This is a genomic window from Mycobacterium sp. MUNTM1, from assembly GCF_054660795.1.
Genome location: NZ_BAAGDE010000003.1, coordinates 1 through 115,343, shown reverse-complemented (window position 1 = coordinate 115,343; position 115,343 = coordinate 1). Strand labels below are relative to the sequence as shown.

At 66.8% G+C, this 115,343-nt stretch carries 92 protein-coding genes, 1 tRNA gene and 1 pseudogene (1 of these 94 running past the window's edge); 58 read left to right on the top strand and 36 right to left on the bottom strand.

Going from position 1 to position 115,343, the window contains the following annotated elements:
- The 3 genes in view from cysT to ACYQ8K_RS02975 are tightly spaced (at most 8 nt apart) and all read left to right on the top strand, a layout consistent with a single transcriptional unit that may run on beyond the window.
- Positions 1-776 carry the 3' portion of a sulfate ABC transporter permease subunit CysT gene (cysT, locus tag ACYQ8K_RS02985; protein ID WP_459966931.1) on the top strand. Its footprint begins 97 nt before the window's first position, so the window shows 776 of its 873 coding nt (coding positions 98-873); its start codon lies beyond the left edge, outside the window; the stop codon is at positions 774-776.
- On the top strand, positions 773-1,591 hold the full coding sequence (gene cysW, locus ACYQ8K_RS02980; protein ID WP_065030409.1) for a sulfate ABC transporter permease subunit CysW: 819 nt from the start codon (positions 773-775) through the stop codon (positions 1,589-1,591). Before cysT ends, cysW begins: the two co-directional genes overlap by 4 nt.
- 8 nt (positions 1,592-1,599) lie before the next feature.
- Positions 1,600-2,697 carry a sulfate/molybdate ABC transporter ATP-binding protein gene (locus ACYQ8K_RS02975; protein WP_459966929.1) on the top strand — a complete coding sequence of 366 codons (1,098 nt, stop codon included), beginning with the start codon at positions 1,600-1,602 and terminating at the stop codon, positions 2,695-2,697.
- A 17-nt stretch (positions 2,698-2,714) separates the two neighbouring features.
- Here ACYQ8K_RS02975 and ACYQ8K_RS02970 read toward each other — a convergent pair whose 3' ends face one another.
- From ACYQ8K_RS02970 to ACYQ8K_RS02960, 3 genes are all read right to left on the bottom strand, one after another.
- Positions 2,715-3,458, bottom strand: a complete 744-nt coding sequence (locus ACYQ8K_RS02970; RefSeq protein WP_459966928.1) for a phosphoadenylyl-sulfate reductase — start codon at positions 3,456-3,458, stop codon at positions 2,715-2,717.
- Entirely contained in the window at positions 3,455-5,122 is a 1,668-nt protein-coding gene (locus ACYQ8K_RS02965; protein WP_459966927.1) for a nitrite/sulfite reductase, read from the bottom strand. Before ACYQ8K_RS02965 ends, ACYQ8K_RS02970 begins: the two co-directional genes overlap by 4 nt.
- A 115-nt stretch (positions 5,123-5,237) precedes the next feature.
- Positions 5,238-5,363, bottom strand: coding sequence for an Ms4527A family Cys-rich leader peptide (locus ACYQ8K_RS02960; protein ID WP_459966926.1), 126 nt, complete (start codon positions 5,361-5,363; stop codon positions 5,238-5,240).
- 157 nt (positions 5,364-5,520) lie between these two features.
- On the opposite strand from ACYQ8K_RS02960, the gene hemW reads away from it, so the two are divergent.
- The gene (gene hemW / locus ACYQ8K_RS02955) at positions 5,521-6,693 is read left to right on the top strand and encodes a radical SAM family heme chaperone HemW (RefSeq protein WP_459966924.1); all 1,173 of its coding nucleotides are present in this window, start codon (positions 5,521-5,523) and stop codon (positions 6,691-6,693) included.
- Positions 6,694-6,710: 17 nt separating this feature from the next.
- Here hemW and ACYQ8K_RS02950 read toward each other — a convergent pair whose 3' ends face one another.
- Together ACYQ8K_RS02950 and ACYQ8K_RS02945 are read right to left on the bottom strand one after the other, a co-directional pair.
- Positions 6,711-7,952, bottom strand: coding sequence for a sodium-dependent bicarbonate transport family permease (locus ACYQ8K_RS02950; RefSeq protein WP_459966923.1), 1,242 nt, complete (start codon positions 7,950-7,952; stop codon positions 6,711-6,713).
- A 278-nt stretch (positions 7,953-8,230) separates the two neighbouring features.
- Entirely contained in the window at positions 8,231-8,443 is a 213-nt protein-coding gene (locus ACYQ8K_RS02945) for a hypothetical protein (RefSeq protein ID WP_007769888.1), read from the bottom strand.
- A 337-nt stretch (positions 8,444-8,780) separates the two neighbouring features.
- On the opposite strand from ACYQ8K_RS02945, the gene ACYQ8K_RS02940 reads away from it, so the two are divergent.
- The gene (locus tag ACYQ8K_RS02940; protein ID WP_459966922.1) at positions 8,781-10,133 is read left to right on the top strand and encodes a salicylate synthase; all 1,353 of its coding nucleotides are present in this window, start codon (positions 8,781-8,783) and stop codon (positions 10,131-10,133) included.
- Positions 10,134-10,313: 180 nt separating this feature from the next.
- A complete protein-coding gene (locus ACYQ8K_RS02935) occupies positions 10,314-11,330 on the top strand; it encodes an acyl-ACP desaturase (protein ID WP_459966921.1) in 1,017 nt (338 codons plus the stop codon).
- Between the two features lie 289 nt (positions 11,331-11,619).
- Here ACYQ8K_RS02935 and ACYQ8K_RS02930 read toward each other — a convergent pair whose 3' ends face one another.
- The 5 genes from ACYQ8K_RS02930 to ACYQ8K_RS02910 are packed head-to-tail and all read right to left on the bottom strand — an operon-like array spanning position 11,620 to position 16,856.
- A complete protein-coding gene (locus ACYQ8K_RS02930; protein ID WP_459966920.1) occupies positions 11,620-12,534 on the bottom strand; it encodes a MerR family transcriptional regulator in 915 nt (304 codons plus the stop codon).
- Positions 12,535-12,548: 14 nt separating this feature from the next.
- Complete coding sequence (locus ACYQ8K_RS02925) at positions 12,549-14,051, bottom strand: flavin-containing monooxygenase (RefSeq protein ID WP_459966919.1); 1,503 nt, start codon at positions 14,049-14,051, stop codon at positions 12,549-12,551.
- Positions 14,048-14,968, bottom strand: a complete 921-nt coding sequence (locus tag ACYQ8K_RS02920) for a ferritin-like domain-containing protein (protein WP_459966918.1) — start codon at positions 14,966-14,968, stop codon at positions 14,048-14,050. Before ACYQ8K_RS02920 ends, ACYQ8K_RS02925 begins: the two co-directional genes overlap by 4 nt.
- 23 nt (positions 14,969-14,991) lie before the next feature.
- Positions 14,992-15,849, bottom strand: coding sequence for an SDR family NAD(P)-dependent oxidoreductase (locus tag ACYQ8K_RS02915; protein WP_459966917.1), 858 nt, complete (start codon positions 15,847-15,849; stop codon positions 14,992-14,994).
- 2 nt (positions 15,850-15,851) lie between these two features.
- The gene (locus ACYQ8K_RS02910) at positions 15,852-16,856 is read right to left on the bottom strand and encodes an alpha/beta hydrolase (RefSeq protein WP_459966915.1); all 1,005 of its coding nucleotides are present in this window, start codon (positions 16,854-16,856) and stop codon (positions 15,852-15,854) included.
- Positions 16,857-16,958: 102 nt separating this feature from the next.
- On the opposite strand from ACYQ8K_RS02910, the gene ACYQ8K_RS02905 reads away from it, so the two are divergent.
- Positions 16,959-17,162, top strand: coding sequence for a hypothetical protein (locus ACYQ8K_RS02905; RefSeq protein WP_459966914.1), 204 nt, complete (start codon positions 16,959-16,961; stop codon positions 17,160-17,162).
- Between the two features lie 166 nt (positions 17,163-17,328).
- On the opposite strand, the gene ACYQ8K_RS02900 is transcribed toward ACYQ8K_RS02905, so the two are convergent.
- Positions 17,329-17,853 (bottom strand): TetR/AcrR family transcriptional regulator, encoded by a 525-nt coding sequence (locus ACYQ8K_RS02900; protein WP_459966913.1) that lies wholly within the window; start codon positions 17,851-17,853, stop codon positions 17,329-17,331.
- A 183-nt stretch (positions 17,854-18,036) separates the two neighbouring features.
- Here ACYQ8K_RS02900 and ACYQ8K_RS02895 point away from each other — a divergent pair, with 183 nt between their 5' ends.
- From ACYQ8K_RS02895 to ACYQ8K_RS02885, 3 genes are read left to right on the top strand one after another with little or no spacing between them, the layout of a single operon-like run.
- Positions 18,037-18,258, top strand: coding sequence for an SDR family NAD(P)-dependent oxidoreductase (locus ACYQ8K_RS02895; protein ID WP_459966911.1), 222 nt, complete (start codon positions 18,037-18,039; stop codon positions 18,256-18,258).
- A gap of 52 nt (positions 18,259-18,310) precedes the next feature.
- Entirely contained in the window at positions 18,311-19,243 is a 933-nt protein-coding gene (locus tag ACYQ8K_RS02890; RefSeq protein ID WP_459966910.1) for an alpha/beta hydrolase fold domain-containing protein, read from the top strand.
- A 29-nt stretch (positions 19,244-19,272) separates the two neighbouring features.
- Positions 19,273-20,214 carry an NADP-dependent oxidoreductase gene (locus ACYQ8K_RS02885; protein ID WP_459966909.1) on the top strand — a complete coding sequence of 314 codons (942 nt, stop codon included), beginning with the start codon at positions 19,273-19,275 and terminating at the stop codon, positions 20,212-20,214.
- A gap of 72 nt (positions 20,215-20,286) precedes the next feature.
- Here ACYQ8K_RS02885 and ACYQ8K_RS02880 read toward each other — a convergent pair whose 3' ends face one another.
- Entirely contained in the window at positions 20,287-21,207 is a 921-nt protein-coding gene (locus ACYQ8K_RS02880) for a LysR family transcriptional regulator (RefSeq protein WP_459966908.1), read from the bottom strand.
- A 431-nt stretch (positions 21,208-21,638) separates the two neighbouring features.
- Here ACYQ8K_RS02880 and ACYQ8K_RS02875 point away from each other — a divergent pair, with 431 nt between their 5' ends.
- The 5 genes from ACYQ8K_RS02875 (at position 21,639) to ACYQ8K_RS02855 (ending at position 28,503) form a co-directional block, all read left to right on the top strand.
- Positions 21,639-22,883, top strand: a complete 1,245-nt coding sequence (locus ACYQ8K_RS02875) for a PucR family transcriptional regulator (RefSeq protein ID WP_459966907.1) — start codon at positions 21,639-21,641, stop codon at positions 22,881-22,883.
- A 211-nt stretch (positions 22,884-23,094) separates the two neighbouring features.
- Positions 23,095-23,517: a hypothetical protein gene (locus tag ACYQ8K_RS02870; RefSeq protein ID WP_459966906.1), complete on the top strand. Its 423-nt coding sequence runs from the start codon at positions 23,095-23,097 to the stop codon at positions 23,515-23,517.
- Between the two features lie 192 nt (positions 23,518-23,709).
- Positions 23,710-24,864, top strand: coding sequence for an NAD-dependent formate dehydrogenase (locus tag ACYQ8K_RS02865; protein ID WP_459966905.1), 1,155 nt, complete (start codon positions 23,710-23,712; stop codon positions 24,862-24,864).
- Between the two features lie 132 nt (positions 24,865-24,996).
- A complete protein-coding gene (locus ACYQ8K_RS02860; protein WP_459966904.1) occupies positions 24,997-26,448 on the top strand; it encodes a catalase in 1,452 nt (483 codons plus the stop codon).
- Positions 26,449-26,661: 213 nt separating this feature from the next.
- Positions 26,662-28,503, top strand: a complete 1,842-nt coding sequence (locus ACYQ8K_RS02855; protein ID WP_459966903.1) for a GMC family oxidoreductase — start codon at positions 26,662-26,664, stop codon at positions 28,501-28,503.
- 586 nt (positions 28,504-29,089) lie between these two features.
- Here the strand turns inward: ACYQ8K_RS02855 and ACYQ8K_RS02850 are convergent.
- Complete coding sequence (locus ACYQ8K_RS02850; RefSeq protein ID WP_459966901.1) at positions 29,090-29,419, bottom strand: hypothetical protein; 330 nt, start codon at positions 29,417-29,419, stop codon at positions 29,090-29,092.
- 510 nt (positions 29,420-29,929) lie between these two features.
- On the opposite strand from ACYQ8K_RS02850, the gene ACYQ8K_RS02845 reads away from it, so the two are divergent.
- Positions 29,930-30,214 (top strand): DUF2510 domain-containing protein, encoded by a 285-nt coding sequence (locus ACYQ8K_RS02845; RefSeq protein ID WP_459967001.1) that lies wholly within the window; start codon positions 29,930-29,932, stop codon positions 30,212-30,214.
- Between the two features lie 69 nt (positions 30,215-30,283).
- Here ACYQ8K_RS02845 and ACYQ8K_RS02840 read toward each other — a convergent pair whose 3' ends face one another.
- From ACYQ8K_RS02840 to ACYQ8K_RS02825, 4 genes are read right to left on the bottom strand one after another with little or no spacing between them, the layout of a single operon-like run.
- Entirely contained in the window at positions 30,284-31,531 is a 1,248-nt protein-coding gene (locus tag ACYQ8K_RS02840; RefSeq protein WP_459966899.1) for a hypothetical protein, read from the bottom strand.
- Complete coding sequence (locus ACYQ8K_RS02835; protein ID WP_459966898.1) at positions 31,531-32,868, bottom strand: hypothetical protein; 1,338 nt, start codon at positions 32,866-32,868, stop codon at positions 31,531-31,533. The genes ACYQ8K_RS02840 and ACYQ8K_RS02835 overlap by 1 nt, the downstream gene beginning before the upstream one ends.
- Complete coding sequence (locus ACYQ8K_RS02830) at positions 32,868-34,514, bottom strand: ABC transporter permease (RefSeq protein WP_459966897.1); 1,647 nt, start codon at positions 34,512-34,514, stop codon at positions 32,868-32,870. Before ACYQ8K_RS02830 ends, ACYQ8K_RS02835 begins: the two co-directional genes overlap by 1 nt.
- Before the next feature lie 36 nt (positions 34,515-34,550).
- A complete protein-coding gene (locus ACYQ8K_RS02825) occupies positions 34,551-35,942 on the bottom strand; it encodes a condensation domain-containing protein (RefSeq protein ID WP_459966896.1) in 1,392 nt (463 codons plus the stop codon).
- A 1,019-nt stretch (positions 35,943-36,961) separates the two neighbouring features.
- Here ACYQ8K_RS02825 and ACYQ8K_RS02820 point away from each other — a divergent pair.
- The 6 genes from ACYQ8K_RS02820 (at position 36,962) to ACYQ8K_RS02795 (ending at position 44,808) form a co-directional block, all read left to right on the top strand.
- On the top strand, positions 36,962-38,626 hold the full coding sequence (locus ACYQ8K_RS02820; RefSeq protein ID WP_459966895.1) for an NAD-dependent malic enzyme: 1,665 nt from the start codon (positions 36,962-36,964) through the stop codon (positions 38,624-38,626).
- Positions 38,627-38,932: 306 nt separating this feature from the next.
- Positions 38,933-40,270 (top strand): PPE family protein, SVP subgroup, encoded by a 1,338-nt coding sequence (locus ACYQ8K_RS02815; RefSeq protein ID WP_459966894.1) that lies wholly within the window; start codon positions 38,933-38,935, stop codon positions 40,268-40,270.
- 899 nt (positions 40,271-41,169) lie between these two features.
- Complete coding sequence (locus tag ACYQ8K_RS02810; protein ID WP_459966893.1) at positions 41,170-41,823, top strand: O-methyltransferase; 654 nt, start codon at positions 41,170-41,172, stop codon at positions 41,821-41,823.
- A gap of 178 nt (positions 41,824-42,001) precedes the next feature.
- A complete protein-coding gene (locus ACYQ8K_RS02805; RefSeq protein ID WP_459966892.1) occupies positions 42,002-42,748 on the top strand; it encodes a maleylpyruvate isomerase family mycothiol-dependent enzyme in 747 nt (248 codons plus the stop codon).
- Positions 42,749-42,845: 97 nt separating this feature from the next.
- Positions 42,846-43,463 (top strand): TetR/AcrR family transcriptional regulator, encoded by a 618-nt coding sequence (locus ACYQ8K_RS02800; protein WP_459966890.1) that lies wholly within the window; start codon positions 42,846-42,848, stop codon positions 43,461-43,463.
- 283 nt (positions 43,464-43,746) lie between these two features.
- Positions 43,747-44,808, top strand: coding sequence for a 3-deoxy-7-phosphoheptulonate synthase (locus ACYQ8K_RS02795; RefSeq protein ID WP_459966889.1), 1,062 nt, complete (start codon positions 43,747-43,749; stop codon positions 44,806-44,808).
- A gap of 22 nt (positions 44,809-44,830) precedes the next feature.
- Here ACYQ8K_RS02795 and ACYQ8K_RS02790 read toward each other — a convergent pair whose 3' ends face one another.
- A complete protein-coding gene (locus ACYQ8K_RS02790) occupies positions 44,831-46,495 on the bottom strand; it encodes a (2,3-dihydroxybenzoyl)adenylate synthase (protein WP_459966888.1) in 1,665 nt (554 codons plus the stop codon).
- Positions 46,496-46,590: 95 nt separating this feature from the next.
- Here ACYQ8K_RS02790 and ACYQ8K_RS02785 point away from each other — a divergent pair, with 95 nt between their 5' ends.
- From ACYQ8K_RS02785 to ACYQ8K_RS02740, 10 genes are all read left to right on the top strand, one after another.
- A complete protein-coding gene (locus ACYQ8K_RS02785) occupies positions 46,591-50,097 on the top strand; it encodes a non-ribosomal peptide synthetase (protein ID WP_459966887.1) in 3,507 nt (1,168 codons plus the stop codon).
- Positions 50,098-50,105: 8 nt separating this feature from the next.
- The gene (locus ACYQ8K_RS02780; RefSeq protein ID WP_459966886.1) at positions 50,106-50,867 is read left to right on the top strand and encodes a thioesterase II family protein; all 762 of its coding nucleotides are present in this window, start codon (positions 50,106-50,108) and stop codon (positions 50,865-50,867) included.
- A gap of 5 nt (positions 50,868-50,872) precedes the next feature.
- Positions 50,873-52,192, top strand: coding sequence for a beta-ketoacyl [acyl carrier protein] synthase domain-containing protein (locus tag ACYQ8K_RS02775; protein WP_459966885.1), 1,320 nt, complete (start codon positions 50,873-50,875; stop codon positions 52,190-52,192).
- The gene (gene mbtD, locus ACYQ8K_RS02770) at positions 52,192-55,230 is read left to right on the top strand and encodes a mycobactin polyketide synthase MbtD (protein WP_459967000.1); all 3,039 of its coding nucleotides are present in this window, start codon (positions 52,192-52,194) and stop codon (positions 55,228-55,230) included. Before ACYQ8K_RS02775 ends, mbtD begins: the two co-directional genes overlap by 1 nt.
- Before the next feature lies 1 nt (position 55,231).
- Positions 55,232-61,813 (top strand): amino acid adenylation domain-containing protein, encoded by a 6,582-nt coding sequence (locus tag ACYQ8K_RS02765; protein WP_459966884.1) that lies wholly within the window; start codon positions 55,232-55,234, stop codon positions 61,811-61,813.
- A complete protein-coding gene (locus tag ACYQ8K_RS02760; RefSeq protein ID WP_459966883.1) occupies positions 61,810-66,246 on the top strand; it encodes an amino acid adenylation domain-containing protein in 4,437 nt (1,478 codons plus the stop codon). The genes ACYQ8K_RS02765 and ACYQ8K_RS02760 overlap by 4 nt, the downstream gene beginning before the upstream one ends.
- On the top strand, positions 66,243-67,529 hold the full coding sequence (gene mbtG / locus ACYQ8K_RS02755) for an NADPH-dependent L-lysine N(6)-monooxygenase MbtG (RefSeq protein WP_459966881.1): 1,287 nt from the start codon (positions 66,243-66,245) through the stop codon (positions 67,527-67,529). Before ACYQ8K_RS02760 ends, mbtG begins: the two co-directional genes overlap by 4 nt.
- Positions 67,510-67,725 carry an MbtH family protein gene (locus ACYQ8K_RS02750; protein ID WP_459966880.1) on the top strand — a complete coding sequence of 72 codons (216 nt, stop codon included), beginning with the start codon at positions 67,510-67,512 and terminating at the stop codon, positions 67,723-67,725. The genes mbtG and ACYQ8K_RS02750 overlap by 20 nt, the downstream gene beginning before the upstream one ends.
- Before the next feature lie 228 nt (positions 67,726-67,953).
- Positions 67,954-68,490, top strand: a complete 537-nt coding sequence (locus ACYQ8K_RS02745) for a hypothetical protein (RefSeq protein ID WP_459966879.1) — start codon at positions 67,954-67,956, stop codon at positions 68,488-68,490.
- Positions 68,491-68,772: 282 nt separating this feature from the next.
- Positions 68,773-69,294, top strand: coding sequence for a hypothetical protein (locus ACYQ8K_RS02740; protein WP_459966878.1), 522 nt, complete (start codon positions 68,773-68,775; stop codon positions 69,292-69,294).
- Here ACYQ8K_RS02740 and ACYQ8K_RS02735 read toward each other — a convergent pair.
- The 3 genes from ACYQ8K_RS02735 to ACYQ8K_RS02725 form a co-directional block, all read right to left on the bottom strand.
- A complete protein-coding gene (locus tag ACYQ8K_RS02735) occupies positions 69,288-70,184 on the bottom strand; it encodes a sigma-70 family RNA polymerase sigma factor (RefSeq protein ID WP_459966876.1) in 897 nt (298 codons plus the stop codon). The two genes, ACYQ8K_RS02740 and ACYQ8K_RS02735, sit on opposite strands and share 7 nt — an antisense overlap.
- Positions 70,181-70,777, bottom strand: coding sequence for a carboxymuconolactone decarboxylase family protein (locus tag ACYQ8K_RS02730; protein WP_459966875.1), 597 nt, complete (start codon positions 70,775-70,777; stop codon positions 70,181-70,183). The genes ACYQ8K_RS02735 and ACYQ8K_RS02730 overlap by 4 nt, the downstream gene beginning before the upstream one ends.
- A gap of 77 nt (positions 70,778-70,854) precedes the next feature.
- A complete protein-coding gene (locus ACYQ8K_RS02725) occupies positions 70,855-71,169 on the bottom strand; it encodes a type II toxin-antitoxin system VapB family antitoxin (RefSeq protein WP_007770254.1) in 315 nt (104 codons plus the stop codon).
- 245 nt (positions 71,170-71,414) lie between these two features.
- Between ACYQ8K_RS02725 and hrcA the strand changes: the two genes are divergently transcribed.
- The 8 genes from hrcA to era are packed head-to-tail and all read left to right on the top strand — an operon-like array spanning position 71,415 to position 79,673.
- Complete coding sequence (gene hrcA / locus ACYQ8K_RS02720) at positions 71,415-72,446, top strand: heat-inducible transcriptional repressor HrcA (protein WP_064954092.1); 1,032 nt, start codon at positions 71,415-71,417, stop codon at positions 72,444-72,446.
- A 57-nt stretch (positions 72,447-72,503) separates the two neighbouring features.
- Positions 72,504-73,652 carry a molecular chaperone DnaJ gene (dnaJ, locus tag ACYQ8K_RS02715; protein ID WP_459966874.1) on the top strand — a complete coding sequence of 383 codons (1,149 nt, stop codon included), beginning with the start codon at positions 72,504-72,506 and terminating at the stop codon, positions 73,650-73,652.
- 24 nt (positions 73,653-73,676) lie between these two features.
- Positions 73,677-74,525 (top strand): 16S rRNA (uracil(1498)-N(3))-methyltransferase, encoded by an 849-nt coding sequence (locus ACYQ8K_RS02710; protein ID WP_459966873.1) that lies wholly within the window; start codon positions 73,677-73,679, stop codon positions 74,523-74,525.
- 56 nt (positions 74,526-74,581) lie between these two features.
- The gene (locus ACYQ8K_RS02705) at positions 74,582-75,640 is read left to right on the top strand and encodes a PhoH family protein (RefSeq protein ID WP_459966872.1); all 1,059 of its coding nucleotides are present in this window, start codon (positions 74,582-74,584) and stop codon (positions 75,638-75,640) included.
- 19 nt (positions 75,641-75,659) lie between these two features.
- Positions 75,660-76,193, top strand: coding sequence for an rRNA maturation RNase YbeY (ybeY, locus tag ACYQ8K_RS02700; RefSeq protein ID WP_007770263.1), 534 nt, complete (start codon positions 75,660-75,662; stop codon positions 76,191-76,193).
- Positions 76,190-77,458, top strand: a complete 1,269-nt coding sequence (locus ACYQ8K_RS02695) for a hypothetical protein (protein ID WP_459966871.1) — start codon at positions 76,190-76,192, stop codon at positions 77,456-77,458. The genes ybeY and ACYQ8K_RS02695 overlap by 4 nt, the downstream gene beginning before the upstream one ends.
- A 12-nt stretch (positions 77,459-77,470) precedes the next feature.
- The gene (locus tag ACYQ8K_RS02690) at positions 77,471-78,781 is read left to right on the top strand and encodes a hemolysin family protein (RefSeq protein WP_459966870.1); all 1,311 of its coding nucleotides are present in this window, start codon (positions 77,471-77,473) and stop codon (positions 78,779-78,781) included.
- Positions 78,774-79,673, top strand: a complete 900-nt coding sequence (gene era, locus ACYQ8K_RS02685; RefSeq protein ID WP_459966868.1) for a GTPase Era — start codon at positions 78,774-78,776, stop codon at positions 79,671-79,673. Before ACYQ8K_RS02690 ends, era begins: the two co-directional genes overlap by 8 nt.
- Before the next feature lie 60 nt (positions 79,674-79,733).
- Here the strand turns inward: era and ACYQ8K_RS02680 are convergent, their stop codons facing one another.
- Complete coding sequence (locus ACYQ8K_RS02680; RefSeq protein ID WP_459966867.1) at positions 79,734-81,191, bottom strand: aminotransferase class I/II-fold pyridoxal phosphate-dependent enzyme; 1,458 nt, start codon at positions 81,189-81,191, stop codon at positions 79,734-79,736.
- A 28-nt stretch (positions 81,192-81,219) separates the two neighbouring features.
- Positions 81,220-82,698, bottom strand: a complete 1,479-nt coding sequence (locus ACYQ8K_RS02675; protein ID WP_459966866.1) for an amidase — start codon at positions 82,696-82,698, stop codon at positions 81,220-81,222.
- 61 nt (positions 82,699-82,759) lie between these two features.
- On the opposite strand from ACYQ8K_RS02675, the gene recO reads away from it, so the two are divergent.
- Genes recO through ACYQ8K_RS02660 form a run of 3 tightly spaced genes read left to right on the top strand, consistent with a single transcriptional unit; the run spans position 82,760 to position 84,895 of the window.
- Positions 82,760-83,557, top strand: coding sequence for a DNA repair protein RecO (recO, locus tag ACYQ8K_RS02670; RefSeq protein ID WP_459966865.1), 798 nt, complete (start codon positions 82,760-82,762; stop codon positions 83,555-83,557).
- The gene (locus tag ACYQ8K_RS02665) at positions 83,550-84,467 is read left to right on the top strand and encodes a decaprenyl diphosphate synthase (protein WP_459966863.1); all 918 of its coding nucleotides are present in this window, start codon (positions 83,550-83,552) and stop codon (positions 84,465-84,467) included. The genes recO and ACYQ8K_RS02665 overlap by 8 nt, the downstream gene beginning before the upstream one ends.
- Positions 84,467-84,895 carry a hypothetical protein gene (locus tag ACYQ8K_RS02660; RefSeq protein ID WP_459966862.1) on the top strand — a complete coding sequence of 143 codons (429 nt, stop codon included), beginning with the start codon at positions 84,467-84,469 and terminating at the stop codon, positions 84,893-84,895. Before ACYQ8K_RS02665 ends, ACYQ8K_RS02660 begins: the two co-directional genes overlap by 1 nt.
- 4 nt (positions 84,896-84,899) lie before the next feature.
- On the opposite strand, the gene ACYQ8K_RS02655 is transcribed toward ACYQ8K_RS02660, so the two are convergent.
- Both ACYQ8K_RS02655 and ACYQ8K_RS02650 read right to left on the bottom strand, forming a co-directional pair.
- Positions 84,900-85,295: a Fur family transcriptional regulator gene (locus tag ACYQ8K_RS02655; RefSeq protein WP_459966861.1), complete on the bottom strand. Its 396-nt coding sequence runs from the start codon at positions 85,293-85,295 to the stop codon at positions 84,900-84,902.
- Positions 85,292-85,720: an ArsR/SmtB family transcription factor gene (locus ACYQ8K_RS02650; protein ID WP_459966860.1), complete on the bottom strand. Its 429-nt coding sequence runs from the start codon at positions 85,718-85,720 to the stop codon at positions 85,292-85,294. Before ACYQ8K_RS02650 ends, ACYQ8K_RS02655 begins: the two co-directional genes overlap by 4 nt.
- 191 nt (positions 85,721-85,911) lie before the next feature.
- Between ACYQ8K_RS02650 and ACYQ8K_RS02645 the strand changes: the two genes are divergently transcribed.
- The 3 genes and pseudogenes from ACYQ8K_RS02645 to ACYQ8K_RS02635 all read left to right on the top strand — a co-directional run.
- Complete coding sequence (locus ACYQ8K_RS02645; RefSeq protein WP_459966999.1) at positions 85,912-87,303, top strand: glycine--tRNA ligase; 1,392 nt, start codon at positions 85,912-85,914, stop codon at positions 87,301-87,303.
- A 250-nt stretch (positions 87,304-87,553) separates the two neighbouring features.
- Complete coding sequence (locus ACYQ8K_RS02640; protein ID WP_459966859.1) at positions 87,554-88,786, top strand: PPE family protein; 1,233 nt, start codon at positions 87,554-87,556, stop codon at positions 88,784-88,786.
- A 509-nt stretch (positions 88,787-89,295) separates the two neighbouring features.
- Positions 89,296-89,455: pseudogene (locus tag ACYQ8K_RS02635) on the top strand (hypothetical protein); the annotation flags it as partial.
- A 172-nt stretch (positions 89,456-89,627) separates the two neighbouring features.
- Here ACYQ8K_RS02635 and ACYQ8K_RS02630 read toward each other — a convergent pair.
- Positions 89,628-91,619: a TPM domain-containing protein gene (locus ACYQ8K_RS02630; RefSeq protein WP_459966858.1), complete on the bottom strand. Its 1,992-nt coding sequence runs from the start codon at positions 91,617-91,619 to the stop codon at positions 89,628-89,630.
- 88 nt (positions 91,620-91,707) lie between these two features.
- Between ACYQ8K_RS02630 and ACYQ8K_RS02625 the strand changes: the two genes are divergently transcribed.
- The 3 genes from ACYQ8K_RS02625 (at position 91,708) to dnaG (ending at position 95,642) form a co-directional block, all read left to right on the top strand.
- Positions 91,708-92,973: a deoxyguanosinetriphosphate triphosphohydrolase gene (locus ACYQ8K_RS02625; protein WP_459966856.1), complete on the top strand. Its 1,266-nt coding sequence runs from the start codon at positions 91,708-91,710 to the stop codon at positions 92,971-92,973.
- 66 nt (positions 92,974-93,039) lie between these two features.
- The gene (gene sodC, locus ACYQ8K_RS02620; RefSeq protein ID WP_459966855.1) at positions 93,040-93,657 is read left to right on the top strand and encodes a superoxide dismutase[Cu-Zn]; all 618 of its coding nucleotides are present in this window, start codon (positions 93,040-93,042) and stop codon (positions 93,655-93,657) included.
- A 29-nt stretch (positions 93,658-93,686) separates the two neighbouring features.
- Complete coding sequence (gene dnaG, locus ACYQ8K_RS02615; protein ID WP_459966853.1) at positions 93,687-95,642, top strand: DNA primase; 1,956 nt, start codon at positions 93,687-93,689, stop codon at positions 95,640-95,642.
- Here the strand turns inward: dnaG and ACYQ8K_RS02610 are convergent.
- Positions 95,626-95,904 (bottom strand): hypothetical protein, encoded by a 279-nt coding sequence (locus ACYQ8K_RS02610; RefSeq protein WP_459966852.1) that lies wholly within the window; start codon positions 95,902-95,904, stop codon positions 95,626-95,628. The genes dnaG and ACYQ8K_RS02610 overlap by 17 nt on opposite strands.
- Positions 95,905-96,050: 146 nt before the next feature.
- Here ACYQ8K_RS02610 and ACYQ8K_RS02605 point away from each other — a divergent pair.
- Positions 96,051-96,123 (top strand) — tRNA-Asn (locus ACYQ8K_RS02605).
- A 29-nt stretch (positions 96,124-96,152) separates the two neighbouring features.
- On the opposite strand, the gene ACYQ8K_RS02600 is transcribed toward ACYQ8K_RS02605, so the two are convergent.
- The 6 genes from ACYQ8K_RS02600 to ACYQ8K_RS02575 all read right to left on the bottom strand — a co-directional run bounded on the left by ACYQ8K_RS02600 (position 96,153) and on the right by ACYQ8K_RS02575 (position 102,894).
- Positions 96,153-97,538, bottom strand: coding sequence for an NtaA/DmoA family FMN-dependent monooxygenase (locus ACYQ8K_RS02600; RefSeq protein WP_459966851.1), 1,386 nt, complete (start codon positions 97,536-97,538; stop codon positions 96,153-96,155).
- On the bottom strand, positions 97,535-98,659 hold the full coding sequence (locus tag ACYQ8K_RS02595; RefSeq protein ID WP_459966849.1) for an LLM class flavin-dependent oxidoreductase: 1,125 nt from the start codon (positions 98,657-98,659) through the stop codon (positions 97,535-97,537). Before ACYQ8K_RS02595 ends, ACYQ8K_RS02600 begins: the two co-directional genes overlap by 4 nt.
- Entirely contained in the window at positions 98,656-99,777 is a 1,122-nt protein-coding gene (locus tag ACYQ8K_RS02590; protein ID WP_459966848.1) for an LLM class flavin-dependent oxidoreductase, read from the bottom strand. Before ACYQ8K_RS02590 ends, ACYQ8K_RS02595 begins: the two co-directional genes overlap by 4 nt.
- A gap of 214 nt (positions 99,778-99,991) precedes the next feature.
- Complete coding sequence (gene cysE / locus ACYQ8K_RS02585; RefSeq protein ID WP_459966846.1) at positions 99,992-100,675, bottom strand: serine O-acetyltransferase; 684 nt, start codon at positions 100,673-100,675, stop codon at positions 99,992-99,994.
- A gap of 2 nt (positions 100,676-100,677) precedes the next feature.
- The gene (cysK, locus tag ACYQ8K_RS02580; protein ID WP_459966845.1) at positions 100,678-101,610 is read right to left on the bottom strand and encodes a cysteine synthase A; all 933 of its coding nucleotides are present in this window, start codon (positions 101,608-101,610) and stop codon (positions 100,678-100,680) included.
- On the bottom strand, positions 101,611-102,894 hold the full coding sequence (locus tag ACYQ8K_RS02575) for a thioester domain-containing protein (RefSeq protein ID WP_459966843.1): 1,284 nt from the start codon (positions 102,892-102,894) through the stop codon (positions 101,611-101,613).
- Positions 102,895-103,267: 373 nt separating this feature from the next.
- Here ACYQ8K_RS02575 and ACYQ8K_RS02570 point away from each other — a divergent pair, with 373 nt between their 5' ends.
- Both ACYQ8K_RS02570 and ACYQ8K_RS02565 read left to right on the top strand, forming a co-directional pair.
- Entirely contained in the window at positions 103,268-104,191 is a 924-nt protein-coding gene (locus ACYQ8K_RS02570) for a family 2A encapsulin nanocompartment shell protein (protein ID WP_065026699.1), read from the top strand.
- On the top strand, positions 104,178-106,190 hold the full coding sequence (locus ACYQ8K_RS02565) for a family 2A encapsulin nanocompartment cargo protein cysteine desulfurase (RefSeq protein WP_459966842.1): 2,013 nt from the start codon (positions 104,178-104,180) through the stop codon (positions 106,188-106,190). The genes ACYQ8K_RS02570 and ACYQ8K_RS02565 overlap by 14 nt, the downstream gene beginning before the upstream one ends.
- 51 nt (positions 106,191-106,241) lie before the next feature.
- On the opposite strand, the gene ACYQ8K_RS02560 is transcribed toward ACYQ8K_RS02565, so the two are convergent.
- The 3 genes from ACYQ8K_RS02560 to stf0 all read right to left on the bottom strand — a co-directional run bounded on the left by ACYQ8K_RS02560 (position 106,242) and on the right by stf0 (position 108,458).
- Positions 106,242-107,372 carry a YeiH family protein gene (locus ACYQ8K_RS02560; protein WP_459966841.1) on the bottom strand — a complete coding sequence of 377 codons (1,131 nt, stop codon included), beginning with the start codon at positions 107,370-107,372 and terminating at the stop codon, positions 106,242-106,244.
- Entirely contained in the window at positions 107,366-107,530 is a 165-nt protein-coding gene (locus ACYQ8K_RS02555) for a hypothetical protein (RefSeq protein ID WP_459967009.1), read from the bottom strand. The genes ACYQ8K_RS02560 and ACYQ8K_RS02555 overlap by 7 nt, the downstream gene beginning before the upstream one ends.
- A gap of 124 nt (positions 107,531-107,654) precedes the next feature.
- The gene (gene stf0, locus ACYQ8K_RS02550; protein WP_459966840.1) at positions 107,655-108,458 is read right to left on the bottom strand and encodes a trehalose 2-sulfotransferase; all 804 of its coding nucleotides are present in this window, start codon (positions 108,456-108,458) and stop codon (positions 107,655-107,657) included.
- 575 nt (positions 108,459-109,033) lie between these two features.
- On the opposite strand from stf0, the gene ACYQ8K_RS02545 reads away from it, so the two are divergent.
- The 6 genes from ACYQ8K_RS02545 to ACYQ8K_RS02520 form a co-directional block, all read left to right on the top strand.
- On the top strand, positions 109,034-109,801 hold the full coding sequence (locus tag ACYQ8K_RS02545) for an MlaE family ABC transporter permease (protein WP_065026702.1): 768 nt from the start codon (positions 109,034-109,036) through the stop codon (positions 109,799-109,801).
- A complete protein-coding gene (locus tag ACYQ8K_RS02540; protein WP_459966839.1) occupies positions 109,798-110,646 on the top strand; it encodes an ABC transporter permease in 849 nt (282 codons plus the stop codon). The genes ACYQ8K_RS02545 and ACYQ8K_RS02540 overlap by 4 nt, the downstream gene beginning before the upstream one ends.
- Before the next feature lie 4 nt (positions 110,647-110,650).
- Positions 110,651-111,919, top strand: coding sequence for an MCE family protein (locus ACYQ8K_RS02535; RefSeq protein ID WP_459966838.1), 1,269 nt, complete (start codon positions 110,651-110,653; stop codon positions 111,917-111,919).
- Positions 111,916-112,944 (top strand): MCE family protein, encoded by a 1,029-nt coding sequence (locus ACYQ8K_RS02530; protein WP_459966837.1) that lies wholly within the window; start codon positions 111,916-111,918, stop codon positions 112,942-112,944. Before ACYQ8K_RS02535 ends, ACYQ8K_RS02530 begins: the two co-directional genes overlap by 4 nt.
- Complete coding sequence (locus ACYQ8K_RS02525) at positions 112,941-114,125, top strand: MCE family protein (protein WP_459966836.1); 1,185 nt, start codon at positions 112,941-112,943, stop codon at positions 114,123-114,125. Before ACYQ8K_RS02530 ends, ACYQ8K_RS02525 begins: the two co-directional genes overlap by 4 nt.
- On the top strand, positions 114,122-115,343 hold a 1,222-nt coding region (locus ACYQ8K_RS02520; protein ID WP_459966835.1), incomplete at its 3' end, for an MCE family protein. The genes ACYQ8K_RS02525 and ACYQ8K_RS02520, both read left to right, overlap by 4 nt.

The window sequence follows — 115,343 nt, the reverse complement described above, 5'->3', positions numbered from 1 at the left end:
CCCTTCGGGTCGGGGCGGCCACGGTGTGGCTGTCGGTGATCGTGCTGCTGCCGCTGGCGGCGATCGCCTGGCAATCCGCAGGTGGCGGCTGGCACGCGTTCTGGCTGGCGGTCTCCTCGAATGCCGCCCTCGAGTCGTTCCGGGTGACGCTGACGATCTCGGCCGGCGTCACCGTGCTCAACCTGGTCTTCGGCCTGGTGATCGCGTGGGTGCTGGTGCGTGACAACTTTCCGGGCAAGCGGCTCGTCGACGCGATCATCGACCTGCCGTTCGCGCTGCCCACCATCGTCGCCAGCCTGGTGATGCTGGCGCTGTACGGCAACAACAGTCCTGTCGGCCTGCACCTGCAGCACACGTCATGGGGTGTGACGGTGGCGCTGGCCTTCGTCACGTTGCCGTTCGTGGTGCGCGCCGTGCAGCCGGTGCTGCTGGAATTGGATCGCGAGACCGAGGAGGCCGCGGCGTCGCTGGGTGCCAGCGGCCCGAAGATCTTCACCTCCGTGGTGCTGCCGTCGCTGCTGCCCGCCTTGTTATCCGGTGCGGGCCTGGCCTTTTCACGGGCGATCGGCGAGTTCGGATCCGTGGTGCTCATTGGTGGTGCGGTGCCGGGCAAGACCGAAGTGTCGTCGCAGTGGATACGCACCCTGATCGAGAACGACGACCGCACCGGCGCGGCCGCCATTTCGATTGTGCTGTTGGCCATTTCGTTTGTCGTGCTGCTCATCCTGCGGATCGTGGGCGGGCGCGCGGCCAAGCGAGAGGAGCTGTCCGCATGACCTCGTCTGCGGGAGTGCGGTATTGGTTGCGGTTCATCGCGCTCGGATACATCTTCGTGCTGCTGGTCGTCCCGGTGGCGTTGATCCTGTGGCGAACATTTCAACCCGGGCTCGGCCAGTTCTACGCCTGGGTGAGCACCCCTGCCGCGATATCGGCGCTGAATCTGACGCTGCTGGTGGTGGCCATCGTGGTGCCCCTCAACGTCGTCTTCGGGATCCCCACGGCATTGGTGCTCGCGCGCAACAGGTTTCGTGGCAAGGGCGTGCTGCAGGCGGTCATCGATCTGCCGTTCGCGGTATCGCCCGTGATCGTGGGCGTCGCGTTGATCGTGTTGTGGGGGTCGGCCGGTGCCCTCGGATTCGTGGAGCAAGACCTCGGGTTCAAGATCATCTTCGGCCTGCCGGGGATCGTGCTCGCCAGCATCTTCGTCACGCTGCCATTCGTCGTGCGCGAAGTGGAGCCCGTGCTGCACGAGCTCGGCACCGACCAGGAGGAGGCCGCGGCCACCCTGGGTTCGGGCTGGTGGCAGACCTTCTGGCGGATCACCCTGCCGTCCATCCGGTGGGGTCTGACGTACGGCATCGTGTTGACCATCGCACGTACCCTGGGGGAATACGGTGCCGTGCTCATGGTGTCGTCGAACCTGCCGGGGAAGTCGCAGACACTGACATTGCTTGTCTCCGACCGCTACAACCGCGGTGCGGAGTACGGCGCCTACGCGCTGTCCACACTGTTGATGGGAGTTGCCGTGCTGGTGTTGGTTTTCCAGGTGGTGCTCGACGCGCGCCGCGCACGAGCGGCCAAACAGGCCTGACGAGGGGAATGACCGTGACTGACGCCGGCACCAACCGCGACGACCTCGCCATCATCGTGCGTGACGCCAACAAGCGTTATGGCGATTTCGTCGCCCTTGACCATGTGGACTTCGTCGTGCCCACCGGCTCGCTGACGGCTTTGCTGGGTCCCAGTGGTTCGGGCAAATCGACCCTGCTGCGTACCATTGCGGGCCTCGACCAGCCCGACACCGGAACAGTCACGATCTACGGTCGTGACGTCACGCGGGTGCCGCCGCAGCGCCGCGGCATCGGGTTTGTGTTCCAGCACTACGCCGCGTTCAAGCACCTGACCGTCCGCGACAACGTGGCTTACGGGCTCAAGGTCCGCAAGCGGCCCAAGGCCGAGATCAAGGCCAAAGTCGACAACCTGCTGGAAGTGGTGGGGCTGAGTGGTTTTCAGGCCCGCTACCCCAACCAGCTGTCCGGCGGCCAGCGACAGCGGATGGCGTTGGCGCGCGCGCTTGCCGTCGATCCGCAGGTGCTGCTGCTCGACGAGCCGTTCGGCGCGCTGGACGCCAAGGTGCGCGAGGACCTGCGCGCGTGGCTGCGGCGCCTGCACGACGAGGTGCACGTGACGACGGTGCTGGTCACCCACGACCAGGCCGAGGCGCTGGACGTGGCCGACCGGATTGCAGTGCTGAACCAGGGCCGCATCGAGCAGGTCGGATCCCCGACCGACGTGTATGACGCCCCGGCGAACGCGTTCGTGATGTCGTTCCTCGGTGCGGTGTCCACCCTGAACGGCACCCTGGTGCGGCCGCACGATATCCGGGTGGGCCGCAACCCTGAGATGGCGATCGCCGGCGGGGACGGCACCGCCGATTCCGTCGGCGTGGTGCGCGCCGTCGTCGACCGCGTGGTCACGCTCGGTTTCGAGGTGCGCGTCGAGTTGACCAGCGCCGCCACCGGCGGCTTCTTCACCGCCCAGATCACGCGCGGCGACGCCGAGGCACTGGCGCTACGCGAGGGCGACACCGTCTACGTGCGTGCCACCCGGGTCCCGCCGATCGCCCTCGAGGCCGCAACCGACGCGCGCCGCGCCGATCAGGCCGATGAGGACGAGAACACGCTGACGTCGGCCTGACGGCCAGATTCGTCCCGTTACGACGCGTGCAGCCCGCATTCCGTCTTGGCCCGTCCCTGCCAGCGTCCGCTGCGCGGGTCGGCGCCCGCCAGCGGCTTGGCGGTGCAGGGGGCGCAACCGATCGATGAATAGCCGTCGTACATAAGCGGGTTGACCAGCACGCCGTGCTCGTCGATGTAGTTCTGCACGTCCTCGTCGGACCATTCGACCAACGGGTTGACCTTCACCAGCTTGAAGCCCTCGTCGAAGCCGACCACTGGGGCGTTGGCGCGCGCGGCGGTCTCGCCCCGGCGCAGCCCGGTCACCCAGGCGGAGTATCCGCGCAGCGTCTTGCCCAGCGGCTCGACCTTGCGCAGCCGGCAGCACTCACTGGGGTCCCGCGCGAACAGGTCCTTGCCCAGCATCTTGTCCTGCTCGGCGACGCTCTGCGCGGGCGTGACGTTGAGCACCCGGATGTCGTAGACGGACTCGATCGCGTCCCGGGTGCCGATCGTCTCCGCGAAGTGATAACCCGTGTCCAAGAACACCACCGGAACGCCCGGACGCGCCTTGGCCGCCAGGTCGATCAACACGGCCTCCTGCATGCTGGACGCCACCACATAGTTGCAGGTGGCCCAGCCGCGCGGTCCGTTGATGCCGCCGAATGTCTCGTCGGTCCAACGCAATACGTCGGCGGCGCTGGCGCCTTCCAGCTCGGCCGCCCCGCGGGCGGCGAGCGCCCGCAATTCGGCTTCTGGAAGTTTGGTTGTTCGTTCGCTCATCGCAAATCGTCCTCGTCTGCCCTCATAGCCCACTGTGCGAAACGTTCACCCTCGCCGCGATATTTCAGGAAGTTGCGTGTGACCCGCTCGATGTAGTCGCCGAGCTCGTCGCTGGTGACCTTGTGCTGGCGCAGTTTTCGACCAAAGCCGCTGTCCAGGCCGAGGCTGCCGCCCAGGTGCACCTGGAAGCCCTCGACCGAGCCGCCCTCGCCGTCGTCGACCATCTGGCCCTTGAGCCCGATGTCGGCGACCTGGATGCGGGCGCACGAATTGGGACAGCCGTTGATGTTGACGGTGATCGGCACGTCGAGCTGCTCGTTGATGTCCGCGAGCCGGCTTTCCAGCTCGGGCACCAAAGACTGCGCCTTGACCCGGGTTTCGGCGAAGGACAACTTGCAGAACTCGATCCCCGTGCACGCCATCACATTCCGCCGCCAGTGCGAGGGCCGTGACTGCAGGCCCAGCGCCTCCAGGCCGGCGAGCAGCTCGTCGAGCTTGTCGTCGGACACGTCGAGGATGACCAGCTTCTGGTAGGGGGTCAGCCGGATCCGGTCCGAGCCGGCCCGTTCGGCGAGGTCGGCCACCGCGGTGAGGATGGTGCCCGAGACCCGGCCCGCGATCGAGGCGACGCCCACCGCGTTGAGGCCGTTCTTGAGCCGCTGCACGCCCACGTGGTCGATCGGGTGCTTCAGCGGCTCGGGAGCCGGGCCGTCAATCAGCGGACGCTTGAGGTACTCGTGTTCGAGAACTTCACGGAATTTTTCAATGCCCCAGTCCTTGATCAGGAATTTCAGCCGCGCCTTGGACCGCAGCCGCCGGTAGCCGTAGTCGCGGAAGATCGACGTCACCGCGTTCCATACCTCGGGCACCTCTTCGAGCGGCACCCAGGCGCCGACCCGCTGGGCCAGCATCGGGTTGGTCGACAGCCCGCCACCGACCCACAGGTCCAGCCCCGGGCCGTGCTCGGGGTGGTTGACGCCGATGAACGCGATGTCGTTGACCTCGTGCACCACATCCTGCAGACCCGAGATCGCGGTCTTGTACTTACGCGGCAGGTCGGCGAAGTCGGGCTGACCGATGTAGCGGCGTGCGATCTCCTCGATCGCCCAGCTGGGGTCGAGCACCTCGTCCAGCGACTCGCCGGCCAGCGGTGAGCCCAGGATCACGCGGGGGCAGTCACCGCACGCCTCGGCGGTCTGCAGTCCGACCTCGGCCAGCCGTCGCCAGATCTCGGGGACGTTCTCCACCTCGATCCAGTGGTACTGCACGTTCTCGCGGTCGGTGATGTCGGCGGTGTCGCGGGCGAATTCGGTGGAAATCTGCCCCACGGTGCGCAGCGCGGCCGCCGACAGTGCGCCGCCGTCGCACCGCACCCGCATCATGAAGTATCTGGCTTCCAGCAATTCGGCGTTGTCGTCGCCGGTGAACGTGCCGTCGTAGCCTTGTTCGCGCTGGGTGTAGAGCCCCCACCAGCGGAAACGCCCCCGCAGGTCGCTTTTGTCGATGCTGTCGAAACCATTCTGGGCGTACACGGTTTCGATGCGCTCCCGCACATCCAGCGGGGCGCCGGCCTGCTTCATCTCTTCGTTCGGGTTCAGCGGCTCACGATTTCCCAGTGCCCATTGGCCCTCGTTACGGGGCTTTGCGGCTCGGGCGGTGGTCATCGGAAGTTCTCTCCTCTAAAAAGATCGCCAGCGCGGCCAGCACAGTTCACCGGCACTTTCGGGCGGCGCGGAACCGTCGGCCAGCTGGAGACACAGGGGGCCTGGGTCTACCACGTCAAGGCAGACAGATACAGCTGCAAACGCGCTTGAGATCAATGTGCCGTCGAGCCACGAGCGCAATGCGCGGGCTGGGCTGGTCGACAGTCACGCCCCCATTGTGCCATGGATGCCGAAGGGCCATGCGAGCAGGTCAAATCTTGGCTCACGGTGATTAAAACTACCGGCGAAGTCTGGGAGATTCACCGGCAAAGCCCGAGAAGTTCATGAGACCGTTCCCCGGCCGACCGGTCGTCCCTGCGGCCGGGAGCGACGCCCGGTTCATCGTGGGATCATTTGGCATGGCCATTCGCGTGGAACCGGTCGACCTGCCCGACGTCGGGGTGGGCGTCGGGCAGTCGTTTGGCATCTATGTGCATGTGCCGTTCTGTGTAACCCGTTGCGGCTATTGCGATTTCAATACCTACACCCCGGCCGAGCTGGGTGGGGTCAATCCGGACGCCTGGCTCAGCGCACTGGGAAAGGAACTGGAACTGGCGGCCGCGAGGTTGCAGGCGCCGCCGGTGAACACCGTGTTCGTCGGCGGCGGGACGCCTTCCCTGCTGGGGGGCCCGCGGATGGCGACGCTGCTGGGCATGGTGCGGCAGAACTTCACGCTGGCACCCGACGCCGAGGTCACCACCGAGGCCAATCCCGAGTCCGCGTGGCCGGACTTCTTCGACGCCATCCGCGCGGCCGGCTACACCCGGGTATCGCTGGGGATGCAGTCGGTGGCGCCGCGGGTGTTGGGTGTCCTGGACCGCATCCACACGCCGAACCGGTCCGCGGCCGCCGCCCGCGAGGCGCTGGCCGCGGGTTTCGAGCACGTCAGCCTCGATTTGATCTACGGAACTCCGGGGGAGTCCGACGACGACCTGTTGTGCTCGGTCGAGACGGCGATCGGGACGGGCGTGGATCACGTATCCGCCTATGCGCTGGTCGTCGAGGAAGGCACCGCGCTGGCCCGGCGCGTCCGGCGCGGCGAACTGGCCGCACCCGACGACGACGTGCTGGCCCACCGCTACGAATTGGTGGATGCGCGGCTGTCGCAGGCGGGATTGTCCTGGTACGAGGTGTCCAACTGGTCGCGGCCCGGCGGTGAGTGCCGGCACAACATCGGCTACTGGGATGGTGGCCAGTGGTGGGGCGCCGGGCCGGGCGCGCACGGCTATCTGGGTACGACGCGCTGGTGGAACGTCAAGCACCCCAACGCGTATGCGGAACGGTTGAGCGCGGCGACGCTGCCGGTGGCCGGATTCGAGCAGCTGGATGCCGAAGCCTTGCACACCGAGGACGTGTTGTTGAAAACTCGTCTGCGCCAAGGACTCCCAGTTGAAGTGCTGAACTCGGCCGAGCGGGAGCGCGCCGAGGGTGTGGTTGCCGACGGGTTGCTGGTGGTCGAGGGTGACAGGCTGGTCTTGACTCCGCGCGGACGCCTGCTGGCCGACGCCGTGGTGCGAACCCTATTGGGGTAGCGGCGTTTTCCGCGTGGTCAGACCCCGAACAGATGCTCGAAGACGCGGGCGATCTCGATGTAGAGCGGGATCCCCACGGTGACGTTGTAGGAGAACGTCAGGCCAAGCGAGGCGGCCAGCGGCAGCGTCGGGCTCGCCTCGGGGATCGCCAGGCGCTGCACCGCGGGAACGGCGATGTAGGACGCCGCACCGCACAGGACCGCGAACAGTACGTAGGTTCCGGTCTTGAAGTCGGTGTGGGTCAACGACGCATAGCTGCAGGCGACGATGATGCCCAGTGTCGCAAAGACATTTGGCGCCACGAGCCCGAAGACGATGAACCCGGGCCCCGCGGTGCGGAGGTCCTTCAACTTGCGCGACGCCGTCATCCCCATCTCGAGCAGGAACAGACACAGCACGCCCTGGAAGGCCATGACGAAGAATTTGTCGTCGTCGGCGACGACCTTCTGTCCCTGCAGCCCACTGACGAGGCCGATGATGATGCCACCCATCAACAGGACCAGGCCGGGGTTGAGGAAGACCTCCTGGAACAGCTCCCGGGAGAAGATGGGCACCTTCTTGCCCTTGGGTCGCGCCGGGCCGTGGTCGGGCTCCCAATCCGGGTGCTCCATCTTTTCCAGCGAGAGCTCCAGCTCCTGCTCGATGGCGGCTTCCTCGTGGCTCTCCAGGCTCTGCCCGTGCGGAGGACGTGCGGCGGTGCCGGGCCCGACCCCAACCTTGACCGGCGCCGTGTAACCGGCCTCGTCGGGCATGTAACCGGCGGAGTCCATGCCCCGATGCCGCAGTCGGGCAACGAAATACAGCGCAACCAGGCAGCCCGGGATCTCCATCACGGCCAGCATCACCGGCATGTACGCATTGAAGGCGATGTTCACCGCGGCCAGGACGGCCACGCAGGTGGCGAACGTTCCCGCCGAGTCGGACCCGTAGTAGCCGGCGATGGTCGCGCGGTCGATCTTCCGGAGTGATTTCAGGCGGCTGAGGCCCAGGTAGGCCAGGCCGCCGATCAGACAGTTCAGCACGAAGCCCAGGACCATGAAGCCCACGATGACCCCGACGCTCGACGCACTGACTTGCGCGAGTTCTTCCCCGCCGTGCCAGCCGATGGCCAGCAACAGGTACATCGTCAATCCCTGATAGATGACGTAGGGGAATTCGAACCGCACCTTCAGGATGGGGATCAGGAACCCGAAGTAAAAGAACAGCAGCAGCGGCTTGAACAAGTTATGCGTGAAGTTGTGCCAGAACTCTTGCAGCATCGATGCCTCCGTTGGTTAGAGCGCTGATCTGGGGAAGCACCGTCCGCAAGCGGAGCAACCACGAAACATCGCGACGACCGTCAAGAATTTATCCCCGCGGCATGCCCGCCGCCACTTGAAAGCGCACAGGGCGTCGGACGCCCGCCTGGCTGTTGATAACCGGTAAACCCGCTGCTCAGAGCGAAATTACCGGAGCGAAATCCGGCGCGCGGCCCCGCTATCGATGCCGCGAGTTTGGTGTGAAAGTGCTGTGCGTTTACTGTGGAGTCAATAGATCGTCAGCGCGCGGACGGGACTAGCGAGGGCCTGACGCCGGCGCCCTTTTTGCGGTGCGTTACCGAGAGCCACGCCGACGGCGAGTAATGCGTCGTGATTTCCTCGAAACCGTCGACCCGAGAAACCGACAGCACGCCGGTTTGCGGATTGATTTCGAGCTCGTCGCCTTCGCTCGCGTGCACTTCCTCGCCGTTGAAAAGCCGGATTATGAACACGGTGTTTCTCCAATCCGGCGGGCATGCGGTGAGCGCTAGGAAAAAGTCTGGCTGCCGAAGCCGCCTGTTGTGCGACCGCAACGTAAACGGTTGGGAAACCTTTGCAGTGGTGATCTTCACAGCCGGCGTGGGGACGGCCGCCTCGAGGGTGGAATCGAAGCGGCGCTACCTGCACAAACAGCTTGTCATCGATCTGGAAACGGCGGGCTTCGAGAGGAAGCGCCCGGCCGGCCGGCGGTTTAACTCCGCGGGAGTTTTAGCTGAATGCGGCACCCGGTGAGGCAGTTCGTGGGATCGGTTGCGCAGAGATACATAGGTTAGGCTACATTTACTAACCGTGACCGAGGTCAGCGTCGAGACAAGTTCCGCCGGCTCTGAGTCGCCGTCGATTCCGCTTCCCCTGCACGTCGACCCGGCGGACCTGGCGGCCGAGCTGGCCGTGGTGCTGTCCGAGCGCACCGGGGAAGAGTATCTGCTCTACGAGCGCGGCGGTGACTGGGTGCTGGCCACCGGCGTGCGCGCGATGGTCGAGCTCGACAGCGACGAGCTGCGAGTGATCCGCGACGGAGTGGCCCAGAGCCAGCGATGGTCGGGCAGGCCCGGTCCGGTGCTCGGTGAAGCCGTCGACCGGCTGTTGCTGGAAACCGACCAGCTGTTCGGCTGGATCGCGTTCGAATTCGGGGTGTACCGCTACGGGCTGCAGCAGCGGTTGGCGCCGGGAACCCCACTGGCCCGAGTGTTTTGGCCGCATGGCCGCATCGTGGTGACCCGGGACGAGGTCCGGCTGTTCGGTACCTCGGCCGGGCACCGAGACGACGTCCTCGGCGTACTCGGCGACGGCGTGTCCGATGTGCGCGACGCCTCGGCGGTTGACGTGGTCGCCGACGCGTCCGACTACCGTGGCCGTGTCGCGTCGGCCGTCGCAGAGATCGCCGCGGGCCTTTATCACAAGGTGATCCTTTCCCGGTCTATCGAAGTGCCTTTCGCGCTCGATTTCCCGTCCACCTATCGCCTGGCCCGGCGACACAACACCCCGGTGAGGTCGTTCTTGTTGCGGCTCGGTGGAATTCGCGCCGTGGGCTACAGCCCGGAACTGGTCGCAGCCGTCCATCACGATGGCGTCGTGGTGACCGAGCCGCTCGCGGGCACGCGCGCGCTCGGGCGTGGTGAGGTGCGCGACCGCCAGGCTCGCGACGACCTGGAGTCGAATTCCAAAGAGATTGTCGAGCATGCCATTTCGGTGCGAAGCTCGCTGCAGGAAATGACCGAGATCGCCGAGCCGGGCACCGCCGTCGTCACCGACTTCATGACAGTGCGGGAACGGGGGAGCGTGCAGCACCTGGGCTCCACGGTCTGCGGCCGGCTGGGCACATCGAACGACCGGATGGATGCGCTCGAAGCGCTCTTCCCGGCGGTCACCGCGTCGGGCATCCCGAAAGCCGGTGGCGTCGAAGCGATCTTGCGCCTCGACGAGGGGCCGCGCGGGCTGTATTCGGGCGCGGTCGTGATGATTTCGGCGGACGGCGGGCTTGATGCGGCGCTGACGCTGCGGGCGGCGTATGAATGTGACGGCAAGACCTGGCTGCGGGCCGGTGCGGGCATTATCGAAGAGTCCACACCCGACCGCGAATTCGAAGAAACCTGCGAAAAGCTGTCCACGCTCGCCCCCTATCTGATTGCGCGCCAATAACTTTCTAATCCCTTTGGCTGGCTGCCGGTGGTAGCCGGAGCTTGGTGTTCCCTGCGTCACGGTTGGTGTCGCGGGGACTTTCGGCCCTAGTTGCCCGGTTTGCACGCGTGTCATCTTTATGTAACCGCATGACACAGATACATTGCGATTACGACTGCGAGAGATAACTGGGAGGGTTCCGTGTCCACGGCGCTGACCAACCTACAGCTACTTCACGAGCTCGAGCCGGTGGTCGAGCGTTTGCTCAATCGCCACCTGTCGATGTTCAAGGAGTGGAGCCCGCACGACTACGTTCCCTGGTCGGACGGCCGAAACTTCTACGGGCCGGACGGCCAGGATTGGGAGCCCGGGCAGACGAGGCTGCCCGACGTTGCGCAGGTGGCGATGGTCCAAAACCTGTTGACGGAGGACAATTTACCCTCGTATCACCGTGAGATCGCGATGAACTTCAGCATGGACGGTCCGTGGGGGCAGTGGGTGAATCGATGGACCGCCGAGGAAGCCAGGCACAGCACGGCGCTACGCGACTACCTGGTGGTCACCCGCGCCGTCGACCCGGTCGAGCTGGAGAAGCTGCGGCTTGAGCAAATGACGCGAGGCTTCAGCCCCGGCCAGAACCAGCAGGGCGACATGTTCGCTGAGAGTCTGTTCGACTCGGTCATGTATGTCTCGTTCCAGGAACTCGCCACCCGCGTCTCGCACCGCAACACGGGGAAGGTCAGCAACGACACGGTCGCCGAGCAGTTGATGGCCAGGGTGTCGCATGACGAAAACCTGCACATGCTCTTCTATCGGGATATCAGCGCCGCGGGCCTCGACATCGCGCCCGATCAGGCGATGAGATCGGTGCACCGGATTCTGCGCAACTTCAAGATGCCCGGATTCACCGTCCCGGAGTTTCGCCGCAAGGCGGTGATCATCGCCGTCGGCGGTGTGTACGACCCGCGCATCCATCTCGAAGAGGTGGTGATGCCGGTGCTGAAGAAATGGCGGATTTTCGAACGCGAAGACTTCACCGGCGAGGCCGCCGGCATGCGGGACGATCTGGCGCTGCTGGTCAAGGAACTCGAGGACGCCTCGGTGAAATTCGACGAATCCAAGCAACGCTATCTGGAGCGCGAGGCGCGCAGAACCGAGAAGATCACCGCCAGCAATGTGCTTCGAACGAAAGGGACGCTGACGCTGAGTCAGCACTGACCGCTGTTTGGTTGCCTGACCACGGATGCGGCTGACAGATGGTCGCCGAACAATGTGGGGCATTCCGATGATTACCGGCACGGCTCCGCGTAAGGTGCGACGCACACCCGGGGGTTAGAGAGTAGGAGCTGTATGTCTAATCTCAGGGCGAAAGCTTTGCTTGGTCTGATGCTTGCCTTGATCTCCCCGGGAATAGCCGATTGCACGGCCACCGTCGCGTGCCCAAGCTGCACCGTCGTCACCTCGTAACAGCGCAGGCGCACGGCCCGAAGTGCGCACGCACCCGGACTCAGACCGAAGAGCTCGATTCGAGATAGTCGGCCAGGATGCGGCCGACGAGCGACTCGATATTGGACTCGATCGACGATGCGAGCGTGGCGGTGACGGTCGCCACGGCTTGGGTCCGAAAGCGCACCAACATCGTTATCAGCTCGGCGATTTCGGCGTCGGCCGGCAGCGGTTCGCCGGGCTTGATGCGATCCAGCACGTGTTCGGCTCCGGCTCGCACCAGCATGTCGCTGATCTTGTCGATCTCTGGGACGATCTGTTCGTGGAGGTCGATGAGCTTGTCGAATTTGACGCCGTAGCCGCGGATTTCGTTGAACGCCTCGATGAGTTTCGGGCGGGTGATGGTGGCTTGCGTCCCATCGATCCGAATCAGCTGAAGCGCCACCAGGCGCTCGAATGCGTTGGGATCGTCGACCAGTCGCTGGGCGTCGGCCAGCGACACGGTCTCCGGCTTTTCGGCGGTCCAGGTGCCGGCGATCGCCGTCTCGAGGCCCAGCACGTCGCCGAGGTTTTTGCCTTGCTCCCACGCGCTGAGCATTTCCCGCACGTGCGCGATGTTGTAGCCGCGGTCGAGCATCGAGGTGATGAGCCGCAGCCGGGTCAGGTGGGTGTCGTTGAACAGCGCGATGCGCCCCACCCGCAGCGGCGGTGGTAGCAGCCCGCGGTCGCGGTAGACGCGGATATTGCGGGTGGTGGTGCCGGCCAGCCGCGCCAGATCGTCGATCCGGTACTCACCGGAGTTCGCGTCGCCGTGCGGGTGCCGGGCGGCCGCGTCGAAAAGCTGCGACACCGCCCCCTCGATGAGTTGGCGGTACTCCCGCGATTGGCGCCGAACCCGTTTGGGTGCGCGCCGCACGTTGTGCAGCACGCTGGCGATGGTGCCGGGTTCGGGCCGTGCTGCGCGCTCGGTGGCCATGTCAGTGCGGCAGCTCAGGCTGACGCGGTGGCCTGCGTCTGGGCGCGATGTGCCACCGCCTGATAGTCCTCGTACCGGAAATCCCTCATCTGGCGAAGATACTGCGTCGCGAAGCCGGGGTACATGGACCCGTTGAATCCGTCCTTGGTCAGATACCAACTACGGCACCCCGACATCCAGGTCGTCTTGGTGAGCCGGCGTTGCAGGCCCTCGTTGTGGCGACGCTGGACCTCTTCGCGCACATCGAGGTAACGCAGGTCCTCGTCGAGGATGGTGGTGATCCCGCGCACCGCGTAGTCCAGCTGGCCCTCGATGTAGACCAGCAGCGAGTTGTGGCCCGGTCCGGAGTTGGGGCCGGTCATGACGAACAGGTTCGGATAGCCGTGCACGTTGATGCTCTTGTAAGCCTGTGCGCCAGCGGCCCATTCGGCGGCCAGCGACCGGCCGCCCAGCCCGGTGACCGGGAAAGGCGGACCGGTCAGGTGCACGTCATAACCGGTGGCGAACACGATGCAATCAAGGTGATGCTCGATGCCGTCGCTGGTGCGAATGCCGGCCGGGCTCAACGTGGCGATCGGCCAGTCGATCAGCTTGCAGTTGTCGCGCTGCAGCGCGGGGTAGTACTCGCTGGACACCAACATGCGTTTGCACCCGGGCCGGAAGTCCGGCGTCAGCTGGCGTCGCAACCACGGGTCTTTCACCTGGGCGCGCAGGTGGGCGCGGCCGAGCCGGGCTACCAGCGACGTCAACGGGGTGTCCCACACCAGCGCCGTCGCGCTGGCCTCGTGGCCCCAGTACAGCGCTTGGCGCGCAAGCTGTTGGGTGGCAGGGAGTTTGGCGAACAAGGATTGCAGGGCCGGCGGGGTGGCGACGTCCAACCTCGGCAGCACCCAGCACGGCGTGCGCTGGAAAACCTTGACGAACCCGGCCTGCTTGACCAGCTCGGGGATGATCTGGATGGCGCTGGCGCCGGTACCGATGACCGCGACGCGCTTGCCGGTGAAGTCGTAGTCGTGGTCCCAGCGGGCGCTGTGGATCTTGTGTCCGCGGTAGCTGTCCAGGCCCCGGATGTCGGGGAAGCTGACGTCGGACAGCGGGCCGGAGGCCAACACGACGGTGCGAGCGCGAAACTTCTTCCGGTTCTTGGTGGTCGCGGTCCACACGCCGGCGTCCTCGTCGAAGGTGAGGTCCTTGACCTCGTGGCCGAACTTGATGCGGCTGCGGATGTCGAACCTGTTCGCCATGTCCTCGAGGTGCCGGTAGATCTCGGGCGCGGGGGAGTAGGTGCGTGACCAGGTCGGGTTCTTGACGAAGGAGTACGAGTACAGCAGCGACGGGACGTCGCAGCTGGCACCCGGATATGTTGTGTCGCGCCAGGTTCCGCCGACGCGGTCGGCGCGCTCCAGCATCACGATGTCGTCGACTCCGGCTTCGGCCAGGCGGATTGCCGCGCCCAGTCCGGTGAAGCCGGCCCCGATGATGAGCGCCGCGTGGGCGTGATTGTTCGCCATGGTCACGCCGCCGGCTCGTGGGTGACTTCTCGGACCCAAGTGGGCACCGACGGCAGCAGCGGCCGCGGGTACCGCTCGGAAAGCCACACCATCGAATTGGCCAGCAGGTGGTAGGGGTGGCGGGGATTCGTCACCACTCCGGCGTAGCGCCTCAGGAACCGGTAGGTCGGTACCCGCCTGGCGTGTTCGGCGCGGTCGCCCAGTTCTTTGAATCGCTTCACGGCCTTATAGAGCCGCTCGGGCTCCATGCCCATGGCGACGATCTCGTTGCGGATTCTGTTGATAAGCGGTGCGCCCATGACCGCGCCGATGATGAGGCCCGGGGTTGCGTTGTGGCCGATGAAGTCGATCAGCATTCGTCGGATCTTGGCATGACCGATCATGTCGAGAACTTCGAAATCGACAACCAGATGGCGTGATTCGTCATTGTTGATCTTCTCGAAGACACGATGGCACACCGGGTCGTGCACCTCGTCGAGGAGGAACTTCAACAGTGCGCCGTCCAGTGCGACTTCCAGCATCGGGATGACGGTGCCGAGCAGAGACAGCGGCATGTCGTCAGCCCAGCGGTCCAGCCAATCGATGGCCAGTCGGATGTTCACGTTCGGTTCGGGAACTTCGTCGTCCTCGAGCATGCCCCAGCGCTTCATCAGCGCCAGTTCGGCGTTGGCGTGGCGCTGCTCCTCGGCGTGGAAGTAGCGGTAGATCTCGGCGATGGTCGGTGTGGGTGCCTTCTTGGCCAGCGCCGCAAATCCTCTGGCGCCGATGTTCTCGATCCAGCACAAGTCGGCCATGAATGCCTTGAGCTGTGGCCGCTGCTCGTCGGTGATCGTGTCCGCACCGGGGGCGTCCCAGTCGATGTCGGCGAGGGCCCACTGTCGATCCTTGATCTTGGCGAGCATGGCTTCCATGTCGATGGCCACCGGTAGCTCCTTTCGTCGGGTGATCAGGGCAGATTGATGCGGGATAGCAGGCCGGCCGCGCGTGTATAGGTCTGCGGGGCAAGTCGTTTGATGTTCCAGCCGATCTTGGCGTCGTATTGCGGCATGCAGTACAACTCGCCGCGGTCGTGTGCGTCCAAGCAGGTGCGCGCGACCTTCTCCGCGGACAATCCGGTCCAGCGCATCAGTTTTCCGGCCAGCTCGCTGGATTGTTCGCTGATGCGGCCGGATTCGAGGATGTTGGTCTTGACGAAGGTCGGGCACAGCACGGTGACGCGCACCGGCGTGCCGGCCAGTTCGGCGGCGAGCGTCTCCGAGAGTGAGAGCACACCGGCCTTGCTGACGTTGTAGGCGGCCATGCCGGGCGCCGCACCGAACGCCGCCGCGGAGGCGACGTTGATGATGCCCCGCGGCGCGTGCGACGGCTCGGCCTCGCGCAGGATCGGGGTGAACACATGGCAGCCGTGGATCGGTCCCCACAGGTTGATGCCCAAGGTCCACAGCCAGTCGTCGAGCGGCGCCTCACCGACGGCGGCACCGCCCGCGCCGACACCGGCGTTGTTGATCACCAGGGTGGGTGGCGCCGCGAACCAGGCCTGCGACTGTTCGGCCAGCGCCCGCACGTCCTCGAATCGCGATACGTCGCAACGGATTGCCACCGCCTTGGCGCCGTGTTCGGTAATCGTGTCGGCCGTTTGCTGCGCGGCCGCCTCGTCGATGTCGCTGCACACCACCGCGCCACCACGCTTGCCCAGTTCGATGGCGAAGGCGGCGCCGATGCCGCTCCCGGCACCGGTCACCACCGCCGACGCGCCGCGGCTGGTTTTCGACCGGTTGAGCAGTTTGTCTACGGGGCCGAACATGGTCAGTGGACCTCCTCGGTGGCGGCGCGGGCATCCTGCAGGGCGTGAGCGATGAACCGCGCGACATAGGCCATGGCCTTGGCGGCCTCGGGTGTCATGCGCGGCAACGCCTGGAAGACGTGGACCTGGTGCGGCCAGATCTGCAGTTCGCATCGGCCGCCGGCGGCGCGGATGTCGGCGGCGAGTTGGCGCGCATCCTCTTGCAGCATCTCGGCGCCGCCGGCCTGGATCAGGGTGGGCGGAAGCGGGGCGCCGCCGGCGACGTCGAGCGTCAGCCGTTGGTGGGTGAGCTCCATGCCGCTGTGGTAGAGGCCGACCAGGCGGACCGCGCTCGCCGCCCGGGTGGCGGGATCGGGCCGAATCCGTTCGCGCGCCAGTGACAGCTCGAATGTGAGGTCGTACAGGGGAGAGAGCAGCACCATGGCGGCGGGGTGATCGACCTCTGGCTGCAGCAGTAAGTCCACCGAAAGGTGACCGCCCGCCGAATCACCGGCGATCACAATCTGTTTCGGCGGCACGCCGCAGGTGTTGACCAGCCAGTCCCAGCCCGCGCGGACGTCGTCGGCCGCGGTGGGGAAGCGATGCTTTGGGGCGAGTCGGTAATCGATGCTGAACACCGGCAAGCCGGTCAGGGCCGACAGCCAGGAGGTCAAGCGGCGGTGCGTCTTTGGCGAACACACGGCGTATCCGCTGCCGTGCACGTAGTAGATTGCGCCCGCGCTGATTGAGGAGCGCTCGGTTTCGCTGGTGGGTGTTCGCGGTCCGTAGACCCATTCGCCCTTGACGCGGCGGCCGTCGGGCAGTTTGACGTCGACCGATTCGACGCGGGTGCCCGCGAGCGACGGCCCGAACGTCCCCATGATCCTGGCGACGATCTGGCGCGATAACCACAGCCCCCATGCCCGTTCGGGCGGAATCACGCTGGTGATCGGCCGAAGGGTGTACGTACTTACCGCTGCCGCGCCGCGGGATCGCAACGACCCGCGAGCCGGAACGCCGTCCGTCATACAACGCAGTCAACACCAAATGGTGACATTGGTCAATGGCAGCTTTTCTCGGGTGTGGGCGCCGGCTGGCTACAACAAGTCTGGGCCCCGATAGGTTCTCGAATGAGTTGGCATCTTTGTCAACCAAAGAGATCGTTCGACGCCGACCCTCCGCTGGCGATCGGTGACGTCGTCACGCTGGCCGTCGAAGAGCTCGGCAGCCGAGTCCAGTCGCATCCTGTCCGGTGTGCCGTGTTCGAGCGACGACCTCAGCGCAACATCGAAGACGGGCAGCAGCGTGTGCGCATCACCACGCAGCGTCTCTGACAGCCGTAAGCGCCCATCGTGCGAAATCTGTTCTACTAGTGCATCTGTCACATGACTGACACTCCCGGACGCATCCGGCGACACGACTCAGGTCGGCCGTCGGCGTGACGTTCCGCAGGTCGGGGTCGTAGTCAAGTCCGTTGCCGGCGATGCAATCGGATGCGCCTCAGCGCAACGTTTCGATCGCTGTGTCGAGATCTCGCAACGCGCGCGCGGCGAGCTCGGCCATAGATTTCCGATTCCCGGGTTGCAGCCAGCATCCGAGCGCGTCCGCGAAGGCGAGTGCGCCGACATTGGCGGCCAACTTTGCGGTCGGTGGATTTACCCCTCGCGCGACAAGGGCATCGGCCATCGCCGCGGTCAGAGTGGCGGTTTTGAGCAAGTCCCGCTCTTTCAAATCAGGATTAGCTTCGATGACGGCCTGACGGGTGGCGAGGAATTCTCGGCGGTCGTCTGCGAAGCCGGCGGTGAACGCAAGCAGTGCTGCGCCGACTGCCTCCATGGGCCCGACCTCGGCGGGTGCTTGGGCGATAGCTTCGGCGAACATCTCGCGGTAGGTGTCCTGACCGCGGAACAGGATCTCGCGCTTGTCGGCGAAGTGACGAAAAAACGTTCGCTTGGTTAATCTCGCGCGCTCGGCGATGTCGGCGACGGTGACATTTTCATACCCTCGGTCAGCGAACAATTCCACCGCGGCCACTCCCAACCGCTCAGCGGCGTTGGGTTCCCAGCGACTCATGTCCGCATTCTAAAGTGCGCACCGCGCCCTTATGGCACCAAGTGACGTCACCGTGCTAGTGTGATGACACTAGGTGCCATGAGGTTGGCATTCTCGATAACCCGAATGAGCACCCAGCGTGTAGACGGGAACGCAATGAACGATCTTCGCGCAGCGCACGGCCAGTACGCGGTCGTCACCGGGGCGTCCACGGGCATCGCAGAGCAATTCGCACGGCGTCTCAGCGCCGCGGGCGTAAACGTGGTCCTCGTGGCCCGCCGCAAAGACCGTCTGGACAGTTTGCCGCCCAGCTTGCCCGCGGTCAACACGGTCGGATTGCTGTTCGGACGCGCTCTCGTCGAGACGACGCCGCAATGACCTGAAACGTAAAAACCATTCCGCTGCGGCACCTTTCGAAAGGATCCATCCCGTGCGCATTCCCGGTATGTCAGTCGATATCCCTATCGAGATGGTCGCGACCATGATCCGGCCCGAATTCGCCGACCCGGCGCCGGTGGAGGTCTTCCCGGGGGTGGCGAGCCATCTGGATCGCCCGTATGCCACCGTCATCGGATTCCGCGAACTCACCCTGGATCTGCACATCCCGCACCGACCGGTGCGAACACCCGTTCCCGTTATGGTCTACGCCCATCCGGGCGGGTTCTTCACCGGCATCAAGCAGATGGGGCCGTGGAGATTCCTGCTCGAGGCGGGGCTGGCCGTGGTGTCCGTCCAGTACCGGCTCAGCGGTGAGGCCGTCTTTCCCGCCGCCATTCACGACGTCGCCGCCGCTGTGCGCTGGGTGCGGGCCAATGCCGACCAGTACGGCTTGGATGCCGACCGGATGGTGGGCTTCGGTTCCAGCGCAGGTGCTTACCTCATCAGTGCGGTCGCACTCGCCGGCGACGACAGCGACCTCGTGGGCAGCATCGAACCGTACCCGGAGGTGTCCTGCGCATTGACCGCCGTCGTGGAGCACTACGGACCCACCGATTTCCTCAGACACGATGACGACGCACTTCCCGACGCCGTCGAACGGATGGACGGTCCAGACAGCACACTCGCGAGGTTTTTCGGGTTCGTGCCCGCCGACCGGCCCGAGGTGGTGGAGCGTGGGAATCTGTGCCGTCTGGCGCACCCGGGCGCGCCGCCGTTCCTGATCGTCCACGGCGACCAGGATCGTCGCGTCGGAATCGAGCAGGCGCGGCGTCTTCATCGAGCACTGTCAGCGGCGGGTGTTCGGGCAGACCTGGTGCAGATCGCCGGCGGCGACCACGGGTCGCCCCACTTCGACGCACCGCCCCTGCGCGAGACAACGCTGGCGTTCCTCGAATCCGTTCTCGCGCAACCCCTTCGCCGTTAACACTCGACAACGCAGATCGGAGATCTCACGTGCCCACACTGAGGCGAATTCAGTACCACCGATACGGCGGACCAGAGGTCATGCGGCTCGAAGACTTCGAGCCCAGGCCGCTGGGCCCCGACGACGTTCTCGTTCGGGTCCGCGCGGCCGCCGTCAACCCGATGGATATCGGACTACGCAACGGCAAAATGAAGATGGTGACCGGCCGTCGCTTCCCACGCGGACTGGGCCATGACTTCGCTGGCATCGTCGAGGCCGTCGGCAAGAACGTCACCCGCCTTCGCGTGGGTGACGAAGTCCTCGGTGCCGCATCGATCAAAGAGGCGGGCGCGTTCGCCGACGTGGTCGTGGCCGACCAAGTCAGCGTCGCGAAGAAACCCGCGGAACTGTCGTTCGAGGCGGCGGCGGCCCTTCCCATCGCCGCGGGGACCGCGTATCAAGCCCTTTTCAAGATAGCGAGGCTGCAGCCGGGCGAATCGGTGTTCGTGCATGCCTGCCTTGGCGCAGTCGGCCGCTCCGCCGTGCAACTCGCGTCCGCCAACGGGGCGACCGTGGCGGGCAGCTGTCGCTCCGGGTCGGAGGCCGAGGCGCGGGACCTCGGTGTCGATCCCATCGTGGACTTCGACTTCGACCCCACCGCGCTGCGCCGGCGATTCAACGTCGTCCTGGACAGCGCTGGCAAGTTGCCGAGCAAGAAGGCCCGCGCGATCCTGACCCCGAAGGGGCGAATCGTGAGCGTCATGCCTAGTCCGGCAAACATGGTCAGAAGCGCCCTGCCCGGCCCATTCCACGTCGTGATCGGCAAAGAAGACATCGCTGATCTCGAGGCGCTCACGCGCATCGCCGCCGAGGGCCATCTCCGGCTACCGATCGCCCAAGCGGTGCCACTGTCACAAGCGATCCCAGCGCTGACCGAACTGGAGAAAAACGGAACCGCGAAGCGAGGCAAGTTAATCGTCTTGCCGGGATGAGTCACCCGACTAGTGGAGAGTGTCCTTGAGTCACTTTGTGCTGCAACATGTGTCAGAGCCGGACTCGGTCAACTAAAGTTTTCCAAGCCGTTTGGCGAAGAATTCATCCAGTGCCAAGTCTTGCGCATCAGCGACAAAAGCACGGGCGACGGCTGATGCTCGGCCGGTGGAGTCAACGGCAACGGCGATGGGTGTCTTCACGGTTGGGTCGACGAGTTCTACTGCTCGCAGGTCCGCAGTCATCAGCGTTGTCCACAGCCAGGTGTGCGGGACGATGCACGCCCTGTCACCGTTGGCGGCTTGCGCGAGCAGCGTACTGACCGAGTCGGTCTCGACCTGGGGATGGACGGTGATCCCCAGCTTGGAAAACGTTGCATCGATGATCTGCCGTACCCGCATGTCGGGTGTGAGTAAGGCCAGCGGGAGCCGCGCCGCACGCGACCACTCCAACGTTGAGGTGCCTGCGGGCAGCATGTCGGCGGGAGAGATCAGGACGTAGTTTTCCTCGTACAGCGGCACCAGATCCAGTCCCCGACTGTCTTCGGGCACTACGGGCACAATCGCGGCGTCGAGTTTGAATTCGCGCAGCCGGCGGTAGAGTTCGGAAGTCGCAAGCTGGGATCGGATCTGCACCCTCGCTCTGGGGTGATTGGAACAGAACGCCGAGAGCACCAGTGACGACGTTGTCGATGCGGTCGGTATGGTGCCCAGCCGAAGCGTCCCGGCGATTCCAGATCGGATGGCGCGCATCTCGGCCTTTAGAGCGCCGTGCTCGGCGAGTATTCGTTTGGCCCACGTCAGCAGCCGCTCTCCTTCGGGAGTTAGACCCACAAAGCTATGGCCGCGGTCGATGAGTGTGACGTCGAGTTCGCGTTCGAGCTTGGAGATTCCAGCCGAGAGCGTGGGTTGCGAGACATGGCACTTTTTGGCCGCTTGACCGAAGTGCCGCTCCTGGGCGACCGCAACGAAATACTCAAGCTGTCGAAAGAGCATCGTTGCCTCCTTGCGGACTCAGTTGCTTCGATGTCTCCCGCCTTCGTGACGGCGGGGACGGGCCATGGGCTAAGTCTTGCATGTCTGACCGAATTCGAGGTCCTATTGCGGAGTCGCTTTGACGTACGAAATCGGCAAGAAAAAACGGATGTATTGTCCTGACTATTGCACACACGAGATCGATAGAAGGCGTCGATCGATTCGATAGAAAATGGTGAAATCCGTTGTAGCCATGGACGATCAGCCGAATTTCGTGTAGCAAGAAAAGCGCTGACAATGGGGTCTTCCCGGCATCGCCTGCATGGTCGAATTGGTTGCACGCCCGCGGTCACCTACGGCTGGATTGGCCCGGCATTAGCTGCGTATTCGCATCGTGCTTTGCGCGGGTTGGTGATTGAGAATCGTTGCGCACTGGTACTGAGGAGGTGATGATGACCGAGCTGCAGGCCCAAGCCCATGGGTTAGACGACAACCGCCAAGGCGCTAAGCAGCACCAGGAGAAGCTAACTCGGCCACCCAGAGCGGGAAGCGCAAATGTCGCACGCGGTGACGTAGGTTGCGACGTGCTCCTCGGCGCATTGCGTACCGAGCAAGCCAAACTTGCGCATCGTGTTCGCAGTGCCATTCAGTCTGAGGTTCCGTCATACCGTCTGGTCGTGCCGGAGGCCCTCGCCGCAGAGGTGGACCTCGAGCTGGGCCAGGTCTTGCGGTCCGCCGGCGGCGCTCGAGCGTCGTTGAGCGTTCGAGACTGTGTGAATCTTGCCGCGGTCGGGGAGGAACGCGCGCGCCAGGGCATACCCGTAGACGACTTACTCCGGGCGTGGCGGATCGGCATCGGGGTCGTGGTCGGTTATGCACGCGAAGTTGGGCAATGTCTGGGTGTCGACGACGCGCGGGTGCTCGAGTTTGTCCAATCAGCGTTGACGTGGTCAGACATGGCCATGGTGGAAACGACGCGCGCCCATCGGCGGGGCGAACTGGCTCGTGCCGCCGACGTGTGCCATGCGAACTTCGTTCGAGGCGCGCTGTTAGGAACGATCCCACGGGCCGAACTGAGAATTCAGGCGGAGATGTATGGGCTTGACCCGGCCGGGGAGTACATCGCCGTGCGCGCCCGGCTTGGTGAGGACGTGGCTCAGTGTCAAGTGGAACAAGCACTGGGGCTTCATGATTCGACGCGCGGTCGGTGTGGTCTGTGCGCACTGGTGGATGACGACGCTGCAGGCTTTTTGAATCAGGCACCCCCGAAAGACGTTGATGGCGTCGTTGGGTTTGGGCCGCCGAGGTCGCTGGAACGTCTCGCCGAATCGTATCGCTCGGCCGCGCGCGCCTTGGTGACGGCCGAGGCGTGTGGATTTCGGGGCTCTTACGACATTGCCTCCTTGGGCCTGCGTCCAGCCGTTGCGCTGGATGCCGAGGTCGGCGAACTGCTTCGACGACGTTATTTGGAGCCGCTTGCTGCGGCGAGCTCCGCCGGCGAACTCATTGCCACGCTCCGTGCCTACTTGGCGTGCGGGATGCATGTGGAGCGCACGGCAACAAAGTTGTTCGTCCACCAGAACACCGTGCGTTATCGGATCGGTCGATTTGAGGAACTGACCCGAAAGAGTCTCGGCGACACCGAAGTTCTGTTGGAAGTGTGGTGGGCCCTGGAGCTTTCGGCAATGCATTTGTAGCCGGTGCCAAAGTAGCTGACGGCATGTTGGACGCGGCTCCGTAGACAGCGAATCGCGGCTGGCCGACAGTTAACCGCAGGAACAGGTTGGGTGACGAAAGGTGGGCGCGGACAACACTGCGTTCCCGTGTGGCGCGACAAAACCTTTCAGGCGATGGCACGGATGTCTTGTAGAAGTTGGGAATTCATTCGCAGCGGCAGGAGGCGAAGAGTTGACTAACGCACGACAAATGGTGTGTCACGGCCTGCTGCTTGACGCACTGAACGATGCCCTGGACCTCAATGGCGTCGATTGGCATGTCAAACGGCAGAATCCGTCGGCGACACCGGCGGAAGTGCAAAGCGAAACCCTCGACGTGATCCGTTACCTGGTGAGCGAGGGCCTGTTTCGGCTGGGCGGCGAGGTCGCGCTCGGCGAGCATCTCGGAGGCGTAGAGACCGAAGGCGAGCGGTTTGTTGCCTGGGATCAACCAGTGGACCGCATGGTGCACAAGATCTCTCACGTTTATGTGAAACACTATGACGATCCCGAGAAGTGGATGTACGCCGCGTTCATGGAGCTGACAGACAAGGGCGAGCGGCTCGCGCGCTCGCTGGAACAGAAAGACATCGATTCCTACCGGCGGAACGAGTAGCCACGGTTTCCGCGTGTAGGTGGCTTGGACTGGCCACCAAAGCCGAGCCTGACAATCTCGGAATTGGCTCCATAGACATCCAAACGCCTTGAACCGAAACTGGTTTGAGGAACCGGACGCAGCATCCGTCGCAGGCCGGGACGGCGGTCAGTGAACCCGGCTTCTGCTCATAGCGGCGCTCAGGAGGACTCTATGGCCAAGTGCGTGATGGTGCTGTACCCGGACCCGCTCGATGGGTATCCGCCAAAGTATGCCCGTGACAGCATCCCGGTGATCAAGAGTTATCCCGACGACAGCTCGTTGCCGACCCCCTCGAAGATCGACTTCACTCCTGGCGAGATGCTCGGCTGCGTTTCCGGGGCGCTGGGTTTGCGGAAATTCTTTGACGACGACGGGCACGAGCTGGTGGTGACGTCCGATAAAGATGGACCACATTCGGAATTCGAACGCCATCTTCCCGACGCCGATATTGTCATATCCCAGCCTTTCTGGCCGGCGTACATCACCAAGGAGCGTTTCGCCAAGGCACCCAGGCTGAAGCTCGCGTTGACTGCCGGAATCGGTTCGGACCACGTGGATCTCGACGAGGCCCGCGCCCGGGGGGTCACCGTGGCCGAAGAAACATACAGCAACAGCATCAGCGTCGCCGAGCACACGGTGATGCAAATCCTCGCGTTGGTGCGCAATTTCATTCCCTCGCATCGCTGGGCGGCCACCGGCGGGTGGAACATCGCCGACTGCGTGTCGCGTGCCTACGACGTTGAAGGGATGGATGTCGGAGTGATCGCCGCCGGACGAATTGGACGCGCGGTACTGGAACGGATGAAGCCGTTCGGGGTTCAGCTTCATTACTTCGACGTCCATCGCTTGCCACCGGAGCTGGAACATGAGCTCAACGTCACCTATCACCCTGACGTAGAATCACTGGCCACCTCAGTCGATGTGGTATCGATTCACTCGCCGCTGATCTCCCAAACCCACCATATGTTCAACGAGAAGCTGCTGAACAAAATGCGACGCGGCTCCTACATCGTCAACACTGCACGTGCGGAGGAAACCGATCAGAAAGCGATCGTAGCCGCGCTCGATAATGGCCAGCTCGCCGGATACGCCGGTGACGTATGGTACCCGCAACCGCCACCACCGAACCACCTGTGGCGGATGATGCCGAACAATGCGATGACGCCGCATGTTTCGGGAACCACTCTCTCCGCCCAGGCTCGATACGCCGCCGGCACACGAGAGATCCTCGAACACTGGTTCGCCGGCGCGCCCATCCGCTCCGAGTACCTGATCGTTGAGGGCGGAAAATTCGCCGGCACCGGGGCCGCATCCTACGAACAGTAGGCATCCGCCGACCCCTCGGCGGAGAATCACGTTGGCAGCTGGGCCGCCGAAACCGCCTGGACTCACACTCTTTCACATCGACTGGGCGAACCGCCCATGAATCCAATCCATCGATCACAAGGGGATAGCGAGATGACTGAGAACTTCACCACGACCGTCGCCGGGCTGCCGGTTCCCAGCGATGAGCTATCGCTGACGCTGGGGCCTGACGGCCCAGTGTTGATGCAGGACTTCTATCTCATCGAGGCGTTGGCCGATTTCAACCGGGAGAGGGTTGCCGAACGGCAGCCGCACGCCAAGGGCACGGGGGCATTCGGCCGTTTCGAAGTGACCAATGATGTCAGCGCCTACACGCGGGCGGCGGTCTTTCAGCCGGGCACTACCACCGAGGCGTTTGCCCGGCTGGCAGGCAACGCCAGTGAGCGCGGCGCCGCGGACACGCTGCGTGACACTCGCGGATTCTCCGTCAAGTTCTACACGACCGAAGGCAACTACGACATCGTCGGCAACAACGTGCCGATGTTCTTCATCCGTGACGCGATCAAGTTTCCCAACCTGATCCGTGCGTCGAAGCGCCGCGCAGACAACGACTGCCACGATCACAACATGCAGTGGGACTTCTGGACGCTGTCCCCGGAGTCGGCGCATCTGGTGACGTTGGTGATGGGGGATCGCGGCATTCCGAAATCGTTTCGACACATGAACGGCTATGGCTTGCACGCCTTCAGCTGGATCAACTCCGCCGGGGAGATCTTCTGGGTGAAGTATCACTTCAAGTCCAATCAGGGCGTGGAGTGTTTGACCCAGGAGGAAGCCGACCGCCTCGCCGGCACTGACCCGGATTGCAACATGCGTGACCTTCATGAGGCCATCGCGCGAGGGGAGTATCCCAGCTGGTCATTGAAGGTTCAGATCATGCCGTTCGAAGAAGCCAAAACGTATCGCCTCAATCCCTTTGATGTGACCAAGGTGTGGCCACATGGCGATTACCCGTTGGTCGATGTGGGCACGTTGACGTTGGACCGCAACATCACCGATCACCACACTGAGGTCGAGCAGGCCACGTTCACGCCCGCCAGCCTGGTGCCAGGTACCGGGCTGAGCCCGGATCGGCTGTTGCTCGGACGCAGTTTCGCCTACGCCGACGCGCATCGCCACCGCGTCGGGGTCAACCACGATCAGATCCCGGTCAACGCCCCCAAAGTCGCAGTGAACAGTTACGCCAAAGATGGGGCAATGCGGTTCTACAACCGCGCCGATCCAGTATATGTGCCCAACTCCGTGGGCGGCCCGCGCGCCGATCCTGGTCGGGCCGCAGAGGTGCGCTGGGCCGCCGATGGGCAGATGGTGCGTGCCGCACAGACGTTGCGACCCGATGACGACGATTGGAGCCAAGCTCGCTCCTTGATCCGCGACGTGATGGATGATGCGCAGCGAGAACGTCTGGTGCACAACGTTGTTCTGCATGTCTGCGATGGAGTCAAAGACCCGGTGCTATCGCGGGTGTTCGAGTATTGGCGCAACATCGACCCAGAGATCGGTGAACGGATCGAACGCGGTGTCCGTTCCGCCCTGAGCGGGTAGAGCGAATGGGCCGGATCAACATCAACGTCAATCGGGTCGATAGAATCGGTGAATCACTCAGCGTCAAAATGGATCGCATGGCGCTCGCGCGCTCGGCGACGTGCTTGTTATCCCCCCCAATATGGCGCACGCAATCGCCGAGAAATTTTGGAAACGGCTCTGTAGACCTTGATCTGCCGTGCGCACACACTGGTAACTGCAGGAAGGACCGCCGTGCCGCTGTGTCGCTGGACGATGAAAAGTACTGCAGCACTGCTGAACACGCGAACAACGCTTCAAGGGAGGAAACTCATGTTAGAGGAGCAACTCAGCGACGAGCACGGAGCTCACTATGATTTCGTCGTCGTAGGGGGCGGCACGGCTGGTTGCGTCGTCGCCGGCCGGCTCGCTGAAAACCCCAATGTCAGTGTTCTGATCGTTGAGGCAGGCGTGGACAATCCCTGGGACGTCGACATGGTCACCACTCCGTCGCGGGCCATGGAGATCCGCGGCACCGAATCGGACTGGAATTACAAGGCCACGTTCGTCAAGCGGCCCGTATGGGAGCGCACCGACAGGCAATGCACCCGCGGCAGAGCCCTTGGCGGAAGCTCGGCGGGAAACTACTTCAGCTGGATTCCCGGGTGTAAGCCAACGTTTGACCGCTGGGCGGAATATGGTGGCCAGGAATGGAGCTGGGAGCCGCTGGTGCCGTACCTGCGCAAGAGCGCCACCTACCATGGTGATCCCAAGGATGGGAAGCGTTACCCGGCCGAGCTCGAAAAGATCGGCGCCGGTGGGCCGCTGCCCATTTCGCACGCCGATATCCCGGAGTTGCAGAACTTCCGTGATGCCCTCATCCAGGCCTGGACCTCGAGGGGTTTGCCTGTTACCGAGAACATCTACGACGGCGAGATGAATGGGCTCACCCATTCGATCAACAGCATCTACAACGGGCAGCGCTCCGGTGCCTACCTGTTCGTTAAGGACAAACCCAACATCACGATTTTGGGACACACCCGATCCAAGCGTCTGATCATTGACTACGCGGATCGCACCGCAAGGGGAGTGACGGTTGTCGACTCGTTGGGCAACGAGCGCAACTTCTATGCCAACCGGGAAGTCATCCTTTCCCAGGGCGTCTTCGAGAGCCCGAAGCTGCTGATGCTCAGCGGGATCGGCCCGGGCCGCGAGTTGGCCAAGCACGGGATCCCCGTCATTGTCGACTCCCGCCACGTCGGGCAGCACCTGCTCGATCACCCCGGCGTGCCCTTCGTGCTGCGGGTCAAGGACGGCTTCGGCATGGACGAAACCCTGATTCGGCACGGGGCCAACTACAAGGACGCCGTGGCCGCTTACCAGAAAGACCACTCCGGCCCCATCGGCTCAGGCCTGTTGGAGATGATCGGCTTTCCCCGAATCGACGAATACCTCGAAAAGGACCCCGTCTACCGCGAGGCCAAAGCCGCCAACGGCGGGGTGGATCCCTTCTCGCCCGAGGGCCAGCCGCACTTCGAACTCGACTTTGTTCCCATGTTCGGCAGCGCATTCCAGTGGCAGTACCCGACCCCGGACGAAGGTGACCACCTCACGGTGATGGTTGACCTGGTCCGTCCGGTGTCCGACGGCGGTGAGGTGACGCTCAGCAGCGCCGACCCGCTCGTACAGCCCAATATCAACCTGAACTTCCTCGCCAACGAATTGGACATCATCGCGTTGCGTGAGGGCATCAGGTTCACCTATGACGTGCTCACCAAGGGCGACGGCTTCAAGGACCTCGTGGTCAGCCAGTACCCCTGGGATATGCCACTTCACTCGGACGAGCTGATGAGGACGTCGGTTCAGGACCGCGTCCAGACGTCGTTCCATCCGTGCGGTACCAACCGGTTATCCAAGAACATCGACCAGGGCGTGGTTGACCCGAAGCTCAAGGTCCACGGCGTCAACAAGCTACGCGTCATCGATGCCTCGGTCACGCCCGTCATCCCTGACTGCCGTATCCAGAACCACGTCTACATGATTGGGGAGAAGGGCGCCGACGCCATCAAGTCCGACCACAAGGATCTGTACAAGTAACACTGCGCCCTTCTTGTCCTGGGGTGTGACACATTGCCTTCCAACGCCCCTGGACGGAAGTTCCGCCCCAAAAAGAGGCCCTAATTTCGCCACGGATCCCAGGACCGAGACGTCGGTTACCCGCACGTCTTGCGTAGTCGGCCGGAAATCTAGAGAATCGCGTCGTGCAGCGCGTGGCGGTTGTAGGGTCCGGCGGAGCGGGTAAGACCACTTTCTCCCGGGAACTAGGACGTCGTACCGGTCTCCCTGTGATCCACCTGGATCACCATTACTGGCGTCCGCACTGGAGACCGACCCCCACCGATCAATGGCGAAAGACGGTGGCGGAGCTGGCAGCTGGAGATCGGTGGGTCATCGACGGTAACTACGGGAGCTCGCTCGACATACGCCTAGTGCGCGCCGATGTAGTGATCATTTTTGCATTCTCACGGTGGCGGTGCCTGCGTGGGGTGTTACGTAGATGGTGGACACACAGGGGTCGGGCGGTGCAAGCCGACGGCTGCCCTGAACGCCTCGATTGGCAGTTCCTTCGATGGGTATGGCGATACCCAATCGACGGCCGACCACTTCTTGATGCCGCCTTGGTTCAACATGCCAACACCATCCGCGTCATCGAGTTGACGTCACCCGCCGTCGCGCAATCTTTCTTGCGCGGTTTGCCCGCATAATTCGGTCTCAGGCGGTGCAGGAGCTTCTCCCGCCGCTTGCCGACAAACGGTACGGAGGGTGTTGCCCGTTCTCGTTGTAGCTGGGTCGATTTCGGTTCTGCGAGCCGGCTCCTGAAGGCCTCGCTCATGGACCGAACAGACATGCCGGTGCGCGTACTGGCGTCGCACCGGTTCGACGCGATCGCCGTGCGCGCACCATCGACCAAATCAATACCCGAATCTGGCGGCCCGGGGTTTGCTGCAGTCATCCAGGGCCGTTTACTGCAGTCGAAGGTGTGCTCGATTTCGGCGTCATGTGACGCAATGCCGTTGTTGCAGAACGCTGCGCGACCGACGGGCTGCCGATTGCGAGCCGCGCAGTCGGCCGAATCAGTCGAGTAGTCGACTACGCTAGGCGGCCTTTTCGGAACAGGGCAAAACTTGGCTATGCGACCGGTGTAACAGCACCGGGAGAGGGGTTCGCCATGTCAGTCAGTCTGGTTGCGTGCCGTCAATCCGCAGAAGGCACTGACTGCGGGTAGCGCGAGAAAGGACACTCGATTCGGTTGGGTGACAAAGGGCATTAGCGCCTGGCGGTCGAGCCTCTGAGCCCATGCGCACCACGGCGGATCGGCGCTGCGCAGACTCCCGCCCGGGGCGACCGCCTATACGACACACGCAGCACCAGAAACCACCGGAGGGATCAAGAAGTGGACACTGGACATCAACAAGCGCACCAGCGGGCAGTGCAGCGGTACCGGGAGATTAGTCAGAAGACGATGGCGCAACATCGTCAGATTAGTGAGTGGAACGACCAAATCAGCGGGCGAAACCGCCAGCTTAGTGAGCGAGAGCGCGACGCGCTCCAACGACAACAGAGCGCCGCGCACGGACAAGTCGCCCAACGAAGTGATGGCCAACCCAGAGCCGAGCACGTCGCTCGCCGGAATGCACGAACTGCATCGAGCCGTGTGCCCCGAGCGGGATGGTACGAGGACCCGTGGCGACGGGCTTTCGCGCGTTGGTGGAACGGCACCGAATGGACTGACGATACTCGCGGTTAAGCGGGACCGGCGCGCTACCAGGCCGCGATGACTCGCCTGCTATCAAGCCACACCATTCGCTTCCCTCGCCTAGGCCATCAGCGGTCCGCCGAAACCCGGAACGGCGCCCACCGGGATCAGTGCGAACGCAATGGCGAGGACAACGAACAGCCGCAGGGTTTTTGGCGTCGGCGCGCGTTCGATCTCCGGTCGACGCGCGGCGAAGAGGATGAACACGACCGCGACGTCGAACGCGATGATTGTCAGCCAGCGGGTCCAGTCGTAGCCGGTGAGGAAGACCGGGAGAACCAACACGAGGCCGGTGACAATCCAGGCCATCCGGCCCTGCAACGCCTCGGCGAACGCACGCAGCGGCACGCCGGACAGTTCGCTGAGCCCCCACAGTGTCGCCGCGACGGCAGCGGCGCCGAATATCAACGAGACGGTGAGGCCGAGTGCTCCGATATGACCGACGGTGCGAACGGCGTCCGAGATGCCGTTGTTGTAGTTCGGCGTCACGTTGCGACACACCCAGTCGTGATAGTCCGTCTGGCCGGCCCGCCCCTCGAGCACGAAACGCAGCAGCGTCTCGGGCGACGTGACCGTCGCGAAGGGATTGGGCATCAGGCGATGCGGCACGGCCGCACACAGTTGTGACGCGACGTCGTGGCGACCGAACGCCGCAACGACGGCCGTGGTGATGACCCCCGGTGCCACGGCCACCAGCGCGCCAAGGCGCCAAGCGGATTCCAGCGCACCGCCGAGGACGATGATCGCCAGCGCAGCCCCCAAAGCGAACTGCAGCCCTATCGCCTCATGCATCAGCGTCAGCACCGCGATCACGGCGCCGTAAGTCGCGCACCAACCCGCCGCCGCCGCACGAGAACGCGTGAACACCAACGCCGAGCTGAACAGCGCGAGGGCCGCCGCGCCAAACAGGTCGGGGCGGGCCGAGAACGCCGCGAACGCAACACCGAAGGGCAGCAACGGAATCACCATCGCAACCATCAGCCGGCGCTCAGATCGATAGCGGCCGAAGAGTACCACACCCACAACCACGGCCAGGCAGCACAGATAGACCGCGGTCGACAGCCAGCGCAGACCGAGCGTGGCCCCGAAGTAGTGGTTGGGGACCAAACGAACCACTTCACCGGCCAGCCCGCGGCGGACGAAACCGTGCGTGTAGTCGGCGGCGTAATACGACATCCAGTACACGTCGAGCGGTACGACCTTGATTGCGCACCACAGCACGAGTGCCGTCCACGCCGCGATCGCGATGCCGATACCCACCAGGCGGTTCCGGGCACGTGGATCCGCCCTGACACTCAGGTCCACCATCAGATCCGGCCCTCGTGCACGGTGGTGGCGGACAGCTGCAGGTCGGCCAGCGCGGCACACGCGAGCTCGCGCGTAGCTGGTGTGTAGCCGACGCCGCTGTGATACGCCACCACGGTGAGAAACCGGCTGCCGTTGACGGTGCCTGTGCCACAAAACAATTGGCCCTGCGCCTGCTTGATGCGGGCCTCGGTGAAGCCCTGCTCGGCGAGCCGCATGGAGACCTCGTTCGCATCCGCGCCATCGATGCGGCTGACGGCACTGTCAAGGCTCCCGAGGTTGGAACACCCCACCGGAAGCTGGCCGGACGACATGGCGATGCCTTCGGCGCGGCGCACCAGCCAGCGTGGCGTGAACGGAATGAGCGGCAGTCCGGCGAGCATTTCGTTGGGCTCGTCCTCCAGAGCTGTCAGCGCTCTCTTGATCTTGGCGCGCACGTCGCTCAGGTCGCCGGCCACCGCGGCGCCGTCGACGGTCAGCGTGATCGAGGTCAGCGCGTTGGCGCGGTCGTCGTCGGGGGTGCGGTCGCTGACCGGAAGCACCACGGTCACGGAGAACCCATCGGGCAGCACTCTGCCCATCCGGTGGGCCAGGCGAGCGCCGAACGCGACGAAAAGGGCGTTGCCGCTTCCGTTGAGGGCGCGCGCTCGCGCCTCCCACGCCGCGGCGTCGGTTTGCAGCGTCACCGACGGCGAGGTGTTCGGGTGGTGGTCGATCGGTCCGGAGGACGGCCGCGCCTGCGGCTGACCCCGCTGATCGGACGAGACTCGGAGCACAATGAGTAGGCTCGCGATGAGCGCGCGGATCGCCGCCGGCAGTGCAGCGATGGCATCAGCCAGATCCTCGAACACCGCGCGCCCCCGCCCGCGTGAATTCGGCCGTGCATAGCCAAGATTGCGCTGTTCTCCCTTGACGGCTTCGGTGACGGCCAATAGCAGCCCGAGCCCGTCGACCACGCAGTGCGACGCCACCAGGGTGACCGCCGCACCGCCGTCGTCCAACGGCAGCGCGCCGAGATGAAACGTCGGGCCGTGCTCGGGATCGACGGCCACCCGGGCGCGCCGTTCGAGCCACGCGCCAACCTCACTCCGCGGCTGACGTGGTTCCCACGCGATGTCGGGCGAGCGGCCGTCCAGCACCCAGCGATGCCGCCCGAACGGCAGGGGCGAACGCTCGATCCGGCGCCCGAGCAGGCCGGCACGGAGATTCTCGTTGAACGCCCGCAATTCGTCGATGTTCACGTCGCGGTCGTAGATCCACGTGGTCTGCACGGTGCTGCCCTGACCGGTGGCGCGCAGCCGCAGGAAGGCGGCCTGGTCCAGCAGGGCCAGCCTCGCCACTAGCACCCCGCCTCGGCCGCAGCGCGATACCCGCGCACCGCCACCGGCGCGAACACCGCGACCAGGACGCCGCCCCACAGGCCCGCCTGACACAGTGGCGACAGCACCGGACCGCCCTCCGCGAGCGCGCGCATTGCCTCGATCGTCGGGGAGATGGGCGAAAATCGCACCACCGGTTGCAACCAACTCGGAAAGACCTCGGCGGGGGCAACGCCGGTGTTCAGGAACAGCAGTACCACGCACCCCGCGCCCAGCCAGGTCACCATTGCCTTGCCGTCCGCGCGGGCGGCGATGGCGATGACCAATGTCGCCATCCCGGCCGAAATCGCCACGGGCATAAGGACGAAAGCAAGCATCGCGATCCAGCCGTAGTTGAATCGCAGACCCAACGCGATTCCGAAGGCGGTGAGCACAAGGGCGGACGCGATAGTTCGCGCGGCCTCGGCGACCAGTCGCCCCGCCACGGTGCTGGCCCGATGAACCGGCTGCACCCACAGCCTGGTCAGCACACCGGCCTCGCGCTCGGACGGCAAAGCCAGACCGGCGCCGAGGGTTCCGAACACCGCGCCGACCACCGCGCACATCGGGACCAGCCCGTACAGGCTGTCGTGCCCGGTGGCGGCCAGGACGGACTTGCCGACCAGCAGTTTGTAGATGATGAGCAGAAAGGTCGGAAACAACAGCGCCTGCACCGCGACAATCGGGTCGCGGCGCCAGCGGCGCAGCAGCCGTCCCGCCTCCGAACCGCTGTGACTGACGAAAGCGGTCAGCGATGTCGCGCACGGAATCTCGTGCCGTGCAACGACATTAACAGCCTGCTGGGCCTGACCTGTGGACGCATCGCGAGCCGGCAACTCGTCTTGACCTGCCCTGCGAACGATCAGCGGCGCGGCCGAACTTCCCGCGCTGACGCGTCGCTGCATCCGCACCGCGAGAACGCCGAAAAGCGCGAGCAAGCCGAGGCACCATGTCAATGTCACCGTCAGATCCCTGCCGGTGACATGACCGCTGGCCAGACCCCGCAGCGTCTCGGTGACCCGAGATACCGGTTGGTTGCGAATGAACGGTCCAAGCCATGCCGGAAACGATTCCGCCGGAGCGATACCGGTGGACAGCAACACCAGGACCAATTGGGGGAGAAGCAGTAACTGGCTCGAGGATTCGACGGAGCCGACCCGCGAGCCCAGGGCATCAGCACCGAGACAGACCGCCATCGCGAACGCCACGACGATGCTCACGAACAGAACCGTGTCACCTGCGCCGCCGTCCATCCGGAAGTCGAACAACCATCCGACCGCGATGGCCGCGACCAACGCGATGATTGCGCGTGTCAGGCAATAAAGCATCCGCGCGCCCAGCGGCACCGTCGCGGAAACCGGCAGGGTGCGAAGGCGGGAACCGAAGCCGGACAACCGGTCTCGTGCGGCACGGTCGGCCGTGGTCATGGCTCCGAACAGCATCGCCTGCACGATGACAACCGGGACGACGTACTGCGGATAGCTCATCGGACCGGTGTGGATGAGGCCGCCCAGTACCAAAGTGAAACCCAGGAAACAGCCCACCGGTGCGAGCGCCGCGAAAAGCAGGTCAGCGTCGCGCCGAGAGGCCGACACCGTCCGGAAGGTGAGCGCCACCAGGGCACTCATACCGAGACCTCCGGCGGCGCCACGACGGCAACCACATCACGCATCGATACGCAGTGCGGCATCGCATACCCGGGTGAACTCGGCACGCATCGTTTCGACGTAGCGCAGGACGGACCTGCGGGCGACGTCGGTGCCCGGGTAGGCGACCACCAGCTGGGTCTTGTCGTGCATGCGATTGACCCACATGCACACCGTCTCGGACAGCCGGTTGTCGCCCCAGACGCCGGCGCGCAGGCCGTCGAAGTAATCGCCGAACGGCAACTTGCGGATGTCGATGTAGGACAGCATCGGGACCGGACGGTCCGGGACCTCGATGGGGTGCGCGGACGCGTCGGTCGATTCGAGCAGGTGGTAGTACGGCACGGCGCCCAGGGCGGTGTTGCCGTCGAAGGATGCCTGGGCCGCGCTCACCACCTCATCGAATGACGCACCGGCGGTGGGAATGGCCAACGGGACGAAACTGGCCAGCCAACCGACCGCGGTGGCGTACGTGGGCTCGCGCCGGTTGTCGAATGGCGTGAGCCCGAAATACGTTGCGGCGCCGGTCAACCGGTGTTCGGTTAGCGCGGCACAAGCGAACACGCCCCCGCTGAAACGCGCGCCCGCCGCACGGCACACCGCTTCGAACCGTCGGCCCTGGTCGTCATCGATCAGGTCGAATACGTCGATGGCTCCCGGTGTGTCCGCATTCGACTCACCCAGTTCCAGAGGGAATTTCGGGAGGGCCCCCTTATTCGCCGCGAGAAAAGCCCGCCACGACTGGATTTCGGGCGATTCCTCGTTCAGGCCCCTGGTGTACGCGTGCTGATTCGCGCTGTACTCGCGATGGCTCGGGGCGGGCGGCAACGGGTTTTCCGCCCGCTGCAGCGCGGCGAAGTACATCGTCTGGATATCGAGAAAGATCACCCCCGCCGACATGCCATCTGCGCGTAAGTGGTCGACGGCGATATAGATGGTGAACCGGTCTTGGGCCTGAATGATGCCGAAGGTAAAGCAGTCCCATTGCAGGGGGTCCGGCGTATCGAGAAGGAGCTTGCGGATCTGGTTCGGCGCCATCCGCCCGAGATCCGTTGGCGCCAAGGTGATGGCCTGTGGGTCGGGGATGACATAGCGAAGGATCTCGTCATTATCCCCGAAGGTAAAGCGGTCGTGGTAGGTGTCGTGTCGCCGCAGGTGACTGTTCACGGCTTGGGTCATCGCATCGATATCGCAGATGCCGCTGATTTCCCAGGCCCCGATGCACAACCGGGGGATATCACGGCCGCGGCTCACTTGGCGTCGGTAATAGCGGAGATGCTGTGCCTGCTGATAGCTCACCGGGGCGGAGTGGTGCTGCGCTTCGGCGGCGCGCCGATAGGTGGCGGCCGTGGGGTACCAGGACACGACGGTGCCCTCGGCCGTCCAGTCCTCAACCGTGCCCAAGAACATGCGCTACCTTTCGTCCGTCAGCTGCGACGCCGGTTTGGATGACCTTAACGGCACCGCGCATGAATTGCTGAGTAAGTCGGTCGCCGAAGCGGTCCAGTTCCGCAGGCCCAGCAAGTCGCTTACGTCGCGCCGCGTCGAACAATGCATGCCAGTGATTGAGGTGGTTGGCGTTTGAGTTGATGGTCGATGTGTTGGCAAGCAGCGCAAATAAATGACTCGCCAGCGATCCCGCGGCGCAATCATGAAATTCCCCTTTCGGCCCGGAGCTATCGCACGGAAAGTTCTGTCAACCAAAAGCGTGCTCGTGTGAGGGAGTGGACAACGCAGGGTCATTCAATTCGCGCTTTGTTAACACGGAACTACCAGTCGAACAAGCATTTATCTCGACGAGATGACCCAACCTGTCGATTCCCACCCACGGAGCAGGCGCTATGTCGGGAAGACCTCGCCAGGCGCTGGTAGGCCTGCCCGAACTGCGCCTCGGTTACCATATCGTGATGTATGGCCGTATTGGAATAGTGTCAGCGGAAGATTCCTCGTTCCGAGGATCGGGGCAAACAACCGATCGATTCCCAAAAGGGCCGCGGCACTGGGCCCTACGGCCCTGCTAATGCCAGCACGGGAGCACGAGGTCGGTCTCGGACTGCGCACTGACAGCAAACTGTGATCCGACTGAGCCGCCACGGTGAACCTAGTCGCGTGGGTGCCGCGTGGGTGCAGCGTGCGTAACCGCTAGCTCGAATTCCGCGCGCCGTGGAAATCTTTGTGCGCCAGATGGATATGCGGCGAAGGCGGCTATTCGGCGCGCGGTTCTGTCCATGGTGAGCCGAGACTGCCTCGCTACCCCGCCGGATGCAGCGCCTGGCCCTCGATCTCGAGTTGCCCGAGGCGGCGTTACTCGCGGGTCGCATACCCCGATGGGGGCCGCGCGCAGACAAAGCGCCCTCCGATGATCGATGATGGTCGGGACAACCCGTCGTTTCTCGTCACCGTGAATTTTTAGTGAACGGAAGTTGACGATGCCCGATGAGCTCCGCGGCACGGCCAGACTGTTCGATGCGTTGACCACCAAAGGCACCGCCTTCACCGAATCCGAACGCCAGCGGTTGGGCCTCTTGGGTCTGTTGCCGACAACCGTCAAGACCCTCGAGCAGCAGGCCGAGCACTGCTGGCACGAGTTCTCCACTCGGCGCGACGATCTCGACAAACACATCTATCTGCGGGCGTTGCAGGACCGCAACGAAACCCTGTTCTACCGGGTGTTGCGTGATCACATACCCGAGGCGCTGCCGATCGTCTACACGCCCACCGTGGGTGAGGCCTGCGAGCGTTTCAGTGAGATCTACCGGCGGCCGCGAGGATTGTTCGTCTCCTACGCCGAGGGTGATTGTCTGGACGACGTGCTGGACAACCGGCCGCAGCGCGACGTCGATGTGATCGTGGTGACCGATGGCCAGCGCATCCTCGGCCTGGGCGATCAGGGCATCGGCGGGATGGGGATCCCGATCGGAAAGCTCTCGCTCTACACCCTGATCGGCGGGATCGATCCCGCGCGCACACTTCCGATCGTGCTCGACGTGGGTACCGACAACAGCGAGCTTCTCGACGATCCCCAATACCTGGGCTGGCGGCACCGGCGCATCGACGACGACGATTACTACGCTTTCATCGACAAGTTCGTCACCGCGGTGCGCAAGCATCTGCCCAATGTGTTGCTGCAGTGGGAGGACTTCGCCACGACGCATGCGCTGCCGATCCTGGCCCGCTACCGCGACAAGCTCCTCACCTTCAACGACGACATTCAAGGGACGGCCGCCGTCACCGTGGGAGCGCTGCACGGCGCCGCCAAAGTCGCCGGCCGCCCGCTCTCGCAGCAACAGGTCGTCATGCTCGGCGCCGGCTCGGCCGGTATCGGCGTGCTCGACATGATTCGCCGGCAGATGATGACCGAAGGGTTGTCCGAACATGACGCCTCGCAACGCATTTGGGTTGTCGACGTGGTTGGCCTGCTTACCGATGATCGCACCGACCTGTCCGACGCGCAGCGCGGATTCGCCCAGCCGGCCGGCCGCGTCGCCGAATGGGGTCTTTCGGGGCCCGCCCAGCTCGGCGACGTCGTCCATCATGTCGACGCGGGTGTGCTGCTCGGCCTGTCGACCGCGGCGGGTGCCTTCACCGAGAGCATCGTGCGCGAGCTGGCCGGCAAGACCGAGCGGCCGATTATCTTCCCGCTCTCCAACCCGACGAGCCGCGCCGAGGCGCACCCCGCGGAACTGGATCACTGGACCGACGGGCGCGCCCTGATCGCCACCGGCTCACCGTTCGCGCTGCTACACCGTAACGGCGTGGAACACGCGATAGCGCAATGCAATAACGTCTATATCTTCCCCGCGATGGGACTGGCCGTGACCGCGGCTCAGGCGACGCGGGTCACCGACGAGATGATGCGCGTCGCCGCCGAGACCTTGGGTGAGGCGTCGCCGGCCCTCGCCGACCCCGACCAGCCGCTGCTGCCCGCATGGTCGGACGTGCCCGACATCGCGGTGCGAATCGCGCACGCCGTCGCCGTGCAGGCGGTCGCGGACGGCGTCGCCCCCACGCGCAGCGACGCCGAACTCACCGAGCGCATCAGGCAGGTGCGTTGGGTCCCGGAATACCCCGCCTCGGGGGAGACCACCGCCTGACAGACGTCCATGGGCTCGCATGTTGGGCTATCACTTCGACTGTCGAAGCGACATACCGCCGGTTACGGGTACCGGGCCGGGTGTGAATATGTTCACTTTCCGCTTTATGCACCAGTCCTGGACGTGGGCAATGACTTTGGAGGCACATGGAAATACCAGCGCAGCTGCGCAATCGGCAAACCGTGGCGCCGAACATCGGTCCCGGCGCCGATGTTGCGCGCAGGATTGAGAATTGAGAGCGCGTGGTACCAAAGGGAGCGTGAGCGGGGGTCAGATGACCATGCCCGCACGATCCAGAGGAACTCAATGCACTTCGCGGTATTGCCGCCGGAGGTCAATTCCGGCCGCATGTACGCAGGCCCCGGCGCGGGGTCGCTGCTGGCCGCAGCGACGGCGTGGGACGAGCTCGCCAATGAGCTGCACACCACGGCGGCCAACATCGAGTCGGTGATCTCGGGGCTTACCAGTGAGGCCTGGCAGGGGCCGTCCGCGGCAGCGACGGCGGTTGCGGCCGCACCGCAGGTGGCCTGGCTCAACGCCACCGCTGAGCAGGCCACGCAGGCCGGCGCTCAGGCCAAAGCCGCTGCGACAGCTTATGAGTCGGCGTACGCGGCGACGGTGCATCCGTCGGTCATCGCGGCCAACCGTTCCCAGTTGTCCTCACTGGTCGCCACGAATCTGCTGGGCCAGAACACGCCGGCGATTGCGGCCACCGAGGTCGCCTACGGCGAAATGTGGGCCCAGGACGTCGCCGCAATGTATGGCTATGCTGGCGCGTCGCAGGCGGCATCGCAGGTGACACCGTTCACGCCGCCCGAGCAGACGACCAATCAGGGCGGGCTGGCCGCGCAGGCGGCCGCGACGACGCGGGCTGCCGGTACCTCGGCCGGACGCGTGCAGGCGGCGTTGTCGGGCAATGCGATGTCCACGGTGCCAAATGCGTTGCAAAGCCTCGCAACGTCGTCGACGGCGTCCTCGGGACTGAGCGACTTCTCCAGCTTCTTGAACCCCTACAACTTGGTGTCGCTCGGCTCTGCATTTCTGGGCAACGGCACCGGGCTGATCGGCGTATCGGGCGCCGCGGGCTTCATTTCCGACACCGAACACAAGATCGTGGACCCGGGCACGAAGCCGAAGGTCGTGCCGGAAAAGCCGGGAAAACCGGCAGTTTCGCGCTCGTCCGGAAAGGCGGCGACGGTGTCCGCGGGAATGGGGCGTGCGAACTCGTTGGGCGGCATGTCGGTGCCGCAGGGCTGGTCGACGGCGGCACCGGAAGTGCGCCTCACCGCGCTCGAGTCGCCCGCCGCCGGCGCCGCTGCGGCGACTCGCGCGGGTTCTGGGCTGTTCAGCGGCCAGATGCCGCTGTTCGGTGGTGCGCCATTGATGGCGATGCCCGGCCGCGGCACAGCCGATCCCCGGGGTCGCCAACCGGCCGCAACGAGCGACGCGCCCGGACGCCCGCTCCCCACGGGGGCGGCTATGCAAGAGCGTAGACAGTCACCGCGCAGCGCGCCGACCGGAACCGCAGCCGAGTTGCGCGAAATCACTGACGTGCTAGGTAAACTCGCCGAACTGCGAGCCTCCGGCGCGCTGACCGACACCGAATTCGCCGAACAAAAGCAACGGCTGCTCGGTACCGGTTAACCACCGTCACGGTGGCATGGTGGTCGCCTCAATCAAACCTGACCGAGGCGACCACCATGGGTGTCGTTGCTCATCCACTGTTTGGAGCGCACTCGTAGTGCACCACGGTGGAGACTGGGTCGAAGTCCTTCCTTACCCAGACCGTGCGGCCCCGGGTCAGAACCGCGGTGGCGGTGGCCCCCCAAAGGGTCCCGGACCTGGTGGCGGGCCGCCGAATGGTCCCGGACCTGGTGGCGGGCCGCCGAATGGTCCCGGACCTGGTGGCGGGCCGCCGAATGGTCCCGGACCTGGGTGTGGCGGTCCGAAGGGGCCAGGTCCGGGCGGTGGTGGGGGATCTGCACTTGCCGCCGCGGCGCCGAAGGCCGCCACGGTTAGACCCAGGGCACCCGCAATCACCGCGCCGGCGATCGCCCGCTTAGTTTTCATGCTCAAGCCAGCCTCTCGCGTCGGTAGTTACTCTTGTTAAGTAAGTAACTTACATGCAACATCATCGTGAGCGGCGGATGACACAGCGTGTCGATGTCAGCCAAAACGCCCTGCACTGCCGCGGGCATTGGGCGGACCGCCGTTTATGCAGCTCCGGAACATCCATTCACCGACTGGTCCAGATGATTTCAGTAACCGGCTTCCTGGCTCGAAAGAGCCCGACCGGCAGGGAACTGCCCGGGAGAACCACCCGAGGAAGCCGCGCAATTCGGTAAGTCCTTCGCTAAGGTAATTAGGTATGGGAACTAGTGTGGAGCGCGTCTTCCCGATTGCCTTCTCGAAGGAGCCGATTAGCCGGCGCTGCGTCATTCGGGTATTACGCAGTCTCGCAAAGGCTTCCGTTATCAACGATTAGACGGTGCACGTCGCGGTTGATCCGCCGATGTGACCGATGAGTGAAAGTGAGATCTTGAATGCTGTCCACGCTAGACCGTGCGCCCCTCAATAATGTCTTGGCAGACCTACGGGGTAAGGCGCGCGCACAAAGGGCCGCTGGCCGGCCCGGCGGATTTCATTTGACCGCAACAGCCAGCCCTCAGCAGCGTGCCGACGCCGCCAGTGACGCTTACATGGCGATAAGCCCGACCTCGGGCCTTCTGCTGTATTCGATGGTGCGAGCGGTCAGACCCGCGACGGTCATCGAGTTCGGGATGTCCTATGGCATCTCCACGCTGCATTTGGCGGCCGCGGCGCGCGACAACGGGTCGGGTCACATTTTCACCACGGAATTGAGCGCCAAGAAGGTCGCAGCGGGAAAGCGCACGTTTGCGGCGGCCGGTGTTGACGACCTCATCACCATCCTTGACGGCGACGCTCTGGCCACGCTCGGTGCGGTTCCTGGTGAGGTCGGTGTAGTCCTGCTCGACGGCTGGAAAGAAATGTATCTTCCGGTGTTGCAGCTCATTGAGAAGCAGCTATCCCACGGCGCACTCATTCTGGCTGACAACGCCGAGAATCCAGGCACCGCCAGCTATCTCGACTATGTCCGCGACCCGGCCAACGGCTACGTCACCATCAACTTTCCCGACAAGGAGCGAAATAGCACTGAGTTAAGTTGTCGCGTCTAAAAATCCAGGCTGCCGCCCGCGCCCGTCCGGGAAATAGGGCCGCTTGGCCGCTCCTTCGTTGCAATCGCCGGTGAACCGACTGAGCGATGATGCCGACGCCTACCAGACTGGTCCTTGACTTCATACATACAGTGTGTATGTTCATACATACGGTATGTATCTAGAAGGTAGGGGTTGCATGAGTGCCACGCTCGACGCCATCGCGGAAGAACGCAGCATCGTGTTGGAGCTTTGCTCGAAGATGCCGGATGCATTGTGGGCGAAGCAGAGTGGTTGTTCCGGCTGGTCGGTGCAAGACCTTGTGTCGCACATGGCGTGCAGCTTCTGGTTGGCGGTCGATCCGTCGACGCTGCCCAATCCCGGCGGCATGCCCGCCGAGCGAGCGGCGGACCTGTACGTTGACTCACGACGCTCGATGACCCCCAAAGAGGTTGTGGCCGACTATGAATCGGTCAGCGCACGCGGCCTGGAGGTGCTCGCGGCAATCGAGGGCCAGGACATCGACATACCCATCGGCGACGTCGGTACCTACCCGGCCTCGGTGGTGCCGACAACGTTCGTTTTCGAGGCCCTCATTCACACTCGGTACGACCTGTTTCGCCCGGATGGGCCGTTGGAGGGAGACCCGCCGCCCGTCGACGAGCTGCGGCTTGCCCCCACGCTCGACTGGATCGAAGCGGCGCTGCCGCAACAGAATGTCAACCTGCTCAACGACTTATCCGCGGGCGTGGAGATCCGTCTCGACGGCCTGTGCGCCCGGACCCTGCACCTCGGTGGCCGCTCCGACGCCGCGGCGCGCATCACGTCTAATTCTCAGGCCTTCGTGCGGTGGGTCACCCAGCGCGGCGCCTGGGAGGGCCTGGGCGTGCTGGCCGAGGGCGACCCGGCGGCGCTCGATATCGTGCGGCGGCTCAGGGTGTTCTGAGGAGACGCACACCGCGACGCCGCTTCGGCCTGCCACAATCCCCGACCTGCATACGGTATGCATGACAATGCATGGGGCGGTGGAAAGGTAAGGGTTGATGGCGAAGGGCGGTCGCCGCACGCAGGCCGAGCGTGCGGCCGAGACGCGTGATGCGCTGATGGGTGCCGCGCGGCCGTTGTTCGCGTCGGTGGGGTTCGCCGATGCTTCACTGGAAACGATCGTCCGCGACGCGGGGGTGACGCGCGGAGCCCTGTACCACCATTTCGCCGACAAAACCGAGCTGTTCGCGGCCGTGTTCGAGCAGGTGGAGGGGGAGATGGCCGCCCGGATGGGGGAGGCCGTCGCCGCCGCGGGGCACTCGGATCCTGTCGAGATCATGCGACTGTGTTCGGGGCTCTGGTTGGACGCGTGCGCCGAACCCGAGATCCAGCGCATCGTCTTGCTCGAGGCGCTGGCGGTGCTGGGATGGGAACGCTGGAGCGACATCGGGCACCGCTACAACATCGGGTTCGTGACCGGGCTGCTCACCGATGCCATCGAGTCCGGCAGCATCCCCCGTCAGCCCGTCGAGGCCACGGCGCTGACGATCATGGGGGCGCTGCGCGAGGCGACCCTCTACATCGCCCGCGCCGACGATCAGCGGCAGGCGCGGGCGGACGCCGGCGCGGTGATGGACAGACTGCTCGAGGCGTTGCGCGCCAACGATATTGGTTAGGTGGCTGCCACCCGCGCGGATCACTGAGCCCAGGAATGAGGCGGGCTGTCAGACGTCGCGGCGGCACGTGGTATCTTTGCGGGCGTGAATATCGGCGTGCGCGCGTATTGGCGCTTTATCGTGGCTCCGGGTGGAGCCAGCGATGCAGCGTCTGGTTGACGCCACCGCACAACTGATACCCGGAGCCCGGCAGTGACCACAAGGTCGCTGCTTTTCGTTTTTCAGGGCATCGGGAACCAGCGGGCGTGCTCTGGGAGCCAGCAGAGAAAGGCACACACCCTCCATGTCCATCATCAATTGCGAGACGGCGACGATAGATACGTCCGATCATCGGATCGTTTCATTCCGCGAGCTTTCGGCCCCCGCCGTGATCCGCACCGAGCTGCCGCTGACGGCCCGGCGTGCCCAGGCCGTACAGCGCGATCGCGAGGAAATCTCGGCGGTCCTGGCCGGTGGTGACGACCGGCTGTTACTGGTAGTCGGCCCCTGCTCGGTGCACGATCCCGTCGCCGCACTCGATTACGCGCGCCGGCTCGCGCCGCTCGCCGCCGAATACGCGGACCGGCTGAAGATCGTGATGCGCGTCTACTTCGAGAAGCCGCGCACCACCATCGGCTGGAAGGGACTCATCAACGATCCCAACATGGACGGCAGCTTCGACGTCGAACGCGGCATCCGCATCGCGCGCGGTTTGCTGCTCGACATCATCGACGTCGGCCTGCCGGTGGGATGCGAATTCCTGGAGCCCACCAGCCCGCAATACATCGCCGACGCCGTCGCCTGGGGTGCGATCGGCGCCCGGACCACCGAGTCGCAGGTGCACCGCCAGCTGGCGTCCGGGCTGTCGATGCCGGTCGGATTCAAGAACGGCACCGACGGCAACGTCCAGGTCGCCATCGACGGCGTCAAAGCCGCTGCGGCACCGCACCATTTCTTCGGCACCGACAACGTCGGTCGCGCGGCCGTGGTGCAGACCATGGGCAATCCCGACTGTCACGTGATCCTGCGCGGCGGCACCGCCGGGCCCAACTACGATGCCGCGTCGGTGGCCACCGCCATCGAACGGCTGAGCAAGGCGGGGCTTTCCGCGCAGGTGATGCTCGACTGCTCACACGCCAACTCCGGCAAAGACCATGTGCGCCAAGCCGAAGTCACGGCCGAGGTGGCCGCACGCCTGGCGGCCGGCGAGCGCGGTATCGCCGGACTGATGCTGGAGAGCTTCCTGGTGGCCGGCGCGCAATCGCTCGGCGGCGAGCTGACCTACGGACAATCGGTGACCGATCAGTGCATGGACTTCCGGACCACGGCGGGCTTGCTCGCCCAGCTCTACGTCGCGATGGGCTGAATAACGGGCGACGGCAGAACTCTTACCGTCGCGCTTCCGCTTGCTGAGCCGAAACGTGGCCGGCGATCGCCTTTTTGTCGATCTTGCCGATCGGGGTGGTCGGCAGTGAGGGCATCGCAACCAGGACATCGGGGCGGGCGTGCGAGGCCACGCCCCGGGAGTCCAGATAGCCGTTCAATTCCGCCAGCGTCAGTTCGGGACCGTTGAAAACAACGGCCGCACAGATTTTCTCGCCCAGGTACGGGTCGGGCAGCGCGACCGCGGCCGCCGAGAAGATCGCCGGGTGGCTGTGCATCTGCTCCTCGAGGTCGGCCGCGGAAATCGTTTCCCCGCCACGGGAAATCACGTCTTTGACCCGACCGGTCACCACCAGATAGCCGTCGTTGCGCAGCCGCACCACGTCGCCGCTGCGGAAGAAGCCTTGCGCGTCGAAGCTGCGTTCGTTGTCACGCTCGGCGCGGAAATAGCCGTTGAACGTGTACGGCCCGCGGACCAGCAGTTCGCCCTCCTCGCCCTGGCGCACGGGCTCGCCCTGCGCATCGACGACGCGCAGTTCGTCGGCGACCGACATTGGCCGCCCCTGGGTGTGTTCGGTGAGCTCCGGGGGATCGTCGAGCCGGGTGTAATTCAGGAGGCCCTCGGCCATCCCGAACACCTGCTGCAGACCCGGGGTCAGGGCGCCGCGCACCAAGCGGGCATCCTCGGGTTCCAGCTTGGCGCCACCAACCTGCAAGAGGCGCAAGGTCTTTGGCGTCACGGGTTCCCAGTCGCAGGCTTGCGCCCACAACTTGGCCAGCGCCGGCACCAGCGCGGTCACCGTGACACCGTGGCGTGCGATCGCGGCAAAGGCCGCCTCGGGGCTGGGATCGGTGCCGAAAACGGTGGTGGCTCCGACGGTCATCGCGCCGAGCAGGCCCGGACAGGCGAGCGGAAAGTTATGGCCGGCCGACAGCACCGCGAAATAGACGTCGTCGCAGGTGAACTCGCAGAGTTCGGCGCTGGCCCTCGCGTTGAAAACGTAATCGTCGTGGGTGCGGGGGATGAGTTTGGGTGTGCCGGTGGTGCCGCCTGAAACCAGCAGCAGCGCAGGCGATCCCGGGTCGGGCGCCAACGGTGGCGCGCCTGCGGTCGCCTGGCCGCACAGCTGTGTCCACGAGGTGAACGGCCCCGGGTCGCCGTCGACGATGACATGCTTGAGCGCGGCGTGCCGCTCGGCGAGCCCCTGCGCCATCGTGCGGAAGTCGAAACCCGCTGCGGTATCGGGGATCAGCAGCGCGGTGGCCTCGCTCACGGCGGCGAAATGCCCCAGTTCGGCGGCCCGGTGGCCGGGCAGGCACATCACCGGTATCGCCCCCGCCCGCAACAACCCGAACAGCGCCACCGCGAACTGGCAACCGTTCGGCAGCTGTAGCAATACCCGGTCGCCCGGCACGACACCCATGCCCCGCAGGCCACTGGCCGCACGGTTAGCCTGGTCGTCGAGGGCCGCATAACTGAGGCCGGTGTCGCCTAGGGCGTCGAGGACGGCAGTCCGGTCGGGCCATCGCTGGGCCGCGTCGGTCAGGATCGCGTCCAGGGGCCGTCCCGTCCAATAGCCGGCCGCCCGGTAGGCGGCGGCCCGATCAGCGGGGAACGGCACGAACCCGTCGAGGACTCCGGCCGGCGGCTGCGGTGTGTTGGGGCTCATGGCTCCTTAGACGGGGGCGTAGTAGCGGGGACGCAGGGAGTAAGGATAGGGTAACCAAAAAATTAGGGCAGCCTGTGCTAATTCAGGGAGGGTCTGTGGTGCACGCCTCGGCACGCTCGGAGGACATCCGGGCGGAGGTGGCCGAATTGCTCGGCGTCGGCGTCGATGCAGTTCAGCCGGCTAGCAACCTGATCGGCCAGGGCCTGGACTCCATCCGGATCATGACGTTGGCCGGCCGCTGGCGCCGCCAGGGCATCGACATCGACTTCGCGACGCTCGCCGAAAACCCGACGGTCGAGGCCTGGGCCCGGTTGGTCTCCGCAGGTAGGCAGGGCGCCGACCGGCAAAGCGTACCCGCCGGGGCGCCCGGTGGCGCCGTGCTGTCCGGCGAGGACGAGCCGTTTTCCCTGGCCCCGATGCAGCACGCGATGTGGCTCGGTCGCCAGGACCACCAGCAGCTGGGCGGGGTTGCCGGGCACCTTTACGTGGAGTTCGACGGTGGCCCGATCGATGCCGAACGGCTGCGCGCGGCGGCCACCGCGCTGGCCCGCCGCCACCCGATGCTGCGGGTGCGATTCCTGCCCGATGGCACGCAGAGCATCGCCCCGGCCGACGAGAGCGGCGACTTCCCGGTCAGCGTCGAGGACCTCCGGTCGCTGAGCGCCGAGGAGGTCGAGCAGCGGCTCGCCGCGACCCGCGTTGCCAAATCCCACCAGCAACTGGACGGCGCGGTGTTTGAATTGGCCATGACGCTGCTACCGGCCGAGCGGTCGCGGCTACACGTCGATCTCGACATGCAGGCCGCCGACGCGATGAGCTATCGCACCCTGATGGCCGATCTCGCGGCCTTCTACGGCGGTCGCGACCTCCCGGAGCTGACCTACACCTACCGGCAGTACCGCCAAGCCATCGAGGCCGAAGACGCGCGCCAACAACCCGCGCGTGAGGCGGACCGGGTGTGGTGGGCCCAGCGCCTCCCGGAACTGCCGGACCCGCCGGCGCTGCCGTCGACCGGTCGCGGCGCCTCGAACCAGAGCACCCGACGCTGGCACTGGCTGGACCCGCAAACCCGCGACGCGCTGTTTGCCCGTGCCCAGACGCGCGGCATCACCCCGGCCATGGCCCTGGCCGCGGGATTCGCCAACACCCTGGCGCGCTGGTCGACCACCTCGCGCTTTCTGCTGAACGTCCCGTTGTTCGGGCGCTGCCAGGCTCTGCACCCCGACGTCGACTCGTTGGTCGGCGACTTCACCTCCTCGCTGCTGCTCGACATCGATCTCGTCGGCGCGGACACCGCAACCGCGCGGGCGCAGGTGGTGCAGGACGCGATGCGCACGGCCGCCGCCCATTCCACCTATCCCGGGCTGTCGGTGTTGCGCGACCTGAGCCGTCATCGCGGTACCCAGGTGCTCGCGCCCGTGGTCTTCACCAGCGCGCTGGGCCTCGGCGACCTGTTCAGCCGCGACGTGACCGACCAATTCGGCACACCGGGATGGATCATCTCCCAGGGGCCGCAGGTGCTGCTCGACGCGCAGGTCACCGAGTTCAACGGCGGCGTCCTGGTGAATTGGGATGTGCGCGAAGGCATGTTCCCGCCCGGGGTCATCGACGCCATGTTCGGCTACCACATCGACGAGCTGCTCCAGTTGGCCTACGGCGACGACTCCTGGGACGCGCCGGGCCCCGCGGCGCTGCCGGAAGCACAGCGAGCGGTGCGCGAGGCCGCCAACGCCCGCAACGCCGAGCCGAGCGGAGAAGCCTTGCACGACGGGTTCTTCCGGCAGGCCGAGCGGCAGCCCGACGCTCCCGCGGTGCTCGCGAGTTCCGGTGATCTCAGCTACGCGCAACTGCGCGACCAGGCGCTGGCGGTCGCCGCGGCGTTGCGCGCCGCCGGCATCACGGCCGGCGACACAGTCGCGGTGATGGGCCCGAAGAGCGCCGAGCAGATTCCGGCGTTGCTGGGCATCCTGTCCGTCGGCGCCGTGTATCTGCCGATCGGCGTCGACCAGCCGCGCGACCGTGCCGAGCGCATCCTCGACACCGGCGCGGTGGGCCTGGCCGTCGTGTGCGGCGGACGACGGCTGTCGTTGCCGGTGCCCGAACTGGTCCTCGCCGAACTGCTTCGCGACGTACGTGCCGGCGCCGAGATCGCCTCAACCAGAGTCGATCCCGGCGAACTGGCCTACGTGTTGTTCACCTCCGGCTCCACCGGCGAGCCCAAAGGCGTCGAGGTCACCCACGACGCGGCCATGAACACGGTGGAATTCATCGGCCGGCACTTCGAGATCGGGCCCGCGGATCGATGCCTGGCGCTGTCGACCCTGGAAGGCGACATTTCGGTGATGGACGTGTTCGTCACCTTGCGCACCGGCGGGGCCATCGTCGTGGTCGACGAGGCGCAGCGCCGTGATCCCGACGCCTGGGCCCGGCTCATCGACGCCCACCAAGTCACGGTGCTCCACTTCATGCCCGGCTGGCTGGAGATGTTGATCGAAGTCGGCCGCGGTCGGCTGTCTTCGGTGCGGGCGATCCCCACCGGGGGCGACTGGGTGCGACCCGAGGTGGTGCGCCGCCTGCAAGCCGAGGCGCCCAACCTGCGCTTCGCGGGCCTCGGCGGTGCGACCGAAACCCCGGTGCACAACACCATTTTCGAGGTCACCCAGCCGATACCGGAGCACTGGACGGCACTGCCCTTCGGCATGCCGCTGCCCAACAACGCCTGCCGCGTCGTCGACGACGCCGGCGCCGACTGCCCCGACTGGGTCGCCGGGGAATATTGGGTGTCCGGGCGCGGCATCGCCCGCGGCTACCGCGGACGTCCCGATCTCACCGCCGAACGCTTCGTCGAGCACGACGGCCGAATCTGGTACCGCACCGGCGATTTGGTGCGCTATTGGCCGGACGGCACCCTCGAGTTCGTCGGCCGTGCCGACCACCGCGTCAAGATCAGCGGGTATCGCGTCGAACTCGGCGAGATCGAGACCGCGTTGCGGCGCGTGCCCGGGGTCCGGACGGCGGTGGCCGCCGTGATCGCCGTGTCCGGGGAATCCGACGTGCTGGCCGCGCAGGTGTGTTCCGACGACGCGACTTTGACCGCCGAGCGGATTCGGCAGCGTCTCAGCGACCTCGTCCCCGCGCATATGGTCCCGCGCCACATCGCGGTGGTTCAGCGGATCGGATTCACCGACGCCGGAAAGCTCGACCGCCGGACCGCAGCACGCGAATTGGAATCCGCCGTCTCGCAAGCACAGCGGCCCGGTCACCGCTCAGCGTCGACGCCGTTAGAATCCGCACTGGCAAAGATCGTCGGCGACCTGCTCGGCCGGGACAACGTCGGAGTCGACGACGACTTCTTCTCCCTCGGCGGCGATTCCGTGCTCGCCACCCAGGCGGTGGCGCGGATTCGGGCCTGGCTGGACGCACCCGACATCATGGTCGCCGACATCTTCGCCAACCGAACCGTGGCGGCGCTGGCCGCGGTGCTCGGCGCCGGCGAGAACGACCCTGACCGGCTCGACCAGGTCGCCGAGCTGTACCTCGAAGTGATCGGCATGGACGCCGAATCGGTTCTGGCGGCCTCCCAGCGAACCGCGAAAGCATAGATGGCGCAATGACATTGAATAATCTGATCGCCGTGTCTGCCACGTTCCCGTCCTGGATCAAATTGACCCCGGGCCGCGACAAGGGGTCATCCACCGGCGCCACCGTGCTGTTCCCGCACGCCGGGGCCGCCGCCGCGAGCTATCGGGTGCTGGCGGCGGCGCTGGCCGCCGGCGGCGACACCTACATCGTGCAGTACCCGCAGCGTGCGGACCGCCTCGGCGAACCCGCTCACGACAGCGTGCACGACCTGGCCGTCAGCCTCTTCCAGGCCGCGCCATGGCCCAGCGTCGCGCCGCTGAAGTTGTTCGGGCACAGCATGGGCGCCGTCGTCGCCTTCGAATTCGCCCGCGTCGCCGAAACGCACGGCACGGCCGTGCAGAAGCTGTGGGTGTCGGCCGGTCCGCCGCCCTGCGTCGTCGCCGACATGCCCGAGCTGCCGACCAGTGACGACGGATTGCTGGCCGACATCGCCGATTTGGGCGGTACCGACCCCGAACTGCTCGCCGACGAAGAGTTCTCCGAACTACTGACCACCGCGGTGCGCGCCGACTACCAGGCCTTCAACAGGTATAGCCCGAGCCCCGACGTCCGCATCGGCGCCGACATTCATGTACTGGGCGGCCACGACGACCACCGCATCGGCACCGGCGTGCTGCGGCAGTGGGAAAGGCACACCGCCGGATCTTTCGCCGTGTCGCTGTATGACGGCGGCCACTTCTACGTCTATGACCATGTCGATGCGATCGCCGCGCAGGTGAATGCCGGGTGATACCAATGTCTGAAGACGGGTTCGACGCCGAGCGCGCCGACCCGGTCGTGATCGTGGGCATGGGCGTTGAAGCGCCCGGGGGCATCGAAACCGCCGACGATTACTGGGATCTGCTGGCGCACGGCCGTGAGGCACTGGGCCCGTTTCCCACCGACCGCGGCTGGGCGGTGCGTGAACTGCTTACCGGGTCGCGCCGCAGCGGGTTCAAGGAGATTCACGACCGCGGCGGTTTCCTCACCGGGGCAACCACATTCGATCCGGAGTTCTTCGGAATCTCACCGCGCGAGGCCGTCGTGATGGATCCGCAGCAGCGGGTCGCTCTCCGGGTGGCCTGGCGCGCATGTGAGAACAGCGGCATCAATCCCGACGATCTGGCCGGGCACGATGTGGGCTGTTTCGTGGGCGCCTCGGCCACGGGCTACGGGCCCCAGATGGCCAAGTTCTCCGAACACAGCGGCCATCTGCTGGCCGGCACCGCGCTCAGCGTGATCTCGGGCCGCATCGCCTACACCCTGGGACTGACCGGGCCGGCGCTCACCTTGGACTCGTCGTGCGCGTCGGCCCTGGTGGCCTTCCATGTCGCGGTGCGCTCCCTGCAGAACGACGACTGCGATCTGGCCATCGCGGGGGGCGTCAACGTGCTCGGGTCGCCGGGCTTCTTCGTGGAGTTCTCCAAGCAACACGCGCTCTCCGACGACGGATATTGCCGTCCCTACAGCGCGCAGGCCAGCGGAACCGTGTGGGCCGAGGGAGCGGCGATGTTTGTGCTGCAACGGAAGTCGGCGGCGCTGCGTGCCGGCCGGCCGATCGTGGCCGAGGTGCGTGCCACTGCCATGAATCAGGATGGCCGCAGCGCCGGTCTGAGCGCGCCCAGCGGCGACGCCCAGGTGCGGCTCTTTCAGCGGGCCGTCAGCCAGGCCGGGATCAAGCCCAACGAGGTGGGGATGATCGAGGGGCACGGCACGGGCACCCGCCTCGGCGACCGGACCGAGTTGCGCTCGCTGGCCCAGACTTACGGCGACACCGAACCGGGCGCCGGAGCGCTGCTGGGCTCGGTGAAATCCAATGTGGGCCACTCGCTGGCCGCCGCCGGCGCGCTGGGGCTGGCCAAGGTGCTGGTCTCCGCCGAACACGGCGCCGTGCCGGCTACCCTGCACGCCGGCGATGCCAGCCGCGAAATCGAATGGGAGAGACAGGGTTTGCGGCTGGCGCAGACGTTGACACCGTGGCCGGCCATCGATGGTCAGCGCACCGCCGCCGTGTCCGCGTTCGGCATCGCCGGCACCAACGCCCATCTGATCATCTCCGTCCCCGAGGTCGCATGATGCTGAACCATGGGCTGCCGGACGGGCGCGTCCCGGTGTTGCTCAGCGCCCACGACCCCGAGCTGATCCGCCGAGACGCCGCGGCGATCGCCGGCTACCTGGGCCGCATCGACGACGCGACGGACCCGACCCCCGCGGTCGCCGCCACCCTGCTGCGGTTGCGGCGCGTGCGACGTCACCGCGCGGTGCTGCGAGCCGCCGACAGCGCCGAACTCGTGGCAGGGCTGTCGGCGATCGCCCGGGGCGACGAACACGAGCTGGTGACGCACTCCGCCAGGACGACGCCGCCATGCGTCGCGTTCGTGTTTCCCGGGCAGGGCAATCAGTGGCAGGCGATGGGAGCCGACGCCTACCGGCGGTTGCCGGCCTACCGCGAGGCCGCCGACCGGTGCGCGCGAGCGTTCGCCTCCGGCGGATTTCCTTCTCCGTTGGCCTATCTGGTGGGCGACGAGGAGCGCGACTGGTCGCGCCCCGAGATTCAGGGCGCACAATTCACCCACGCGGTGGGCCTGACCGAAGCCTGGCGATCCTGCGGGGTGCTGCCCCACATCACCATCGGGCACAGCCTCGGCGAGGTGGCGGCCGCCTATGTGGCGGAAGCGATCTCGCTGCCGGACGCGGTCGCTCTGGTGGTGGCCCGTGCCACCGTCGTCGACCAGTTGACCGGCCGGTTCGCGATGGCGGTCCTGGGCACCGGCCTCGACGTCGCGGAGGCGCTGCTGGCCGAGACGCCGGGCTGGCTGGAAGTCTCAGCGGTCAACGGGCCGTCGTCGACCGTGGTCGCCGGCGATCACCAGGCGGTGGCGGCCGCGGCGGGGCTGGCCCAACAGCGGGGGATCTTCAGCCAGCAACTGGCCGTCGACTATCCCGGCCACACCAGTGCGCTACGACCGTTACGGGCGAGCCTGGCCGAGCTGACACCGAAGTCGGCGTTCCGCGACGCACCGGTGAGGTTCATCGGTTCCACGCTGGGCACCGAATTGGGTGACGCAACCGACTTCTCCGACTACTGGTATAAAAACCTCTGCGGCACAGTGCGATTCGACCTCGCCGTGCAGCACGCCCGTGCCTGTGGGGCCGACGCGTTCGTGGAGCTCTCCGCGCACCCGTCATTGCTCTACCCGCTGGGCGACATCGTCGACGACGAGTCGACCGTCATCGTCGGCTCGGGGCACCGCGATCGATCCATCACCGATTCGCTGTCCGCGAGCATCGCCGCCATCGCGACCGCTGACCCCGGCTGCAGCTGGGCCGGCGCGGTCCCGATGGCCGACCGGCCCGCGTTGCGGGGATTCCCGAACGCGCCGATGCGGGCGGTGCATTTGTGGGTGGCACCCGAACAACCGACCGACGCGGTTGCGACGCCTGCGCCCACCGTGGCCGTCGAAGACTGGCAGCCGGCGACTATCACACCGAGCGCGAGCGCTGCGGACATCGGCTTCGTCGGTGCGGGCGCGCTGACGCAGCGGCTCGTCGATACCGTTGCGGCACAAGGCGGCTGCCGGGCGGTGTCGCCCGATCACGCGGAAATCCTGGTGGTGGTTGCCCCGGAGCTCGATCGGCTCGACGTCACAGCCGCGATCGAGCAGATCGCGGCCCGGCCCGACGCGGGCCTACCCGATTACCCCGCGCTCATCGGCCCGCGATGCCGCGCCGTCTGGTTGCTCACCGCCGGCGCCGAACAGGTCGACCGCCATGACGACAACGTCTCTCCGGCACAGGCGGCGCTGGCGGGCATGCATCGCAGCGTCGGCTTCGAATTCCCGGACCAGGCATTCGGGCATCTCGACCTCGCGCACCGCGATGTCGATGCCGCGACGGCACACGCCGCCGTCCAAGTGTTGCTGGGCGAGGCGGCCGAGGTCGCGTTGCGCGGCACCGAATCGCCGCGACGCCACGTCCGGACGTTCCGTGTGTGCCGCGAACAGGCGGTCCCGCGGCCGCTCGATGCCGCCGCCCTGGACGACGTGGTGATCACCGGTGGCAGCGGAGCCATCGGGCTGCAGTACGCCCGGTACTGCCTGGAACGCGGCGCCAGGAAGGTGACCCTGTTGAGCCGCAACGGCGTTGACCCGGCCGCGCTGCGTGAGCTCTCCGACCGGTACGACGCCGAAGTGCATGCTCCACAATGCGATATCACCGATCGCGCCGCGCTAACCGCCGCAGCCGCCGACTCTGGATCGGGGGCGTCCTTGCTGATCCACACCGCGGGTATCGCGCAGGCGCGTTCGCGTGCGGAGCTCACCGGGCCCGATGTGGCGGCGGTCTGTGCGGCCAAGGTCCGTGGACTGGCGATGCTGGCCGACGTGTGGCCGCTGCGCCCGGACTGCCGGATCCTGGCCTGCTCCTCGGTATTCGGCGTCTGGGGAGGCTACACCCACGCGGCGTACGCGGCATCCAACCGGATGCTCGACGTGTTGGCCGCCCAGTTGCGCGCTACCGGCCGCGACTGCACGGCGATCCGATGGGGCCTGTGGCAGGGTGCCGGGGTCGTGGTCGGCGACGAGATCACCCGCACCGAGCGCTCCGGTCTGGTGGCGATGGAGCCGGAACGGGCCATCGAAGCCAGCCTGTATCGCTACGAGGGCGACCCACTGATTTTCGACGCTGACTTCGAGCGGCTGCAGGTATTCTTCGAAAGCCAGGGAATGCCAATGCCGTTCACCGCTGCACACGTGGGTCAGGACGACGACCGCGACGCCGCGGCGGAGCAGACCCTCGCCGACATCGTGCGGGCCGAATTGGCCGCGACATTGCACCTGGGTGATTCGCTGTCCATCGACCCGGGCACGCCGCTCATCGACCTGGGCGTGGACTCGCTGCTCGCGCTCGATTTGCGTAAGCGGCTGCGCCGCACGGTAGGCAATTCGGTTCCGGTGTCCCGCATGCTCGGCGGCATCACGGTGACCGAGCTGATCGACGCGCTGCGCGCCGACTCGAGCGGCGGGGCCGCGGCAGCGCCGTCGTTCGAGCGAGCCGGAGCCGCCAACGGTGCGCACCACTCAACGCTCGCGATGCTAGAAAGGTTGGACTCCTAGCGTGACAGACACCACCGGCGTCGGCACCCATCTCGACGATGAGCGGCTGGAACTACTGCGCCGCAAGCTCGCTGAACGCGGCCTGGCCAAGACGACGGCCGCGGCGCCCGTCGCCGCGGACGGCCAACCGCGCATGTCGGTCGGCCAGCACCGGATGTGGTTCGTGCAGTCCGTCGATCCCGACGGCGCGCTGCTCAACGTCTGCGTCTCGTACCGCCTGTCCGGCACCGTCGACACCGCGCGGCTGCACCGTGCGGTCGACGCCGTCGCCGCGCGACACCCGGTGCTGCATACGACGTACGCCACCGACGGTGAGGGCGACCCGCACCCAGTGATCCGCGAGGACCTGCGGCCCGAATGGGCCGAACACGACCTGACCGGGTTGACCGACCAGGCGCGCCGGCTGCGCCTGGATGTGCTGGCACAGAGGGACTTTCGCCGGCCGTTCGACCTGAGCCAGGATTCACCGCTGCGGGTCACGGCGGCGCGCCTGGCCGACGACGAACTGATGCTGCTGATCACCGCGCACCACATCGCCTGGGACGACGGCTCGTGGGCGCCCTTCTTCGCCGATCTGACCCGCGCATACAACGACCCGGCCGAGTTCGCGGAGGGCGGGGCGCTCAAAGACCTTGCCGCGGATGTCACCGCCATCCGCCAGGCGGACCTGGACTACTGGCGGCCACGGATGGCCGACCTACCGGAACCCCTCGAGCTGCCCGGGGCCAACGGTTCGGTGGTGCCCAGCACCTGGCGCGCGCAGCGCGCGTTCGCGCGGTTATCGGCGGACACCGTTGAGCGGGCGGCCGGGCTTGCCCGCGAGTCCGGCGCCACCCCGTACATGGTGTTGATGGCCGCGTTCGCCGTGCTGGTGCACCGGTACACCCAGTCGACCGACTTCTTGGTGGCGGCCCCGGTGCTCAACCGCGGCGTGGGCACCGAGGGTGTCATCGGGTATTACGGCAACACGGTGGTAATCCGGTTGCGGCCGCGGTCGCATCAGACGTTCCGCGAGCTGCTGGCCGAAACCCGTGAGGAGACGGTAGGCGCGTTCGCTCATTCGCGCGCCGACCTGGATTGGCTGGTGCGCGAGTCGAATCCCGATCGCCGGCATGGTGCGGACCGCATGACCCGGGTGAGCTTCGGACAACGGGAGCCCGACGGCGCTGGCTTCTGCCCGCCCGGCGTGCGCTGCGAGCGCGGGGAATTGCGCGGCCATTTCAACCAATTGCCGTTGAGTCTGATGGTCGAGCTGGACCGGGCCCCGGACGGGTCGGGCGGCGGCGTGGTCGAGGCCGAGTACCTGGTCGAGGTGATGGATCAGGAGTTGGTCGAGCAATTGCTGCGCCATTACGCCGCTCTGCTCGACGGCCTGCTGTCCGATCCCGATGTGACGCTGTCGGCGTGCGCGTTGATGAGCGCCGACGACGCCGAGTGGCTGCGCGCGGTGTCGACCGGCGAGGATTTCGTCACCCCGGCCGGCACGTTGCCCGAGCTGGTCAGCCGGCGGGCGGGGCTCACCCCCGATGCCGTCGCCGTGGTCTACGAGGGGCGCGCCTACTCCTACCGGGAAATCGACGAAGAGTCGAACCGGTTGGCGCACTGGCTCATCGAGCAGGGGATCGGCACCGAGGATCGCGTCGCGGTGCTGCTGGACAAGTCTCCCGAATTGGTCATCACCGCGTTGGGGGTGCTCAAAGCGGGTGGGGTCTATCTGCCCGTGGATCCCACCTACCCGGAGGACCGGCTGAGCTTCATTCTCGAGGACGCAGACGCGAAACTCGTTCTGCGAGAACCTGTTACAGACACCGCGCGCTATCCGGCCAGCGCACCCGCCGAACTGATCCGACCGCTGAGCCCGCATAACACCGCCTACCTGATCTACACCTCGGGTTCCACCGGGCTGCCCAAAGGTGTTCCGGTGCCGCACGCACCCATCGCGGAGTACTTCGTCTGGTTCGGCGACGAATACCGGATCGACGACACCGATAGGCTGCTGCAGGTCGCCTCGCCCAGCTTCGACGTGTCGATCGGCGAGATCTTCGGCACGCTGATCATGGGCGCCCGCTTGGTGATTCCGCGGCCCGACGGGCTGCGCGACATCGGCTACCTCACCGACCTGCTGGCCCGCGAGGGCATCACGTCGATGCACTTCGTGCCGTCGCTGCTCGGGCTTTTCCTCTCGTTGCCCGGCGTCAGCCAGTGGCGGACCCTGCGGCGCGTGCCCATCGGCGGGGAGGCCCTGCCCGGCGAGATCGCCGACAAATTCCACGCCACCTTCGACGCGTCGCTGCACAACTTCTACGGACCGACCGAGACGGTGGTGAACTGCACCAGCTACCCGGTCGAAGGCACCCAGGGCACCCGCGTGGTGCCGATCGGCCGGCCCAAGATCAACACGCAGGTGTATCTGCTCGACAACGCGCTGCAGCCGGTCCCCGTCGGCGTGATCGGCGAAATCTATATTGCCGGAACACATGTCGCGCATGGATATCACCGCAGGCCGCAGTTGACCGCCGAGCGCTTCGTCGCCGATCCATTCACTGCCGGTGGCCGGATGTACCGCTCGGGCGACCTGGCGCGCCGCAACGCGAGTGGTGACATCGAGTTCGTCGGCCGGGCCGACGAACAGGTGAAGATCCGCGGTTTCCGCATCGAGCTGGGCGAAATCGCGGCCGCCATCTCGGTCGACCCCAGCGTCGGGCAAGCCGTCGTGCTGGCTATGGACTTGCCCCAGTTGGGCAAGAGCCTGGTCGGATACGTGACGCCGGCCCAGGGCGCGGGCACGGAAACCGTTGATGTGGAGCGCATCCGGGCCCGGGTGGCCGCCGCGCTGCCGGACTACATGACCCCGGCCGCCTACGTGGTGCTCGACGAGATCCCGATCACCGCGCACCAGAAGATCGACCGCGCCGCGCTCCCGCAACCGCAGATCGCGGCCGCCACCGAATACCGCGACCCCAGCACCCCCACCGAACAGCGCGTCGCCCAACTGTTTTCCGGGTTGCTCGGCCGTGAACGCGTCGGCGTCGACGACTCGTTCTTCGATCTGGGCGGCCACTCGCTGGTCGCGACCAAACTGGTCACCGCGATCCGCGCGGAGTGCGGCGTGGAAATCGGCATCCGCGACGTGTTCGAACTCGCGACGGTCGGGGCGTTGGCCGAGCGGATCGACACACTGGGTTCGGACGGACGCACGCAGTCGCGGCCCAGGCTGATCACCACCGCGCACGATGAACCGATGCCGCTGTCGGCGTCGCAGCTGCGCAGCTGGTTCGCCTACCGCGTGGACGGGCCCAGCCGGGTCAACAACATTCCCTTTGCGGCGAAGCTGACCGGGCCGTGGGACATCGACGCGTTGATCGCCGCCGTCGGCGATGTGGTTGCCCGGCACGAAATCCTGCGCACCAGCTACGTCGAGCTGGACGGCGTGCCCTATCAGGTTGTTGAACCGGCCGGCGTCGAGGTTCCGGTGCGCCGCGAGGAGGGACCCGACGAGGCCTGGCTGCAACAGCAGCTCGACGTCGAGCGGTGCCACTGCTTCGAACTCGACGCTGAACTGCCGATCCGGGTCGCGGTGCTGCGCACCGAGAACACCGCGGAGCACGTGCTGTCGCTGGTCGTGCACCACATCGCCTCCGACCATTGGTCGGCGGGCGTGCTGTTCTCCGACGTGATGACGGCCTACCGGGCCCGGCGCGGCCAAGAGGCGCCGTCGTGGGCTCCGCTGCGTGTGCAGTACGCCGATTACGCGGCCTGGCAGCGCAAGTTCCTGGGCGACGCGAGCGGCCAGGAGTCTGCCATCGCCGGCGGCCAGCGCGAGTACTGGACCCGGCAGCTGGCCGGGATGCCGGAGGACACCGGGCTGCGCCCGGACTTCCCGCGCCAGCCCGTGCCCAGCGGCGAAGGGGAGTCCGTCGACTTCCAGATCGACTCGGCCACCCGAGCAAAGCTCGGCGAGCTGTGCCGCGAGCTCGGCATCACCGAATTCATGCTGCTGCAAATGGCCGTCGCCGTGGTCTTGCACAAAGCCGGTGGGGGCGTGGACATCCCACTGGGAACCCCGGTCGCCGGCCGCACCGAAGCCGAGCTGGACCAGCTGATCGGATTCTTCGTCAATATCCTGGTGCTGCGCAACGACATGGACGGCAACCCGACGCTGCGCGAATTGCTCAAGCGGTCCCGCGAGACCGCGCTGGCCGCCTATGCCCACCAGGACCTGCCGTTCGACCGGGTCGTCGACAGCGTCAGCCCGGTGCGCTCACTGTCGCGCAACCCGCTGTTCCAAGTCGTCGTGCACGTCCGGGATCACCTGTCCGCCAGTCGGGTTATCGAGGCGGCGCCCGCGGGCAGCGGCGAGCAGGACACGGTCTGCACCTCGTTGGACCCCGTCTTCGACATGGCGCACGCCGACCTGAGCGTCAACTTCTTCAGCACCGACGGCTCCGGCGACATCGGCTACAACTGCAATGTCATCTACCGGACGGAGCTCTATGCCCGGACCACCATCGAGCGGCTGGCCGAATGGCTGGTCCGCGCGCTGGCCGAGTTCGCCGATGACATCGATCAGACTCTGCGTGACGTCCGGCTGGTCGACGCCGCGGAGCAGGACCGCATTCTGCAGGACTGGAGCCGCGGCGAGCAGCCGCCGCGCGACCGGCCGCGCACCATCCCGGAACTGCTGGAACCCAGCCGGGCCTGGGGCGCCGACCGCGTGGCCGTGCGCTGCGGCGAGCAGAGCATCGATTACCCCGCGCTGCACCGCCGTTCGGACAACTTGGCCGCGCTGCTCGTCAAGAGCGGGGTGGGCCCCGGGTCGCTGGCCGGGCTGTCGACCCGGCGCAGCATCGAGCTGGTGGTGGCGCTGGTGGCCATCATGAAAGCCGGCGCCGGTTACTTCCCCATCGATCCCGGATATCCGCTGGCGCGAAAGCAATTCATGCTCGACGACGTGCAACCTCCAGTCGTGATCGCGACCGTCGAAGCGGTGGACACCATGCCGCAGGTGCCCGGGGTCGAGCTGATCTCGCTGGACGATCCACAGGTTCGCGCCCTGGTCGACAGCGACGATGTTGATCCGCTGTCGCGGGAGCTGCGTCGGCCGCACCCCGATGACCCGATGTACCTGGTCTTCACCTCCGGGTCCACCGGCAAGCCGAAAGGCGCCGTGGGAACGCATCGCTCGATGGCTGCGCGTCTCGACTGGCAGCTGCGGCACTACCCGCCGCGAAGCGACGATGTTCGACTGGCGCAGGCCTCGATCACGTTCCTGGAAGGCGGCATGGAGATGCTGGCCGGCCTGGCGGCCGGCGCGACCATGATCCTGGCCGACGACGCCGAGCACCGCGACCCGGAGGCCCTCGGGGACCTGATGAACCGGTATTCGGTCGCCCAGGTGACCGCGGTGCCCAGCCTGGTGTCGGCGCTGGTGGACAGCCGGCCCGACGCCGTGCGTTCGCTGTCGCGACTGGTGTGCGGTGGGGAGCCGGTGAGCGCGGCGCTGCTGCAACGCCTGGTATCGGTGTGCGCCGAAACGGACGGCGCCGGCACCGAGCTGCTGAACAACATCGGTTCCACCGAGACCTCCGGCGCGGTGTCCCGCGGGCCGCTGGGCCTGCCGAATCCCCTTGTCGGAAAGCCGGTCCCGGGGGCGCAGGCCTACCTGCTCGACGATGGGCTGCGTCCCGTGCCGGTCGGCGTCGTGGGCGAGCTGTACTACGCCGGTGACCAGCTCGCGCGAGGATACTGGAAACGCCCGGGCCTGACCGCGACGCGGTTCATCGCCAATCCCTATGGCGCCGAGCCGGGTTCGCGGTTGTACCGCAGCGGCGACCTGGCCCGGTGGACCGAGGACGGTCGACTGGAATTCACCGGGCGTTCCGACCACCAGGTGCAGGTCCGCGGTTTCCGCGTCGAGTTGGCCGAGGTCGAGGCGGCCCTGGCGGGCGCCGCAGGCGTCGCCGCCGCGGCGGCCCGCACCTGGGAGGTGCACGGCGGCACCTCGCTGGCCGGATACGTTGTGCCGCAACGCCCGCTTACCGATGACGCCGCGAAGGCGACGTTCGCGGGCGAGGTGCGCGCGGCGATCGCCACGACCCTGCCGGGCTACATGCTGCCGTCGTCGCTGACCGTGCTCGACGTGCTGCCGAAAACCGAGTCGGGCAAGCTGAACCGGCCCGGGTTGCCGCGGCCGGCGGTCAGCACCGGCGGGCAGACCGAACCGACGCGCACCGACACCGAACGCGCGCTGGCCAAGGTGTTCGCGGAACTGCTGTCCACCCCGGACGTCGGGCGCTCCGACGACTTCTTCGCCCTCGGCGGCGACAGCATCCTGTCCGTGCAGCTCGCCTCGCGGGCCCGGGCGGCCGGCCTGGCCGTGAGCCCGCGGATGATCTTCGAGAACCCGACGGTGCAGCAGCTGGCGGCCGCACTCGATGCGCTGGGCGACGAGGGAGCCGTCACCGAACAGGACGAGCAGCCGGCCGACACTCGTTTCGAGCCGATGAGCACGTCCGGACTGTCGCCTTCGGATCTGGCTGCCGTGACGCAACTCTTCTCGTCGTCGCGCGAAGGTACGACATGACAGCTGCCCAAAGCGATGTCGCGCCCGACATCGAGGACGTGATGGCGCTGAGCCCGCTGCAGGAGGGCTTGTATTCGCTGACCACGCTCGCCGAATTCGCCGAGGGTGAAGCGGCGGACGACCCGTATGTCATCGGGATAGCGGCGGACATCTCCGGCGAACTCGATGTCGCGTTGCTGCGTGAGTGCGCGGTGCAGATGCTGGTGCGGCACCCGAATCTGCGGGCCAGCTTCTTCAGCCGGGGGATCCCGCGGCCGGTACAGATCGTGCCGTCGCGCGTCGAGCTGCCCTGGACACTGGTCGCCGCCACACCCGAGGACGTGCCCGCACTGGAAACCCGCGAGCGCCAACGACCATTCGACCTGGAGCGTGGGCCGGCCATTCGCTTCTTGTTGATCGAATTGCCCAGTGCGCGATGGCGCTTGGTGCTCACCGCCCATCACATCGTGATCGACGGATGGTCGCTGCCGGTGTTCGTCAACGAGATGATGGTTCTGTATCAGGCCGGTGGCGACCCGTCGGCGCTGCCCGCGGCGCCGCGGCCCTACCGCGACTACATCGGCTGGCTGGCGAGCCGCGACCCGGTGACCAGCCAACGCGTTTGGCGCGAGCACCTGGCCGGGCTGCCGGGTCCCACCCTGCTCGCAGCCGCCCTGGGGTCCATCGAGACGACCGACGGGCAGCAGACGGCGCTGCCCCGCACCACCCGGCTGCGACTGCCGGCCGACGCCACCAGGCGGTTGGTCGAGGACGCCCGAAAGCGTGGCATCACGGTCAACACCCTGATGCAAATGGCGTGGGCGTTGGTGTTGTCGCGGCTTACCGATAGCCGCGATGTGGTCTTCGGGGTCACGGTTTCCGGGCGGCCGCCCGAACTGGCCGGCGTCGAGACCATGGTCGGTCTGTTCATCAACACCGTGCCGCTGCGCGTGCGACTCGACCCGGCCGCGACCGCCGGCGAGCAGTGTCGCGCCGTGCAGCGCGACGCGGCACTGCTGCGCGAGCACAGCTATCTCGGGCATGCCCAGCTTCGCGCCCTCGGCGGGGTCGGCGAAATGTTCGACACCCTGCTGGTCTACGAGAACTTCCCGCTGGACGGGCTGACCGCCAGTGGCGAATTGACAGCCGGCGGTGCGACTTTCCGGCCGTCCGCCCTGCAAACCCTGTCGCATTTCCCGATTGCGATCGCCGCCCACATGGAAGGCGGCGAGCTGGTGGTGTTGATCGAAGCGCTCGACGGGGCGCTGGGCGCCATTCCCGCCGCCACCTTCGGGCAGCGGGTGCTCACCGCCGCCGAAAGGCTGCTGCAGGGCTGGGAGCGTCCGCTGCGCGACGTCAGCGTCCTGCTGGGCGGCGAGGCGGAACCGCTGCGGGCTGCCGGTGCGCCAACGCCGGTATCGCCGTTGAGCATCCACGCCCGGTTCGCCGACGTCGTGGCCCGTGCACCGGACAACCCGGCGCTCAGCTGGGCGGGTGGCGCGCTGAGCTACCGCGAGCTGGATCTTCATGCCACCCGGCTGGCGGCGCGACTCGCCCATAAGGGGGTCAAACCCGAAACTCCGGTGGGCCTCAAGCTGTCCCGCGGTCCGCAGTACATCATCGCGATCTTGGCAGTGCTCAAGGCCGGTGGCATGTGCGTGCCGATGGAACCGGGAATGCCCCGCGAACGGGTGGACTCGATCCTGCGTCAATCGGGCGCGTCGATCGTGTTGGACGACGCGCTGACCAAGGGGCTGCTGGACGCCCGCGAACCGCACGACGACGAGTTCAGCCCCGTCGACGTCGCAGCCGCGCAGGCCGCGTATGTCGTGTTCACCTCGGGCACGACGGGAGAACCCAAGGGCGTCATCGGAACCCACGGCGCGGTGAGCGCCTACGCCGACGATCACCTCGATCGCGTATTGCGGCCGGCGGCAGGCAGGCTCGGGCGGCCGCTGCGCATCGCCCACGCCTGGTCGTTCGCCTTCGACGCCGCGTGGCAGCCGCTGGTCGGCCTGCTCGACGGCCACGTCGTGCACATCGTCGACGAGCAGACCCAGACCGATGCCGAGGCGCTCGTCGCGCTGATCGCCGCGCACGGCATCGACATGATCGACACCACCCCGTCAATGTTCGCCCAACTGCAGGCTTTCGGATTGCTGACCGAGGCGCCACTGGCCGTGCTGGCGCTGGGCGGCGAGGCGGTCGGCAGCGCGGCCTGGGCCCGGATCCGCAACACCTGCGGCACCTCGCCGATGACGGCATACAACTGCTACGGGCCCACCGAGACCACGGTGGAAGCGGTGGTCGCCGCCGTCGCCGAGCACGACGAACCGGCCATCGGGCGGCCGACCCGGCACACCCGCGGCTACGTTTTGGATTCCGCGCTGCGCCCGGTGCCGTGCGGGGCGACGGGCGAACTGTATCTGGGCGGTGCCCAGCTGGCCCGTGGCTACCTGGGCCGCGCCCCGGAGACCGCGGCGCGCTTTGTCGCCGACCCGTTTGCGGCGGCCGAACGGATGTATCGCACCGGCGATCTGGTGCGCCGGTTGCCCGACGGCTCAGTGCAATACGTGGGACGCGCCGATGCCCAGGTGAAGATCCGCGGCCACCGCGTCGAACCCGGGGAGATCGCGGCCGCTCTCGAATCGCACCCCGCCGTGCGGCACGCGGGGGTGCTGGTGCAGCAGCGCCGGGGCGTCGCGCGGCTCACCGCGTACGTCGCCGCCGACACGACAGCGCGGCCCACCACGTCGGAGCTGCGGGCCATGCTCAGCACCCGGCTGCCGCGCTACATGGTCCCGCAGCGCATCATCCTGGTCGACGAAATCCCGTTGACCCCCAACGGAAAGCTGGACGAGACCGCGCTGGCCGCCTTCGACCACACCGAGTCGGAAGTCGGGGGGGCGACGCCGGAGACCGCCACGGAAACCGCGCTGGCCGAGCTGCTGGCCGAGCTGCTCGGGCAGCCGCGTGTCGACATCACCGCGGACTTCCTGCACCTGGGCCTGGACAGCATCATGGCGTTGTCGGTGGTACAGGCGGCGCGCGCACGCGGAATTGCGTTGCGCGCCAGGCTCATCCTCGAGTGCAGCAATGTCCGCGAACTGGCCGAGGCGATCGACTCGGAAGCCACCGCCGCCGCCCGGCAGGTGGACACCGGATCCGGGCCAATGCCGTTGCTGCCCAACGGTCGGTGGCTCTACGAATTCGGCGACCCGCGCCGGCTCGCGCAGACCGAAGCCATCCGGCTGCCCGAGACGCTGCGCCGCCAGCACTTGGACGCGGCTTTGGCAAGCATCATCGAGGGCCACGAGGTGCTGCGCACCCGCGTGGACCGCTCCACCATGACCCTGGTGCCGGTGGCCGCGGTCGATATCGCCGACACGGTCAAAGAGGTTGAGGTGGCTGGCGATCTGGCCGCGGCGGTATCCGCCCACGTCGCCGAAGCCGTCGACCGCCTGGACCCCGAACGCGGAAGGCTGCTGTCCGCGGTGTGGTTGCGACCGCCGACGGGGAAGAGCGTTCTGCTGCTGTCCGCCCACGTCGTCGCGCTGGACCCGGCGTCGTGGCGCGTGATCCTGGGCGAGCTCAGCGCCGCCCTGACCGCCTCGGCCACCGGCCACTCGCCGGCGCCCGTCCGCGAACACACCAGCTATCGGCGCTGGGCGGACGCGCTGAGCGCGCGGGCGCACCGGTTGGACACCGTGCAGTTCTGGGCATCCCAACTGGACGGCGAGGATCCCGACCTCGGTGCCAGAAGGCTCGATCCGAGCCGCGATCGGGCTCGCGACCTGATCGTCCGCAACGCCGCCACCGATGCCGACGTCACCCGCCGGCTGCTGGAGTCGGGCCTGCCGCTGCCCACGCTGCTGGTGGCCGCGACCGCGGCGACGGTGACGCGCTGGCGCGAGATGCGCGGCCAGGCCACCCCGCCCCCGCTGCTGGCACTCGAAACACACGGCCGCGCCGATGGTTTGGTGGACGGTCCGGGCGCACACACCATCGACACCGGGGATACGGTCGGATTGCTCAGCTCCATCTATCCGGTGCGGTTCGACTCGACGGATCCGCACCAGGTGAGGGAGAAGCTGGCCGCCATCCCCGGCGATGGACTCGACTACGGGTTGCTGCGCTACTTGCGCGATGACACCGCCGCGCGGCTCGCCGATTATTCACCGCCGCAGCTGCTGCTGAATTATCTCGGCGCCGCGCACACCGACGGCGGCACGGGGCTGCGGCTGGAGCGCGAGCTACTCGCCGGGTCGTCGCCGGTGCCGGAGCCGCAACTGGCGGTGCGCCACGAACTCACGATTGCCGCGATGGTGCTGAGCTATGACGGGGAGCGGGTTCTGGCCGCGCAGTGGCGCGCCCTGCCCGACATTCTCGATGCCGCGGATATTGCTGCGCTGCAGGCTCTTTGGGTTGATTCGCTGCGGGAGATGGTGAAATGAGCACACTTGCGATCGTGGGCGCCGGCGCCAAGGCGGTGGCCGTGGCGGCCAAGGCCTTCGCGCTGCGCGAAATGGGCGTCGAGGTTCCCGACGTGGTCGCGGTGGAGCGGATCGGCGTCGCGGCGAACTGGCAGGCCAGCGGTGGCTGGACCGATGGCGCGCATCGGCTGGGCACCAGCCCCGAGAAAGACGTCGGGTTCCCCTACCGCTCGGCGCTGGTGCCGCGCCGCAACGCCGAACTCGACGAGCGGATGACCCGCTACAGCTGGCAGTCCTACCTCATCGCGACGGCCTCGTTCGCGGAGTGGATCGACCGCGGCAGGCCGGCGCCGACGCATCGCCGGTGGAGCCAGTACCTGACCTGGGTCGCGGACCACGTGGGCATGAACGTGGTGCACGGTGACGTCGAACGAATGGCGATCGCCGGGGAGCGCTGGGCGCTGCACACGCACGAGACCACCGTGCACGCCGACGCGTTGATGATCACCGGCCCTGGGCAGGCCGAAAAGTCCTTGCTCCCAGGCAATCCGCGCGTGCTGTCGATCGCCCAGTTCTGGGACCGCGCTGCCAACCACGATCGGATCAATGCGGAGCGGGTGGCGGTGATCGGCGGTGGCGAGACGGCTGCGGCGATGCTCTATGAGCTGTTCCGGCACCGGGTTTCGAGCATCACCGTGATTTCGCCACAAGCCACGCTCTTCACCCGCGGCGAGGGGTTCTTCGAGAACTCGCTGTTCTCCGACCCCACCAATTGGCCGGCCCTCACGCTTGCCGAACGTCGCGATGCATTGGCGCGCACCGACCGCGGGGTGTTTTCGTCCCACGTGCAGGAAGCGTTGCTGGCCGATGATCGCATCCACCACCTGCGTGGCCGCGTCGCCCACGCGGTGGGCAAGGAGGGGCAGATCCGGTTGACGCTGGCCACCAATCGCGGCAGCGAGAATCTGGAGACGGTACACGGGTTCGACCTCGTCATCGACGGCTCCGGCGCTGACTCGCTTTGGTTCGCACCGCTATTCAGCCAGGAAGCCCTTGATCTGCTAGAACTGGGTCTGGGTGGGCCCCTGACCGCGGATCGGCTGCAGGAGGCGATAGGTTATGACCTGGCCGTCACGGACGTGACACCAAAGTTGTTCCTGCCGAACCTGTCAGGTCTCACCCAGGGGCCCGGGTTTCCCAACCTGAGCTGCCTTGGGCTGCTATCCGACCGGGTATTGGGATCCTCCGTCAGCCCGTCCAAGTATCCCGTGAGAAGGAGACACGATGAGCGCGAACCCCTTTGATGACGACAACGCGACCTTTGTGGTGCTGGTGAACGACGAAGACCAGCACAGCCTGTGGCCGACGTTCGCTGACACGCCGGCCGGCTGGCGGGTGGCGTTCGGTGAAGCCAGCCGCGCGGACTGCCTGCAGTACGTGGAACAGAACTGGTCGGACATCCGGCCCAAGAGTCTGATTGAGGCGCTCGCCGGGGAGTAGTACGGGGTCCTGGGGGCCGAAATTTCCGCCGCTAGCTGCTTGCGGCACAGAACAATTAGCGTGGTTTCACGCGTTGCGTCCGTAGCGACGTCGTAACGTGACCGACCTGAGACACAAATTCCGGAGTCACAGGGCACACTTACACCATCTTCAACCATGGAGACGTGTGACCGCGTGCGGCTATCCGCAGGATTTCCGCCTCGGTCCATGTGCATCGAAGGGGGACCTGTGAAATCCGTGAAGTCCATTGCCACGGGCGTGGCGGCAGTGACCGCCATTGGCGGCGCCGCCGCCGGTGTGGCTTCCACTGCAGCACCGATCGGCCTCGATCAGGTGCAACTGGCTGCGGTCGGCGCGCCACTGCCGCAGGACCCGCCGCCGCCTCCGCCTCCGCCGCCGGGAGCGCCGGGGCAGTTGCCGACGGCGGATCAGTTGGCGACCCTCTGCAACCAAGTAACCGACCCCGGCGTCAATTACAGGGACAAGATCAACTTCGTTGAAAACGGCGTCAGTCAAAACGAGGGCATGGTGGCCGACCACGACTTGAGGAAGGCCTACCGGAACGGGAACTTCCCCGAGCAGTTCAACGTGACGAACATCGCGCCGGCGGGTCCGAATATGGCCCAGGCCGATGTGGCCATCACGGGGCCGAAGTTCGCCGGACCGGTCAACAAGCACCTGGTGTTCGTCAACCAGAACGGAAACTGGGTCTTGCAGCACGACGCGGCGCTTGCTCTGGTGCAGGCGGCGACGGCGACCAACTAAGACTCCGGCTGGCAACACCGACGCTTCAAGCAAAACCCCATGCGCCTCCGTGAGGCGGCGCATGGGGTTTTGCCGTTCCCCTGGCGGCGGCGTACCAATGCACGTCCTCGCACAGCCGGCGCACAGTGTGCTCTTGTTTTTTCCCCATCGGATCGCCGTAACGTATCGGTGCCGAGACACGAAATACCAGACGCAACGGGCACGCCTACACCATCTGAGCCGCCACACCAGGCGGTGCGGATTGTCATGCGTTCGACACTCGTGCCCACCGAAGGGGGAACCATGAAGACCGTCAAGACCATTGCCACCGCGGTGGCCGCGCTGGCCATCGTCGGGGGCGCCGCCGCCGGCGTGGCGTCCGTCGCGACGCCGAGTTCGCTTTCCGCGGGGGTACGGCTCGCCACCGTCGGTGCGCCGCTACCGCAGGATCCGCCGCCGGCGCAGCCGATCGCCGGTGCCAACGTGCCGACACCCGATCAGCTGACGGGCGTGCTCAACAGCCTCGCCGACCCGAACGTGTCGTTCAACAGCAAGGGCAATCTGGTCCAGGGCGGCATCAGCGGCATGGAGGCGCACGTCGCGGACAAGAAGCTGCAGAAGGCCGCCAAGAACGGCGACCTGCCGCTGTCGTTCGACGTCACCAACATCCAGCCGGCCGCGGCCGGTTCGGCGACCGCCGACGTTGCGGTCTCCGGCCCCAAGCTGACGTCGCCGGTCACGCAGAACGTCACCTTCGTCAACCAGGGCGGCTGGGTGCTGTCGCGCGCGTCGGCGATGGAGCTGCTGCAGGCCGCCGGTCAGTGATCGGCGCCCAGCGCGCGCAGGTCTAACCGGGCGATGCGCGCCGGATCCGCGAGCACGTCGATCGCGCGGATCCGGCCGTCGCGCACCACGAAACCCATGACGGACGCCGCACGGCCGGCGATGAATATCACCGCGCCCGCGGCACCGTTGATGGTCGCGGCGCGTGCCTCGCGCTCCGAGCCCGCGTAACCACGGGCCAGCTGCGCCACCGAGGCCGCGCCCTGGGCGCGGAAGACGGGCGCGGTTGCGCCGAAGTCTCCCCGCAACACCACGTCGGGATCCAGCACCGCGACGAGGCGGTCGAAGTCGCCGCTGCGCCCCGCCGCGAAGAAGGCGTCGACCACCTCGCGTTGAGCGGCCAACGTGCCGTCGGGCACCGGATCGGCCCGCTCGATCCGGCGTCGTGCCCGGCTGGCCAGCTTGCGGGCCGACTCCGGCGTCCGGTCGACGATGGCCGCGATCTGATCGAACGGCACGGTGAAGACGTCGTGCAGGACGAACGCCAGCCGCTCGGCCGGCGGCAACGTGTCCAGCACCACGAACAGCGCCAGCCCCACCGCGTCGGCCAGCATCGCGCGGTGTTCGGGATCGAATTCACCCTCCGCCTCCACGATCGGATCCGGCAGGTGACCCACCAGGTCCTCGCCGCCGCGAGTCCGGCGGTCGCGCAACACGTTCAGGCAGATGCGCGCCACCACCGTGGTCAGCCAGGCGTCCAGGTTGGCGATGCCCGCCCCGCCGTCCGATTCGGCGCTGCGGCTCAACCGCAGCCACGCCTCCTGCACCGCGTCCTGGGCGTCGTCGATCGAGCCCAGCATGCGGTAGGCGATGGCGCCCAGCTGTGGTCGGGCCGCCTCGAAGCGTGCCGCCAGCGACGCCTCGGCCGTCACGGCCGATCGGTCTCGGGCAAGGCGCACACCCGGTCACCGGAAAAGCCCGACGACCCGATGTCGAGCGCGATGTTGAAACGGGCCCGAAGGTTGCCCAGCGTGATCACGTGGGTCAGGCCGACGAGCTGCGCGGCGTCGAAATGCGCGCGCAGCGCGTCGAACAGTTCGTCGCTCACCTCGACCGGGGTGCGGCTGATCGCGGTGGCGTACCGCAGGATCAGCTTGTCGACGTCGGAAAAACACGGGGCGTTCTGATAATCGGAGAGCGCCAACAGCTCCTCGTCGGTCATGCCCCAGCGGCGCGCGATCTGTGAGCCGAGGTCGATGCAGTATTCGCAGCGCACCGTCGTCGCCGCCTTCAGCTCGGCCAGCGCCCGCTGGCGGGGACTGAGGACGTCCAGCTTCGACTCCGCCTGCTCCAACTTGCCGTAGGCGTTGAGCAATCGCGGGATATGGGCATACATCCGCAGCGGTTCCAGCATCCCCGCGGTTTCCAGCCCGGTCATCTGCGCGAGCTTGCGCTTGGTGAAAAAGAAAGCGATCTTGGCGCCGAGGCCGGCGTCGCGGTCGGAGACTCCTTGCAGCCGTGGCATGGCGATCCTCCTGGCAAGTTGTGTTGTTAACCAACGTCCTTACTAGGTCGACACGCGGCGAGCCCCGAACGTGACAATTAGCCGGGCGCGCCCAGCGGCATATCCATGTCGTACACCCGGGCGTGCAGCACGGTGCGGTTCCGCAGCGCGGCGCGCACCGCACGATGCAGCCCGTCTTCGAGATAGGTGATGCCCTTCCACCTCACCGCGTGCGGGAAGAGGTCGCCGTAGAAGGTGGAGTCCTCGGAGAGCAAGCGGTCCAGGGCGAGCACCGTTGTGGTGGTGACCAATTCGTCGAGCCGGATCTGCTGCGGCGGTATCTGGGACCAATCCCGGTAGGACAGGTTGTGTTCGGGATACGGCTTGCCGTCGCGTACGCCCTTGAAAATCATCGGCCGACCTTTCCCGACTGATTGCTGTGGCCCGACCGCTTCATTCTGAAAAGGCTAGCCCGAGTCACTTTCGTCAGCACCGATGCGTGCGCGGAAAGCCTTCCGGGCGTCCCCGCCTCCTCGCGGCGACGACGGGCCGTGATCCCGCGGCCACCGAGTCGCCGAACCGCCGCTGATAACGGTCGGCACCGCCCGAGCCCGTAAAATGAATCCGGTCAAGGCGGTATCGAAGGAGGTGGCGGCCGGTGGGAAGTGCCGATGACCGTCGGTTCGAGGTGCTGCGTGCCATCGTCGCCGACTTCGTCGCCACCAAGGAACCGATCGGTTCCAAGGCGTTGGTGGAGCGCCACAACCTGGGCGTCTCGTCCGCCACCGTCCGCAACGACATGGCGGTGCTCGAGGCCGAGGGCTACATCACCCAGCCGCACACCAGTTCCGGGCGGGTGCCCACCGAGAAGGGGTACCGCGAATTCGTCGACCGGCTCGACGACGTCAAGCCCCTGTCCTCGGCCGAACGCCGCGCGATCCAGAGCTTCCTCGAGTCGGGTGTGGACCTCGACGACGTGCTGCGTCGGGCGGTCCGGCTGCTGTCGCAGCTCACCCGGCAGGTGGCCGTGGTGCAGTACCCGACGCTGTCGTCGTCGACGGTGCGCCACCTGGAAGTGATCGCCCTGACCCCGGCGCGGCTGCTGATGGTCGTCATCACCGACTCCGGCCGCGTCGATCAGCGGGTCGTCGAACTCGGTGACGTCATCGACGACCACGAACTTTCGCAGCTGCGGGAGATGCTCGGCCAGGCGCTGGTGGGAAAGAAGCTGTCGGCCGCGTCGGTCGCGGTGGCCGACCTCGCCGGACAGCTGCGCAGCCCGGACGGCCTGGGCGACGCCGTCGGCCGCTCGGCGACGGTCTTGCTGGAATCCCTCGTCGAGCACACCGAAGAGCGCCTGTTGCTGGGCGGTACCGCCAACCTGACCCGCAACGCGGCCGATTTCGGTGGCTCCTTGCGCTCCATTCTGGAAGCGCTGGAGGAGCAGGTGGTGGTGCTGCGGTTGCTGGCCGCCCAGCAGGAAGCCGGTAAGGTGACTGTGCGCATCGGCCACGAGACGGCCGCCGAGCAGATATTGGGCACCTCCGTGGTCACCACCGCCTACGGCACCTCCGACACCGTTTACGGGGGAATGGGTGTGCTGGGGCCCACCCGGATGGACTATCCGGGAACTATCGCCAGCGTCGCTGCGGTTGCCCTTTATATCGGCGAAGTCCTGGGTGCTCGATGAACGCGCACCCGCAGGGTGGGTAGGCGCGGGGAAAGACCAGGTATAGGAGAGTCAAGCGTGGCACGCGATTACTACGGGCTGCTCGGCGTGAGCAGAAACGCCAGCGACGCGGAGATCAAGCGCGCGTATCGCAAGCTGGCGCGCGAACTGCATCCCGACGTCAACCCCGACCAGGCCGCGCAGGCGAAATTCCAGGAGATCAGCGTCGCCTACGAGGTGCTGAGCGACCCCGAGAAGCGGCGGGTCGTCGACCTGGGCGGTGACCCGATGGAGGGCGCGGCCGCGGCGGGCGGCGGCTTCGGCGGCGGCTTCGGCGGGCTGGGCGACGTGTTCGAGGCCTTCTTCGGCGGCGGCTTCAGCGGCGGCGCGACCTCCCGCGGCCCCATCGGGCGGGTGCGGCCGGGCTCGGACTCGCTGCTGCGGATGCGGCTCGACCTCGAGGAGTGCGCCACCGGCGTCACCAAGCAGGTCACCGTGGACACCGCGGTGCTGTGCGACCGATGCCAGGGCAAGGGCACCAACGGCGATTCGGCGCCGGTGCCATGCGACACCTGCGGCGGCCGCGGCGAGGTCCAGACGGTGCAGCGGTCGCTGCTGGGACAGGTGATGACCTCACGGCCGTGCCCGACCTGCCGTGGCGTCGGTGTCGTCATCCCCGACCCGTGCCACCAGTGCATGGGCGACGGCCGGGTGCGGGCCCGACGCGAGATCAGCGTGAAGATCCCCGCCGGTGTCGGCGACGGCATGCGCGTGCGGCTCGCCGCGCAAGGTGAGGTCGGGCCCGGCGGCGGGCCAGCCGGTGACCTGTACGTCGAGGTGCACGAACAGGCCCACGACGTCTTCGTCCGCGAGGGAGACGACCTGCACTGCACGGTCTCGGTGCCGATGGTCGACGCGGCGCTGGGCGCCACCGTCACCGTCGACGCCATCCTGGACGGCGTCAGCGAGATCACCATCCCGCCCGGCACCCAGCCGGCGTCCGTCATCACGCTGCGCGGCCACGGCATGCCGCACCTGCGGTCCGGCACCCGGGGCGATCTGCACGTGCACGTCGAGGTGGTGGTTCCGGCCCGGCTGGATCACCGCGACACCGAATTGCTGCGCGAGTTCAAGACGCGCCGCAGCCGCGACGTCCCCGAGGTCCGGTCGACCCACGCCGGCGGCGGCCTGTTCAGCCGGCTCCGCGAAACCTTCACCGGACGCTAGACAGGGGCCGGCGAAGGCGCGCACATGGTCGCGACGCTGTTCTACCTCGACGATCTGCCGCAGCCCGGCTCGCTCGCCGTGCTGGGCGGTGACGAGGGCTTTCACGCCGCCACCGTGCGGCGCATCCGTCCCGGCGAGCAACTTGTGCTCGGCGACGGCGCCGGTGCCTTGGCCCACTGCGAGGTGGAACACGCCGGGCGCGACGGCCTGCGCGCGCGGGTGCTCGAGCGCTGGAGCGTTCCGCCCGGCTGCCCGGCCGCGACGGTCGTGCAGGCGCTGCCCAAGTCGGAGCGTTCGGAGCTGGCCATCGAGCTGGCCACCGAAGCCGGGGCCGACGCGTTCCTGGCGTGGCGGGCCGCGCGGTGCGTGGCCAACTGGCAGGGCAACCGGGTCGACAAGGGGCTGCGGCGGTGGCGCGCCGTCGTCCGGTCGGCCGCGCGGCAATCCCGCCGCGCGCACATCCCGCCGGTCGACGGCGTGCTGTCCACCGCGGAGCTGGCACGGCGGATCCGCGACGAGGTGGCCGCCGGCGCGACGGCGCTGGCCCTACACGAGTCGGCCACCGACCGACTCGCAGATATCGGGCTGGCCCAAGCGAAATCGCTGCTGCTCGTCGTCGGTCCCGAAGGTGGGATCGCCGACGACGAGATGGCAGCGCTGTCCGACGCAGGCGCGGTGGCGGTGCGGCTCGGTCCCCAGGTGCTGCGGACGTCGACCGCCGCGGCGGTGGCCCTGGGCGCGCTCGGCGTGCTGACCCCGCGCTGGGACCGGCGCGGCGACATCCCGGCAAACGGCCTCACGCTGCAGGTTCGCGACACCGACCCGTCGTCGAGTACGTTGCTGAACACTGACCAACCCGGGCCCTCGGCGTAGACTGAGACGGCCCAGCAACCTACCGACAAGCCGAGAAAGCAGGCATCGAGAGCCACGTGACGCCCCGCGAGACCAGCGCTGCTGACGCAGCCGGAGCCGTCCCGGCCTCTGCTCAGGTTCGCAGCAGCATCGACGTTCCGCCCGATGTCGTCATGGGCCTGTTGGGTTCGGCGGACCAGAACCTGCGTGCCCTGGAGCGCAGCCTCAATGCCGACCTGCACGTGCGCGGCAATGCGGTCACCGTCGCGGGTGAGCCCGCCGACGTCGCGCTCGCCGAGCGGGTGATCTCCGAACTGATCGCCATCGTCGCCGGCGGTCAGTCGTTGACCCCGGAGGTGGTCCGGCACAGCGTCGCCATGCTGGCCGGCACCGACAACGAGTCACCGGCCGAAGTGCTCACGCTGGACATCCTGTCGCGGCGCGGAAAGACGATCCGGCCCAAGACGCTCAACCAGAAGCGCTACGTCGACGCCATCGACGCCAACACCATCGTCTTCGGGGTCGGCCCGGCCGGCACCGGGAAGACCTATCTGGCGATGGCCAAAGCGGTCAACGCCCTGCAGACCAAACAGGTCAGCCGCATCATCCTGACCCGCCCGGCCGTGGAAGCCGGTGAGCGCCTTGGCTTTTTGCCGGGCACGCTGAGCGAGAAGATCGACCCGTATCTGCGGCCGTTGTATGACGCGTTGTACGACATGATGGATCCCGAGCTGATCCCGAAACTGATGAACGCCGGGGTCATCGAGGTGGCGCCGCTGGCCTACATGCGCGGCCGTACGTTGAACTCCGCGTTCATCGTCCTCGACGAGGCGCAGAACACCACCGCCGAGCAGATGAAGATGTTCCTCACCCGGCTCGGCTTCGGGTCGAAGATCGTTGTCACCGGCGACATCACGCAGGTCGACCTGCCGGGCGGCGCCAAGTCGGGCCTGCGCTCGGCGATGGAAATCCTGGACAGCGTGGACGACATCCATGTCGCGGAGCTGACCAGCGTGGACGTGGTCCGCCACCGGCTGGTTTCGGAGATCGTCGACGCCTATGCGAAGTTTGAAGAGCCCGGTCTGACGATGAACCGGGCGTCGCGGCGGGCGACGGGCTCGCGCGGTCGTCGATGATGGTGCGGTGAGCGGGTTTATGAGCATCGAGGTATCCAACGAATCGGGTATCGACGTCTCCGAAGCCGAACTGATCAGCGTCGCGCGGTTCGTGATCGCCAAGATGGACGTCAACCCGGCAGCCGAGCTGTCGATGGTGCTGCTGGACACCGCCGCGATGGCCGACCTGCACATGCGCTGGATGGATCTGCCCGGCCCGACCGACGTGATGAGCTTTCCGATGGACGAGCTCGAGCCGGGTGGGCGTCCGGACGCCCCCGAGCCGGGCCCGTCGATGCTGGGCGACATCGTGCTGTGCCCGGAATTCGCGGCAGGCCAGGCCGCCTCGGCGGGGCACAGCCTGGGGCACGAGCTGGCGCTGCTGACCATCCACGGGGTGCTCCACCTGATCGGCTACGACCACGGCGAGCCGGATGAGGAGAAGGAGATGTTCGCCTTGCAGGACCGGCTGCTCGAAGAGTGGGTCGCCGACCAGGTCGAGGCCTACCGGCAAGACCGCCAAGAGGAGCGGGACCGCCGATTGCTCGACAAGTCAAGGTATTTCGACAATTGAGGGTCCTCAAGATTCTGGCGGCCGCCGCCATCGCGTTCGCACCGCTGCCGGTGTTGGTCACCACCAACGCCCCGGCGGCGCAGGCGGCCCCGTGTGCCGGCGCGGGATCCAACCCCGTCTCCTGCCAGCACTGCATGTTCTACGTGAACGCCTATCACACGGCGAACGTGTGCAGCGAGGATCGCCGCGGGGTGCAGGGGCCACCGAGCAACGCGCCCACGCGGGCGCCGGAGGTTCCCATTCCGGTGTACGAGCCGCCGCCGATGCCGCCGCCGGCGCAGAACCCGCTGGTCCTGCCGCCGCCCAATTCGGGTCAGAACGTCCCAGTGCTGGAGATCCCGCCGCCGGGGCCCGACGCGCCGCGCAACGCCCCGGTGGTGGCACCGCCGCGCGGCCTGGATGCGCCGTCGCTGGCGATCGCCGCGGCCAAGGCCGCGCCGGTGTCGCGCGTCGACCCCGCCAACCCACCGAAGCCGCCCACCCAGATCGACTTCGACCAGCAGGTGCAGAACGTCGTGAGCTCGCACCGGGACAACGTCGACATCCTCAAGATCGACGACCAGAAGTTCGTCCGCCCGCGCCACTGGGACTACCTCGACTACGACGACGCCTACCGCCGCCCGACCATCTACAACCCGCTCAATCAGGCGATCACGTTCCGCTACTTCTACAACGGTGCCTACCAGCAGGCCTACCTGCCGCGCGGAGGACGGATGGTGCTGGACGCGACGACCGTCGGCGTCGTCCCGTTCACCGCGGTCGGCGACAGTTACGTGGCGGCCGGCAGCTTCTACGGCGGGGGTTCGATACCACTGAACGGGTACAACGGCCCGCCGCCGCCCGATTACAAGCCGCCGGCACCCCCGAAGCTGTACGAGAACGTCACGGTGTTCGTCCCCGCCAAGGATGAGACCGTCGAAGTGGGCCACGTGTCGGTGGTGGGTCACGACGGTAGCCAACCCGCGGGCGCCCAGGACACCTTTCTGCTCGACGATTCCACCCTGGCCTTTGGGCAGATCGACAACTCCACCAGCGCCCCCTCCCAGATCCGGGTGATCAAGACGCAGCCGACGCCAGGCGTCGGCCCGACCGACGATGGCAGCTTCCTGGTGCTGCTCGCGGTCCACCATCAGGAGCCCGGGCAACCCAACCAATCCATCTGGACTATGGCGCTGCGCTACGGTGGATTCGCGGTCGTGGTGTGCCTGGTCGCCTGGCTGCTCGCTCGCCGGAGCCGGACCGAGGAGCAGGACGCTGACACCTAGGTATGTCGAGAATTGACGGGCTGGTCTGAGCTGCTCGGCGCAGTCGCGCTGATCGCGTTAGGCGGACTTTTCGCGGCGATCGATGCGGCGATCAGCACGGTGTCGCTGGCCCGGGTTCAGGAGCTGGTGCGCGACGAGCGGCCCGGCGCGGTGGCCTTGTCCAAGGTGATGTCGGAGCGGCCCCGCTACATCAACCTAGTGGTGCTGCTGCGGATCACCTGCGAGATCACCGCGACCGTGCTGCTGGTGGTGTTCCTCTACGACAACTTCGGGCTGCGCTGGGGATTGTTCGGCGCCGCGGCGATCATGGTGGTGACCAGCTTCGTCGTGATGGGGGTGGGGCCGCGCACCCTCGGCCGGCAGAACGCCTACTCCATCGCGTTGACGACGGTGCTTCCGCTGCAGGCGATCTCGTGGCTGTTGATGCCGATCAGCCGGTTGCTGGTGGTGCTGGGTAACGCGGTCACTCCCGGGCGCGGCCTGCGGAACGGGCCGTTCGCCTCCGAGATCGAGCTGCGTGAGGTCGTCGACCTGGCCCAGCAGCGCGGCGTGGTCGCCGCCGAGGAGCGCCGGATGATCCAGTCGGTCTTCGAACTCGGTGACACCCCGGCCCGCGAGGTGATGGTGCCGCGCACCGAGATGATCTGGATCGAAAGCGACAAGTTCGCCAGCCAGGCCATCAACCTGGCGGTGCGCAGCGGGCATTCCCGCATCCCGGTGATCGGCGAGAACGTCGACGACATCGTCGGCGTCGTGTACTTGAAAGACCTTGTCCAGCAGACGGTTCTGTCCGGTGACGGCGGCCGGACCCCGCCGGTGTCGAAGGTGATGCGTCCTGCGGTCTTCGTGCCCGACTCCAAACCCCTGGACTCGCTGCTGCGGGAAATGCAGCGCGACCGCAACCACATGGCGCTGCTCGTCGACGAGTACGGCGCGATCGCCGGCCTGGTCAGCATCGAAGACGTGCTCGAAGAAATCGTCGGCGAGATCGCCGACGAGTACGACCAGGCGGAGACGGCGCCGGTAGAAGACCTGGGCGACAAGCACTTTCGGGTGTCGGCCCGGCTGCCGATCGAGGACCTGGGCGAGCTGTATGACGTGGAATTCGACGACGATCTCGACGTCGACACCGTCGGCGGGCTGCTCGCCCTGGAATTGGGCCGGGTCCCGCTGCCGGGCGCCGAGGTGGTGTCACACGGTCTGCGGCTGCAGGCCGAAGGCGGCACCGATCACCGGGGTCGGGTGCGGATCAACACCGTCCTGCTCAGCCCGGTCGAATCCGACGGTTCATCCGATGGCGAGGTATCCGAGCAGCATGACTGAATTCCGGTCCGGTTTCGTGTGTTTCGTCGGGCGCCCCAATACCGGGAAATCGACACTGACGAACGCGCTGGTCGGGAGCAAGGTCGCGATCACCTCGATGCGGCCCCAGACCACCCGGCACACCATCCGCGGCATCGTGCACCGGGACGACTTCCAGATCATCCTGGTCGACACGCCCGGCCTGCACCGGCCGCGCACGCTGCTGGGCAAGCGGCTCAATGACCTTGTGCGCGATACCTATTCCGAAGTCGACGTGATCGGGCTGTGCATCCCGGCCGATGAGGCGATCGGTCCGGGGGACCGGTGGATCGTCGAACAGATCCGCGCGACCGCACCCAAGACGACCGTGGTGGCGATCGTCACCAAGATCGACAAGACGCCCAAGGACCGGGTGGCCGCGCAGTTGGTGGCGGTCAGCGAGTTGGTCGGTGGCTCGGCCGAAATCGTGCCGGTATCAGCGGTGACCGGCGCGCAGGTCGACATCTTGATCGAGGTGCTCGCCGCCGCCCTGCCGCCCGGCCCGGCGTACTACCCGGACGGTGAACTGACCGACGAACCCGAAGAGGTCCTGATGGCCGAGCTCATCCGGGAGGCGGCGCTGGAGGGTGTCCGCGACGAGTTGCCGCACTCGCTGGCGGTGGTCATCGACGAAGTCACTCCGCGGGAGGACCGCGACGACCTGATCGACGTGCACGCCCTGCTCTACGTCGAGCGCGACAGCCAGAAGGGCATCATCATCGGCAAGGGCGGTGCCCGGCTGCGGGAGGTCGGCACCGCCGCGCGCGCCCAGATCGAGAAGCTGCTGGGCACCAAGATCTACCTCGACCTGCGCGTCAAGGTGGCCAAGAACTGGCAGAGCGACCCCAAACAGCTTGGCAGACTAGGCTTTTAGCGCCGGTGCTGGCGCATTTGGAGAAGGCCGTATGCCAGGAGTTGCGCGGGGTTCGCCGCGTCAGGCCAGCACTCGGATGGTCCGCAATGACGGGTCGGCCGCGTCGGGGAGATTCATGCCGGCGTTGAGGCCCGAGCGCAGATAGTCCAGCACCGCATCGTTGAGACGCTCGCCGGGGACGACGGCGGGAATGCCCGGGGGATAGGGCGTGATCTGTTCGGCGGCGATCCGGCCGCCGGCGCTCTCGGTGGGTATGGCCTCGACCCGTCCGAAGAACGCATCCCGCGGCAGCTCGACGGTCTCCAATTGCAGGTCCGCCGGCGAGGGCAGCGCGATGCGCGGCGCCGGCTCGAAGTCGTCGGCCGCGGTTCGCCATGCCCGCAGGGCATCGGTGAGACGTCCCAGGGTTTCCTTGTCGTCCGCCATGGACAAGGTGGCCAGAATCCGGCGGTGATCGCTCATGCCCAGGTCGATATGCGCGTGCGCGCGCAACCAGTCGGAGGCCTGGTAACCGGAGGTTCCCGTGGCCGATACGTCGATCAGCACCTGCATCCGGTCCAGGTCGTGGGAGGCCTGCGCGCCGAGCAGTTCCTCGTCGAGCACCTCCACATCGGGGATGAGTTCGATCTCCTCACGCGCCTGCCGCGTCAAATCCAGTGCGGCACTGAGTAATTCGTGACCATGCTGCACCATCTGCCGGCGCCACCCGTCCATGGCCGCATACAGCAGGACGTTGGGGCTGGTCGTCATCAGCAGATCGGCGCAACCGGAAAGGCGGTCCTGGTCGATCAGGTCGCCCTGCACGTGGAACACCGAGCCCTGCTCGAAACCCGCGCCCATCTTGTGCACGCTCACCACACACACGTCCGCGCCCGCGTCCATCGCCCAGGTCGGCAGGTCCTCGTGAAACGGTAGGTGCGCCCCCCACGCCTCGTCGATGATCAACGGCTTCCCCCGCCGGTGGCATACCTCGGCGATGCCGGCGATGTCGGCGCAGGTGCCGTATGGACTAGGACTGACCACCAGCGCACCGGCGGCGTCGGGGTGTTTGGCCCAGGCCTCCTCGACCTGCTGCGGCGAGGGCGGATGAGAGAAGTGGTGCTCGGCGTCCCATTGGGGCGTGATCCAGCGCGGCTGCACACCGGAGAAGATCAGGCCCGCCACGATCGACTTGTGGCTGTCGCGGCCGACCAGCAGGCTGCCGTCCCCGCCGGCGACGGCCATCATCGCCGCCCGGACCGACAGTGAGCTGCCGCAGGTGGAGAACCAGGCCATCTCGGCGCCTACGGCCTCGGCCATCAGGTCTTCGGCGCGCTTGAGGTATCCGTTGCTGCTGCGGCGGTCATCCAGGCCGCTGCTGGCCAGCACGTCGTCCAGGAACGGCTCGCGGCCCAAGACCGCCAGGACCCGATCGTCGACGCCGCGGCCTTGCCGGTGGCCCGGCGGCGTGAATCCGTACCGGTTCTGGTTCCGATAATCGGCCAGCGCATCGAGCAGGGGAGCGGTCGATTGGTCCATGACGGACGGATACCCCGCTTGTCAGCGGCTAATTCGCACCGGGCGCGTCGGTGGTCTGGTCCCACCACGACTGGGGCTGTCGGCTCGCCCAGCCGCAGACGGCCTCCAGCTCGGCGGCCAGCGAGATCAGCATGCCCTCGCTGTTCGCCGGACCCATCAGTTGCACACCGATCGGCAGGCCGTCGGACGTGAAGCCCGCCGGGACGTTGATCGACGGCCAGCCCAGCACGTTCCACGGGAACGTCAGCGGGCACGCCGCGATCATGGCGCGGTCGGTGCCGAAGCCACTCAACCGGTCGAAGGCGCGCGCCAGCGGCGGCGGTTGGGCCGTGGTCGGCGCCAGCACCACGTCGACGATGTCGAAGATCGACCCCACCCGGCGCTGGTCGGCCTCTTCGTGGCGGCGGGCGGTGCGCAGGATCGCCTGTCCCAGCACCGCGCCCAGGCGCAGGTTGGACAGGGTGCGGGGGTCGAGCACGACGCCGTCGCCCAGCCGCTCCTCCCAATCGCGGAGGCCCGAGGTGGAGCGGGCGAGGAAGTCCCAGGACAGGCGCACGCCGTAGTCGGGATTGCCCGGCACCACGGTGTGGCCCAGCAGCTCGAGTTGCTTGCCGACGGCCCGCGTCGCGGCCAGGATCTCCGGGTGCAGTTTCGGCCGGAAGCCGGTGTACGGGAACCGGGTGGACAGCGCGATGTTCAGCGGGCCGGGCGCCTTGCCCACGTAGTCGGACGCGGTCAGCGGGGGCGGCTTGTGCCGGTCGCCCTCGACATTGCCCGACGCGGCGTCGAGCACCAGCGCCGCGTCGGCCACGGTGCGGGCCAGCACACCGTTAACCGTGATGCCGTTGAACGCCTCCGGCAACGGCCAGGTCGAGATGCGTCCGCGCTGTGGCTTGATGCCGACCAGGTGCGTCCAGGCCGCCGGGATCCGGATGCTGCCGGCGCCGTCGGAGCCGATGGCGGCGGTGACCAGTCCGGCGGCCACCGCGGCGGCGCTGCCGCCCGACGATCCACCCGGGGTGTGCCGGCGCGACCAGGGGTTGCGGGTATGCCCGAAGCCGGGGCCGCTGGTGAACGGCCATTGTCCGAGCTCGCAGGTGTTCGTCTTGCCGACGATCACCGCGCCGGCCGCCTTGAGGCGGCGCACCACCTCGGCGTCGTGCGTTGCGGGGGCGACCGACCCCTCGGTCCCGAATGCGGTGGGCACCCCGGCAACGTCGACGTCGTCTTTGACGGCGATCGGGACCCCTAGCAGCGGGGCGGTGTCACCGGCCGCGCGTCGCCGGTCGGCCTCCGCCGCGTCGGCCAGCGCCGACTCGGTGAGCACCACCCGGAAGGCGTTCAGGGTGGGCTGGCTGGTGTGGATGGCGTGCAGGGAGCGACCCACCAGCGTGGTGGAGGTCACCGAGCGGCTGGCCAGCTGATAGAGCAGGTCAGTGAGTGTGGGCAGGCGCCGGTGGCCGGATCCGGAAATGGACCCAGGACCCGACCCGGCAGCGCCAATCACGGGGTACGAGACTAACGGCGCGGATACCCGTAATGTCGCGGCGGGGTGCAAAACTATGGTGATGCGGCTATACCGAGACCGAGCTGTTGTGTTGCGCCAGCACAAGCTCGGCGAAGCCGACCGGATCGTCACCCTGCTGACTCGTGATCATGGACTGGTCCGTGCGGTGGCCAAGGGCGTGCGCCGCACCCGCAGCAAATTCGGTGCGCGGCTGGAGCCGTTCGCGCACATCGACGCGCAGCTACATCCCGGCCGCAACCTCGACATCGTCACCCAGGTCGTCTCCATTGACGCGTTCGCCACTGACATCGTCAACGACTACGGCCGTTACACCTGCGGCTGCGCCATGCTGGAAACCGCCGAACGCCTCGCCGGCGAGGAGCGGGCGCCCGCCCCGGCCCTGCACGGGCTCACGGTGAGCGCGTTGCGGGCGGTGGCCGACGGCCGCCGGTCCCGGGACCTCCTGCTGGACGCCTACCTGTTGCGCGCGATGGGCATCGCCGGGTGGGCGCCCGCGCTCAATGAGTGCGCCCGTTGCGCCACCCCCGGTCCCCATCGGGCGTTCCACGTCGGCGCCGGCGGCAGCGTCTGCACACACTGCCGCCCGGCCGGTTCGACGACGCCGCCGCCGGGGGTGCTGGATCTGATGTCCGCGCTGCACGACGGCGATTGGGACTTCGCCGAGAAGACCCCGCAATCGCACCGCAACTACGTCAGCGGTCTGGTGGCCGCGCACCTGCAGTGGCACCTGGAGCGACAGCTCAAGACGTTGCCGCTCGTGGAACGGACGTATCACATCGACCGGACCATCGCCGACCGGCGCGCGGCGCTGATCGGGCAGGATATGGACTGTGGCTAAACTCTGGGCCGGCGGCTCTGCTCGAAAGTCCGAGCGCGCCACGGCGTCTGCCGATTTCCCGCAGCTGCCCCCCGCACCCGCCGACTACCCGGTGTTTCCCGACAAGTCGACCTGGCCGGTCGTCTTTCCGGAGCTGCCGCCGTCCCCCGACGGCGGGCCGTCCCGGCCGCCGCAGCACATCTCCAAGGCGGCCCCGCCTAGAATCGAGGCCGGTCGACTGCCCAACCATGTGGCCATCGTGATGGACGGCAACGGCCGCTGGGCCACCCAGCAGGGGCTGACCCGCACCGACGGCCACAAGGCGGGCGAGGCGGTGGTCATTGACATCGTCTGCGGCGCAATCGAACTCGGCATCAAATGGCTCAGCCTGTACGCCTTCTCGACGGAAAACTGGAAACGGTCCCCCGAGGAGGTCCGCTTCCTGATGGGCTTCAACCGCGACGTGGTGCGCATGCGTCGGGTGAACCTGAAAACGATCGGGGTCAAGATCCGGTGGGTGGGCTCGCGGCCACGCCTGTGGCGCAGCGTGATCAACGAACTGGCGATCGCCGAGGACATGACGAAGGACAACGACGTCATCACGGTCAACTATTGCGTCAACTACGGTGGGCGCGCCGAAATCGCGGAGGCCACAAAGGAAATCGCGCGCCTGGCCGCCGCCGGCCGGCTGAACCCAGAACGCATCACCGAGTCGACGGTGTCGCATCACCTGCAACGGCCCGACATTCCCGACGTCGATCTGTTCCTGCGGACCTCGGGGGAGCACCGGTCCAGCAATTTCATGCTGTGGCAGGCGGCGTACGCCGAATACGTCTTTCAGGACAAGCTGTGGCCGGACTACGACCGCCGCGATTTGTGGGCCGCGTGCGAGGAATACGCCTCCCGCAACCGCAGATTCGGGAGCGCATGATGCCATCGCTGCAGGAGCGCCTGGCGTCGATACTCGGCGAAGTTCTCCCGCTCGACGAGGAGGCCGACGGCGCGGTCACCGTGCGCCACGACGGCACCATCGCCTCGTTGCGGGTGGTGAACATCGCCGAGGGCCTCGACCTGGTGTCGCTCACCCAGATACTGGCGTGGGACCTGCCGCTGACCAAGAAGGTCAGCGAGCAGGTGGCCAAGGAGGCCCGCGACAGCAACTTCGGCAGCGTGAGCCTGATCGAGAAGGTCAATGAGAAGGCGGTGCAACGCAATTCGGGCAAGGGCGCGTCGAAAACCGCTGACGTGATGATGCGCTACAACTTCCCGGGCGGCGGCCTCACCGACGACGCCCTGCGGACGCTGATCCTGTTGGTCCTGGACACCGGGGCCGGGATACGTCGGAAGCTGACGGCCTGACCCGCTAGCGGCCCCCGCATTCCGAACAGGTGCCGAAGATCTCGATGGTGTGGCTGACGTCGGAGAAGCCGTGTTTGGCAGCCACTTCCGCCGCCCATTCCTCGACCTCGTGATCGCCCACCTCGATGGTGGCGCCGCAGCTGCGGCACACCAGGTGGTGGTGATGGTGCTCGGAACACCTGCGGTACACCGATTCACCGGTGTCGGTGCGCAGCGTGTCGATCATCCCGGTCGCGGCCATCGACTGCAGCGTCCGGTAGACCGTCGTCAGCCCGATGTTCTCGCCGCGGCGGCGCAGCTCGTCGTGTAGCTCTTGGGCCGAGCGGAACTCGTCCAGCGTCTCCAGCAACGTGGAGATGGCCGCACGCTGCCGGGTGGAGCGGACGCTGCTTCCGGTCATTGGCGCGGCTCCTCACTGGCGTGCGCGACGGCGTCCACCACGATGTGCGCGAGGTGATGATCGGCGAGCCGGTAGAGCACTTCGCGACCGGACCGCTCCCCAGTGACCACCCCCGCCGCCTTCAGAATCTTCAGGTGCTGGCTGACCAGCGGCTGGGGCACGCCCAGCGCATCCACCAGCTCGTGCACGCAGCGGTGGGACTCGCGCAGCTGCAACACGATCGCGATCCGCACCGGCGCGGCCAGCGCGCGCAACAACTCGCCGGCGGCGTCGAGGATGTCGCGTGGCGGCGGGACGGGGTAGGCGCTGACTCCGGAGTGCCCCGCGGCGCCGAGCGCGTCGTGGTCGTGGGCGACCACGCCGGGGTCCGAGTCGCCGTCGTCGGCGGCCGGCATCGATGCGGAAGGTGACGGGGACGTCATCATGGGAGCGGCATCACCTCGAGAAGTGCCAGGTAGTGGGAAAGTATCCGCAATTGAATATCGTTATCGGCTGCCATCCACTGTCACATGCATGATGACGCATGTCAAAGAGCGCGGCGTCGATCGCTACCATGACTGATGCTCTGCGCACCGCGGTTGACCGCCGCGCGTGCCCGCCCGAACCCGGAAAGGGAGTGCACCGCCCCGTGGCGTCCGTCATCGACACCGTAGTGAACCTGGCCAAACGGCGCGGCTTCGTCTTTCCCTCCGGGGAGATCTACGGCGGTACCCGGTCGGCGTGGGATTACGGCCCGCTGGGTGTGGAGTTCAAAGAGAACATCAAGCGGCAGTGGTGGCGCTCGGTGGTCAGCGGTCGCGACGACGTGGTGGGCCTGGATTCGTCGATCATCCTGCCGCGCCAGGTGTGGGTGGCCTCCGGCCACGTCGAGGTGTTCCATGACCCGCTGGTCGAGTCGTTGATCACCCACAAGCGCTACCGCGCCGACCATCTCATCGAGGCCTACGAAGCCAAGCACGGCCATCCGCCGCCCAACGGGCTGGCCGACATCCGCGACCCGGAGACCGGCGAGCCGGGCCAGTGGACCGAGCCGCGCGAGTTCAACATGATGCTCAAGACCTACCTGGGCCCGATCGAGACCGAGGAGGGCCTGCACTATCTGCGCCCCGAGACGGCGCAGGGCATCTTCGTCAACTTTGCCAACGTGGTCACGACCGCCCGCAGGAAGCCGCCTTTTGGAATCGGCCAGATCGGCAAGAGTTTTCGCAACGAGATCACCCCGGGCAACTTCATTTTCCGGACCCGCGAGTTCGAACAAATGGAAATGGAGTTCTTCGTCGAGCCGTCGACCGCGAAGGAATGGCATCAGTACTGGATCGACACCCGCCTGCAATGGTATGTCGACCTGGGCATCGATCCGGAAAACTTGCGGTTATTCGAGCACCCCGCCGACAAGCTGTCGCACTACTCCGATCGCACGGTCGACATCGAGTACAAGTTCGGCTTCGCCGGTAATCCGTGGGGCGAGTTGGAAGGCGTCGCCAACCGCACCGATTTCGACTTATCGACGCACGCAAAGCATTCCGGTGTCGACCTGTCGTTCTACGACCAGGTCACCGACACCCGGTACACGCCCTATGTCATCGAGCCGGCCGCCGGCCTGACGCGGTCGTTCATGGCGTTCTTGATCGACGCCTACGTGGAGGACGAAGCCCCGAACGCCAAGGGCAAGATGGAAAAACGCACGGTGCTGCGTCTGGACCCGCGCCTGTCTCCAGTCAAGGCCGCGGTGCTGCCGCTGTCCCGTCACGCCGACCTGAGCCCCAAGGCACGGGACTTGGCCGCCGAGTTGCGCAAGTTCTGGAATATCGAATTCGACGACGCCGGTGCGATCGGGCGGCGTTATCGACGCCAGGACGAGATCGGTACGCCGTTCTGCGTCACCGTCGATTTCGACTCACTCGAGGACAACGCCGTGACGGTGCGACAGCGCGACGACATGACCCAGGAGCGCGTTCCGATGAATGCCGTGTCCGATTATCTGGCGGCGCGCCTGAAGGGTTGTTGATCGGCCAGTCCTGCCGCGGCCTTGTATATTGTCTGACCCGTTGCGCCGCCGCACGTCTGATGGTCCCGGGCGGGTGCCGATGCGCCGTCACCGACGCCGGATTTCCGAAATAAGGTTTGTTTAAAGTTCGGCCTTTCGCGGTGATGGTGCCCTAGGATCCCCTGTGGGGCATAAGTAGATAGCTAATGGCCGCGGGCGGATGTCGGGCCGTCCGGGGTAGGTGCCGTTGACCGGTCGGTTGGGGTTGCAAATGATTCCCGCGTTTGTGTTCTTCCCTCCTGAGATCAACTCGGCCTTGATATTTGGCGGCCCCGGGGCCGGGCCTCTGTTCGAGGCGGCCTCGGCGTGGGATGGGCTGGCGGTTGAGCTGTCGTCCTCGGCATCGTCGTTTCACACCACGGTTTCCGATTTGGCAGGTGGCGCCTGGATGGGGCCGTCGTCGATGTCGATGACCGCCGCCGCGGCGCCCTATGTGGAATGGCTGATCATCGCCGCGGCGCAAGCAGAGGTGGCGGCGCTGCAGGCCCGGATCGCGGCGTTGGCTTTCGAGGGCGCTCTGGTGGCGACGGTGCCGCTGCCCGAGGTGCTGGCGAACCGGGCCCGGCTGCTCGTGCTGATCGCGACGAACTTTTTCGGCATCAACACCGCGGCCATCGCCCAGACCGAACTCGAATACGTCGAGATGTGGGCGCAGGATGTGGCGGCGATGTTGGGCTATCACGCCGGGGCTCAATCGATGGCGCAGGCATTGCCGGAGTTCAGCGTGCCGCCCGCTGCACTGGGGGGTAGCGCGCCGTCCGCGGACCTGGCGGGCCTGGCCGGATTGGTGACGGCTCCCCTGAGTTTGGCGTCGCAGTTCTTCCAGGGCCTGTCCTCACTGGGGACCGCGTTCGCGTCCCAGCTGCAGTCGGTGCTGGGTGCGCTCTCGCCGGCGGTTTCGTTGCTGTCGTCGACGCCGGTGGCGACCTTGACGACTGTGGCGCAGGCCGGGGTGTACCCGGCAACGGCGCTGATGACGCCCATGGTGACGCTCGCCCAGAGCGCCGGCCCCGCAGGCCACGCCGCGGCGTCGGCGCCCGCAGCCGCGCCGGCACTGGCACCGGCATTGGTCGGTGCGACCAGCGCGCCCCTCAGTGCGCCACACAGTTCGGGCAGCGCGCTGTCTGACCTGCAGCCGTTGGCCGGTGGCGGGTTGGGCGCCTTGGGCGTCGCGACGGCCGGCCTGGGGAGCGCGCGGTTCATCGGGTCGATGTCGGTGCCCGCCGCGTGGGAAGGGTCGATGCCGGCGTACATCGCCACCCCGGCGATGTCGGGCGTGGGCTCCGGAGCACCGGCCGCCGCGGCGGCTACCGGGGCGAGCAGCGGCGTGCCGATGGCGGCGATGCCGGTGAATGACAAGAGCCCCGAGGGTGAGGACCGCGGGACCCGGGCGCAGGTGGTGAGGTCTCGTCCCAAGGTGGTTCCACGCAATCGTCCGGGATAGCGTGGCGGTGCTGCTGTTGCAGGCGTGAGTATTGTGCAAATCGGCGCGAATTCAATACTTTTGGTTACGCGTGCTTGCGCGGCGACGGGCGTCGTATCGCGACACGCGAATTCATCCGGTGCGTCTAGTAAAAACTCGAGCCGGTCTACTCGTTCAGCGGATAAGCCGGGCGGGCCATTTCCGCGACGCGTGCAAAACCTCGTCCGCGCGTCGGGTGCGGCCTCGATGAGTCCCTAAGTCGTTGCGCGCCAACGGGTATGGGTTCGGCGACCCGTGGCATGACCGCGTAGTCGAGCGTCGGGGCCCGGCGTTGACGGTGCGGCCGACGGTGCTCGGCGACGACCGTCGCGTACTCGGCGGCCGCCCGCGCGCTGTCGAGCACGTGCCCACAAAATCAAAATTGGCAATTCCCGCATATTTTCTTCAGTTTGTCTTACGATGTCACCGGTTGGTGTAAATAGATTCGCCACAGCGCCCGAACGCTCTATCGGCTGTGGAAGGGGGCAGGGGTGCTTTTGCCTCTCGGTTCGCCGTTGCCGGATGACACGGTGTCGGCAGTTCGAGGTGAGTCCGGCGTGCTCGGTGGGCTGTCGGTTCCGCTCAAGTGGGGCGTTGTCGTCCCACCAGATGACTACGACCACTGGGCGCCGAAGCCGGACGTCGGTGCCGAGGCTCCCGAAGAGACGCTCGACGTCCCCCGCCCGACAGCCGTTGCCGACGGAGTGTGGAGCGGTTGGGAAGGCGACACCGTCCCACGGACCCCGGGCGTGATACCGCATTCGCCGGCGGCCGGCTGAGACCGGAGCAAGCCCAAAGCAGGATCGCCGGCGTCAGGCGCTGTTCAGAATCGGCCGCCGCCGCCCATGAAACCGCCGCCGGACGAACCCCCGCTGCCGCCGAACGAGGTCGGGCTCCAGCCGCCGAATCCGCCCCGCGTGCCTCCGCTGAGCACGTTGCCGATGATGATGCCGCCCAGCATCGCGCCCATGTCACTGCCGCCGCGGCCCATGTAGGCACGCTGCGCCAGTTGCACGTCGTCGTTGGCGAGGGACTGCGCCGTCGCGGCCAGCGTCGACGCCGCATTGGCGTGGGCGATCGCCTCCGTCGGCGCCGTCGACCGTTTGTCCTCTGCCGCTTGGAGATGCCGTCTGGCCTCGGCCAGCCGGGTGCGCGCCTCGGGGCCGATGCTGCCCCGACGCGTGTCGACGTAGTCGGACACCGCGCGCACCCTCGACTGCGCGGTGAACAGCGCCTGCTCCAATGACCGGTTCAGCTGTTCGGCGGCAGCCTGCTCCTGGGCCAGCGTGGCCAGGAGCCCGTTGAGGCCGGCGTCGGCCTTGGTCAGCTGACTGAACTCGCCCAGCGGATCGTCGGCTGCGCCGGCTCGCGCGCTCTCGACGGCCCTGACGGCCGCGTCGCGCGCCGCGACGAGATCACCGCGGTGCGCCGTCTTGGCGTTCGGTGATTTCTTCAGCAGTTGGTCTGCGCGCTCGATGCCGTTCTGGATGTCGGTCATCGCCGCCGGCAACCGGTCAATGGCGTGCTGAATGTCACCGGCCGCGTTGTCCACCGCGTCGAGCAGCGCGCGCGCCTGGCCCAGCGCCGACTCCGCGGCGCGGACGGCATCGACCAGGCCGGCCTGCTGACCGCTGATTGCATGGGCGGCAAGCTCACGGGCGCTGCCGATGTTGCGGTCGGCGAATGCCAGGCGCTCCTTGGCCGCCGTGACATTGCCGGACACCGAGGTCAACGCGGCAGCGCTGAAGTCCTTGTGCAGCAGCGCAAGTCGTTCCTCGGCCGGTGCGATGCGGGTGGTGAGTTCCACGTACTGCTGGGTCAGCGAGTCAAGTCGGGTCGGGGCGTTGATCACCAAATCGCGCAACTTCTCGAATGCCTCTGTCTGTGACTCCAGTTCGCGGTCGGCCCGCGCCGCCGAGACGATCACCTGGGTGAGCAACTCGCGGCGCTGCGCCGGCGTCTCCGGCGTCGCGTCGTCGAGCTGCTGGCGGATCGTGAATGCCTGGGACAGAGCCGCTTTCGCGTTCGTCACGGCCTGGGTGAATGGCTGGGTGCGGTTCTCGCCGAACTCGCTGACCGCCAGGTCCAATTCGTTTGCACTGGTGCGTACCGCATTGTCGACGTCCACCACCAGCGCGCGGGACAGGTCGTCGAGTGCCTGCGGGGGCACCGCGGCCAGCGCAGCGGCGTCGGTGGGGTCGACCCGGCGTGCCGCGGCCAATGCCGCTGCCCGGCGGCGCCGGCCCCGATAACGCATGACCAGCAACAGGACTGCCAACGAGACGAGAATGCCCGCCAGCACGGCCAGCAGTGCCACCCGGCCCGACGAGCCGGGCGAGGTGTCGAGCCCGTTGGCCGCCGCGACGGCGGCCCCGCTCCAATCCCCGTTGTGCAGCGCCGGCTCGATCTTGTTGCGCCGCAACTGGTCGACCTGCTTTGCGTTGATGCTCTTGATCGTGGAGGGCACCAGGAAGGCGTATTCGCGGCTGGTGGTGCCGACGGCCAGCAGCGCGTCGTAGTCGCCCAGGTCGCTGCTGCTCACGGTGCGCTGTGCCCATCCGACCGGGGTCTGCCCGGAGAAGTTGTCGACGTAGACCACCCACAGCCGGATGTGGCGATCGGTGTAGAGCTTGTTGAGAGCTGAGCTGACAGCGCTGTGCCCGGAAGTTGACAAGGCTCCCGCCGGATCAGTGATGTAGTCGGCCAACCGGAATGGTGGTTGCGCGCCGGCGGGCGGCGCCAGCAGCAGGCCGCCGCCGAAGCTGACCGTGAGGATCGTCGCGATCGCGGCGATCAGGCGAGCGGTGCAACGCATAGGGCCAATCTAGCCCCGCCGCGACACACGCCAGTAGGCCTGAGTTGAGCCAGACTTCGGCGGGCATTCCCTGGCAGACTGTGCGTCGGTGACCAGGAATCAGCACGACCCATACGACGACTTCGACCGTCAGCGACGGGTGGCCGAAGCGCCGAAGACTGCGGGTCTGCCGGGTACCGAGGGTCAGCACCGCAGCGACTTCGCCCGTGATCGCGCGCGCGTTCTGCACAGCGCCGCGCTGCGCCGGTTGGCCGACAAGACCCAGGTGGTCGGCCCCCGCGAAGGCGACACGCCGCGCACCCGGCTGACGCACTCGCTCGAGGTCGCCCAGATCGGGCGGGGGATGGCGATCGGGCTGGGCTGCGACCTCGACCTGGTCGAGTTGGCGGGACTGGCCCACGACATCGGCCACCCCCCCTACGGCCACAACGGTGAAAAGGCACTCGACGAGGTCGCAACGGATTATGGCGGCTTCGAGGGTAACGCTCAGAACTTCCGGATCCTGACCAGTCTCGAGCCCAAAGTCCTTGACGAGCAAGGCAATAGCGCGGGACTGAACCTGACTCGCGCGTCGCTGGACGCGGTCACCAAGTATCCGTGGCCGCGCGGTGAAGGCCAACGCAAGTTCGGGTTCTACGACGACGACCGCGAGCCGGCAGCCTGGGTCCGGGCGGGCGCGCCGGAGGGCCGGATGTGCCTGGAAGCGCAGGTCATGGACTGGGCCGACGACGTGGCGTATTCGGTGCACGACGTCGAGGACGGCGTGGTCTCCCAACGCATCGACCTGCGGGTGCTCGCCGATGACGACGAGGCCGCCGCGTTGGCCAGACTGGGCGAGAGCGAATTCTCCCGGGTACGTGCCGATGACTTCATGGCGGCCGCGCGACGGCTCGCGGCCCTGCCGGTGGTCGCCGCCGTCGGCAAGTACGACGCCACGCTCGCCGCCTCGGTCGCGTTGAAGCGGTTGACCAGTGAGCTGGTCGGCAGGTTCGCCTCGGCCGCCATCGCCACCACCCGCGCGGCGGCCGGCCCCGGGCCCCTGGTGCGCTACCGGGCCGAGTTGCAGGTTCCCGACCTGGTGCGTGCCGAGGTCGCCTTGCTGAAAATCCTGGCGCTGCAATTCATCATGTCCGATCCGCGGCATCAGGAAACCCAAGCGGGGCAGCGCGAACGCATCCACCGGGTCGCGCACTGGCTGTACGCCGGGGCGCCCCGGACGCTCGACCCGGTCTTTGCTGCGGCCTTCAACACCGCGGCCGACGACGGTGCGAGGTGGCGGGTCATCGTCGATCAGATCGCCTCGTTCACCGAGGGCCGCCTCGAACGGATCGACCTCCGTCAGGCCGCCCCGTAGTCGCGGCGGGCATCTAGTGGTCCGGTCCGGCAGTCGGCGGGGCCGCCGCGAGTTAGGCTGCCCGACATGAAGAAATTCAGCGGCTCGCCCTTTGTGGCCTCCTTCTTGATGGGACTGCCCGTCGTCGCGATGACGGCCTGCAGTTCACCGCAGCATGCGAGCACCCAGCCGGGCACCACCCCGCCGGTGAAGAGCGGCGCTCCGACGTCGTCCGGGGAGACGACGACCCCGGCGCCGGCGGGCGGCTCGCTCAGCGCGGAACTGAAGACACCCGATGGTCGCTCGGCGGCCACCGCGACCTTCGACTTCACCGGCGGTTACGTGACCGTCACGGTGAAGACCGTGGCGCCCGGCATCCTGACGCCCGGCATCCACGGCCTGCACGTGCACGAGATCGGCAAGTGCGAGCCGAACTCGGTGGCTCCCACCGGCGGTGCGCCCGGGAACTTCCTGTCCGCCGGCGGTCACTACCAGGCGCCCGGCCACGCCGGGAAGCCGGAGAGCGGCGATCTGGCGTCGCTTGAGGTCCGTCAGGACGGCTCGGCGTACCTGGTCACCACCACCGACTCGTTCAACCGGGACGACCTGCTGGCGGGCAACAAGACGGCGCTGATGCTGCACGGCGCGCAGGACACCGAGAACGCGATGGACCGGGTCGCCTGCGGCGTCATCGGTACCGGCTAGCTTTCGCCGTCGCGCCTTAGACTGAGCCGATGTCAAGCCCGGCAGGTTCACGCGCGGAGGGCGATGCCCGTGCCCGGGGTCGCGGCCGGATTCCCGACCGCGACATCGCGGCCATCCGCGAACGGGTGCGCATCGACGAAGTCATCGGTGACTACGTCCAATTGCGCCGTGCCGGCGCCGATTCGCTCAAGGGCCTGTGTCCCTTCCACGACGAGAAGTCGCCGTCGTTTCACGTCCGCCCCAACCACGGCCACTTTCACTGCTTCGGCTGTGGTGAGGGCGGCGACGTGTACGCGTTCATCCAGAAGATCGAACATGTCAGCTTCGTCGAGGCGGTCGAATTGCTCGCCGACCGGATCGGCCACACCATCAACTACTCCGGCCCGGCGACCAGCGTGCAGCGCGACCGCGGCAGCCGCAGCCGGCTCGTCGCGGCCAACGCGGCCGCGGCGGAGTTCTACGCGGCGGCGCTGGAATCCGCCGAGGCGGCACCGGCGCGGCAGTACCTGACCGAACGGAACTTCGACGCCGAGGCGGCCCGTCGCTTCGGCTGCGGCTTCGCGCCGTCGGGCTGGGATTCTCTGACAAAACACTTGGTGCGCAAGGGTTTTGAGTTCAAGGAGCTGGAAGCTGCCGGCCTGTCGCGGCAGGGGCGGCGCGGACCGATGGACCGATTCCACCGCCGGCTGCTGTGGCCGATCCGGAGTTCGGCCGGTGAGGTGATCGGCTTCGGTGCCCGGCGGCTGTTCGACGACGACCCGATGGAAGCCAAGTACATCAACACGCCCGAGACGCTGCTGTACAAGAAGTCGAACGTGATGTTCGGCCTCGACTTGGCCAAACGCGACATCGCCAAGGGGCACCAGGCGGTCGTCGTCGAGGGCTACACCGACGTGATGGCGATGCATCTGAGCGGGGTGACCACCGCCGTCGCCTCGTGCGGCACCGCGTTCGGCGACGAGCATCTGTCGATGCTGCGCCGACTGATGATGGACGACAGCTTCTTTCGCGGCGAACTGATCTACGTTTTCGACGGCGACGCCGCCGGGCGGGCCGCCGCGCTCAAGGCCTTCGGCGGCGAGCAGAACCTGGCGGGGCAGTCGTTCGTGGCCGTCGCGCCGGACGGCATGGATCCGTGCGATCTGCGGCTGAAGTCCGGCGACGCCGCGCTGCGCGACCTGGTGGCGCGGCGAACCCCGCTGTTCGAATTCGCGATACGTTCGGCGCTCGCCGAGATGGATCTGGACAGCGCCGAGGGCCGCGTCGCCGCGCTGCGCCGCTGCGTGCCGATGGTGAGCCAGATCAAGGACCCCACGCTGCGCGACGAGTACGCGCGCCAGCTCGCCGGATGGGTCGGCTGGGACGACGTCGCGCAGGTGATCGACCGGGTGCGCAGCCAGGCCAAGAGCTCCAACCCCCAGGCCCGCGGCGGATCCGCGCCCAAGACCGCCCGGCGGGCGGCCGAGCCGGCGCCGGCCACGGCCCAAGCCGCCGCCAGCCGTCCGGACCCGCGCGACCCCACTCTGTGGCCGCAGCGGGAGGCGCTCAAGGCGGCCCTGCAGTACCCGGCGTTCGCGGGTCCGGTGTTCGACACGCTCACCGTCGAGAGCTTCACCCATCCCGGGTATGCGGCCATCCGCGCGGCCATCGAGACCGCCGGGGGTACGTCGAGCGGGATCACCGGCGCGCAGTGGATCGAGGCGGTGCGTGACCAGGCCTCCTCGCCCCTGACAGCCGGGCTGGCCAGCGAGCTGGGTGTGGAGGCCATCCAGGTCGACGAGGAGAAGCTGCCGCGCTACATCGGCGGTGTGCTGGCCCGGCTGCAAGAGGTGTGGATGGGCCGGCAGATCGCCGAGGTGAAGTCCAAGCTGCAGCGCATGTCGCCGATCGAGCAGGGCGACGAGTATCACGCCCTATTCGGCGACCTGGTGGCGATGGAGTCCTACCGGCGCAGCCTGTTGGAGCAGGCTAGCGGCGACGATTAGACGGCGCGAGCGCGTCGTCGGCCGAGCCCTCGACGTCGCGTTCCATGATGGCCGTCTGGTCGTCGATCTCCGCCAACGTGACGAAACCGGCGTCGGGGGAGATCCGATTGGCGACCTTGCGGCGTCCCCCCTCGATCATCGACTTGGCCACCGGACTGCTGGTCAGCGCGCGATAAGTCCCGACGAGCTGGTCGTATCGGCGACGCCCGGCCTTCGAACCCAGCACATAACCCAGTCCAAGCACCACGACATACCGGATCAAAACGTTCCTCCCGACTATCGATGGCTCCATCCTGCCTCACCGCCCGGGGTGCACGCGCGCTCGGCTGCGCCCGGCTGCGATCGCCACTGGTCCGCAGTTGGGTGCGGTCGTGCCAGTACGCTAGAGTCGTCCCGCGATCGGGTTAGTCCCCTGTAGCTCAATTGGCAGAGCATTCGGCTGTTAACCGAAGGGTTCCTGGTTCGAGTCCAGGCGGGGGAGCAAAATTCACTGTGCCGCTCTGCCGGTTCTCATTGACCGATCGCGATGCCGGCCGAATTTCCCGTCCACCCCGGCGTGGGTGGCAAGCCCAGATGTTCGCGCAACGTGTGGCCGCGGTATTCGGTGCGGAAGCTACCGCGTTCCTGCAGCAGTGGCACCACCTTGTCGACGAACTCGTCGAGGCCGTGCGGTGTCAGGTGCGGCACCAGGATGAAGCCGTCGCAGGCATCCGACTGCACATAGCGGTCGATCTCCTCGGCCACCTGCTGCGGAGTCCCGACGAACTGCTGACGACTGGTCACTTCGATGATCAACTCGCGGATGGACAGCCTGTCGGCTTCCGCGCGGGCCCGCCAGGCTTGGGCGACCGTCTTGGGGTCGCCGTGCCGGACCCGTCCGCGAGTGATGTTCGGGTTCTCGACGGGGTCGACGTCGGGCAGCGGGCCATCGGGATCGTAGCCCGACAGGTCCACGCCCCACACCTGCTCCAGGAACGCGATCGCGGTCGGGCCGCTGACCTGTTGTTCGCGAATGTGGCGGGCGTTGTCCCGCGCCTCGGCGGGGCTGTCACCGAGCGCGAACGTCGCCCCGGGCAGCACCTTGAGCTGGTCGGGATCCCGCCCGTAGGCCGCGGCGCGGGTCTTCACGTCGGCGTAGTAGCGCTGGCCCGCCTCGAGCGACCCGTGCAGCGTGAACAGGGCGTCGGCGTGCCGGGCGCCGAAGTCGCGGCCGTCGTCGGAGTCGCCGGCCTGCAACAGCACCGGGTGGCCTTGTGGTCCCGCGGGCAGCGAGGCGACGCCGCGGACATTGAATTGCGGGCCGTGGTGTTCGACGCTGCCGATGCGGGCCGGATCGGCATAGATTCCGGCATCGACGTCGGCGACGACGGCATCGGCGGCCCAGCCGTCCCAGAACTTTCGCGCCACGGTGATGAATTCCTCGGCCCGGTGGTAGCGGTCGGCATGGGCCAGAAACCCGCCGCGGCGGAAGTTCTCCCCGGTGAACGCGTCCGAGGAGGTGACCATGTTCCAGGCCGACCGCCCGTCGGACAGGTGGTCCAGCGTCGCGAATTGCCTTGCCACCTCGTAGGGTTCGTTGAAGGTGGTGTTGATGGTGCCGGCTAGGCCGAGCCTGTCGGTGACCGCGGCGAGGGCGGCCAGCACGGTGAAGGTGTCGGGCCTGCCGACGACGTCGAGATCGTGGATCTTGCCGCGGTGCTCACGCAGCCGCAGGCCTTCGGCCAGAAAGAAGAAGTCGAACAGCCCCCGCTCGGCGGTCTTGGCAAGGTGGACAAACGATTCGAACGCGATCTGGCTGCCCGCGCTCGGGTCGGACCACACCGTGGTGTTGTTCACCCCGGGGAAGTGTGCGCCCAGATGTATCTGCTTGCGGCGCCCCGCTTCTCGAACGCTCATCCGGTCAGCCCCCATCGCTTGGCGATCAGTTCATGCGAGCGCAGCCGGTCGACGTGCCGGTGCGTCACGGAGGTGATCACCAGTTCGTCGGCGTCGGTCGCCTGGTGCAGCAGCTCGAGACGGTCGGCGACCTCGTCCGGGTTACCGACGAATTGTGTTGCGGTGCGGTCGGCTACCAGCGCCTGCTGGTCCTCGGTCAACGGCTCGCAGAAGTCGGGGTCGGGGTAGGGGACCGCACCCTGGCCGCTGCGGATGGAATGCACCCAGCGGCCGTAACCGGACGCGAGGTGGCGCGCGGTCGCGCTGTCCTCGGCCACCACGACGTCCGCCGACACCACCACGTACGGCTCGGAAAGCCGGGCGGACGGTCGGAATGCGTTGCGGTAGGCGGTGATCGCGTCGAGTGCTGTGCCGGGGGTGATGTGGTAACTGGCGACGAACGGCAGCCCGCGGGCGCCGGCCACCTCGGCGCTCTGCCCCTTGGTGCTGCCGAAGATCCACGGTGTCAACTGGGCATGCTCGCCCGGAACGGCATGCAGCTCATGGCCGTTGACGCTGTAGGTGCCGTCCAGCATCGCCTCGATGTCGGCCAGCTGCTCGGCGAAGTCGGGGGGTTGCGCACACGGTTGCGCGAGCACCGACGCTTGAGCCCGGATCCGATCGCTTTTCATCAGCGGCGTCTGGTCGAAGGGGGTGGGGATGACGACGCCGCCCACCTCACGCCACGGCGCGGGCGCGCGTTCGGGTGGAGCCGCATCAGGGGACGTGGCGGCCTCCCGGCGCCGCTGCCCGGAGCGGCCCAGCCCCATATCGATGCGGCCGGGGTAGAGCGCATCGAGGATGCCGAAGCTTTCCACCACGGCGAGCGCCGTCGTGTGGCCGACCTGGACCGCCGCCGATCCGACGTGGATTCGTTCTGTGGCCGCGGCGATTTGGCCGATCAGCGTCACCGGTGACGAGCTGGCCACCGCGACGAAGTGGTGCTCGGCGAGCCAGTAGCGTCGGTAGCCCCAGCGCTCGGCATGCTGAGCCAGGTCGATGGTGTTACGCAGTGCCGTCGCGGCGTCGCTGCCCGCGCTGATGGGCGCGAGGTCGAGGATCGACAGGGGAGTGACGGTCACGACGGCACCGCCGCGTACCGATTGGGCGCCGACGCCAGGCCCAGGCGTTCGCGCAGCGTCTCGCCGTCGCGGTAGCCGGCGCGGAATCGGCCGGCGCGCTGCAGTCGCGGTACCAGGTCGTCGACGATGGCGGGCAGGTCGATGGCGTTGATCGCGGGCCGTAGCCGCACACCGTCGACTCCGGTGTCCTGCCAGGCGAGCACAAGCTCCGCCAGATCGCTTGCATCACCGGTGAATACGTGCGCATCGGACGAGATGGCCGTCGCCGGTGCCAGTGAATTGTCAGCCAGGGACACCACCAGGTCGGCGTAGACCCGGATCTCGCGTCCCGCGGCGCGCTGGGCGCGGCCCACGTCGGCCAGGATCGCGCGCAGTGAGCCCTCGTCGTGCGGGGTGACGAACACCAGGTCGGCGCCGGCGGCGGCGAATTCGTAAACCCGCGGCGCGTGCGCCAGCGCCGCCACCACCGGCTGGCCCTGGGGTGGCCGCGGGGTGATCGAGGGCCCCTTGACCGAGAAGTGCTCGCCGGCGAAGTCGATGTAGTGCAGCTTGTCGCGGTCGATGTAGCGGCCGGTCGCGACGTCGCGGACGACGGCGTCGTCCTCCCAGCTGTCCCATAGGCGGCGCACCACCTCGACGGCGTCGGCGGCCTCGTCGAACAATTCTTCGGGTTCGGGGGCGGCCCGCCGGCCGAACAGCGCCGCTTCGTGCGCGGTCGGGCTCACCCGCACCTGCCAGCCCGCCCGGCCATGCGAGATATGGTCAAGCGTCGCAATCGCTTTGGAGACGTGGAACGGCTCGGTATGGGTCACCGTGGCGACGGGTATCAGGCCGATGTGCGTGGTGATCGGCGCGATCCGGGCGGCCACCAGCGTGGCATCGGCGCGCCCCGCTAGGCGCCGCGGGGAGATTTCGGCCCGGCGGCCCGGCTGCACGTCCAGGCTGTCGTCGATGGTCAGGAAATCGAGCAGCCCGCGCTCGGCGGTGGCCGCCAGCGCGGCCCAGTAGCGTCCGCTGAGCTGCCCGCCGCCGGTCGCGTTGTGCGCGAACGCGTGTCGCCACGCCTGGGGGTGCCAACCGTAGCCATCCAGGCCGACCGCCAGATGCAGCTCGGTCATGATCGGACCCCGAGGGTGTCGCCGTCGCGCGTCGTGGTCATAACCCACTGTGCAACGCTGCGGACGGCAATGCATTCCATCGCCGGGTTATGTTCAGCGTGAGTAATACTTCGCCGAGCTCAACCCGGCACGGCGCGCCGGTGGGGATTCGATGCAGCGTGGCGAATACCGGCGGTCAGGGCGTGTTCAGCTGGGCTTCACGATCTTTCACAGATCAGATGGAGAAGTCCTCGCCGTGCCAGACACCGGCCTCCGGCGGCCTGATGACGTGATTGCTCTGGGCGCCGTCCGCGCGGGCCTCGAGTTTGGTCACCCGGGTCAGCAGCGACTGCAGGCTGACGCCGACGAGGTCGGGCATCATCGAGTCGTCCGGACTGCCGGGCCGGCTGCGGCTGATGACCTGTCCCGGCACGCCCACGACCACCGAGCTCGACGGAACCTCCTTGACCACCACGGCATTGGCGCCGATGCGGCTGTCGTCACCGATTTTGATCGCGCCCAAGATCTTCGCTCCGGCGCCGATCGTGACCCGATCACCGATGGTGGGATGGCGCTTTCCGGTGTCTCTGCCGCTGCCGCCGAGGGTGACGCCGTGGTAGAGCGTCACGTCCTCGCCCACCTCGGCGGTCTCGCCGATCACCACCCCGGTCGCGTGGTCGATGAAGAGACCGGGACCCAAGACGGCGCCGGGATGGATCTCGACGCCGGTCAGGATCCGGGTGATTTCGGCGGTGATGCGCGCGAGCAGCCTTGCGCCGCGCCGCCACAGCCAGTGATTGATGCGGTGACCCCAGATGGCGTGCACGCCCGGGTAGGCCAAGATCACCTGCAGCGTGGTCGGGACGGCCGGGTCGCGCTCCCGGGCCGCTCGTATGTCACGTCGGATGGCTTCGAGCATGGCTAGTCGGCCAGATCGGCGAACAACGGCGTGCTGAGGTACCGCTCGCCGAAGTCGGGCAGCACCACGACGACGAGCTTTCCGGCGTTCTCGGGCCGGCGGGCCACCTGCAGGGCGGCGACCACCGCCGCCCCCGAGGAAATACCGACCAACAGTCCCTCTTCGGCGGCCAGCCGGCGGGCCAGCGCGATGGATTCCTCGTTGCCGACGGCGATCACCTCGTCGACCAGATCCATCGCGAGCACCGGCGGGACGAACCCCGCGCCGAGGCCCTGGATTGGGTGCGGGCCTTTCTGCCCGCCGGACAACACCGGCGACGCGGCCGGCTCTACGGCGATGAATTGCGCCGAGGGCTTGCGTTCCTTGATCACCTGAGCGACGCCGGTGATGGTGCCGCCGGTGCCCACGCCGGCGACGAAGATATCGACCTTGCCGTCGGTGTCGCGCCACACTTCCTCCGCGGTGGTGGCGCGGTGGATCGCGGGATTGGCCTTGTTCTCGAATTGCTGTGGCACGAAATACCGTTGGTCGCTCTTGGCCAGTTCCTCGGCCTTGGCGATGGCGCCCGGCATGCCCTCGGAACCCGGCGTCAGAACGATCTCGGCGCCCAACGCGCGCAACAACATTCGCCGCTCGACGCTCATGGTCTCCGGCATGGTCAGCACGCAACGGTAGCCGCGGGCCGCCGCCACCAGCGCCAGGGCGATGCCGGTGTTGCCGCTCGTCGGCTCGAGGATGATGGTGTCCGGTTTGATCAGGCCCGCCTGTTCGGCCGCGTCGATCATCGCGACCCCGATGCGGTCCTTGACGCTGTTGCCCGGGTTGAAGAATTCCAGCTTGGCGACGACGTCGGCGACCGCACCTTCGGTGACCCGGTTCAGCCGGACCAGCGGGGTGTTACCGATCAATTTTGTGACGTTCTCCGCGATGCTCATCTACCTATTGTCTCCAACGACGTAGGACCAGGCCTCTGCCTGCCAGCTAATATCGAACTCTATGTTCATCTCGGTGGGGATGGCTAGCGCCACCGGGGTAAAGCGTTGCGACGCTTCATCCAGGGCCACCCCGGTGAGCACGCGTCCATGCAGATCGCCAACCGTTTTCGCGGTGAGGGTTATTTCTGAATCGACGGGCGCCTGACGGAGGTAGAAGTCCGTCCCGGGTTGGATCGCGCCGGTGACGGCGAAGCCGTCCGCGTCGACGAGTTCGTGGCCGTCGTTCGCGCTGAGTATCAGCGGGATTCGCACCTGAAACGGTCCGACGAGCCCCGCGTCCGCGGTGGCGTGGTGATCGACCAGCAGGGGTTGCTCGGTCTCGTGGGCGGCCATTCGCGCCTGCGCCAGCAGGTAGTTGTACAAATGCACGACCTTGTCGGCGTTGCGATGGTGGCGGGCGCCGGTGAGCCGGAAGCTGACGTGCTCGATCCTGGGTGTACCCGTCGCGGAGTGGGCGACCAATCGGTAGTAACGGTAGCCGCGCCCACCGCGGCCGTGGCTGCTCGACGACAGTGTGCTGCCCTCGCCCAGCGTGCGCTGATGACGGCCCTTGCCGGGACCCACGTTCAGCTCTGATCCTGAAACATCATGCCAGTCAACGCGATTGGCTGATTTCTGCAACCGCACGGTAGCGTCCACGCTCGAGGAGGTCCACACCGAATAGCCGCCGAGCTGTGGCGCGCCGTCGAACTCGAACGTGATCACCGGTCCGGACCGGTCAACCGCGACGGGCACGTTGAGCGGCCGGGTGTCCAGCGCCAGGCCATTGGTGAAAAACCAGATCGCGGCCTGCGTGGCCGCGATCGCCTCGTGTTCGTTGATGTTGGCCGGCCCCAGCGGATAACCGGCCTCGCGCACCTGTCGGCTCAGTTCGGCGGTGGAGCGCATCGGAAAGGAGTGCCGCAGGATCCAGCCGACCTCGGCTTCATGGCCCGACGTGCGCAGATGCGGCAGCGCGGACCAGGTGTCGACGCGGTAACGCGACGGGTGCTGCGGTGCGATGCCGGTGAAATCCAGCGAGTAGGCGGGCACATTCGGGTTGAGCCTGATCAGGTCGGTGCGCGCCCAGCTGCCATCGGTGAACACGACCCGATCGACGGTGTGAGAATACGTTCCACCCCGGTATCGGGTCATCCGGTTGAGCGCGGTTGATGGTCGCACCACGGAACGGCGGCGGGTTGCCACCGGTGCCAGGGCACGATTGGGCTCGGACAGAATCGTCATGGGTTGTTGATCTTCCTGAAAGGCTTGCCATGGGCCCGCGTCTGTACGCCGCCGGGCGATGACCCGGCGATACCGCCCTGAATTGGGCCGGCGCGGGGATTTCTACAGCGTCAGAGGGCTTGCGGAAATCAACAACAACAACAGCAACAACAAACGGCGCAGCGCGACGGGACAGAGCGCAGCTGTACGGGGTGTTGCATGGCCCCCACTATAGGGCATCGGCGCTTTTCGCTCGTTTCGCTCAGCCCTGCTGTAAACCTTCTGGCCATGTCGTACTGTTGCCTAGGCTCGGCGCGCGGAACCGCTTCTGGTGGGGGACGATAGATCCGCCCGATCCCGGCCGCAGTATTCGACCAAGCAGGAAAGGACCACGATGACGTCGGCTCAAAACGAGTCTCAGACACTTGGTGACCTCGCTGCCAGGCAGCTTGCCAACGCGACCAAGACCGTTCCCCAGCTCTCGACGATCACGCCGCGCTGGCTGCTGCACCTGCTCGGCTGGGTCCCGGTGGAGGCCGGCATCTACCGGGTCAACCGCGTGGTCAACCCCGAGCAGGTCGCGATCAAGGCCGAGGCCGGAGCCGGCACCGACGAACCGCTGCCGGAGACGTATGTCGACTACGAGACCAGCCCGCGCGAGTACACGCTGCGGAGCATCTCGACCCTGGTCGACATCCACACCCGGGTGTCCGACCTGTACTCAAGCCCGCACGACCAGATCGCCCAGCAGCTGCGGCTGACCATCGAGACGATCAAGGAACGTCAGGAATTCGAGCTGATCAACAGCCCCGAGTACGGGTTGCTGGCGCAGGCCACGCCGGAGCAGACCATCCAGACGCTCGCCGGTGCCCCCGCCCCGGACGACCTCGACGCCCTGATCACCAAGGTGTGGAAGACGCCCAGTTTCTTCCTCACCCACCCGCTCGGTATCGCGGCGTTCGGCCGGGAAGCCACCTACCGGGGCGTGCCGCCGCCAGTGGTGAGCCTGTTCGGCGCGCAGTTCATCACCTGGCGCGGGATCCCGTTGATCCCGTCGGACAAGGTGCCGGTGGAGGACGGCAAGACCAAGTTCATCCTGGTGCGCACGGGCGAGGAGCGTCAGGGCGTGGTCGGCCTGTTCCAGCCGGGCCTGGTCGGGGAGCAGGCGCCCGGGCTGTCGGTGCGGTTCACCGGCATCAACCAGTCGGCGATCGCGACCTACCTGGTCACGCTGTACACGTCCTTGGCGGTCCTCACCGACGATGCGCTCGCCGTGCTCGACGACGTGGCCGTGGATCAGTTCCATGAGTACAAGTGAGTACCGCGCGGTAGACGCCGAAAGCGACCTGCCCATCAGCGCCGCGGAGCTCGCGGCGCTGGCCACCCAGCTCTATGCGGCCAGCATCCGGCCGGGTCTGGACAGTCCGCCGCAGTCGGCTCCGGTGGCCCCGCGCGGCAGCGTGCCGGATGCGACGGCGGCGACGTCGGCCGGGCAGGCTGCGGCGGGCACGGCCGACGTCTACCCCGGTCCGCTCCCGCTGGTCGGTGGCCACGACGTCTACGTTCCGGCTCCCACCTCCAGCGCGCCGGAAGCCCCGCCCCAGGCCGTGCCGGTGGCCCCGCGCGGTAACGCCCCGGACGCCACGGCGGCGACGTCGGCCGGGCACGGGGCGGCCGACGTGTACCCGTCGCCTGTCCCGCAGCTGAATTTTTCCGACATCTATCTACCGGCCCCGACATCGGGCGAACCCGAGGCCCCGCCGCAGACGGTGCCGGTGGCCCCGCGCGGGGGAGCGCCCGACGCGACGCCAGCGGCTGCGGCCCCGTGGTTCGGCGGCGAGCCGATTGCGTTCACGGTGCCCGGCGGAATCGTGCCCACGGTGCCCGGTGTGTTGGCCGGGGCGACACCGGCCGTGCCCGCCGGCTCGCGCGGTTCGGCACCGTCGTGGCTGCCCGAGGCACCGGCCGTCACCGACCTGGGCTGGTCTGACGCGCCCGTGCCGGCACCGAACACACCGGCCGGCGACGACGCGGACTACTACTTCCTGACCAAAGCCGCTCCCGTGCCACAGCTTTCGGACGAGCACGAAATTTTCGATGTCAACGCGATCCGGGCGGATTTCCCGATCCTGAAAGAAATCGTCAACGGCAAGCCGCTCATCTGGTTCGACAACGCGGCGACCACCCAAAAGCCACAGGTTGTGATCGATCGGCTGTCGCACTTCTACGCCCACGAGAACTCGAATATCCACCGCGCCGCGCATGAATTGGCGGCCAGGGCCACCGACGCCTACGAGGAGGCCCGCGACACGGTGGCCGATTTCATCGGCGCGCCGAGCTCCGAGAACATCGTGTTCGTGCGCGGCACCACCGAGGCGATCAATCTGGTGGCGCATGCCTGGGGCGGCAAGCACTTGCAGCCCGGCGACGAGATCGTCATCACCCACCTCGAGCACCACGCGAATATCGTTCCCTGGCAGCTGATTTCGCAGAAGACCGGTGCGATCCTGAAGGTGGCCCCGATCGATGATGCGGGCAACCTGCTGCTGAACGAGTTCGAGGAGCTGCTGGGCCCGCGGACCAGGCTGGTCGCGGCCAGCCAGGTGTCCAACGCGCTTGGCACGGTGGTTCCGGTCGACAAGATCGTCGAGCTTGGCCACCGCTACGGTGCCAAGGTCTTGATCGATGGCGCGCAGTCGATTCAGCACATCCCGATCGACGTCGCCGAACTCGGTGCGGACTTTTTCGTGTTCTCCGGACACAAGATCTATGGCCCCACCGGAATCGGTGCCCTCTACGGCACCGAGGAGGCGCTGACCGAGACACCACCGTGGCAGGGCGGCGGTCATATGATCGCCGACGTCACGCTGGACCGGTCGCTGTACCAGGGACCGCCGACCAAGTTCGAGGCCGGCACCGGCAACATCGCCGACGCGGTCGGCTTGACTGAGGCGCTGCGCTATGTGCAACGGTTGGGCGTCGAGCGGATCGCCGCCTACGAGCACGCCTTGCTCGAGTACGCGACGCCGCGGCTGGCCGACATTCCGGGTGTGCGTCTGGTGGGTACCGCCGAGGAGAAGGCCAGCGTGCTGTCCTTCGTGCTGGCCGGCCACGAGCCGCTCGAGGTGGGTAAGGCGCTCAACGCCGAAGGCATCGCGGTGCGCGCCGGTCATCACTGCGCGCAGCCCGCCCTGCGGCGGCTGGGCCTGGAGGCCACGGTCCGCCCGTCGTTCGCGTTCTACAACACGTTCGAAGAGATCGACATGTTCCTGCAGGCGGTGCGCCGGATCGCCGAGGGCGGCACCAACGTCGGCTGAGCGGTTCGCTTACCGGGCGCATAGCGCAATGTGGTTGGGGCCACTGAACCTTTAAGTTCCTGCGCCCCAACCGAATACGCGTGACGTCAGCAGCACGATGCCGAGTGAGACCGTGGCGACGACGGTGAGCCCGATGACCGCGACCACCAGCGGCCGCCACCCGGTGCGCGCGATCTGACGGATGTCGGTATTGAGTCCCACACCGGCAAAGGTCAGCAGGAACGCCCATTTCGAGACGTTCGCCAGGTTGGCGGTCTGGCCCTTCGTCAGCCAGCCCGCGGTGGCGATCGCCGAGACCACCAGGAAGCCGAGCACGAATTTCGGGAACTTGTTCCAGACGAACGCGGCCTTGGCCCTGGCACCGCGCGCGATCTCGTCGGCTTGCCCGCGACCCGCCCAGAACAGCGCGAAGCCCAGCACGACGAACCCGATCAGCGCGTTGCGCGTCGACTTCACCAGCACCGCGATCTTGCCGGCATGGTCGGAGTACAGGTATCCGGTGGCGGTGGTCTCGGCCGTGTTGTCCACCGAAAGCCCTGCCCACAAACCGAATTCGTGGTCGGTGAGACCGATCGCATGGCCCAGCGGCGGCAGCACGAACAATGACACAGCCCCCAGCGCCAGGATCGCCGCGATCGCATAGCTGACATCGGAGTTGCGGGCCCGGATCGCACCCTTGGCCGCCACGATGGCCGATACCCCGCAGATCGACGTGCCTATCGCCAACAGCGAGCCGAGCTTGCCCGATAGCCCGAACGCGCGGGCCACCACGATGATGATCGTTCCGGCAATGGTCATGTCCACCAGGATCTGCACCAGGCTGATCCCGCCGAGCTTGGCGATATCGCCCAGCACGAACCGCGAACCGAGCGCCACGATCCCGACCTTCAGCCAGAATTCGTAGGTCAGCACGCCGGGCCGAAATATCGGGTGCAGGCCGACGGTGTTGGTGATGAGCAACCCGATCACGATCGCCCACAACACGTATTCGATGTCGGGCACGGTCCAGTGCTCATGCTTGGCCAGCGCGTTCCACCAGATCTGGGCGTACTTGCCCAACACCCCGACGCCGATCAGGAGCAGGATGCCGGGCACATAGTCGAGCGGACGTGTGCTGGTGAAGGTGGCTTCATCCGACGTTTCGTCGGGCTCCACCTGGACCGTGCTCACGCCGGTCACCAAGGGATCTTCGGCAGCACGTTGGCCACGGCCAACGCGACGATCACGCCCGCGACCGCGGTCGCCCACCAGTCCACCGAGACCGCACCGAGTCGGGCCGCCCAATCCGGCCGCCGCGAAGCGTCGGGGTCCCTTCCGTCAGTTGGCACGCCTTCACCCACGATGACCGCTCCTCAAGCGCCCATGGCGGCGTCTCCCAGCCGCACCCGTCGACTCCGAATGGTGGCGTCCGCGCGTGCCACATCCAAGTGATTGGCTCGGGCTGAATTTAGCTCCGCCGGTCGATCAGGTTGGCAGGCCGTGCTTCTCGGCGTCGGCGCGGTAGCGGTCCACCCACTCGTCGGAGCGCTGGTCGGCCTGGCGCTCCAGCACGGGCTCCGGCGCGAGCTGGGGGTCCAGCCCCAACGCATCCAAGATGGAACCCACCACCTGAGTCAGGTTGCGCCACAAAACCGGATACGAGATGTCCATCGGCTTGATGTCTTCTTCGGCGAACCAGTTCCGCCAGCCCTCTTCCTGCGCGCGCAGCATCGTGACGACGTGGGCGATCGCGCCCGCGTGATAGGTGGCGCGTGCGTCGCGCACCGGATCGGGTCTGCCCCGCCAGACCCGCGTCTGCACCGCGCGCCAGAACGACACCGCCTGCGAAATCACATCGGGCCGATACACGTGGATCAGCAGCGGCTGCTCACCCACCACGTCGGTGATCGCCGCCAGCAGGCCTTCACCGCTGCGATCCGGCAAGTTCTTCGCACGGTCCAGCAGCAGCGGGGTCTGATTCCACATCAGCTTGCCGCCCCACACCCCGTTCGGTGTTCGTCCGACCGTGCGGATGTAGGCGCGCCAGATCTCGGCCGGCGCCAGGTCCGGCGTCCCGACGTCCAGCGGGTCGAGCAGGCTCAGGATCGACTCGTCGTCGACGCCGGCGAACCACTCCCGTGGCTGCGGCGACTGGCTGGTGGACGGGAGGTACTGAAAGAACTCCTGCGGCTCGCCGGCCACGCCGGTGGCGCGCAGCGACTCGACCAGCAGCGTGCTGCCGCTGCGCTGCGACGCCAACACCAGATATGACGACGGGCTCTTTGTCACCGGCAGAGTCTATCCAGAACCATCAATTCTTATCCGGGGTAGCGCGATTACGGTCAGGCTGAAGCAAACCCTTGTCTCGAGGCCGGCTTGCCCGAACTGTGGCCTTCGGCGACGACAGCCGAACGGGACGGTGGCCGTGGGTGCTCATCTGGTTTCGGAGCGGACGGAAAGCCGCGTCAGCGGCGCGTGCCGTGCTGCGTTGAGAAGTGCTGCGTCGCATCCTGTTTCGGGCGGGTGTTCGCTCTTATCCGTCGGTCGATGCCGCCGCCTGCGTGCGCCACCGGCCGGGACGGCGCCAAGCAATCACGTGGGCTAAGGGCCCGCCAATCCCGTGGGCGATAGCAATTGCGACCGAAGCCACCCGGGCGTTGCCCACATTTCTTCTTGTTGATTACAAACCTGACGCCGGGCATCGCTTTGCCCGTACATTCCCTCATCTGTGCGCTCGAACAGGACGCGGCGCAGGTAAACAGTGCTGTTTGCTTCAGTGCCGGCGAATTACGAACGTATAAACGGCGTTACGAAAATGGGGGTCGGGTTTGAGTCAAGGACCGCCATTGGGTTGGGCAAGCGGCGTGAACGCGACGACCCTCGCGAAGCCCATGAACGCGCTGGGCCAATTCTTTTTACTCAGCGCCGAGGCCTTGGTTGCCGCGGTGCGTGGGCCCTGGGCGTGGCGCGAAGTGCTCGAGCAGATCTGGTTCGTCGCCCGGGTCTCCATCTTCCCGACCATCATGCTGTCGATTCCGTACACGGTGCTCATCGTGTTCGTCCTCAACATCCTGCTCGTCGAGATCGGTGCCGGCGACCTCTCCGGTGCGGGTGCCGGACTGGCCTCGGTAACCCAGGTCGGACCTGTTGTCACCGCGATGGTCGTGTCGGGCGCCGGGTCGACGGCCATGTGCGCCGACCTGGGTGCGCGGACCATCCGCGAGGAAATCGACGCGATGAAGGTGATCGGCGTCAATCCGATTCAGGCGCTGGTGGTTCCGCGTATCATCGCGGCGACGTTCGTCGCGGTCCTGCTCTACTCGGTGGTGGCGGTGACCGGCCTGACCGGCAGCTACATCTTCGTCGTCTTCGTCCAGCACGTCACACCCGGTGCGTTCATCGCGGGAATGACCCTGGTCACCGGGCTGCCGCAGGTGGTGATCTCGCTGATCAAGGCGACCCTGTTCGGGCTGTCCGCCGGACTGATCGCCTGCTACAAGGGCCTATCGGTGGGCGGTGGCCCGACCGGCGTCGGCAACGCGGTGAACGAGACCGTGGTGTTCTCGTTCATGGCCCTGTTCTTCATCAACATCCTGACCACCGCGCTCGGTGTGAAGGTGACCGCCAAATGACGGATGCCGCACGAGAACCGTCGTGGTTCGTCACCCTTGGCCCCCGGCTGACGGATGCCACCCGCAAGCTGGGCGAGCAGACCGCGTTCTATGGGCAATCCCTGGCGGCCACCGTCGATGCGATACGGCGCTACCCGAACGAACTGTTGCGGCTGATCGCCGAGATGGGCATGGGCACAGGAGCATTGGCCGTCATCGGTGGCACGGTCGGCATCATCGGCTTTCTCACGCTGACCACCGGCGCCCTGGTCGCGGTGCAGGGTTACGACACACTGTCCAACATCGGCGTCGAAGCGCTCACCGGTTTCCTCTCGGCGTTCTTGAACGTCCGGATGATCGCGCCCTGCACGGCCGGCCTCGCCCTGGCCGCCACGATCGGCGCGGGCGCGACGGCGCAACTGGGCGCGATGCGCATCAACGAGGAGATCGACGCGCTGGAAGTCATGGGCATCCGGGCGGTCACCTATCTGGCGTCCACCCGGATCATCGCCGGCATCCTGGTCGTCGTCCCGCTGTACGCCGTCGCCGTGCTGATGTCGTTCATCGCGGCGAAGTTCCTGACGATCTACGTGTACGGCCAGTCACGCGGCGTCTACGAGCATTACTTCGCAACGTTTTTGCGACCCACCGACCTGTTCTGGTCGTTCCTGGCGGCGCTGAGCATGGCGGCCGGGGTGATGGTGGTGCACACCTACTACGGATTCACCGCGACGGGCGGCCCGGCGGGCGTCGGGGAAGCGGTTGGCCGGTCGGTGCGGTCGTCGATGATCGTCACGGCGTTCGTGTGCCTGATGATCTCGCTGTCCGTCTACGGCCAGTCCGGCAACTTCAATCTGTCGGGATGACCGGATGAGTGATCACAGCGCAGGCGGGGCGTTCCAGCGAAACAGGACCCGCAGCAGCAAGATTGACCCGATCTGGTGGGCGCCCACGCTGTTCATCCTCATCGGGGGGCTGATCGCGCTGACGGCGGCCTCGTTCTCGGGCAAGTTCCAGGACTTCGTCCCGCTTACGCTGGTGTCGGATCGCGCGGGGCTGGTGATGGAAGACGGCGCCAAGGTCAAGCTGCGCGGCGTCCAGGTCGGCCAGGTCGCGTCGATCGGCACCGACGTGAAAACGGCTCGGCTGCAACTGAAGATACAGCCGGATGCTTTCAGGTATCTGCCGAGCAACCTCGAGGCCGAGATCAAGTCGACCACCGCGTTCGGCTCGAAATTCGTCGACCTGATCGTTCCCGACCATCCCAGCGCCACGTCGCTCAAGCCCGGCGCGTTGCTGCACTCCCGCAACGTCACCGTGGAGGTCAACACCGTGTTCGAGAATCTGCAGGCGGTGGTCCAGGCGCTCGACCCGGCAAAGCTGAACTCGATTCTGTCGGCCTTCGCGCAATCGGTGCGCGGCAAGGGCGAACGGATCGGTCAGGCGATCACCGATGCCAATAACGTGCTCCTCACCGTCAACCCGCGCATGGACACCGTCGGAAAGGACTGGCGGCTGTTCGGCAAGACCACGGCCATCTATTCCGATGCGGCACAAAACATTCTGTCCATCTTGGACTCGGCGACGACGACCAGCGCCACTATCACCGACGACCAGCGTTCGCTGGACTCGTTGTTGCTGTCGGCGATCGGCTTCAGCCAGACCGGTATCAACGTGGTCGGCCGCAACGAATCGAACATCGTGCGGTCGATGAACCTGCTCGACCCCACCATGGCGCTGCTGGAGAAATACTCCCCGACGTACACGTGCCTTTTCCAGGGCGCGCAATGGTATGTCGACCACGGCGGCCGAGACGCCTTGGGCGGCAACGGTTACTCCGTGATCCTGGATGCGGCACTGCTTTTCGGCGACGACCCGTACCGCTTCCCGAAACACCTGCCCAAAGTCAACGCCACCGGCGGCCCGGGCGGCAAGCCCAGCTGCGGTTCGCTGCCGGACCCCAGCGCGAACTTCCCGGTGCGCGCGCTGGTCACCGATACCGGGTGGGGGGCCGCCCCCAACGAGATCCGCACCAACGTGGCCGCGGGTAATCCGTGGTGGGCCAACTGGTTCCCGACCACCAAGAACCCGCCCGAGGGGCCGCGTTACTTCTGGCGCGGGGGGCAGCCGCCGCCATGAGAAGGAAGCTTTCCAGCATCATCCTGCGCGTCGCGATCTTCACGACGGTGTGCCTGCTGTTCACCTTTGCGCTCATCGCGGTGTTCGGCCAGCTGCGCTTCGAGGACCGCACGGGCTACCGCGCGATCTTCGCCAACATCTCCGGGCTGAAGTCGGGCAACTTCGTGCGCATCGCCGGGGTGGAGGTCGGCAAGGTCGGCGACCTGAGCCTGCACCGCGACGGCACGGTCACCGTCGATTTCGAGGTGGACAAGGGTGTGCGGCTCACCGAGGGCACCAAGGCCGTCGTGCGCTACGAAAACCTGATCGGTGACCGCTATCTCGCGCTCGAGGAGAGCCCCGGCCCGCCGCGCCGGCTGCCGCCGGGCGCAACCATTCCGCTGGCGCGGACGTCGCCCGCGCTCGACCTCGACGCCCTGATCGGTGGTTTCCGGCCGTTGTTCCGCGCGCTGGATCCCGACCAGGTCAACGCCCTGTCCGGCCAACTGCTGCGGATCTTTCAGGGGCAGGGCGGGACGCTGGCTTCGGTGCTCTCCCAGACATCGATCCTGACCTCGACCCTGGCCGGGCGCAGCGAGCTGATCGGCCAGCTGATCACCAACCTGAACACCGTGCTGCACACCTTCGCCACCCGTGACCACGAGTTCTCCGACGGCGTGGACAAGCTGGCCCAGCTGGTCGACGGGCTGGCGCAGCGCAGGAACGACATCTCCACCGGGCTCGCGTACATCAACGCGGCCGCGGGCTCGATCACCGACCTGCTCGCCCAATCCCGTCAGCCGATCAAAGACGTTGTGCACGAGACCGATCGGGTGTCCGGGCAGGTGCTTTCCGACAAGGAATACGTCGACAAACTGCTCACGGACCTCCCCGATATCTACCAGGTGCTTGCCCGGCAGGGCCTGAACGGCGACTACTTCGGCTTCTACTTCTGCGAGGTATTACTCAAGCTGAACGGTAAGGGGGGCAACCCGATCTTCGTCAAACTGTTGGGCCAGCCCAGCGGGCGGTGCACGCCGCGATGAAGCTGAAACTACCCAAGGTCAGATCGGCTGACCGACGCAGCCCCTTCGTGCTCGGTGTGATGGGCACTGTCATCCTGGCCTGTGTGACCGTCGTCGCCTTCCAGTACAACCAACTGCCGTTCATCAAGAACACCGACGACTACGCGGCCTACTTCTCCGAGGCCGGCGGCATCAAACCCGGTAATACCGTGCGGGTTTCGGGCATGGGCGTGGGCCGGGTCTCCGACCTCCGTCTGGAGGGCACCAAGGTCCGTGTCGGCTTCACCGTGCGCAAGGGTGTCGAGCTGGGCGACCGCACCGAGGCGGCGATCAAGACCGAGACGATCCTGGGCGCCAAGATGCTCGAGCTGACTCCGCGCGGCAACGGGCAACTGTCAGGCACGATCCCGTTGGAACGCACCACCTCGCCGTACGAGCTGCCCGACGCGCTGGGCGACCTGACGACCACGATCAGCGGCCTGGATACCGCCCAACTGTCCACGGCCCTCACGACATTGGCCAACACCCTCAAAGCCACGCCGGCCAACCTGAGGCCCGCCCTGGAGGGTGTGGCCCGGTTCTCGGACACCCTCAACGGCCGCGACGCGCAGCTGCGCAGCCTGCTCGGCAACGCCAACAAGGTGTCCACCGTGTTGGGCAAGCGCAGCCAGCAGATCGCCGGGCTGGTCGCGAACTCCAACGCCCTGTTGGCCGCGCTGCTCGATGAGCGAGACTCATTGGACGCCCTGATGAACAACCTGACCGCGGTCTCGCATCAGATCGCCGGGCTGGTGAACGACAACCGGACCCAGCTCAAGCCCGCCCTCGACAAGCTGAACGGCGTGCTGGAGATCCTGGACAACCGCAAGGAAGACATTCAGAAGACGCTGCCAAAATTCAAGCGGTATGCGATGTCTTTCGGCGAATGCCTGGGCTCCGGACCGTTTTTCAAGGCCTACGTGGCCAACCTGGTTCCCGGCCAGATCGGTGGCCCGGTGCTCGACGCCGACATGTACGACCGGTTCCTGGACCCCAACCAGAAGCTGCCGTCGGAGGTGGTCGACCCGCCGACCGGCACGCCGCCGGTGCCGCCGGAGAACGCGCCGGTGCCGCTGTGGTCCCAGCCGCCGTCACCGCCCCCGTCGACGCCGCCCATCCGGACCGTTCCGCCGCCCTCACCACACGATTTCGATTCGCCATGAACGTGACTCGAGGCGCCCTGCGCACAGCGACCGCCGCCAGCCTGATCCTGACGCTGGCCGTGGCGTCGTTCCTGGTCGGCGACAAACTGTGGAAAGACGTCGAAAAGAACACGTATTCGGCGTATTTCGCGGAGGCCAACGGCCTGTTCGTCGGTGACGAGATCCGCATCCTCGGTGTCGCCGTCGGCGTGGTGGACAGGATCGAGCCCCAGCCGGCCAGCTCGAAGGTGACGTTCTCGGTCGACAAGCAGTATTCGATTCCCGCCGATGCCCGCGCCGCGATCCTGTCCCCGTCGCTGGTGACCTCCCGGGCCATTCAGCTCGTACCGGCCTACTCCGGCGGCCCCAAGTTGAGCGCCGGCGCATCGATTCCGTTGAGCCGCACCGCGGTTCCGGTCGAATGGGATGACTTCCGCAAGCAGCTGGAGAAGCTGACCGACGCCCTGCAGCCCACCAGCCCGGGCGGGGTCAACTCCGTCGGCGAGTTCATCGACTCGGCGGCCGATAACGTGCGCGGTCAGGGCGACACCGCCCGCGACACCGTCATCAAGCTCTCCGAGGCGATCTCGGCGCTCGGTGATCACGCCGACGACATCTTCAGCACCGTGCGAAATCTGCAACTGCTGGTGTCCGCGCTGTACTCGAGCAGCGACCTGCTGGCGTCGTTCAACCAGAACCTGGCGAGCGTGACGACGCTGCTGACGAACACTCCCAACGAAGTCGGCAACGCCTTGAAGTCCTTGGACACCGCACTCACGGATGTGCGCGATTTTCTGGCCGAGAACCGCGAAGCGGCGGGCGTCACGTTCGACCGGTTGGGTTCGATCACTACGGCGCTCAACGACAGTCGCGGCGACATCAAGCAGATCCTGCACATCGCCCCGACGGTGTTCCAGAACTTCCTGAACATCTACCAGCCGGCGCAGAGCGCGATGACCGGCATCTTGGCCCTGAACAACTTCGCCGACATCCCGCAGTTCATCTGCAGCTCGATCGAGGCGGCGTCGCGGGCGCGGTTGGCGCGGGTGTCGAAACTGTGCCTGCAGTACCTCAACCCGATCATCAAAAACCGTATCTACAACTACATTCCGGTGGGCATCAACCCGTTCGTCGGGACACAGGCACGACCCAGCGAAATCACCTACAGCGAGGACTGGCTGCGCCCCGGGTACACGCCGCCGCCACCGCCCGAGGCACCCGCCCCGCCGGACGCCGCAC

Excerpts from the sequence above, each read along its gene's own strand:
- cysW (WP_065030409.1), top strand. The coding sequence starts at position 773 with ATGACCTCGTCTGCGGGAGTGCGGTATTGGTTGCGGTTCATCGCGCTC.
- ACYQ8K_RS02975 (WP_459966929.1), top strand. The coding sequence starts at position 1,600 with ATGACCGTGACTGACGCCGGCACCAACCGCGACGACCTCGCCATCATC.
- ACYQ8K_RS02970 (WP_459966928.1), bottom strand. The coding sequence starts at position 3,458 with ATGAGCGAACGAACAACCAAACTTCCAGAAGCCGAATTGCGGGCGCTC.
- ACYQ8K_RS02965 (WP_459966927.1), bottom strand. The coding sequence starts at position 5,122 with ATGACCACCGCCCGAGCCGCAAAGCCCCGTAACGAGGGCCAATGGGCA.
- ACYQ8K_RS02960 (WP_459966926.1), bottom strand. The coding sequence starts at position 5,363 with ATGGCCCTTCGGCATCCATGGCACAATGGGGGCGTGACTGTCGACCAG.
- hemW (WP_459966924.1), top strand. The coding sequence starts at position 5,521 with ATGGCCATTCGCGTGGAACCGGTCGACCTGCCCGACGTCGGGGTGGGC.
- ACYQ8K_RS02950 (WP_459966923.1), bottom strand. The coding sequence starts at position 7,952 with ATGCTGCAAGAGTTCTGGCACAACTTCACGCATAACTTGTTCAAGCCG.
- ACYQ8K_RS02930 (WP_459966920.1), bottom strand. The coding sequence starts at position 12,534 with ATGGCCACCGAGCGCGCAGCACGGCCCGAACCCGGCACCATCGCCAGC.
- ACYQ8K_RS02915 (WP_459966917.1), bottom strand. The coding sequence starts at position 15,849 with ATGTTCGGCCCCGTAGACAAACTGCTCAACCGGTCGAAAACCAGCCGC.
- ACYQ8K_RS02910 (WP_459966915.1), bottom strand. The coding sequence starts at position 16,856 with ATGACGGACGGCGTTCCGGCTCGCGGGTCGTTGCGATCCCGCGGCGCG.
- ACYQ8K_RS02905 (WP_459966914.1), top strand. The coding sequence starts at position 16,959 with ATGAGTTGGCATCTTTGTCAACCAAAGAGATCGTTCGACGCCGACCCT.
- ACYQ8K_RS02895 (WP_459966911.1), top strand. The coding sequence starts at position 18,037 with ATGAACGATCTTCGCGCAGCGCACGGCCAGTACGCGGTCGTCACCGGG.
- ACYQ8K_RS02880 (WP_459966908.1), bottom strand. The coding sequence starts at position 21,207 with ATGCTCTTTCGACAGCTTGAGTATTTCGTTGCGGTCGCCCAGGAGCGG.
- ACYQ8K_RS02875 (WP_459966907.1), top strand. The coding sequence starts at position 21,639 with ATGACCGAGCTGCAGGCCCAAGCCCATGGGTTAGACGACAACCGCCAA.
- ACYQ8K_RS02865 (WP_459966905.1), top strand. The coding sequence starts at position 23,710 with ATGGCCAAGTGCGTGATGGTGCTGTACCCGGACCCGCTCGATGGGTAT.
- ACYQ8K_RS02860 (WP_459966904.1), top strand. The coding sequence starts at position 24,997 with ATGACTGAGAACTTCACCACGACCGTCGCCGGGCTGCCGGTTCCCAGC.
- ACYQ8K_RS02850 (WP_459966901.1), bottom strand. The coding sequence starts at position 29,419 with ATGACTGCAGCAAACCCCGGGCCGCCAGATTCGGGTATTGATTTGGTC.
- ACYQ8K_RS02845 (WP_459967001.1), top strand. The coding sequence starts at position 29,930 with ATGGCGCAACATCGTCAGATTAGTGAGTGGAACGACCAAATCAGCGGG.
- ACYQ8K_RS02840 (WP_459966899.1), bottom strand. The coding sequence starts at position 31,531 with ATGGTGGACCTGAGTGTCAGGGCGGATCCACGTGCCCGGAACCGCCTG.
- ACYQ8K_RS02830 (WP_459966897.1), bottom strand. The coding sequence starts at position 34,514 with ATGAGTGCCCTGGTGGCGCTCACCTTCCGGACGGTGTCGGCCTCTCGG.
- ACYQ8K_RS02825 (WP_459966896.1), bottom strand. The coding sequence starts at position 35,942 with ATGTTCTTGGGCACGGTTGAGGACTGGACGGCCGAGGGCACCGTCGTG.
- ACYQ8K_RS02820 (WP_459966895.1), top strand. The coding sequence starts at position 36,962 with ATGCCCGATGAGCTCCGCGGCACGGCCAGACTGTTCGATGCGTTGACC.
- ACYQ8K_RS02815 (WP_459966894.1), top strand. The coding sequence starts at position 38,933 with ATGCACTTCGCGGTATTGCCGCCGGAGGTCAATTCCGGCCGCATGTAC.
- ACYQ8K_RS02810 (WP_459966893.1), top strand. The coding sequence starts at position 41,170 with ATGCTGTCCACGCTAGACCGTGCGCCCCTCAATAATGTCTTGGCAGAC.
- ACYQ8K_RS02805 (WP_459966892.1), top strand. The coding sequence starts at position 42,002 with ATGAGTGCCACGCTCGACGCCATCGCGGAAGAACGCAGCATCGTGTTG.
- ACYQ8K_RS02800 (WP_459966890.1), top strand. The coding sequence starts at position 42,846 with ATGGCGAAGGGCGGTCGCCGCACGCAGGCCGAGCGTGCGGCCGAGACG.
- ACYQ8K_RS02795 (WP_459966889.1), top strand. The coding sequence starts at position 43,747 with ATGTCCATCATCAATTGCGAGACGGCGACGATAGATACGTCCGATCAT.
- ACYQ8K_RS02790 (WP_459966888.1), bottom strand. The coding sequence starts at position 46,495 with ATGAGCCCCAACACACCGCAGCCGCCGGCCGGAGTCCTCGACGGGTTC.
- ACYQ8K_RS02780 (WP_459966886.1), top strand. The coding sequence starts at position 50,106 with ATGACATTGAATAATCTGATCGCCGTGTCTGCCACGTTCCCGTCCTGG.
- ACYQ8K_RS02775 (WP_459966885.1), top strand. The coding sequence starts at position 50,873 with ATGTCTGAAGACGGGTTCGACGCCGAGCGCGCCGACCCGGTCGTGATC.
- mbtD (WP_459967000.1), top strand. The coding sequence starts at position 52,192 with ATGCTGAACCATGGGCTGCCGGACGGGCGCGTCCCGGTGTTGCTCAGC.
- ACYQ8K_RS02760 (WP_459966883.1), top strand. The coding sequence starts at position 61,810 with ATGACAGCTGCCCAAAGCGATGTCGCGCCCGACATCGAGGACGTGATG.
- mbtG (WP_459966881.1), top strand. The coding sequence starts at position 66,243 with ATGAGCACACTTGCGATCGTGGGCGCCGGCGCCAAGGCGGTGGCCGTG.
- ACYQ8K_RS02750 (WP_459966880.1), top strand. The coding sequence starts at position 67,510 with ATGAGCGCGAACCCCTTTGATGACGACAACGCGACCTTTGTGGTGCTG.
- ACYQ8K_RS02740 (WP_459966878.1), top strand. The coding sequence starts at position 68,773 with ATGAAGACCGTCAAGACCATTGCCACCGCGGTGGCCGCGCTGGCCATC.
- ACYQ8K_RS02730 (WP_459966875.1), bottom strand. The coding sequence starts at position 70,777 with ATGCCACGGCTGCAAGGAGTCTCCGACCGCGACGCCGGCCTCGGCGCC.
- ACYQ8K_RS02725 (WP_007770254.1), bottom strand. The coding sequence starts at position 71,169 with ATGATTTTCAAGGGCGTACGCGACGGCAAGCCGTATCCCGAACACAAC.
- ACYQ8K_RS02710 (WP_459966873.1), top strand. The coding sequence starts at position 73,677 with ATGGTCGCGACGCTGTTCTACCTCGACGATCTGCCGCAGCCCGGCTCG.
- ybeY (WP_007770263.1), top strand. The coding sequence starts at position 75,660 with ATGAGCATCGAGGTATCCAACGAATCGGGTATCGACGTCTCCGAAGCC.
- era (WP_459966868.1), top strand. The coding sequence starts at position 78,774 with ATGACTGAATTCCGGTCCGGTTTCGTGTGTTTCGTCGGGCGCCCCAAT.
- ACYQ8K_RS02680 (WP_459966867.1), bottom strand. The coding sequence starts at position 81,191 with ATGGACCAATCGACCGCTCCCCTGCTCGATGCGCTGGCCGATTATCGG.
- recO (WP_459966865.1), top strand. The coding sequence starts at position 82,760 with ATGCGGCTATACCGAGACCGAGCTGTTGTGTTGCGCCAGCACAAGCTC.
- ACYQ8K_RS02660 (WP_459966862.1), top strand. The coding sequence starts at position 84,467 with ATGCCATCGCTGCAGGAGCGCCTGGCGTCGATACTCGGCGAAGTTCTC.
- ACYQ8K_RS02655 (WP_459966861.1), bottom strand. The coding sequence starts at position 85,295 with ATGACCGGAAGCAGCGTCCGCTCCACCCGGCAGCGTGCGGCCATCTCC.
- ACYQ8K_RS02650 (WP_459966860.1), bottom strand. The coding sequence starts at position 85,720 with ATGATGACGTCCCCGTCACCTTCCGCATCGATGCCGGCCGCCGACGAC.
- ACYQ8K_RS02640 (WP_459966859.1), top strand. The coding sequence starts at position 87,554 with ATGATTCCCGCGTTTGTGTTCTTCCCTCCTGAGATCAACTCGGCCTTG.
- ACYQ8K_RS02630 (WP_459966858.1), bottom strand. The coding sequence starts at position 91,619 with ATGCGTTGCACCGCTCGCCTGATCGCCGCGATCGCGACGATCCTCACG.
- sodC (WP_459966855.1), top strand. The coding sequence starts at position 93,040 with ATGAAGAAATTCAGCGGCTCGCCCTTTGTGGCCTCCTTCTTGATGGGA.
- dnaG (WP_459966853.1), top strand. The coding sequence starts at position 93,687 with ATGTCAAGCCCGGCAGGTTCACGCGCGGAGGGCGATGCCCGTGCCCGG.
- ACYQ8K_RS02600 (WP_459966851.1), bottom strand. The coding sequence starts at position 97,538 with ATGAGCGTTCGAGAAGCGGGGCGCCGCAAGCAGATACATCTGGGCGCA.
- ACYQ8K_RS02590 (WP_459966848.1), bottom strand. The coding sequence starts at position 99,777 with ATGACCGAGCTGCATCTGGCGGTCGGCCTGGATGGCTACGGTTGGCAC.
- cysE (WP_459966846.1), bottom strand. The coding sequence starts at position 100,675 with ATGCTCGAAGCCATCCGACGTGACATACGAGCGGCCCGGGAGCGCGAC.
- cysK (WP_459966845.1), bottom strand. The coding sequence starts at position 101,610 with ATGAGCATCGCGGAGAACGTCACAAAATTGATCGGTAACACCCCGCTG.
- ACYQ8K_RS02575 (WP_459966843.1), bottom strand. The coding sequence starts at position 102,894 with ATGACGATTCTGTCCGAGCCCAATCGTGCCCTGGCACCGGTGGCAACC.
- ACYQ8K_RS02570 (WP_065026699.1), top strand. The coding sequence starts at position 103,268 with ATGACGTCGGCTCAAAACGAGTCTCAGACACTTGGTGACCTCGCTGCC.
- ACYQ8K_RS02565 (WP_459966842.1), top strand. The coding sequence starts at position 104,178 with ATGAGTACAAGTGAGTACCGCGCGGTAGACGCCGAAAGCGACCTGCCC.
- ACYQ8K_RS02540 (WP_459966839.1), top strand. The coding sequence starts at position 109,798 with ATGACGGATGCCGCACGAGAACCGTCGTGGTTCGTCACCCTTGGCCCC.
- ACYQ8K_RS02535 (WP_459966838.1), top strand. The coding sequence starts at position 110,651 with ATGAGTGATCACAGCGCAGGCGGGGCGTTCCAGCGAAACAGGACCCGC.
- ACYQ8K_RS02530 (WP_459966837.1), top strand. The coding sequence starts at position 111,916 with ATGAGAAGGAAGCTTTCCAGCATCATCCTGCGCGTCGCGATCTTCACG.
- ACYQ8K_RS02525 (WP_459966836.1), top strand. The coding sequence starts at position 112,941 with ATGAAGCTGAAACTACCCAAGGTCAGATCGGCTGACCGACGCAGCCCC.